General features: G+C 47.2%; 107 protein-coding genes, 1 pseudogene and 3 other annotated features (2 of these 111 running past the window's edge). Of the genes and pseudogenes, 85 read left to right on the top strand and 23 right to left on the bottom strand.

Annotated elements, in window-relative coordinates:
- Positions 1 to 460 carry the 3' portion of a DUF84 family protein gene (locus AC4E8B_RS19390; RefSeq protein WP_490214988.1) on the top strand. The gene continues 62 nt to the left of window position 1, outside the view, so the window shows 460 of its 522 coding nt (coding positions 63-522); its start codon lies beyond the left edge, outside the window; it ends in the stop codon at positions 458 to 460.
- A gap of 166 nt (positions 461 to 626) precedes the next feature.
- On the opposite strand, the gene AC4E8B_RS19385 is transcribed toward AC4E8B_RS19390, so the two are convergent.
- Positions 627 to 1,073, bottom strand: a complete 447-nt coding sequence (locus AC4E8B_RS19385) for a YtoQ family protein (RefSeq protein ID WP_490214987.1) — start codon at positions 1,071 to 1,073, stop codon at positions 627 to 629.
- 160 nt (positions 1,074 to 1,233) lie between these two features.
- Here AC4E8B_RS19385 and AC4E8B_RS19380 point away from each other — a divergent pair, with 160 nt between their 5' ends.
- The 8 genes from AC4E8B_RS19380 to murC all read left to right on the top strand — a co-directional run bounded on the left by AC4E8B_RS19380 (position 1,234) and on the right by murC (position 11,062).
- On the top strand, positions 1,234 to 1,743 hold the full coding sequence (locus AC4E8B_RS19380) for a hypothetical protein (protein ID WP_490214985.1): 510 nt from the start codon (positions 1,234 to 1,236) through the stop codon (positions 1,741 to 1,743).
- A 248-nt stretch (positions 1,744 to 1,991) separates the two neighbouring features.
- On the top strand, positions 1,992 to 3,026 hold the full coding sequence (locus AC4E8B_RS19375) for a PTS sugar transporter subunit IIC (RefSeq protein WP_490214984.1): 1,035 nt from the start codon (positions 1,992 to 1,994) through the stop codon (positions 3,024 to 3,026).
- Positions 3,023 to 3,340, top strand: coding sequence for a thioredoxin family protein (locus tag AC4E8B_RS19370; RefSeq protein WP_490214983.1), 318 nt, complete (start codon positions 3,023 to 3,025; stop codon positions 3,338 to 3,340). Before AC4E8B_RS19375 ends, AC4E8B_RS19370 begins: the two co-directional genes overlap by 4 nt.
- An 89-nt stretch (positions 3,341 to 3,429) precedes the next feature.
- Positions 3,430 to 4,230 (top strand): DUF1444 domain-containing protein, encoded by an 801-nt coding sequence (locus AC4E8B_RS19365; protein ID WP_490214981.1) that lies wholly within the window; start codon positions 3,430 to 3,432, stop codon positions 4,228 to 4,230.
- Between the two features lie 315 nt (positions 4,231 to 4,545).
- Positions 4,546 to 7,665 (top strand): DNA translocase FtsK, encoded by a 3,120-nt coding sequence (locus AC4E8B_RS19360; RefSeq protein ID WP_490214979.1) that lies wholly within the window; start codon positions 4,546 to 4,548, stop codon positions 7,663 to 7,665.
- 80 nt (positions 7,666 to 7,745) lie between these two features.
- Positions 7,746 to 8,846: a nicotinate phosphoribosyltransferase gene (locus AC4E8B_RS19355; protein ID WP_490214978.1), complete on the top strand. Its 1,101-nt coding sequence runs from the start codon at positions 7,746 to 7,748 to the stop codon at positions 8,844 to 8,846.
- 39 nt (positions 8,847 to 8,885) lie between these two features.
- Positions 8,886 to 9,530 carry a hypothetical protein gene (locus AC4E8B_RS19350; RefSeq protein ID WP_490214977.1) on the top strand — a complete coding sequence of 215 codons (645 nt, stop codon included), beginning with the start codon at positions 8,886 to 8,888 and terminating at the stop codon, positions 9,528 to 9,530.
- 236 nt (positions 9,531 to 9,766) lie between these two features.
- The gene (gene murC, locus AC4E8B_RS19345; protein WP_490214975.1) at positions 9,767 to 11,062 is read left to right on the top strand and encodes a UDP-N-acetylmuramate--L-alanine ligase; all 1,296 of its coding nucleotides are present in this window, start codon (positions 9,767 to 9,769) and stop codon (positions 11,060 to 11,062) included.
- A gap of 108 nt (positions 11,063 to 11,170) precedes the next feature.
- Here murC and AC4E8B_RS19340 read toward each other — a convergent pair whose 3' ends face one another.
- Positions 11,171 to 12,286, bottom strand: coding sequence for an aminopeptidase (locus AC4E8B_RS19340; protein WP_490214974.1), 1,116 nt, complete (start codon positions 12,284 to 12,286; stop codon positions 11,171 to 11,173).
- Positions 12,287 to 12,560: 274 nt separating this feature from the next.
- On the opposite strand from AC4E8B_RS19340, the gene AC4E8B_RS19335 reads away from it, so the two are divergent.
- The 3 genes from AC4E8B_RS19335 (at position 12,561) to ytxJ (ending at position 13,994) form a co-directional block, all read left to right on the top strand.
- Positions 12,561 to 13,076 carry a DUF948 domain-containing protein gene (locus tag AC4E8B_RS19335; RefSeq protein ID WP_490214972.1) on the top strand — a complete coding sequence of 172 codons (516 nt, stop codon included), beginning with the start codon at positions 12,561 to 12,563 and terminating at the stop codon, positions 13,074 to 13,076.
- Between the two features lie 21 nt (positions 13,077 to 13,097).
- On the top strand, positions 13,098 to 13,598 hold the full coding sequence (locus AC4E8B_RS19330; RefSeq protein ID WP_490214970.1) for a YtxH domain-containing protein: 501 nt from the start codon (positions 13,098 to 13,100) through the stop codon (positions 13,596 to 13,598).
- 66 nt (positions 13,599 to 13,664) lie between these two features.
- A complete protein-coding gene (gene ytxJ / locus AC4E8B_RS19325; protein ID WP_490214968.1) occupies positions 13,665 to 13,994 on the top strand; it encodes a bacillithiol system redox-active protein YtxJ in 330 nt (109 codons plus the stop codon).
- 50 nt (positions 13,995 to 14,044) lie between these two features.
- Here the strand turns inward: ytxJ and AC4E8B_RS19320 are convergent, their stop codons facing one another.
- Entirely contained in the window at positions 14,045 to 16,204 is a 2,160-nt protein-coding gene (locus AC4E8B_RS19320; protein WP_490214967.1) for a cell division FtsA domain-containing protein, read from the bottom strand.
- Between the two features lie 246 nt (positions 16,205 to 16,450).
- On the opposite strand from AC4E8B_RS19320, the gene AC4E8B_RS19315 reads away from it, so the two are divergent.
- The 4 genes from AC4E8B_RS19315 (at position 16,451) to motS (ending at position 20,600) form a co-directional block, all read left to right on the top strand.
- Positions 16,451 to 17,527 (top strand): bifunctional 3-deoxy-7-phosphoheptulonate synthase/chorismate mutase, encoded by a 1,077-nt coding sequence (locus AC4E8B_RS19315; protein ID WP_490219788.1) that lies wholly within the window; start codon positions 16,451 to 16,453, stop codon positions 17,525 to 17,527.
- Positions 17,528 to 17,943: 416 nt separating this feature from the next.
- Entirely contained in the window at positions 17,944 to 18,945 is a 1,002-nt protein-coding gene (gene ccpA / locus AC4E8B_RS19310; protein ID WP_490214965.1) for a catabolite control protein A, read from the top strand.
- Positions 18,946 to 19,048: 103 nt separating this feature from the next.
- Positions 19,049 to 19,867, top strand: a complete 819-nt coding sequence (gene motP, locus AC4E8B_RS19305; RefSeq protein ID WP_490214964.1) for a flagellar motor protein MotP — start codon at positions 19,049 to 19,051, stop codon at positions 19,865 to 19,867.
- The gene (gene motS / locus AC4E8B_RS19300; RefSeq protein ID WP_490214962.1) at positions 19,857 to 20,600 is read left to right on the top strand and encodes a flagellar motor protein MotS; all 744 of its coding nucleotides are present in this window, start codon (positions 19,857 to 19,859) and stop codon (positions 20,598 to 20,600) included. The genes motP and motS overlap by 11 nt, the downstream gene beginning before the upstream one ends.
- 167 nt (positions 20,601 to 20,767) lie before the next feature.
- On the opposite strand, the pseudogene AC4E8B_RS19295 reads toward motS, so the two are convergent.
- The 4 genes and pseudogenes from AC4E8B_RS19295 to AC4E8B_RS19280 all read right to left on the bottom strand — a co-directional run.
- A pseudogene (locus AC4E8B_RS19295) lies at positions 20,768 to 21,124 on the bottom strand (hypothetical protein); the annotation flags it as partial.
- A 112-nt stretch (positions 21,125 to 21,236) separates the two neighbouring features.
- On the bottom strand, positions 21,237 to 22,409 hold the full coding sequence (locus tag AC4E8B_RS19290; protein WP_490214960.1) for an acetoin utilization protein AcuC: 1,173 nt from the start codon (positions 22,407 to 22,409) through the stop codon (positions 21,237 to 21,239).
- Positions 22,406 to 23,053 (bottom strand): acetoin utilization AcuB family protein, encoded by a 648-nt coding sequence (locus AC4E8B_RS19285; RefSeq protein ID WP_490214958.1) that lies wholly within the window; start codon positions 23,051 to 23,053, stop codon positions 22,406 to 22,408. The genes AC4E8B_RS19290 and AC4E8B_RS19285 overlap by 4 nt, the downstream gene beginning before the upstream one ends.
- A 35-nt stretch (positions 23,054 to 23,088) precedes the next feature.
- Positions 23,089 to 23,721 carry a GNAT family N-acetyltransferase gene (locus AC4E8B_RS19280; RefSeq protein ID WP_490214956.1) on the bottom strand — a complete coding sequence of 211 codons (633 nt, stop codon included), beginning with the start codon at positions 23,719 to 23,721 and terminating at the stop codon, positions 23,089 to 23,091.
- Positions 23,722 to 23,971: 250 nt separating this feature from the next.
- On the opposite strand from AC4E8B_RS19280, the gene acsA reads away from it, so the two are divergent.
- Positions 23,972 to 25,690 carry an acetate--CoA ligase gene (gene acsA, locus AC4E8B_RS19275; protein ID WP_490214955.1) on the top strand — a complete coding sequence of 573 codons (1,719 nt, stop codon included), beginning with the start codon at positions 23,972 to 23,974 and terminating at the stop codon, positions 25,688 to 25,690.
- Between the two features lie 40 nt (positions 25,691 to 25,730).
- Here acsA and AC4E8B_RS19270 read toward each other — a convergent pair whose 3' ends face one another.
- Complete coding sequence (locus AC4E8B_RS19270) at positions 25,731 to 28,610, bottom strand: transglycosylase domain-containing protein (protein ID WP_490214953.1); 2,880 nt, start codon at positions 28,608 to 28,610, stop codon at positions 25,731 to 25,733.
- Positions 28,611 to 28,865: 255 nt separating this feature from the next.
- Positions 28,866 to 29,088: a binding site (T-box leader), on the top strand.
- Positions 29,089 to 29,163: 75 nt separating this feature from the next.
- Between AC4E8B_RS19270 and tyrS the strand changes: the two genes are divergently transcribed.
- Positions 29,164 to 30,420: a tyrosine--tRNA ligase gene (gene tyrS / locus AC4E8B_RS19265; RefSeq protein ID WP_490214951.1), complete on the top strand. Its 1,257-nt coding sequence runs from the start codon at positions 29,164 to 29,166 to the stop codon at positions 30,418 to 30,420.
- Positions 30,421 to 30,524: 104 nt separating this feature from the next.
- On the opposite strand, the gene rpsD is transcribed toward tyrS, so the two are convergent.
- The gene (gene rpsD, locus AC4E8B_RS19260; protein ID WP_490214949.1) at positions 30,525 to 31,127 is read right to left on the bottom strand and encodes a 30S ribosomal protein S4; all 603 of its coding nucleotides are present in this window, start codon (positions 31,125 to 31,127) and stop codon (positions 30,525 to 30,527) included.
- Between the two features lie 459 nt (positions 31,128 to 31,586).
- Between rpsD and AC4E8B_RS19255 the strand changes: the two genes are divergently transcribed.
- The 4 genes from AC4E8B_RS19255 (at position 31,587) to AC4E8B_RS19240 (ending at position 35,904) form a co-directional block, all read left to right on the top strand.
- Positions 31,587 to 32,189, top strand: a complete 603-nt coding sequence (locus tag AC4E8B_RS19255; RefSeq protein WP_490214947.1) for a hypothetical protein — start codon at positions 31,587 to 31,589, stop codon at positions 32,187 to 32,189.
- Between the two features lie 109 nt (positions 32,190 to 32,298).
- The gene (locus tag AC4E8B_RS19250; RefSeq protein ID WP_490214945.1) at positions 32,299 to 34,047 is read left to right on the top strand and encodes a sensor domain-containing diguanylate cyclase; all 1,749 of its coding nucleotides are present in this window, start codon (positions 32,299 to 32,301) and stop codon (positions 34,045 to 34,047) included.
- A gap of 129 nt (positions 34,048 to 34,176) precedes the next feature.
- On the top strand, positions 34,177 to 35,361 hold the full coding sequence (gene megL, locus AC4E8B_RS19245) for a methionine gamma-lyase (protein ID WP_490219787.1): 1,185 nt from the start codon (positions 34,177 to 34,179) through the stop codon (positions 35,359 to 35,361).
- A 117-nt stretch (positions 35,362 to 35,478) separates the two neighbouring features.
- Complete coding sequence (locus AC4E8B_RS19240) at positions 35,479 to 35,904, top strand: OsmC family protein (protein ID WP_490214944.1); 426 nt, start codon at positions 35,479 to 35,481, stop codon at positions 35,902 to 35,904.
- Between the two features lie 73 nt (positions 35,905 to 35,977).
- On the opposite strand, the gene AC4E8B_RS19235 is transcribed toward AC4E8B_RS19240, so the two are convergent.
- On the bottom strand, positions 35,978 to 36,457 hold the full coding sequence (locus tag AC4E8B_RS19235) for a GAF domain-containing protein (RefSeq protein WP_490214943.1): 480 nt from the start codon (positions 36,455 to 36,457) through the stop codon (positions 35,978 to 35,980).
- 229 nt (positions 36,458 to 36,686) lie between these two features.
- Here AC4E8B_RS19235 and refZ point away from each other — a divergent pair, with 229 nt between their 5' ends.
- Complete coding sequence (gene refZ, locus AC4E8B_RS19230) at positions 36,687 to 37,316, top strand: forespore capture DNA-binding protein RefZ (RefSeq protein WP_490214942.1); 630 nt, start codon at positions 36,687 to 36,689, stop codon at positions 37,314 to 37,316.
- Here refZ and hisJ read toward each other — a convergent pair.
- Complete coding sequence (gene hisJ / locus AC4E8B_RS19225; protein ID WP_490214941.1) at positions 37,313 to 38,110, bottom strand: histidinol-phosphatase HisJ; 798 nt, start codon at positions 38,108 to 38,110, stop codon at positions 37,313 to 37,315. The genes refZ and hisJ overlap by 4 nt on opposite strands.
- Positions 38,111 to 38,466: 356 nt before the next feature.
- Between hisJ and ezrA the strand changes: the two genes are divergently transcribed.
- On the top strand, positions 38,467 to 40,164 hold the full coding sequence (gene ezrA, locus AC4E8B_RS19220; RefSeq protein ID WP_490214939.1) for a septation ring formation regulator EzrA: 1,698 nt from the start codon (positions 38,467 to 38,469) through the stop codon (positions 40,162 to 40,164).
- Between the two features lie 58 nt (positions 40,165 to 40,222).
- On the opposite strand, the gene brnQ is transcribed toward ezrA, so the two are convergent.
- Positions 40,223 to 41,548, bottom strand: coding sequence for a branched-chain amino acid transport system II carrier protein (gene brnQ / locus AC4E8B_RS19215; RefSeq protein ID WP_490214937.1), 1,326 nt, complete (start codon positions 41,546 to 41,548; stop codon positions 40,223 to 40,225).
- Between the two features lie 233 nt (positions 41,549 to 41,781).
- On the opposite strand from brnQ, the gene AC4E8B_RS19210 reads away from it, so the two are divergent.
- The 6 genes from AC4E8B_RS19210 to rarD all read left to right on the top strand — a co-directional run bounded on the left by AC4E8B_RS19210 (position 41,782) and on the right by rarD (position 48,943).
- Positions 41,782 to 42,924, top strand: a complete 1,143-nt coding sequence (locus AC4E8B_RS19210) for a cysteine desulfurase family protein (RefSeq protein ID WP_490214936.1) — start codon at positions 41,782 to 41,784, stop codon at positions 42,922 to 42,924.
- The gene (gene thiI / locus AC4E8B_RS19205) at positions 42,925 to 44,130 is read left to right on the top strand and encodes a tRNA uracil 4-sulfurtransferase ThiI (protein ID WP_490214934.1); all 1,206 of its coding nucleotides are present in this window, start codon (positions 42,925 to 42,927) and stop codon (positions 44,128 to 44,130) included. It begins immediately after the preceding gene.
- Between the two features lie 103 nt (positions 44,131 to 44,233).
- Positions 44,234 to 44,437, top strand: a complete 204-nt coding sequence (locus AC4E8B_RS19200) for an alpha/beta-type small acid-soluble spore protein (RefSeq protein WP_009795341.1) — start codon at positions 44,234 to 44,236, stop codon at positions 44,435 to 44,437.
- Between the two features lie 141 nt (positions 44,438 to 44,578).
- Positions 44,579 to 46,165: an acyl-CoA synthetase MbcS gene (gene mbcS / locus AC4E8B_RS19195; protein ID WP_490214933.1), complete on the top strand. Its 1,587-nt coding sequence runs from the start codon at positions 44,579 to 44,581 to the stop codon at positions 46,163 to 46,165.
- A 152-nt stretch (positions 46,166 to 46,317) separates the two neighbouring features.
- Positions 46,318 to 47,922, top strand: a complete 1,605-nt coding sequence (locus AC4E8B_RS19190; protein ID WP_490214931.1) for an amidohydrolase — start codon at positions 46,318 to 46,320, stop codon at positions 47,920 to 47,922.
- 94 nt (positions 47,923 to 48,016) lie between these two features.
- A complete protein-coding gene (gene rarD, locus AC4E8B_RS19185; protein ID WP_490214930.1) occupies positions 48,017 to 48,943 on the top strand; it encodes an EamA family transporter RarD in 927 nt (308 codons plus the stop codon).
- A gap of 36 nt (positions 48,944 to 48,979) precedes the next feature.
- Here the strand turns inward: rarD and AC4E8B_RS19180 are convergent, their stop codons facing one another.
- Positions 48,980 to 49,783: an NAD kinase gene (locus tag AC4E8B_RS19180; RefSeq protein ID WP_490214929.1), complete on the bottom strand. Its 804-nt coding sequence runs from the start codon at positions 49,781 to 49,783 to the stop codon at positions 48,980 to 48,982.
- Between the two features lie 143 nt (positions 49,784 to 49,926).
- On the opposite strand from AC4E8B_RS19180, the gene sppA reads away from it, so the two are divergent.
- The 10 genes from sppA (at position 49,927) to AC4E8B_RS19130 (ending at position 57,791) form a co-directional block, all read left to right on the top strand.
- Positions 49,927 to 50,934, top strand: a complete 1,008-nt coding sequence (gene sppA / locus AC4E8B_RS19175) for a signal peptide peptidase SppA (protein ID WP_490214928.1) — start codon at positions 49,927 to 49,929, stop codon at positions 50,932 to 50,934.
- 13 nt (positions 50,935 to 50,947) lie between these two features.
- Complete coding sequence (locus tag AC4E8B_RS19170; protein ID WP_490214927.1) at positions 50,948 to 51,451, top strand: RDD family protein; 504 nt, start codon at positions 50,948 to 50,950, stop codon at positions 51,449 to 51,451.
- A 146-nt stretch (positions 51,452 to 51,597) separates the two neighbouring features.
- Positions 51,598 to 52,299 carry a DUF2953 domain-containing protein gene (locus AC4E8B_RS19165; protein WP_490214925.1) on the top strand — a complete coding sequence of 234 codons (702 nt, stop codon included), beginning with the start codon at positions 51,598 to 51,600 and terminating at the stop codon, positions 52,297 to 52,299.
- A gap of 18 nt (positions 52,300 to 52,317) precedes the next feature.
- On the top strand, positions 52,318 to 52,806 hold the full coding sequence (ytfJ, locus tag AC4E8B_RS19160; RefSeq protein ID WP_490214924.1) for a GerW family sporulation protein: 489 nt from the start codon (positions 52,318 to 52,320) through the stop codon (positions 52,804 to 52,806).
- 131 nt (positions 52,807 to 52,937) lie between these two features.
- Positions 52,938 to 53,438 (top strand): thiol peroxidase, encoded by a 501-nt coding sequence (gene tpx, locus AC4E8B_RS19155; protein WP_490214923.1) that lies wholly within the window; start codon positions 52,938 to 52,940, stop codon positions 53,436 to 53,438.
- A gap of 155 nt (positions 53,439 to 53,593) precedes the next feature.
- Entirely contained in the window at positions 53,594 to 54,580 is a 987-nt protein-coding gene (locus tag AC4E8B_RS19150; RefSeq protein WP_490214922.1) for a class I SAM-dependent methyltransferase, read from the top strand.
- A 24-nt stretch (positions 54,581 to 54,604) separates the two neighbouring features.
- Positions 54,605 to 54,820: a hypothetical protein gene (locus tag AC4E8B_RS19145; RefSeq protein WP_490214921.1), complete on the top strand. Its 216-nt coding sequence runs from the start codon at positions 54,605 to 54,607 to the stop codon at positions 54,818 to 54,820.
- Between the two features lie 287 nt (positions 54,821 to 55,107).
- The gene (locus tag AC4E8B_RS19140) at positions 55,108 to 56,295 is read left to right on the top strand and encodes an acetate kinase (protein WP_490214919.1); all 1,188 of its coding nucleotides are present in this window, start codon (positions 55,108 to 55,110) and stop codon (positions 56,293 to 56,295) included.
- Between the two features lie 141 nt (positions 56,296 to 56,436).
- Positions 56,437 to 57,279: an EcsC family protein gene (locus AC4E8B_RS19135; RefSeq protein WP_490214917.1), complete on the top strand. Its 843-nt coding sequence runs from the start codon at positions 56,437 to 56,439 to the stop codon at positions 57,277 to 57,279.
- Positions 57,276 to 57,791, top strand: coding sequence for a MogA/MoaB family molybdenum cofactor biosynthesis protein (locus AC4E8B_RS19130; RefSeq protein ID WP_490214916.1), 516 nt, complete (start codon positions 57,276 to 57,278; stop codon positions 57,789 to 57,791). Before AC4E8B_RS19135 ends, AC4E8B_RS19130 begins: the two co-directional genes overlap by 4 nt.
- A 124-nt stretch (positions 57,792 to 57,915) precedes the next feature.
- Here the strand turns inward: AC4E8B_RS19130 and AC4E8B_RS19125 are convergent, their stop codons facing one another.
- The gene (locus tag AC4E8B_RS19125) at positions 57,916 to 58,230 is read right to left on the bottom strand and encodes a hypothetical protein (RefSeq protein ID WP_490214914.1); all 315 of its coding nucleotides are present in this window, start codon (positions 58,228 to 58,230) and stop codon (positions 57,916 to 57,918) included.
- 224 nt (positions 58,231 to 58,454) lie between these two features.
- Here AC4E8B_RS19125 and AC4E8B_RS19120 point away from each other — a divergent pair, with 224 nt between their 5' ends.
- Both AC4E8B_RS19120 and argH read left to right on the top strand, forming a co-directional pair.
- Complete coding sequence (locus AC4E8B_RS19120; protein WP_101550515.1) at positions 58,455 to 59,660, top strand: argininosuccinate synthase; 1,206 nt, start codon at positions 58,455 to 58,457, stop codon at positions 59,658 to 59,660.
- Positions 59,657 to 61,045, top strand: coding sequence for an argininosuccinate lyase (gene argH, locus AC4E8B_RS19115; protein WP_490214913.1), 1,389 nt, complete (start codon positions 59,657 to 59,659; stop codon positions 61,043 to 61,045). The genes AC4E8B_RS19120 and argH overlap by 4 nt, the downstream gene beginning before the upstream one ends.
- 39 nt (positions 61,046 to 61,084) lie before the next feature.
- Here the strand turns inward: argH and AC4E8B_RS19110 are convergent, their stop codons facing one another.
- Positions 61,085 to 61,537, bottom strand: coding sequence for a universal stress protein (locus AC4E8B_RS19110; RefSeq protein WP_490214912.1), 453 nt, complete (start codon positions 61,535 to 61,537; stop codon positions 61,085 to 61,087).
- A 108-nt stretch (positions 61,538 to 61,645) separates the two neighbouring features.
- Here AC4E8B_RS19110 and AC4E8B_RS19105 point away from each other — a divergent pair, with 108 nt between their 5' ends.
- Positions 61,646 to 61,801 carry a hypothetical protein gene (locus tag AC4E8B_RS19105; RefSeq protein ID WP_490214911.1) on the top strand — a complete coding sequence of 52 codons (156 nt, stop codon included), beginning with the start codon at positions 61,646 to 61,648 and terminating at the stop codon, positions 61,799 to 61,801.
- A 41-nt stretch (positions 61,802 to 61,842) separates the two neighbouring features.
- Here the strand turns inward: AC4E8B_RS19105 and AC4E8B_RS19100 are convergent, their stop codons facing one another.
- Complete coding sequence (locus AC4E8B_RS19100; RefSeq protein WP_490214910.1) at positions 61,843 to 63,168, bottom strand: purine-cytosine permease family protein; 1,326 nt, start codon at positions 63,166 to 63,168, stop codon at positions 61,843 to 61,845.
- Positions 63,169 to 63,418: 250 nt separating this feature from the next.
- Here AC4E8B_RS19100 and ald point away from each other — a divergent pair, with 250 nt between their 5' ends.
- On the top strand, positions 63,419 to 64,540 hold the full coding sequence (ald, locus tag AC4E8B_RS19095) for an alanine dehydrogenase (RefSeq protein WP_490214909.1): 1,122 nt from the start codon (positions 63,419 to 63,421) through the stop codon (positions 64,538 to 64,540).
- 46 nt (positions 64,541 to 64,586) lie between these two features.
- Here the strand turns inward: ald and AC4E8B_RS19090 are convergent, their stop codons facing one another.
- Complete coding sequence (locus AC4E8B_RS19090) at positions 64,587 to 65,681, bottom strand: M24 family metallopeptidase (RefSeq protein WP_490214908.1); 1,095 nt, start codon at positions 65,679 to 65,681, stop codon at positions 64,587 to 64,589.
- Between the two features lie 158 nt (positions 65,682 to 65,839).
- On the opposite strand from AC4E8B_RS19090, the gene AC4E8B_RS19085 reads away from it, so the two are divergent.
- The 3 genes from AC4E8B_RS19085 (at position 65,840) to AC4E8B_RS19075 (ending at position 68,343) form a co-directional block, all read left to right on the top strand.
- The gene (locus AC4E8B_RS19085; RefSeq protein ID WP_490214907.1) at positions 65,840 to 66,520 is read left to right on the top strand and encodes a metal-dependent hydrolase; all 681 of its coding nucleotides are present in this window, start codon (positions 65,840 to 65,842) and stop codon (positions 66,518 to 66,520) included.
- 117 nt (positions 66,521 to 66,637) lie between these two features.
- On the top strand, positions 66,638 to 66,889 hold the full coding sequence (locus AC4E8B_RS19080; protein ID WP_490214906.1) for a hypothetical protein: 252 nt from the start codon (positions 66,638 to 66,640) through the stop codon (positions 66,887 to 66,889).
- A gap of 134 nt (positions 66,890 to 67,023) precedes the next feature.
- A complete protein-coding gene (locus tag AC4E8B_RS19075) occupies positions 67,024 to 68,343 on the top strand; it encodes a DRTGG domain-containing protein (protein WP_490214905.1) in 1,320 nt (439 codons plus the stop codon).
- Positions 68,344 to 68,628: 285 nt separating this feature from the next.
- Here AC4E8B_RS19075 and AC4E8B_RS19070 read toward each other — a convergent pair whose 3' ends face one another.
- Positions 68,629 to 68,940: a YtpI family protein gene (locus AC4E8B_RS19070; protein WP_490214903.1), complete on the bottom strand. Its 312-nt coding sequence runs from the start codon at positions 68,938 to 68,940 to the stop codon at positions 68,629 to 68,631.
- A 177-nt stretch (positions 68,941 to 69,117) separates the two neighbouring features.
- On the opposite strand from AC4E8B_RS19070, the gene AC4E8B_RS19065 reads away from it, so the two are divergent.
- Positions 69,118 to 70,053 carry a DHH family phosphoesterase gene (locus AC4E8B_RS19065; protein WP_490214901.1) on the top strand — a complete coding sequence of 312 codons (936 nt, stop codon included), beginning with the start codon at positions 69,118 to 69,120 and terminating at the stop codon, positions 70,051 to 70,053.
- Positions 70,054 to 70,085: 32 nt separating this feature from the next.
- Here the strand turns inward: AC4E8B_RS19065 and ytrI are convergent, their stop codons facing one another.
- Together ytrI and ytrH are read right to left on the bottom strand one after the other, a co-directional pair.
- Positions 70,086 to 70,589 (bottom strand): sporulation membrane protein YtrI, encoded by a 504-nt coding sequence (gene ytrI, locus AC4E8B_RS19060; protein ID WP_490214899.1) that lies wholly within the window; start codon positions 70,587 to 70,589, stop codon positions 70,086 to 70,088.
- Complete coding sequence (gene ytrH, locus AC4E8B_RS19055; protein WP_009791343.1) at positions 70,586 to 70,921, bottom strand: sporulation membrane protein YtrH; 336 nt, start codon at positions 70,919 to 70,921, stop codon at positions 70,586 to 70,588. Before ytrH ends, ytrI begins: the two co-directional genes overlap by 4 nt.
- 590 nt (positions 70,922 to 71,511) lie before the next feature.
- On the opposite strand from ytrH, the gene dnaE reads away from it, so the two are divergent.
- The 8 genes from dnaE (at position 71,512) to AC4E8B_RS19015 (ending at position 82,750) form a co-directional block, all read left to right on the top strand.
- A complete protein-coding gene (gene dnaE / locus AC4E8B_RS19050) occupies positions 71,512 to 74,871 on the top strand; it encodes a DNA polymerase III subunit alpha (protein WP_490214897.1) in 3,360 nt (1,119 codons plus the stop codon).
- A 240-nt stretch (positions 74,872 to 75,111) separates the two neighbouring features.
- The gene (ystJ, locus tag AC4E8B_RS19045; RefSeq protein ID WP_490214896.1) at positions 75,112 to 76,350 is read left to right on the top strand and encodes an NADP-dependent malic enzyme; all 1,239 of its coding nucleotides are present in this window, start codon (positions 75,112 to 75,114) and stop codon (positions 76,348 to 76,350) included.
- 66 nt (positions 76,351 to 76,416) lie between these two features.
- Positions 76,417 to 76,983 (top strand): FadR/GntR family transcriptional regulator, encoded by a 567-nt coding sequence (locus tag AC4E8B_RS19040; protein ID WP_490219785.1) that lies wholly within the window; start codon positions 76,417 to 76,419, stop codon positions 76,981 to 76,983.
- 199 nt (positions 76,984 to 77,182) lie between these two features.
- Positions 77,183 to 78,049 carry an acetyl-CoA carboxylase, carboxyltransferase subunit beta gene (gene accD / locus AC4E8B_RS19035; protein ID WP_490214895.1) on the top strand — a complete coding sequence of 289 codons (867 nt, stop codon included), beginning with the start codon at positions 77,183 to 77,185 and terminating at the stop codon, positions 78,047 to 78,049.
- Positions 78,043 to 79,020 carry an acetyl-CoA carboxylase carboxyl transferase subunit alpha gene (gene accA, locus AC4E8B_RS19030; RefSeq protein ID WP_490214894.1) on the top strand — a complete coding sequence of 326 codons (978 nt, stop codon included), beginning with the start codon at positions 78,043 to 78,045 and terminating at the stop codon, positions 79,018 to 79,020. The genes accD and accA overlap by 7 nt, the downstream gene beginning before the upstream one ends.
- Before the next feature lie 271 nt (positions 79,021 to 79,291).
- A complete protein-coding gene (gene pfkA / locus AC4E8B_RS19025) occupies positions 79,292 to 80,251 on the top strand; it encodes a 6-phosphofructokinase (protein ID WP_490219783.1) in 960 nt (319 codons plus the stop codon).
- A gap of 170 nt (positions 80,252 to 80,421) precedes the next feature.
- A complete protein-coding gene (pyk, locus tag AC4E8B_RS19020) occupies positions 80,422 to 82,182 on the top strand; it encodes a pyruvate kinase (RefSeq protein WP_490214893.1) in 1,761 nt (586 codons plus the stop codon).
- A gap of 181 nt (positions 82,183 to 82,363) precedes the next feature.
- Positions 82,364 to 82,750: an FxsA family protein gene (locus AC4E8B_RS19015; protein WP_490214892.1), complete on the top strand. Its 387-nt coding sequence runs from the start codon at positions 82,364 to 82,366 to the stop codon at positions 82,748 to 82,750.
- 80 nt (positions 82,751 to 82,830) lie between these two features.
- Here the strand turns inward: AC4E8B_RS19015 and ytvI are convergent, their stop codons facing one another.
- Positions 82,831 to 83,958 (bottom strand): sporulation integral membrane protein YtvI, encoded by a 1,128-nt coding sequence (gene ytvI, locus AC4E8B_RS19010; protein ID WP_490214891.1) that lies wholly within the window; start codon positions 83,956 to 83,958, stop codon positions 82,831 to 82,833.
- 389 nt (positions 83,959 to 84,347) lie between these two features.
- On the opposite strand from ytvI, the gene AC4E8B_RS19005 reads away from it, so the two are divergent.
- From AC4E8B_RS19005 to AC4E8B_RS18880, 26 genes are all read left to right on the top strand, one after another.
- Entirely contained in the window at positions 84,348 to 84,806 is a 459-nt protein-coding gene (locus AC4E8B_RS19005; protein WP_490214889.1) for a DUF441 domain-containing protein, read from the top strand.
- Between the two features lie 367 nt (positions 84,807 to 85,173).
- A complete protein-coding gene (gene citZ, locus AC4E8B_RS19000) occupies positions 85,174 to 86,292 on the top strand; it encodes a citrate synthase (RefSeq protein WP_490214888.1) in 1,119 nt (372 codons plus the stop codon).
- Between the two features lie 240 nt (positions 86,293 to 86,532).
- Positions 86,533 to 87,801 (top strand): NADP-dependent isocitrate dehydrogenase, encoded by a 1,269-nt coding sequence (gene icd, locus AC4E8B_RS18995; protein WP_490214887.1) that lies wholly within the window; start codon positions 86,533 to 86,535, stop codon positions 87,799 to 87,801.
- 130 nt (positions 87,802 to 87,931) lie between these two features.
- Positions 87,932 to 88,870: a malate dehydrogenase gene (gene mdh, locus AC4E8B_RS18990; RefSeq protein ID WP_490214885.1), complete on the top strand. Its 939-nt coding sequence runs from the start codon at positions 87,932 to 87,934 to the stop codon at positions 88,868 to 88,870.
- A gap of 105 nt (positions 88,871 to 88,975) precedes the next feature.
- The gene (locus tag AC4E8B_RS18985) at positions 88,976 to 89,452 is read left to right on the top strand and encodes a MaoC/PaaZ C-terminal domain-containing protein (RefSeq protein ID WP_490214883.1); all 477 of its coding nucleotides are present in this window, start codon (positions 88,976 to 88,978) and stop codon (positions 89,450 to 89,452) included.
- A gap of 247 nt (positions 89,453 to 89,699) precedes the next feature.
- Entirely contained in the window at positions 89,700 to 90,413 is a 714-nt protein-coding gene (locus AC4E8B_RS18980; RefSeq protein ID WP_490214881.1) for a winged helix-turn-helix domain-containing protein, read from the top strand.
- Positions 90,413 to 92,176 carry a two-component system histidine kinase PnpS gene (pnpS, locus tag AC4E8B_RS18975; protein ID WP_490214880.1) on the top strand — a complete coding sequence of 588 codons (1,764 nt, stop codon included), beginning with the start codon at positions 90,413 to 90,415 and terminating at the stop codon, positions 92,174 to 92,176. Before AC4E8B_RS18980 ends, pnpS begins: the two co-directional genes overlap by 1 nt.
- Positions 92,177 to 92,419: 243 nt before the next feature.
- Positions 92,420 to 93,388, top strand: coding sequence for an FtsH protease activity modulator HflK (gene hflK, locus AC4E8B_RS18970; protein ID WP_490214878.1), 969 nt, complete (start codon positions 92,420 to 92,422; stop codon positions 93,386 to 93,388).
- On the top strand, positions 93,381 to 94,316 hold the full coding sequence (hflC, locus tag AC4E8B_RS18965) for a protease modulator HflC (protein WP_490214877.1): 936 nt from the start codon (positions 93,381 to 93,383) through the stop codon (positions 94,314 to 94,316). Before hflK ends, hflC begins: the two co-directional genes overlap by 8 nt.
- Positions 94,317 to 94,489: 173 nt before the next feature.
- A complete protein-coding gene (gene polA, locus AC4E8B_RS18960; RefSeq protein WP_490214875.1) occupies positions 94,490 to 97,123 on the top strand; it encodes a DNA polymerase I in 2,634 nt (877 codons plus the stop codon).
- Positions 97,124 to 97,205: 82 nt separating this feature from the next.
- Entirely contained in the window at positions 97,206 to 98,033 is an 828-nt protein-coding gene (gene mutM, locus AC4E8B_RS18955) for a DNA-formamidopyrimidine glycosylase (RefSeq protein ID WP_490214874.1), read from the top strand.
- A 214-nt stretch (positions 98,034 to 98,247) separates the two neighbouring features.
- A complete protein-coding gene (gene ytaF, locus AC4E8B_RS18950; protein WP_490214873.1) occupies positions 98,248 to 98,883 on the top strand; it encodes a sporulation membrane protein YtaF in 636 nt (211 codons plus the stop codon).
- Between the two features lie 21 nt (positions 98,884 to 98,904).
- Complete coding sequence (coaE, locus tag AC4E8B_RS18945) at positions 98,905 to 99,519, top strand: dephospho-CoA kinase (protein ID WP_490214871.1); 615 nt, start codon at positions 98,905 to 98,907, stop codon at positions 99,517 to 99,519.
- Between the two features lie 236 nt (positions 99,520 to 99,755).
- On the top strand, positions 99,756 to 100,787 hold the full coding sequence (locus AC4E8B_RS18940) for a glyceraldehyde-3-phosphate dehydrogenase (protein WP_490214870.1): 1,032 nt from the start codon (positions 99,756 to 99,758) through the stop codon (positions 100,785 to 100,787).
- A 566-nt stretch (positions 100,788 to 101,353) separates the two neighbouring features.
- Positions 101,354 to 101,734, top strand: coding sequence for an adenosylmethionine decarboxylase (gene speD / locus AC4E8B_RS18935; protein WP_009791374.1), 381 nt, complete (start codon positions 101,354 to 101,356; stop codon positions 101,732 to 101,734).
- Positions 101,735 to 102,076: 342 nt separating this feature from the next.
- Positions 102,077 to 102,478 (top strand): hypothetical protein, encoded by a 402-nt coding sequence (locus AC4E8B_RS18930; RefSeq protein WP_224898499.1) that lies wholly within the window; start codon positions 102,077 to 102,079, stop codon positions 102,476 to 102,478.
- A gap of 105 nt (positions 102,479 to 102,583) precedes the next feature.
- Positions 102,584 to 103,042 (top strand): transcriptional regulator NrdR, encoded by a 459-nt coding sequence (gene nrdR / locus AC4E8B_RS18925; protein ID WP_009791377.1) that lies wholly within the window; start codon positions 102,584 to 102,586, stop codon positions 103,040 to 103,042.
- Positions 103,043 to 103,150: 108 nt separating this feature from the next.
- Positions 103,151 to 104,548 carry a replication initiation and membrane attachment family protein gene (locus tag AC4E8B_RS18920; RefSeq protein WP_490214868.1) on the top strand — a complete coding sequence of 466 codons (1,398 nt, stop codon included), beginning with the start codon at positions 103,151 to 103,153 and terminating at the stop codon, positions 104,546 to 104,548.
- Positions 104,549 to 104,560: 12 nt separating this feature from the next.
- Positions 104,561 to 105,487 (top strand): primosomal protein DnaI, encoded by a 927-nt coding sequence (dnaI, locus tag AC4E8B_RS18915; protein ID WP_490214867.1) that lies wholly within the window; start codon positions 104,561 to 104,563, stop codon positions 105,485 to 105,487.
- Between the two features lie 232 nt (positions 105,488 to 105,719).
- A complete protein-coding gene (locus AC4E8B_RS18910) occupies positions 105,720 to 106,586 on the top strand; it encodes a putative sporulation protein YtxC (RefSeq protein WP_490214866.1) in 867 nt (288 codons plus the stop codon).
- A 412-nt stretch (positions 106,587 to 106,998) separates the two neighbouring features.
- Positions 106,999 to 108,930 (top strand): threonine--tRNA ligase, encoded by a 1,932-nt coding sequence (thrS, locus tag AC4E8B_RS18905; RefSeq protein WP_490214865.1) that lies wholly within the window; start codon positions 106,999 to 107,001, stop codon positions 108,928 to 108,930.
- Between the two features lie 318 nt (positions 108,931 to 109,248).
- Positions 109,249 to 109,375, top strand: a sequence feature (ribosomal protein L20 leader region).
- Between the two features lie 146 nt (positions 109,376 to 109,521).
- On the top strand, positions 109,522 to 110,025 hold the full coding sequence (gene infC, locus AC4E8B_RS18900) for a translation initiation factor IF-3 (RefSeq protein WP_490214863.1): 504 nt from the start codon (positions 109,522 to 109,524) through the stop codon (positions 110,023 to 110,025).
- A 16-nt stretch (positions 110,026 to 110,041) separates the two neighbouring features.
- Positions 110,042 to 110,242: a 50S ribosomal protein L35 gene (rpmI, locus tag AC4E8B_RS18895; protein WP_009796129.1), complete on the top strand. Its 201-nt coding sequence runs from the start codon at positions 110,042 to 110,044 to the stop codon at positions 110,240 to 110,242.
- A 25-nt stretch (positions 110,243 to 110,267) separates the two neighbouring features.
- Positions 110,268 to 110,627: a 50S ribosomal protein L20 gene (gene rplT / locus AC4E8B_RS18890; RefSeq protein ID WP_009796130.1), complete on the top strand. Its 360-nt coding sequence runs from the start codon at positions 110,268 to 110,270 to the stop codon at positions 110,625 to 110,627.
- Between the two features lie 86 nt (positions 110,628 to 110,713).
- On the top strand, positions 110,714 to 110,983 hold the full coding sequence (locus AC4E8B_RS18885; protein WP_257992006.1) for a DUF1294 domain-containing protein: 270 nt from the start codon (positions 110,714 to 110,716) through the stop codon (positions 110,981 to 110,983).
- A gap of 63 nt (positions 110,984 to 111,046) precedes the next feature.
- Positions 111,047 to 111,619, top strand: a complete 573-nt coding sequence (locus AC4E8B_RS18880; protein WP_490214862.1) for a TVP38/TMEM64 family protein — start codon at positions 111,047 to 111,049, stop codon at positions 111,617 to 111,619.
- Between the two features lie 114 nt (positions 111,620 to 111,733).
- Here the strand turns inward: AC4E8B_RS18880 and AC4E8B_RS18875 are convergent, their stop codons facing one another.
- A complete protein-coding gene (locus AC4E8B_RS18875) occupies positions 111,734 to 112,135 on the bottom strand; it encodes a sigma-w pathway protein ysdB (protein WP_490214860.1) in 402 nt (133 codons plus the stop codon).
- 166 nt (positions 112,136 to 112,301) lie between these two features.
- On the opposite strand from AC4E8B_RS18875, the gene AC4E8B_RS18870 reads away from it, so the two are divergent.
- Complete coding sequence (locus AC4E8B_RS18870) at positions 112,302 to 112,790, top strand: dUTP diphosphatase (RefSeq protein WP_490214858.1); 489 nt, start codon at positions 112,302 to 112,304, stop codon at positions 112,788 to 112,790.
- Between the two features lie 116 nt (positions 112,791 to 112,906).
- Positions 112,907 to 113,992 carry a M42 family metallopeptidase gene (locus AC4E8B_RS18865; RefSeq protein WP_490214857.1) on the top strand — a complete coding sequence of 362 codons (1,086 nt, stop codon included), beginning with the start codon at positions 112,907 to 112,909 and terminating at the stop codon, positions 113,990 to 113,992.
- A 75-nt stretch (positions 113,993 to 114,067) separates the two neighbouring features.
- Here the strand turns inward: AC4E8B_RS18865 and sspI are convergent, their stop codons facing one another.
- Positions 114,068 to 114,274, bottom strand: a complete 207-nt coding sequence (gene sspI, locus AC4E8B_RS18860) for a small acid-soluble spore protein SspI (RefSeq protein WP_490214856.1) — start codon at positions 114,272 to 114,274, stop codon at positions 114,068 to 114,070.
- A 119-nt stretch (positions 114,275 to 114,393) separates the two neighbouring features.
- Between sspI and AC4E8B_RS18855 the strand changes: the two genes are divergently transcribed.
- Positions 114,394 to 115,146 carry a TrmH family RNA methyltransferase gene (locus tag AC4E8B_RS18855; RefSeq protein WP_490214855.1) on the top strand — a complete coding sequence of 251 codons (753 nt, stop codon included), beginning with the start codon at positions 114,394 to 114,396 and terminating at the stop codon, positions 115,144 to 115,146.
- 78 nt (positions 115,147 to 115,224) lie between these two features.
- Positions 115,225 to 115,343: a binding site (T-box leader), on the top strand (it continues 129 nt past the right edge of the window).

The following is a 115,343-nucleotide window of genomic DNA, read 5'->3' as shown; positions in this document are numbered from 1 at the left end:
TGAAAGCTTTGAAGTCATTCCTATGGATGTGCCTTCCGGTGTGAGCGATCAGCCTTTTACAGATGACGAAACGATTAAAGGGGCTGTACAAAGAGCAGAACTGGCACTGAAAGAAGGAAGCGGCGATATAGGAATCGGCCTTGAAGGCGGGGTCCAGAACACAGATGCAGGTTTGTTTCTCTGCAATTGGGGGGCGCTTGCCCAAGAAGGCAAAGCAACAATCATCGCCGGAGGCGCCAGAATCCCCCTTCCCGAGGAGATTGCCGAAGAGCTTCTCGCCGGCCGTGAGCTTGGGCCTGTCATGGATGAATATGCCCAAAAAGAAAACATCCGGAAAAAAGAAGGCGCCATTGGTGTGTTTACAAATGGCAGGGTCGACAGGGCGGAAATGTTCGCGCATGTTGTCAGGCTGCTCGCCGGGCAGCTGGAGTACCGGAACAGGAAAAAGGAGAGGCGTTGACACCTCTCCCCGGCTTTGTTTTAAGCAAGCGCCCTCCGCATTTCGATTGTCCAGCTCCAGCGGCTAGAGCCTCGAGTCATAAGCCAAGCAGGCTAAAAGGTTAAAGAACAACCTTTCATCCTGCTTGTCTTATGCTTGTCGGCTCTGGGCAAGCCGCTTCCGCATTTCAGTTTTCTTCAAAAACATATGAAAGAATTTTGATGGCCTGGTTTACGGTTTCGACTGTTGCGTTTGCTTTTTGTGAGAGTTCTTTAAGCGGGTGATGCAGTTTTTCAGGCCTGATGAGGATCAGCGGTTTTTTGAGTGCTGCGGCCGTGCTGGCATCCATGCTCGTGTTCCATTGCTTATACTGCTCGCCGAACAGGGCGATGACCAGGTCAGATTTTTCCATGAGCAGCTGGGTCCGCAGATTGTTTATGCTTGAAGAGGCCTGATCGAGGTAAACAGGTCCCGGCTGCTCCCCAAGTATTTCTTCCCCGATCTTATCGGAGCGCTCATGGTTCTCCATCGGTCCGACAAAATGGACCGGAAGCTGGAGGGCTTTTGCTTTTTCCTTCAGCTCTCCCCTCCAGTCTGTATGAATCTCGCCTGCCAGATAAACTGTGAATTCCATCACATTTCCTCCTCTTTGGTAGATATCTTACATTTTACCACTTCTGTTAATAACAAACCGTCACCGGGCCTGAAAAACCGGCAGGAGGGGTTGTCAGATAATTAAAAGTACAGTTATGATAGAAAAGGACGATATTTTTTCCAGCGGGGAGGAAAATAGTATGAAAAAAATCTGCATCGCCGCCTTGCTTATGATGTGTTCCGTTCTGTTCCTGAGCGCCTGCTCTGCATCCTTCCAAGAAGAGCAGAAAGCAGCGAAGAAGGCAGCAGAGACAGCTTTCACACAAAAGCCCAAGAATGCAAATATAAAAAATGAAGAGATAGACTATTATTTGCCTTTTGGCGTCGAGGTTGAAGAAGAAAGCCCAAACAACCTTATTTTAAAAAATGGAAGCAAAACATATATCCTGTTTTATAACCAGAATGAGGGCAAAGGCAGCAAGGTGGTTTATGAGTCTGCAAAACTTCAGAACGAAAGCTATGAGGTGGACGAAACCTTCGAATATGAAGGGAGATTCGGTTTTATTCTTATTAAAAAGCTGGATGATGACAGAAGCGAATTGATTGTCGGTGCTGATGGGGTCAAGATTACAACGGAAACAAAGACCTCCAGCCTGAAAGCAGATGCTGCGATGATGATTGATATCGTCAACTCTGTCCAGATAAAATAAGCAAGCAAAGGGATGAGCCCTTTGCTATTTTTTTTGCATTTTTTAATCAAAAGGCTCTGTTAGTCTTCCATGTTGATTAACACAGCCAATCAAAAAAACAGGGGTAAGCAGGTTTCATAGAGCAGGATGAGCCCATAATAGAAGGGTACCGGTATTTTTTTCTTCCTTTTTACCCCTGGCATGCTTACAATATAGGTTGTAACATCTGTCTTGACACATGACAATGACGAATGAACGGGGGATTTTACATGAAAGAGTTTTTAAAGAGAAAAGGGGTCAGCCTGTCTGCGAGGGTTTACTTTATAGATGCATTGAGCAGCATGGCATTGGGCTTGTTTTCTTCTCTGATTATAGGGCTGATCATTAAGACAGTGGGAGAACAGCTGCCGGCAGGATATGGCGGGAGTTTCTTCATAGAGATGGGGACGCTCGCGATGGGGCTTATGGGGCCGGCAATCGGCGTTGCTGTTGCCTATGGACTGAATGCGCCGCCGCTGGTACTGTTCGCTGCGATTGCAAGCGGGGCAGCCGGGGCTGCGCTGGGCGGACCGGCTGGAAGCTTTGCCGCTGCCTTGATATCTGTGGAGATTGGGAAGCTTGTCAGCAAGGAGACGAAAATCGATATTATTGTTACGCCTTTTGTTACGATACTGGCTGGCTATGGAACGGCAAAGCTGATCGGCCCTGGAATAAGCTACCTCTTAAAGGGCCTGGGAAGCATGATCATGTGGGGGACAGAGCAGAGGCCGATACTGATGGGAATCATTGTAGCGGTTCTGATGGGCCTCGCCCTTACAGCACCAATTTCGAGTGCGGCCATTGCACTGATGCTTGATTTGCACGGGCTTGCAGCAGGCGCGGCAACTATCGGATGTGCAGCCCAGATGGTCGGTTTTGCAGTCAGCAGCTACAGGGAAAATAAAGTTGGCGGCCTTATTGCCCAGGGGCTGGGGACTTCCATGCTGCAGGTGCCCAACATCATCCGGAATCCGATGATTCTGCTTCCGCCAACAATTGCAGGAGCAGTGCTTGCCCCGCTGGCTACCACTGTATTCGTGCTGGAGAATAATGCCGCAGGTGCAGGAATGGGGACGGCAGGCCTTGTCGGGCAGATCATGACAGTGACAGCGATGGGATTCAGCTCGGCTGTCATTCTGAAAATAGTCATGCTGCATTTTGTTGGACCAGCCGCAATAAGCTTGTTATTATCTGAGTATATGAGGAAAAAAGGCTGGATCAAACATGGTGATATGCTGATCCAGACAGGAGGAGAACGAAAATGAAAAAGCTTGAATCAATGGAACAGTTTGAGCAGATGAAGAATGAAGGGCAGCATATTTTTATGTTTTCAGCAGACTGGTGCCCTGACTGCCGCATCATCGAACCGATCCTTCCAGAGGTGGAAGAAAAGTTCAGCGATTATACCTTTGTATACGTAGACAGAGATGAATATATTGATCTATGCGGACAGCTGGATATCTTCGGCATCCCAAGCTTTATTGCCTTTAAGGACGGAGAGGAATCCGGCCGCTTCGTCAGCAAGGATAGAAAAACACAGGAAGAAATCGAGAATTTCATCGCCGGTCTCAGCCGCTGATATCTTTCGCCCTCCGTCTTCTTTGAGATGGAGGGCTTTCTATTGTACAATGGAGACTGCAGAAATTTCCCGTTAAGGAGGGAAAAAGGATGAAAATGGACAGCAGGAAAATGAAGGATGAATTAACTAAGAGGCTGGATGCAGATAATCGGTCATTCTTATTTGATAAAGAAAAAGATACCCTTCGAATCGAAAATAAAGAAACAGGCAAAGGGATCACCATTTCGCTTCCAGGCATCATTGCTAAATGGCAGGAGCAGAAGGACAATGCGATTGAAGAGGTGGTCTATTATGTGGAAGAAGGCCTCAAGGCGATGTCGGGAGCAGCCGGGCTTGAAGGCAGTGAGAAAAATATCTTCCCTGTCATCAGGTCGACTTCCTTCCCGCAGGAATCTGAAGAAGGAATTCCTTTCCTGTTTGACGCACACACAGCAGAAACCAGGATTTACTATGCGCTTGACCAGGGCAAAACCTACAGGCTGATAGATTCAGCCCTGATGGAAAAAGAAGGCTGGACAGCGGAAAGGATCCGGGAGATTGCCTTATTTAATGTGAGGTCCCTGTCAACAGGGATTAAAAAGGACGAAGTGGCCGGCAATATCTTTTATTTTCTGAATGAAAATGATGGCTATGATGCCAGCCGCATCCTGAATGAGGCATTCCTAAGGCAGATGGAGCAGCAGATTACCGGGGAAATGGCACTTGCGGTTCCCCATCAGGACGTCCTGATTATAGCAGATGTACGGAATAATACGGGTTATGATATCCTTGCACAGATGAATATGAGCTTTTTTGCAAGCGGCAGGGTGCCGATTACGGCGTTATCATTTTTATATGAAGACGGTGAGCTTGAGCCGATTTTCATTCTGGGTAAAAATAAGAAAAAATGATTTTGGAAGGATCACATGGATGTGGTCCTTTTTTATATGATTTGTAACAGTCGTAATCCCGCTGTTAAACTGTTTATGCCAAAAGTATATGCGAGGCGGGCTGCATGTTAGCAATTTTACCCATAAAGCCTATAAAAAGGCTCATTCTCTCTTTTTAGCTCGAATTTTTATGAATAGCTGATAAAATAAAGGGTAGGTAAAGTATGCTGCTATTTTTGCAGCTTTAGGTTATTGATTTTGTATTACCAGGTATCCAAGCATCCACATACACTGACAGCTTTTGCCTAAACAGCCTTTAAGAAAGAGTGATTTATATTGAGTTGGATAAAAAAACTATTCCGAGTGTTTAATAATGACGAAGAGTATGAAGAAATTGAAGAAGAACATCCGTACATAGAAACAGCAAAACCGAAAAAAGATCGTGATGGCCGTGAGGTGGAGGCAAGAATCCTTTACCAGTACCCAAAGGGGCAGTTCAGGTTCCCCCTTATTCCCGATGAAGGTTCTCCCGGAAAGGAAAGGGCACCAAGGGGAAAAACGGAAGGTCCTGAACGAAGTCCAAGAAGAAGCCAAAGGGAGCAGCCGGCGGAAGAATCTCTGAATCATGAGCGAAGAAAGGCCGGACCGCTGAATGAGCATGAAGGAAAAAGAAAAACACGGCAGCCGGAGCAGAAGGAACCTAAACCGGAACCGGCCAAAAGAAGCAAAAGCGAGGCGCCGATAGACAATCATCACCGGCGCCCCTTCAGGCCGACAGAAATTCCTTCCCCGATTCACGGGTTCGAACGCCCTAAGAAAAATGAAAAGTCGGTAGAATATGAGATTAATAGATTTGACCAGAAGAAGAAAGCACTATTTTATGATGATATTGATTTTCTTAAGAAGGCTGCCCAAGATGGCGTACGGGAAGAAGTAAACGAAGTCCAGCTGGATCAGATTGAGATGGAGCCTGATGAACAGCAGGGCCGCAGTTCGGATTTAAAAGGAACGATCAGCCCTGGTTTACAGGTAGGATATGAAGAAGATACTATACTGCCAGATGCTGCTGAAGAGAGTGCAAGCGTGTTAATGGATTCAGAACGTTATCCGGGCGGCACTTTCAATGCGGCAGATGAAAAAACTGTCCCTGCAGAATGGCATCAAGATGCAGATGAGACAGCAGAAGATCGGGTGATGGATAGTAAACCCGAAGAACAAGGCAATGATGGGATTTTGCCCGCAGACGCTGAACCAGATCAAACAGGGATTGAAAATGACGCCGACATTGCCTACGAATCAGCGGAAACAGAGGCTGCTTCACTTAACTTTGCAGCTGTGCCGGAATTTGCGGACCAACTCCAGGAATCGTCCAATGACACTGATATTGAAGCAGGATCAGAACTTTTTAAAGAGCCGGCAGCAGAAGAGGCAGATTCTTCTTTAATAGATGATGAAAAACCTGATGAGCTTCAAATGGAATCAGCTTATGCTGAACAGCATTCCCGGGAAACGGGCATGCATGAAGCTGCGCCTGCTTTGGAGCTGAGTGAGGAGGAGCCGGCAGCTGCAGATTCAAAGGACCAGGAAACCAGCGGGGACATACCAGTCCAGGCTGCAGAAGAGCCGAAGCCGAAACCAAGATCGCCGCTGCCTTTCAATGTGATCATGCTGAAGCAGGACCGGAAAATTGCGGAGCAAAAGAAAAAAGAGCAAAATGCCAGCAGTCAGCAGCATTCTGGCACCGGGTTAAGTACAACACCTGCTGCGCCGCCAGCTGCTTCAGCTGAATCGGTCCGGAGCGAAACAGTCACAATGACATCTGTTTCCGAACGCCAGGAGGACAAGAACGGAACATTCACCCAAACACAGCCGGCCAGGGCTGCCATTGCAGCAGAACCCGTTCAGACGCATCAGCAGGAAGAAGCATTATCTGAACAGCCGCAGCCCTTGGGCGTTCAGGACCTGGCAATGCCATATCAAAGCGGCCAGCCGGCAGCAGCTGCCGCATCGGGCCAAACAGCAAAGTACCAGGAATATGAATTCCCGGCAAAAAGCCTGCTTGCCCCACCGGTCATTCCTGAGGACAATGAGGAGTGGCTGCTGGAGCAGGAGGAATTCCTTAATCTTACACTAAAGAATTTCAATGTCAGGGCAAAAGTGGTCAATGTGACCCAGGGTCCTTCTGTTACCAGGTTTGAGGTTCAGCCGGAGCCAGGTGTGAAGGTAAATAAAATCACCAATCTTACCGATGACATCAAGCTGAGCCTGGCAGCCAGGGATATCCGGATGGAAGCGCCGATTCCAGGCAAGCATACGATCGGGATTGAGGTTCCGAACCAAAAAAGCAGGCCTGTATTGATCAGTGAAATCATTAATACACCTGTGTTCAGGGACGGAGAATCGCCTTTGACCGCAGTCCTGGGGCTGGACATCTCGGGAAGCCCGATCGTCACTGATCTGCGCAAGATGCCCCATGGACTGATTGCCGGTGCGACAGGCTCCGGAAAAAGCGTCTGCATCAACTCGATTCTTGTCAGCCTTCTTTATAAGGCATCGCCGGATGAGCTCAAGCTCTTGCTGATCGATCCAAAAATGGTTGAGCTTGCTCCTTATAACCAGATCCCGCACCTTGTCAGCCCGGTCATCACCGATGTGAAGGCCGCGACTGCTGCCCTGAAATGGGCGGTGGAAGAGATGGAGCGCCGCTATGAGCTGTTTGCCCACGCAGGCGTCAGGGACATAAACCGCTTCAATGAGCTGGCTGAACAGCATAAGCGCTATTCCGACAAGCTTCCGTTCATTGTCATCGTCATCGATGAACTTGCTGACCTGATGATGATGTCCCCGGCAGATGTGGAGGAAGCAATCTGCCGGATCGCCCAAAAGGCGAGGGCATGCGGCATTCATTTGATCATCGCCACGCAAAGGCCGTCTGTCGATGTCATCACCGGCCTGATCAAAGCCAATGTCCCAACAAGGGTGGCGTTTTCTGTGTCATCACAGGTAGACTCCCGGACCATCATCGACATCAGCGGTGCCGAAAAGCTCCTGGGCCGGGGGGATATGCTCTTCCTGGAAAATGGCTCATCCAAGCCGGTCAGGCTGCAGGGAACTTATGTTTCTGATGCAGAGATCGATGAGGTCGTTGCCCATGCGAGGAGCCAGCGCAAGCCGGATTATTTATTTGAACAGGAAGAGCTTCTGAAAAAAGCGCAGGCGACCGAGGAGGAAGATGAGCTTTTCTACGAGGCGTGCGAGTATGTTGTCGATCATGGCAGCGCATCGACCTCCAGTGTCCAGAGGCGCTTTAAGATCGGCTATAATCGTGCTGCAAGGCTGATCGGCATGATGGAGGACTGCGGCTATATATCAGAGGCAAAAGGAAGCAAGCCGCGCGATGTGCTCATCACGGAAGCTGACCTTGAGGCCATGCAAGACACTAGTACAATGCTATAATACGTGGTATTCTTTACATGCATGTAAAGAATACTAAAAATAACGGATGTTATAACTGATTTGGTATGAGGAGCTTAAGGATGAAAGAAATCGAGCTTAAGATTCAAGGCAAGATCAAGCGGCTTACAAATAAGACCTTTAAATTCGATGAAAGAGTGAAAGACGGCTGGTTTTCAGCTGTCTATTTCTTAAAAACACGTGATATTGTCAAAAAGTACCACAAGAACAATATCGTGACGATGCAGTTTTTCCAGAAAAACCATGCTGTTCTTTGCGGTACAGATGAAGTTATTGCATTGGTCCATACATTCGCTGAGAACCCTGAGGAGCTGGAGATCTTCTCTCTGAAGGACGGTGATAAAATCAGCCCGTTTGAAACGGTCATGACCATTACCGGGCCTTACCAGAGCTTCGGCTATCTGGAGGGGATCATTGACGGCATCCTTGCGAGGAGAACTTCAGTTGCGACTAATGTGTATAACACAGTCAAGGCGGCAGGGACGTCAGGCAGGCAAAAGCAGGTCATTTTCATGGGTGACCGGGATGACCATTATATCACCCAGGCCGGGGACGGCTATGCCGCCCATATAGGCGGAGCGACTGCCCAGGCTACCCATGCCATGAACGAATGGTGGGGCAAGCAGGGGATGGGAACGATGCCGCATGCCCTTATCCAGATGTTTGACGGAGATTTAGTAGCAGCAACGAAGGCGTACCAGGAGACTTACCCGGAGGATGCACTGATTGCACTTGTTGATTATAATAATGATGCCATAACAGACTCCCTGAAGGTTGCGAGGGAATTCGGCGATGAACTGAAGGGTGTCCGCGTTGATACCTCCAGGACAATGATCGATCAATATTTCCTGAGGAATCAGCATCTTCTCGGGACCTTTGATCCGAGAGGTGTGAATGCGGAGCTGATTTTTGCTTTGCGGAAAGCGCTGGATGACGAAGGATTCAATCATGTGAAAATTGTTGTCAGCGGCGGCTTCAATGAAACAAGAATCCAGGATTTTGAAGAAAGAGGTGTGCCTGTCGATACCTATGGCATCGGCAACAGCCTGCTGAAAATCAATATTGGCTTCACCGGAGATAATGTGCTGATTAATGGCAAGCATGCGGCAAAAGCAGGAAGGCGCTACAGGCCGAATCCGCGGCTGGAAAAAGCAGAGCTTTAATTCATTTTCGGCCCTGGGAAGTGGAAGGAGCAGCCGGACATGGAAAATTCAATTAAAGACTTGGAAGCCTTCCGCAAACAGAAACAGGCGAAAGGCCAAGAAAACGCACTTGCCCTTTACCGGAAAGCACAGAGGGATACTGCGGTGAATGCCAACATAAGGGAAAAGGTCCGTGCCCGCCATATTTTCCGGGAAGCAGCGGGCCTCCCGGGAGGAATCCCTTTCAGCAGTGAACAGGAAGAAGTGTTTGAGGACTGGTTCTTATTCGATTATATAAGCATCAGGGGCTTTACCATGTTTAACCTTTTCCTCCGCCGGAATTCCGGCCAATTGGCCGAGGCTGATCTCATTCAGGGAGCCCTTTACCTGAGCTCTGTCCTCCAGCCTGTAAGGATTGAATGGGCAGACGGCGATGAATTTGCTGCCTCTGATATCCTCACTGGGGAAAAGCTTCAGCTGAAGCTTTCGGACAGCATCAGCCTTGAGGAGGGTCGCTCCTATTTCATCAGGTGCATACCGGTTTTATCCGGGAGCTTTTGCTTTGGTCCTGCGTTTCCACTGGACAGCACAGCACCCATAATTGACGGATACAAAGAATCGATGGCTTCCGGGGAAGGCATGACCTGGAGGTCGTTTTTAAAAAAGTCTGCCCTTGCTTTCCTTTTCAGGGAGGGAGCTTTTTGATATTATGCCTGCTGATTATTTTTCCAATTTCAGCCATGAATTGGCGGCCAAAGCCCGTTCATGCTGTTCCTGACGGCCGTCTGGCCCAGGTGCTACATAGTTTTTGTGATTGAAAGATGATATAATACTTTAATCTGCTTATGCAGGAAACATTTGTCCGTAATGAAGATATGAGCAAAATATAGTCAGATGTCATATACTGTGTTACAGATAGACGACAGTTGGAGGTTCTTTATATGACTATTTACCATTTTGTAGGTATAAAAGGGTCTGGAATGAGCGCCTTGGCTCAAGTCCTTCATGATATGAATTATCATGTTCAGGGATCTGATGTAGAAAAGCGTTTTTTCACACAGGTTTCGCTTGAACAGTCAGGAATAAAGATCCTTCCTTTCCAAAAGGAAAACATACAGCCTGGAATGACCGTGATAGCAGGCAATGCATACCCGGATACGCATGAAGAAATCCAGGAAGCCATGAAGCTTGGCCTTCCAATCGTCCGCTACCACCGCTTCCTTGGGGATTTTATGAAGAAGTTCACCAGTGTAGCTGTTACTGGGGCGCATGGCAAGACCTCCACTACAGGGCTGCTGGCCCATGTTATTAAGGGGGCTAAACCGACTTCATTCCTGATCGGGGACGGAACGGGCAGAGGGGATGCCGATGCTGAATATTTCGTGTTTGAGGCTTGCGAATACAGAAGGCATTTTCTTTCATATTTCCCTGATTATGCAATCATGACGAATATAGATTTTGACCACCCTGATTATTTCGCCAATATTGATGATGTATTCTCTGCATTCCAGGAGATGTCATGGCAGGTGAATAAGGGTATTTTTGCATGCGGCGATGATGAGCAGCTGCAAAAGATCCAGGCAAAGGTCCCTGTCCTGTTCTACGGTTTTGGCGAGGAGAATGACTTCCAGGCCAGGAATGTCATCAAGAGCACGGAAGGAACAACCTTTGATGTTTTTGTCCGCAATACCTTCTATGATACTTTCTCAATCCCCCAGTTCGGCGACCACAATGTGCTGAATGCATTGTCGGTTATCGCCCTTTGCCATTATGAGGAGATTGATTCGGATATCGTCAAGGAGCTCCTGCTGACATTTGAGGGAGTGAAGCGAAGATTTTCGGAGAAGAAAGTGGCAAGCCAGGTTATCATTGATGATTATGCCCATCATCCGACAGAGATACGCGCGACGGTTGATGCAGCCAGGCAGAAATATCCGGAAAAAGAGATAGTTGCTGTTTTCCAGCCCCACACTTTTACCCGGACACAGACTTTTCTGGATGACTTTGCCGAAAGCCTTAATAAAGCTGATAAAGTTTATCTTTGCGATATTTTCGGCTCAGCAAGGGAGAACCATGGAAAGCTGACCATCACAGACCTTCAGGACAGGATCCCAAGCTCTGAAATCATAAAAGAAGAAGACACAAGTGCACTGAAGCAGCACGAAAATAGTGTCATCCTCTTTATGGGAGCAGGGGATATCCAGAAATTCCAGGAAGCATACGAGGGTACGCTGTAAGCTGTTCCGGGCAGAAGCGTTAGGCAGGCTGTGTCCTGGCGCTCTCCGGGAATGCCCGGCTACATAAGAAAAAGGATGCAGGCTTATGCTGCATCCTTTTTTGCTGCATTATTTTAGGTTTTCCGGATTCAGTGCCTCGAGTTCCGGGATGACGAACCTGCCGTCCTTGCGGATCAGGACATCGTCAAAGAAGATTTCTCCTCCGCCATAGTCCGGGCGCTGGATATTGACCATATCCCAGTGGATATTGGACGAATTGCCGTTGAATGCTTCATCATAGCATTGCCCTGGCGTAAAGTGGAAACTTCCATCGATTTTTTCGTCAAAGAGAATATCCTGCATAGGATGAAGGATATAAGGGTTCACCCCGATGGCGAACTCACCGATATAGCGTGCTCCTTCATCGGTATCAAAGATCTTGTTGATCCTGTCTGTATCATTTGCGGTTGCCTCAACAATTTTACCATCCTTAAAGGTGAGCTTGACATTTTCAAAAGTAAATCCATGATAAGGGGATGGAGTGTTATATGTAATCACGCCGTTGACGGAATCCTTCACAGGGGCTGTATATACTTCGCCGTCCGGAATATTCATCTGTCCAGAGCATTTGATTGCCGGAATATCCTTAATGGAGAAGGCCAAGTCTGTCCCGGGGCCGGTCAGCCTTACTTTGTCTGTTTTATCCATGAGTTCTACAAGGCTGTCCATCGCTTTGTCCATTTTGCCATAGTCCAGGTTGCAAACATTAAAATAGAAATCTTCGAAAGCCTCTGTGCTCATTTTCGCAAGCTGGGCCATTGAAGAGTTGGGATATCTCAGTACAACCCATTTTGTTTTTGGAACACGGATTTCCCTGTGGACCTTCTTGCCGATCGTGCTGCCGTGGATTTTCATTTTATCATCCGGCACATCGGCATGTTCATTGATATTATCTCCGGATCTTAAGCCGATATAGGCATCCATTTTGCCCATCACGTTTGCTTCAAAGTCAGCCATCATATTGAACTGTTCATCCTGTGCCCCGAGCAAAAGCGCCCTGTCGACCTGCTGGTCTTTTAAAAGCACAAACGGGTAGCCTCCCGCTGCATATGCTTCTGTAACAAGTGCAGTAACCAGCTCCCGCTGGAGACCGAAGTTTTCGATTAAAACTTTCTCGCCTTTTTGAAGGCGCACTGAATAATTAATCAGATTTTTTGCCAATGTCTGAATCCGGGGATCTTTCATCCTGATTCCTCCTTCATTTCGTCGTACAGCTATTATTGTACCCGAAAAGAGTGATTTCTGCTGTAAGTATTGATTTCAGGGGTGAATTTGCAAAAGCGCCCTGCCGGCGGATATAATATTTTTCGTACATAGTCTGTTTTAATTAGAAGCAAAATCCCCCTAAAAGCAGGAGATCCGGTCCGGGGGATGGAATTACTTACAAAGACGGCCTTGGTTTAAGGCGCTTCTCCCCGGGTAATAGAATAAATATATAACAATCATGGAGGTGCTTCTTTTGGAAATTATTCTATATTTGAGCGTGGCTTTGATAGCGGTCGCCTTTTTAGTGCTCGTCATTTTCCTGTCCCGTACGTTGAAATCCCTGCAGACAACTTTAGATAGTGTGTCAACTACCCTGAATGGACTTGAGCAGCAGCTGGACGGCGTAACACGGGAGACCACTGTTCTGCTCCATAAGACCAATGCTCTTGCAAGCGACATTCAGCAGAAGTCTGAAAGCCTTAACGGAGTTGTCAATGCGGTGAGGGATGTAGGAGATTCTGTAAGGAAGTTCAATGGCACGATCCAGTCCATTTCTTCCTCGGTCAATACGCAGGTTGAACAGAACAAGGATAAAATATCCCAGGTGGTGCAATGGAGCAATGTATTTCTTGAGCTGAAAGATAAGTGGAAGCTTCGCAAGCAGGAGTCTTCCCCGCTCCAGAACCAGATTGAGGATATACCGCCTGCAGAAAGAGCAGTAGAAAGAGCGGCAGTAAGAGCCAGAGAAAGAGAAAGAGCAAAATATTAAGGAAATGTAGGAGGATCCCGCATGGCATACAATGAAAGAATGAACACGCAGACAAATGAAGCAAAGCCGGATGACAGCATCAATTCAAAAGATTTTCTGATTGGTGCCCTTATCGGCGGAATGGTGGGGGCTGCAGCAGCACTATTCCTGGCTCCAAAGACCGGGAAAGAGCTGAGGACCGACCTGAATGATCAGGCAGCCGTACTGAAGGAAAAAACCGGCCACCTAAAAGAGACGGCCATGACAAAAGGATCTGAGCTGGCTTCTGCGGCAAAGGAAAAGACAAGCACTCTCACCCAGAGTGTATCCAAGCAGTCATCAGGCCTGGTTGATAAGGTGAAGGGCATGTCAGGAAAAGCAGGCAGCCAATCTGAAGCTTCCAGCGAAGATGAGGAGGCGTATACTGAAACCGTGCCTTCTGAATCTTCCGCAGTGCTTTCTGAAGAAGACGGAGAAAGTATACAGCAGAAGCTGGAGGAAACAAAGAACGCTTTCGATGAAACAGAAATGAAATACCGATAATTTGGAAATAGGGCGGTGAAGTGATAAAATGACTTCACCGCATTCTTTATTTCAGGAGGAAATAGGATGAAACAAATACATTCAACCGAAGATTTTAATAGCATTTTAGAAGAAAAGAGCCCGGTCTTTCTGCTTAAGCACAGCACCACCTGCCCTGTAAGCCAGGCGGCATATGAAGAGTATGAAAGCTTCACGTCTGCAAACAGCAGCATTCCGGCTTATTTTTTGACTGTGCAGGACGCCCGTCCGGTTTCCAATCATGTGGCTGAGGAGTATCATATTAAGCATGAATCTCCTCAGGCGATTCTTTTCTCTAACAAAGATGTTGTCTGGCATGCGTCCCATTGGAAAATTACAGAAGATTCACTGGCAAAGGCTATTAGTGAAAACAGCTGAATAAAAAAAATGCCGTTCCGGGATAGGGACGGCATTTTTATTTTATTCATCTACTTAACCTTTATGTGCTGTGGCCAGTGGATATGAAGGGTGTCCCCCGCATTTACCGGTTCATGGAAGGAACATTTCCTTCCATTTATTTTCAATTCAAAACTGCCGGCTGCCTGAGCTGGCGGCTTTACTTCAACATAAGTGAAAAGGTCCTGGAAAATGAATGGTTCTTCGGGGAGTTGCCTGATCAGGATGGAATCTCCGTTCCTGATGATACTTTCAGCGTCCAGTTTCATATCCCCCCGCCAAATTTCAATTGCCTCCCTTTTTAGGATAATGCGCTCACCATTAAAGAAGACAGGCAAAGTCCGTTCCAGTAACAGCTGCTTCTTTTCAGCCAGCTCTGCCACTGTTGTCTGATTCCTTCCGGCGGCCTCGATTACATCCCTGTCCTCACAGCTGCTTCCAGGCTTTGCCTCAATCCCGTTCCGGGTAAGCTTTCCAGAAAGGGAAGGGATGTAAGTTTCTTTTCCATTCATTGTCAAATGGAAGGGTTTAGTGCTTTTTAATAAGTCTTCAAGGCTGAGAGCCTTCAATACAGCTTCGATGCTGTCAGCGCTTCTGCATTCAATTTTATCGCGGTCCTCCACAGTATCGTCCGGAGAAGCTGCTATACCGTTTTTGGAAATGACTGCTTTGACAGTGCAGTCCTTCCCGTTGACCTTGACGTGTTTATCCGGTATGGTATCGACCAGGTCCTTAATTTTAAGAAAAGATGCTCTTCCGTCAGCGCCCCGGGCAACTGTCAGCATATCCCCATCCATGACTCCGTCATCAAAAGAACAAGCTGATCCATTTCGCAGCAGGACTGGCGGATTGCCGTGCTCTCCAGGTATTGTAATGCTGAGGCCATTCAGGGATATGATTTTTGCCATTCCCGGTTTTCCATACAGCTTGCTCATCTTTATTCCGGCTGCAAGGAGGCAGTCGCCCACTGTAAGTTTTTTTACTTCAAAAAGGCGGACAGGCTGGTCATTTACATAAACGGTCCTGTACTGGACTGGAGACTGCAAGGCTGCTAGCGCTATCCCGACCGGTGTGACAAGATCGGGACCCTTTAATATATGATCGGCGAAGGCAAGGGAAGCGACTGCATCGATCCCCCTGATCGCAACCCGGTTATCCGGGAGGTTGAGGCGGGCGGCCACCATCTGCGGCAGGCGCGGCGTAAGGCTCCCTCCCCCTACAAGCATGACAGCCTTGGGCGGTTTATGATTATTGAGCTGCAGAATTTCTGTACAGATTGAATCTGCAAGCATTTCGACCGCCGGTCCAATTTGTGAAATGATCTCTTCACTTGCCCATTCTGTTTCAAAGCCGAGGATATCCGTGGTTTGGATTGTACTGTGTTCAAGAAGCCTCCGCTTTGCTTCCTCAGCCAAAGGAAAATCGAGGAGCAGCTGGTCGCTGAGCGCTTCAGTGATCTCATCCCCTGCTACAGGCACCATACCGTAAGCAATGACTGTTCCGGAATCTGTCAGGGCGATATCCGAGGTGCCGGCCCCAATGTCGACAAGCGCAACGTTCAGCCTCCTCATGGAAGGCGGGATCAGGACATTGATGGCGGCGATCGGCTCGAGTGTAAGGGCCTGCATTTCAAGGCCTGCGCGGTGAAGGGCGGAAATCAGCGACTCAACGACCACTCTTGGAAGGAAGGTTGCAATGATATCGACTGAAGCTTCTTCTCCCTGCTGGTCAATGAGATTGCCAATTTCTTCGCCATCCATCCTGTAATAGAGCACAGAGTATCCGACACAATAATAATAATGGCTTTTATCCGACTTCTGCTCTTCGGCTACTTCAGCCTGCGCCTGCTGGACCGCGCTCAGCTCGAGATGGAGGATATCATCCTTCTGCAGCATTGGCTTGCCGGTGATATTGACGGCTGCCTGTGCCCTTTTGGTTTTGAGGGCCCTTCCGGCAGCTGCGACGCAAACTTTTTTCAAAGGGCCATGGGCTGCTTCAAGGTCTTCTTTTATTTCAGCAATGACTTTCGATACAGAGATGACATCATGGATCTGTCCGTCAAGCATAGCCCGTTCTTTATGTTCTTTTGTGTGGATATCTATTACTTTAAACTGCCCGTCCTGCTCTTCCAGGATGATGCCGACCACTGAACGGGTTCCGATATCAAGGGCGAATATTTTATTTTTAAGCAAAGGATGCACCTTCTTTTAGTATAAGGATAGAGAATCAAGCCTATCAGCACAGGCATAATTCTTTAATGCTTAAAAGCGTTTAATTAATGAAGAAAAAATGCGTGACAATGGCAGTTAATTACTATATAATAATCCCTAATTATAAAAAATGTATCATATTTTAACAGGCCGATAAAGAAGAACCGTAGCGGACACTAATAATGGATGCAATACTTCGGTTCAGCCAAAGAGAAGGGACGGGACATGATGAGCAATAAAGAATTAGATCATCTGCGCGATAGAGTAGAGGAAATCAATCTGCAGCTGTTATCACTGATCAGCGAGAGGGCAAGCCTTGTTCAGGAAATCGGAAGGGTTAAAGAAACCCAGGGTGTTAACCGCTATGATCCTGTCCGTGAAAGAAACATGCTGAATTCCATCAAGGAACATAACGAAGGCCCGTTTGAAAATTCAACGATCGAGCATCTGTTCAAGGAAATCTTTAAGGCAGGTCTTGAACTGCAGAAGGATGACCACCGTAAAGCGCTCCTTGTTTCCCGGAAGAAAAAGCCGGAAAATACCATTGTCGATTTAAGGGGCGAAAAAATCGGCGACGGCAATCCGCATTTTGTCTTTGGCCCATGTGCTGTTGAGTCTTATGAACAAGTGGCTACGGTTGCGGCAGCAGTCAAGGCAAAAGGCATGAAGCTTCTCCGCGGCGGTGCCTACAAGCCGAGAACCTCTCCATATGATTTTCAGGGGCTGGGGCTTGAAGGCCTGAAAATCCTGAAAAGGGTCGCTGATGAATATGATCTTGCCGTCATCAGTGAAATAGTCAACCCTGCCGATATTGAAACAGCTTCGGAATATCTGGACGTCATCCAGATCGGAGCAAGAAATATGCAGAACTTCGAGCTCCTGAAAGCAGCCGGGGCTGCCAATAAACCGGTGCTGCTAAAGAGGGGCCTTGCGGCTACCATTGAAGAATTCATCAATGCTGCTGAATATATCATGGCTCAGGGCAATGGGCAGATCATCCTCTGCGAGAGGGGCATCCGCACATACGAACGCGCAACACGCAATACGCTTGATATTTCTGCGGTGCCAATCCTGAAGCAGGAAACGCATCTTCCTGTCATGGTGGACGTGACCCACTCAACCGGCAGAAGGGATCTGCTTCTTCCAACAGCTAAAGCAGCACTTGCGATCGGTGCTGACGGCGTCATGGCCGAAGTCCATCCTGATCCTGCAGTGGCGCTCTCAGATTCAGCACAGCAGATGGATCTGAATCAGTTTGACGATTTCATGGCTCAGCTCAAGGCATCGTCTTTTGTAAAAGTATAAGGCGGCAGAAACAGAGATATGCCTTTGCCGGCTATATAAAAAGGACTCTTCTGATTTTTCAGGAGAGCCTTTTTTATGCCAGGAGGGCCATTTGCAAAAAATAAAGAGATTTTGGCATCCGCAGAGTGATGCCTTTGAATAAATCCCTGCTTTTTTGTAAAATAAAAGGGCTTTACATTGCGGCAAACGCCCGTCTGTCGTATGATTAAAGACATAATTAGACAAGTTTAGCTATTCACAAGCAGGAAAATTGCGTTACTGTTTGGAATATCAGGACAACATAAGTAATGAACTTAAAAAATGCATGGCCAAATCAAATTATATTTTTCTTTTTATTAATAAAGCTGATTGGCAAAGGATAATGGCTAGGCAGTGTGGTAAAAGAGGAATGTTCAAGTGAAAAAGGAGTGTTTTAAATGAATGTAACAATCTATGATGTTGCCCGTGAAGCAAATGTTTCAATGGCAACGGTTTCCCGTGTAGTAAATGGAAACCCGAATGTAAAACCTGCTACAAGGAAAAAGGTGCTCGAAGTCATCGAGAGGCTCGGGTACCGCCCGAATGCAGTCGCCAGGGGGCTTGCAAGCAAGAAAACGACCACTGTCGGCGTCATCATCCCGGATATTTCAAGCACCTTCTTCGCAGAGCTGGCAAGGGGCATCGAGGATATTGCAACAATGTACAAGTACAATATTATATTGAGCAACTCTGATCAGAATAAAGATAAAGAGCTTCACCTGCTGAATACAATGCTCGGCAAGCAAGTGGATGGAATCGTGTTCATGGGCGGAAACATCACAGCCGAACATGTGGTTGAATTCGAAAAATCACCCGTACCGATCGTTCTGGCCGGTTCCATTGAGGAATCTGAGAAAATTCCTTCCGTAAATATCAATTACGAGCAGGCCGCTTATGATGCGGTACAGACTTTCATCGAAAAAGGCCATAAGGAGATCGGAATCGCCATCGGGCCGCTGCATGAACCGATCAATGAAGCGAAAAAGCTTGCCGGCTACAAAAGGGCACTTAGTGAAGCGGGCATTGAATATAAGGAAGAACTGGTTGCAGAAGGAGATTACACGTACGATTCCGGAATTGAAGCTTTTGAAAAGCTGATGGAAGCATCTGTAAAGCCGACAGCTATCTTTGCCGGGTCTGATGAAATGGCCCTCGGTGTCGTCCATGGCGCAGAGGACAAAGGCTTTTCTGTACCGAATGACGTTGAAGTCATCAGCTCAGACAACACGCGCCTTGCTCTGATGGTAAGGCCCCAGCTGACGAGCGTCGTCCAGCCGCTGTATGATATCGGAGCTGTTGCCATGCGCCTTCTGACCAAGTATATGAACAAAGAGAAAGTAACGGAAAACATTGTGGTGCTGCCTCACCGGATTGAATATCGAGACTCAACAAAATCATAAAGGCGCCGATATAAAGAGAGAGCGGGCAGGATCCTCAGTGCAGGGCATGAAGGATTCTGCTCACAGGCGTTATTGGATTATAAGCTAACCAGGGAGAGGAATTATGAGAAAGCTCGATACTCTTACACCGATTGGCTTGTTTATCGGTTTTGCAATGCTGGTTTTTGGAATTATGACAAACGGGGGATTCAGCGGATTTCTGTCATTTGTGGATCCCGCGTCTATGCTGATTGTCCTTGGCGGACTGATTTCCGGCCTGCTGGTCAGCTTTCCATTGAGGGACATCAAGCATTCATTTACAGTGGTCCGCCAATCTTTTTCAAATGATGAAAAAAGTCTGGCTGAGATTATTGATGTATTTGTGAAGCTATCGGATAAGGCCCGCCGCGAAGGTCTGCTGTCTCTGGAAAGCGAGATCGAACAGGTGGAAGACCCTTTTGTCAGGAAGGGTGTCCTGCTGGCAGTCGACGGGCTGGAGCCGGATGTGATCAATGATATTATGAATGCCGAAATCACAGCTATGGAAGAAAGGCACCGGAAGGGCAGAAGCATCCTTGATAAAGCCGGAGAATATGCTCCTGCCTGGGGGATGATCGGGACACTAATCGGACTAGTGCTGATGCTGAAAAATCTGAATGACCCTGCAAGCCTGGGGCCCAATATGGCGATCGCCCTTCTTACCACCTTATATGGTTCGCTTTTGGCCAATCTTGTTTTCTTGCCGATGGCAGCCAAGCTTCTTCTAAAAACGGAAAAGGAAGTGTTTCTGAAGCAGATCATCATTGAAGGTGTCCTGGGGGTTCAGGCAGGACAGAATCCAAGGCTGCTGGAAGAAAAGCTTGGCGCTTTCCTTTCTGCCCGGGAAAGAAAAGAGAAGTATGAGGCTCAAGCATCGGCGGAGGCTCTGGAATATGGCGATTAACAGACGCCCGAGAACAGAGCCGAAGGGTGCTCCGAAGTGGATGGTGACATTCTCCGATCTTGTCACACTGATTCTCGTATTCTTCATTTTGCTATTCTCAATGTCGCAGATTGATATTGTCAAATTCAAGGCGGTTTCTGAATCTTTTCAGGATAAGCAGTTCATGGACTTTTATCCCTCGCTCATCCCATTCGAGAATCCTTCTCAAAATGAGGAGAATATCGTGAATCAGGGGCCTGACTCTGACAGGCAGGAAGAAGAGCGGCTGGAGAACCTTCTGCAGGAAGTGGAAGGCTATCTTGAAAAGAATGGCCTGGAGGATGTTATTGTGGCCAACCGGACAGAGCGGGGCGTTGTACTGGTCCTTCAGGAGCAGGTGCTGTTTGAATCCGGTGAAGCTGAAATCATTGACAGGGATAGCGGTTTCCTCGACAAGGTGGGGTCTCTGCTTGCTGACATGCCGAACCTGGTGAAGGTTGAGGGGCACACGGATAACAGGCCGATTGCCACGTACCGGTATCCGTCCAATTGGGAGCTGTCTGCCGCGCGTGCAAGCAGCGTCATCCGGTATCTGGCAGGCACAGGCGGCCTTGACAGCAAACGCTTTATTGCTGTTGGCTACGGGGACACCCGGCCGCTTGTCCCGAATGACTCGCCGGAAAATCTCGAAAAGAACCGACGGGTTGAAGTTATCATTTCGGATCCCCGCTATGAGGAAAATACAGATTCATAGAAACAGGGAAAAGGCTGTATCTCATCAGAATGTTATCTTGAGATACAGCCTTTTCCTGCTTGCTTCTGTCATTTTTTGTCAAGGAATTTCTTGCCGAATTCTGAGAGGAGCCAGGGCCAGGGCAGCGAGTCCAAATTGAATCCAAATTCGCCATCATCATCTCCGCCTACAGGTGCAAGCTGCTGATGGAGAACAGTATTCCCTTCCTGGGCAGCAAGGCTCGCATTCCTTCCAAAGCAATTCGCTATCACTTCATTGCCGCCGATAATCCGGATTTCATAAAAAAGTACACCAGCAAGATTTGTATACATGACCGCCAGCTTCTCAGATTCCAGCTTATGCGGAAACATCGCCGCATTATTCTTACCGATCAGGACAGGAAGCTTTACCGGTTTTGAATAGGACGACCAGTTCCATACTTCTACAGTCACTTCCTGCCCGCTTTGCCCTGTGTTGGCCAGATTGACAACCGCAGCCACTGTTCCTGGCTCTTTGCGCAGGACACCTGTGGAGAGAGTCCTCATTTTTCCCAAATTGCATTTCTCCTTTCATAGAAAGCATCACAGCATATTGTATGCTAACTGAAAGGAAGAGCTTGGACAAAGGGCATGGCTGGCTGATTTTTTGCCGGATCGGCTACAGCGATTCAGAGTGTGCCTTATTGCGGATAGGATAAAGCGCCTTGGCTGCTGTATTGGCATTCTTCTCGGTTATTTCAGGCTTGCGGGGGATGGGCGGATAAAGGTTGTCCGGATCATCCCATTTTTCCGGCAGTTCTACCGGAGCCTTGTCTTTCCATTTTTGGATCCATCCCTCAGGCAATTTTCCATAACAATTGGAGTTTTCCGTCATTTCCATCCAGATCAGGGCCCATGCCCTTGGCACAACCCGCCAGATATCATAGCCGCCTCCTCCGACGGCAATCCATCTTCCATCACAATATTGATGGGCAATTTCATGGGCCAGCTTAGGGATTTCACGGTAGATTTTCATTGTCGCAGATAAATGTGTAAGCGGATCCAAATAATGAGAGTCGGCGCCATTCTGAGTCACAATGACGTCGGGGCGGAAAAAGTCGGCAATTTCTCTTACTGAATCCCGGTAAGCGTGAAGCCATGATTCATCTTCCGTAAAGGCGTCCACCGGGATATTGAAAGAATAGCCGTACCCTTTTCCCTGCCCTCTTTCATTGACATTGCCGGTCCCGGGAAAAAGATAGCGGCCAGTTTCATGGATTGACAGGGTGCACACATTCGGATCATCATAGAATGCCCATTGGACACCGTCACCGTGATGTGCATCGGTGTCGATATAAAGGACGCGGGCTTTGTATTTTTCCTGAAGATACTTTATGGCAACAGAGCTGTCATTGTAAATGCAGAACCCCGATGCTTTGCCGCGGAATCCATGGTGAAGGCCGCCTCCGAGATGGAGGGCATGCTGTGCTTTGCCCTCCATTACATAATCTGCAGCAGTCAGGCTTCCTCCGACAAGCAGGGAGCTGGCTTCGTGCATATCAGCAAAAATCGGTGTGTCCTCTGTACCAATTCCATAGCTTTCGGCCATTTCTGCCGGAAGCTTGCCCTGGCCTGCCAGCTTCACTGCCTGTACATAATTGGGATCATGGATAAGGCATATTTCCTCATCGGAAGCAGTTCTGGGCGGAATGATGCTGCCGGCATCAATTGCCCCGGCCTGCTCAAGAAGATCAAGTGTAAGTTTTAATCTCAGCTGGTTAAAAGGATGCTGGGGATTGAACTTATAGTTCAGCAGCTCCTCTGAAAATATAAAAATGCTATCACGGGTCATGGCAGCATCCCCTGGGCATTCGGCCACAGCACATGATGTCCGGCCTTTTTGAGGTCTGATATCAAGGTATGCGGATTCATGGTCCTGACCCGGAGCACTATGATTTTATATTGTTCATCCTGCTTGTCAGGATAGACGAGGACACTTTGGATATTGACCTTGCGATCTTTGAAAACCTCAGTCAGATCCGACAGAACGCCGGCTCTGTTCGGAACCCTTACTTCTATTTGCGAACCAGGCTGATTGGCGCCTGTCAGCTCCACCAGGGTATATAGCAGATCTGTTTCCGTTACAATGCCGACCAGTGTCCCTTCCTTCACGATAGGGACGCAGCCTATATTATGTTCATATAGCACTGCTGCAATTTCCTCCGCAAAATCAAGCGGATGGCCGGTGATGATATCTGTCTTCATGATTGCCTTCAGCGGCTTGCCAAGCTCGCTCCTGTCCGCATCCAGCTGGAAAATGGAAGGAGCGGCATCACGGATATCCCTGTCAGAAATGATGCCGACTACCCGGCGCTCCGGATCTACGATCGGAAGATGGCGGATTTTCCTGTCATTCATAAGCCGGAGGGCTTCTGCAATAGAATGGTCAGGAGAGAGTGCGGCAACATCGACTTTCATTATGTCTTCTACAATCATGGAAATCTCCCCCTTAACTAGAGAAATAGAAAAGGCTAATACATGAATCTGTTCATAAAGCGGAGCTGGTCGAACCTCTGTATGGATTCAGGGTCCACCCTTTTGCCGATCCTTGCCATCAGGCAGTTGGCCGGATGGGAACTGATTTCAGGATCGTCAGTGGCATACCATTCCAGGCCGCCAGCATTCATCATTTTTTCCATTACCTTGCGATATTCCCACACATTCAGTCCTGTCCCTTTAAGATCCCAATGCCAATAATATTCTGTCGTTATGATAATATAATTTTCCATATAATCATCCATCATGGATACCTGCAGCAGGCTTTTTCCTGTACCTGCTCCCCTGAACTTCGGGATCACCTCAATGGCCCCCAGCTCGATCAGGTTTTCCATATTGCCTTCCGACCATCTTTCAAGAGGATCGGGGTAAAGATAGGTCACATAGCCGACAATCGTCATCCCGTCTCTGGCGATGATGATTCTCCCTTCAGGAAGGGAAGCGATCTCAACCAGGGCTTTGTGCTGCTGATGCGGAGGACGGAATGCGACAAGGTCCTCGTGAAACTCGTATTGTGCCAATGTTCCTGACGGGACGGGACCCTCGATGATCAGGCTCCCTTTAACAGTCTTTAATTCTTTCGCATTATAAATCATTGTATGTTCCATCGATTCACCACCAAAAAAATCATTGCATTTCAGATGTACTTCCTATTATACATAAAAACAGGCATTATAAGCGCTTTCAATCTATTTTATCAATAAATTGCAAATATTTAATCTGCTAAAATCGTATATATCCTGTATGACAAAAGTATTAAATCAGCCAATAGGCACCGCTTTCAATATTTTAAAAATTGAGAAAAGAAATGTTTTGTACTATAATAATGACAAACATTGTAAAAGGGGGAGCATGCAAATGAAAGTGGAAGCGCTGCCAGCAATCCAGGGGAATTTCAACCTGGCAAACTATGACGAGCTTTACAGTCAATTTGACTGGAAGGAAGCAGAAAAAGAGTTTTCATGGAGCGAGACCGGGAAAGTCAATATGGCATATGAAGCCATAGACCGACATGCTGAATCTTTCCGGAAAAACAAGGTGGCATTATATTACCGCGACGGCCAAAGAAAAGAGAAGTATACCTTTAAGGAAATGAAGGATCTTTCCAACAAGGCCGGCAATGTTTTAAAAAATTATGGCGATGTCGAGAAAGGGGACCGCGTCTTTATTTTTATGCCGCGTTCGCCTGAACTGTATTTCTCTGTTCTGGGTGCGATTAAGCTAGGTGCGATTGTAGGGCCTTTATTCGAAGCGTTCATGGAAGGAGCTGTCCGCGACCGTCTTGAAGACAGCGGGGCGAAGGTTCTGATCACAACGCCGGAGCTGCTTGGCCGGGTGCCGGTGGATGAGCTTCCGGATTTGAAGACTGTATTCCTTGTCGGGGATGGGGTGGAAGAAGATGGCCCATTTATCGACTTTAATAAAAAATTCGCAGAGGCCGGAACAAAACTGGCAATAGAATGGGTGGACCGGACAGACGGCCTGATCCTTCACTATACCTCCGGTTCCACAGGGAAGCCAAAAGGAGTCTTGCATGTACATAACGCAATGATCCAGCATTACCAGACAGCCAAATGGGTCCTGGATCTGCAGGAAGAGGATGTTTATTGGTGTACGGCCGATCCTGGCTGGGTGACGGGGACATCATATGGAATTTTTGCACCATGGCTTTCGGGGGCATCCAACGTTATTGTCGGCGGGCGCTTCAATCCGGAAACATGGTATAAAATGATCGAGGAATATGGGGTAACAGTCTGGTACAGTGCGCCAACAGCTTTCCGCATGCTGATGGGTGCCGGCGACGAAGTGGTGAAGAACTTTGACCTGGGCAGCCTGCGCCATATCTTAAGTGTCGGGGAGCCTTTGAATCCTGAAGTGGTCAGATGGGGAATGAAGGTCTTCCATTTGAGGATCCATGATACATGGTGGATGACTGAAACCGGTGCACAGCTGATCTGCAATTATCCTTGCATGGAGATCAAGCCGGGATCAATGGGCAAGCCGATACCAGGCGTAGAAGCTGCCATCGTGGATGATCAGGGAAATATCCTTCCGCCTCACCGGATGGGGAATCTGGCCATCAAAAAAGGCTGGCCGTCCATGATGCAGACCATCTGGAATAATGAACCGAAATATCAATCCTATTTCATGCCTGGGGACTGGTATGTTTCCGGAGATTCAGCTTATATGGATGAAGACGGCTATTTCTGGTTCCAGGGGCGCATCGATGATGTCATCATGACCTCAGGAGAGCGGGTAGGGCCTTTCGAAGTAGAAAGCAAGCTTGTTGAACATCCGGCCGTCGCTGAAGCTGGAGTCATCGGCAAGCCGGATCCTGTCCGCGGGGAAATCATCAAGGCGTTCATCGCACTAAGGGATGGCTATGAAGCATCTGATGAATTGATTGAAGATATCCGCCAGTTTGTCAAAAAAGGCCTGGCCGCCCATGCGGCACCGCGTGAAATCGAATTCCGCGACAAGCTTCCAAAAACACGGAGCGGAAAAATCATGCGCCGGGTTCTTAAAGCCTGGGAGCTGGATCTGCCAACAGGCGACTTATCAACAATGGAAGATTAACAAAAAGGGAGAAGCCATATTGGCTTCTCCCTTCGTTATTTCACTGGCTGCCGCTGTCATCCTGGCTTCCATCATCCGGATTCGTCTCCCCATCAGCAGGGTTTCCGTCATCCGGTTTATCTTCAGGTTTTTCCTCTGGTTTGTCTCCCGGAGGATCGGATGGCTTCGTTTCCTTCGGCTTGTCCGTTGCCGGCGGTGCGGCCTGACCGATTTGAATCGTGTTCGATGGTCCTGATTCTTTGCCGGCAATATCGACTGCCGTGACATAATAGGAACCATTGCCGCCGCTGAATGAAAGGCCGGTTCCAGCTTTCACGCTGCCGACTCTGGCTCCGCCGCTGTAGACCCTGTAGCCGATCACATCAGATTCAGGATGCTGACCCCATACGATGGAGCTTCCTGATCCTTTGATTGACGGGGCGGAAGGCGTTTTGCCGTTGTCCTCAATTTTATCCTGAGGCACAAGAACCTTTGACCATCTGTCCTTTTGGGGGATCAGCTGGTTAGGATCTACGTTTACGCCAAATAACTTTTCGATATAATCAGGGTTAAGAATAAGCCCTGACTCAGCAAATTCGGCCGGTGTTGAATCGAGCGCCAGATATTTCTTATCGCCAATGCGGACGAATTTTCCGTTCACAAGGCTGTCATCCGTTTTGGTAGGCACATATTTGCTGTTGAACAGGTCTGTCTCCACCAGGCCGGCCTGCGAGCAGGCTGCCGATGGAAGAAGGCCGGATACCCCGCAGAAGGACCTTCTGACAATCCCTCCTGGCATCTTCATGCTTTCGCTCGGGTCAACGAGATCCGGGGCAACATCATAAGCTGCATTCATCAGATCTGCCCAGAGATAAACATTCCGCATGCTGTAGCTCATGCCGCCTGTTTTTAATGACTTCGGCGTGTCATAACCTGTCCAGATGCCGAAAGAGACATTTGGGTTCGTCGCGACAAACCATGCATCATGGAACATGTTTCCTGTACCGGTTTTTCCGGCCCAGTCTGAACTGAACTTCAGTCTGTTCTTCACAGAGGTGGCTGTACCGCTGTTAATAACATCCCTCATCATATCGTAAGTAAGATATGCCGTTTGCGGGCTGAAGACATCTACAGGCTCAGTTTTATGCTGATACACAACATTGCCGTCTCTGTCTGTGATTTTATCAATCATATAGGCATCGACAAACTTGCCGCTGTTGGCAAAAGTACCGAATGCATTGGTATTTTCCTCAACGGTCACACCGTTTTCAAGAGAGCCGATGGCAGTGGCCAGGTTCGTATAGTCAGGCTCCAGCAGAGAAGTGAAGCCCATCTTCTTGAGATATTCTGCCGGCCTTTGGCCGACAATATCCTTGTATAGTTTGACGGCCGGGACATTATAGGATTTCGCAAGGGCATATCTTGCCGTTACCAGCCCGGTGTAGCGCAAATCATAGTTATTCGGCCATGGCCTATTCAAGCCGGGAGCAAGCATCAGCGGTACATCCGGCAGGATGGTTCCCGGTGATGCCTTGCCAAGCTCAATGGCAGGCGCGTAAACCAGGAGGGGCTTCATGGTGGAGCCGTTCTGCCTGACCGCATGCGTTGCATGATTCAGCTGCTCTCTCTTATAGTCACGGCCGCCCACAAAGCTGATGATCTTTCCTGTTGAATTTTCGATGAGGACGGCTCCCACTTCGACTGGTTCTATGATGCTTACATCTTCACCGGTATCAGGGTCAGTTACCATCTGGGCTTTATCAGGACCGTAATGCTGGTACTGATTTTTCACCTGCTGCATTCCATCGTAGATTTCCTTATTAATGGTCGAATGGATCTTGTAGCCGTTTTGGCGCAGATTCTTGTCAGCCAAAGCCAGGTAACGCTGCTTGGTTTCCTCGTCGTTGTTGTACTGCTCCATTGCACCGTCTTTTTCAGCCAGCACCTTGGACATAACTTCGGCTGCACGCTCCTCAATCTCAAATGTGACCCAAGGGTATTTTTCAACCGCACTGGAGCCTGCAGGAACGAAATCTTTGGTAATATCATAAACAAGGGCTTCCTGATATTCTTGATCGGATATTTTCCCGTCATCATACATCCGTTTCAGAACGGTCTTCATTCTTGACAATCCGGGTTCCAGATCCTCTTTGACGGACCCTTTATTTGTAAAAGGGGTATATCCGAAAGGGCTCTGCGGGAGACCGGCGATAAAGGCGGACTGGGCAATATTCAGGTCGCTGGCAGGAACTCCGAAGATCCCCTTCGCCGCTGCCTGCACGCCGCCGATATTCCGTCCGGAAGAGTTGCGCCCGAACGTCGACACATTCAGGTAGGCTTCAAGAATTTCTTTTTTATCAAAGAATTTTTCGAGCCGGAGCGCGAGCAGGATTTCTTTTGCCTTCCTTTCGAATGAAACTTCATTTGTCAGGATCTGATTTTTGATCAGCTGCTGTGTCAAGGTACTTCCGCCGCTTTGTACAGCACTGTTTGATACTTCCTGGTAGAGTGCGCGCAGAATTGCTTTCGGCACAACACCGTCATGCTCATAAAAATATTCATCTTCGGTCGCAACGACTGCGTCCTTCAGATGCACTGAAACATCTTCAAGCTTCACTTCTTCCCGCTCAAGGTCTGTCCGGAGTTTTCCGAGATAGACATTATTGGCAAAATAAAGCTCTGATGTTTCTTCATAATTGTATATGTCTTTCTTCATGCTTTCATAGGAACGGATCGGCTCTTCCTTCACCAGAGAGGCAAAATATCCGGCACCCACTCCTCCTGCAAAAGCTCCTCCGAGTACAACGAGTATAATGAACAGAAGAGTTAAATTCCACACGACTTGATAGGTGATAGAAGCGCCTTTTACTGTCTTTTTATTTGTAAAGAGGCTTAGCCAGGATCTGAATTTATTGTTCAAATTATGTTTTTCCCCCTTCATTTTATAAACCCCCAAAACCACATACATTATAGCACAAACCCAGGCGCCATTTGACAAGCACTGACATTTTTCTGAAATTTCCTTTTTAATGAGGGTCGGGGCATTAGTGAGGGGGTTATTGAAGCCGGAGGAGGCTGGAAAGCGGAGCTGCAAATATATGGATGCTTGTCGCACCTGAACAGTCGCCTCCGCATTTCGGGTTGACACACCCCCGTTTTTTATGGTAAAACTTTTGTATTATCTTATTGTATTTGAATAGCTGCTTTGATGGGAATGAGTAGTGCTTCTGTCTCTGTTTCAGAAAGCCGGCGGTTGCTGTGAGCCGGTGCATGCAGAAGGATGAATTACCTCCCGGAGCTTCTGTTGTGAATCTGCGTATGCAGTATTAGCGATGGACGGTTGAACCGTTATCAGGAAAAGAGCGGAGGACAGCTGTGTCCTCAATTTGGGTGGTACCGCGCTGTTAAGCGTCCCTGCATATTTGCAGGGGCGCTTTTTTGTTTTTTTCCGACGGAGGCTGCCGGCGTTTGAAGAATTGAATGGAGGAAGAAAGATGAGTTTGCTTGAGGATTTAAAATGGAGAGGCATTGTTTACCAGCAGACAGATGAAGAGGGAACAGAGGAGCTGCTGAAAAAAGAGAAGATTTCATTATACTGCGGGATTGACCCGACGGCTGACAGTATGCATATCGGCCATCTGCTGCCGTTTTTAACACTGCGCCGTTTCCAGAATGAAGGCCACAGGCCGATTGTGCTTGTCGGCGGTGCCACAGGGCTTATCGGCGACCCGAGCGGAAAGAGCGAGGAGCGCAAACTGCAGACATTGGAAACCATCCAGCATAATGTCAGCAGCATCCAGCAGCAGCTGAAGAAAATCTTCAGCTTTGAAGGTGAGAACGGAGCCCTTATGGTCAACAACTATGACTGGGCAGGCTCCATGGACATTGTTACATTCCTGAGGGATTACGGGAAGCATGTTGGAGTTAATTATATGCTGGCAAAGGATACCATCGCATCACGTCTTGATACTGGAATTTCTTTTACAGAGTTCACTTATACAATCCTGCAGGCAATGGATTTCCTTCATCTGTATGAGAAGCATAACTGCAAGATGCAGATCGGCGGAAGCGACCAGTGGGGCAATATTACAACCGGGCTTGAGCTGATCCGGAAAATGATGCCTGAGGGTGCCAAAGGCTATGGTGTCACAATCCCGCTTGTAACAAAGTCGGATGGAACGAAATTCGGCAAAACAGAAAGCGGGGCAATCTGGCTCGATCCTGAAAAGACTTCTCCATATGAGTTCTATCAGTTCTGGATCAATACTGCTGATGCCGATGTCATCAAATACCTGAAATACTTCACTTTCCTCTCAAAGGAGGAAATAGAGGCGCTTGAGAACTCTCTTGCTGAGGAAGCTCATCTCCGCAAGGCGCAGAAGGCGCTTGCTGAAGAAATGACAAAGCTGATCCATGGTGAAGCAGCGCTTGAACAGGCTATCAAAATTTCAGCCGCCCTTTTCAGCGGGGATGTCAAAAACCTTACAGCGTCAGAAATCACCCAAGGCTTCAAGGATGTGCCATCCTATGAGCCGACAGGCGAAGAGAAAGGCATTGTCGACCTGCTGACGGCAGCCGGGATTTCTCCATCCAAGCGCCAGGCCCGGGAAGATGTATCGAACGGCGCCGTCTATCTGAATGGGGAAAGAATTACAGAAACAGACTATGAACTTACAGAAAAAGACCGCATTGAAGGCCAGTTCACAATCATCCGACGCGGCAAAAAGAAATACTTCCTTATCAGATATTAATCCGCAAAAAAAGGTCCGCTTCCGGCAGGAGGCGGACCTTTCTGTTTAAATGGCAAAAAGAAAGCACCAGCCAAAAGGCAGGTGCTTTCTTGTGCTTTTCCCGATTAACGAGAGTAGAATTCAACGATAAGAGCTTCGTTGATTTCAGCAGGAAGTTCGGAACGCTCAGGCATGCGAGTGAATGAACCTTCCAGTTTGTCAGCATCGAAAGTCAAATAGTCAGGCACGAAGTTGTTTACTTCGATTGCTTCCTTTACGATGTCAAGACCGCGTGACTTTTCACGCAATGTGATCGTTTGACCAGGCTGAACGCGGTATGAAGGGATATCAACGCGTCCTCCGTCAACGATGATGTGGCCGTGGTTTACAAGCTGACGAGCTTGACGGCGAGTACGAGCTAAACCTAAACGGTAAACAACGTTGTCAAGACGTGATTCTAAAAGAACCATGAAGTTTTCACCGTGCTTACCAGGCATTTTGCCGGCCTTGTCGAATAGGTTGCGGAATTGGCGCTCAGTAACTCCGTACATATGGCGAAGTTTCTGTTTTTCCTGTAATTGTAAACCGTACTCAGAAATTTTTCTGCGCTGGTTTGGACCATGTTGTCCTGGAGCGTAAGGACGCTTTTCTAATTCTTTACCAGTTCCGCTTAGAGAAATTCCAAGACGGCGGGATAGTTTCCAGCTTGGACCTGTATAACGAGCCATGAATGACTCCTCCTTGTGTTTTTATTTTGTTGTAAAATAAAAACAGATGCGTACGATCATTAAGCTCATTTTGTTTTCATGTACCTTCGCCCTAGCAGCAGCGGGTTACACAGTACCCCTTCGAATAAAAGGCTAAAACGCCATGCTTACCGGCGTTTTGGGCTAACCCGTGCTTTCCGCCTCAAAAGAGATGGGAAGCGGTGCCTTATTGAGGAACAAAATGATCACCTAAAGTGTCACATATGCTGCGATATTTTACACAAAGGATATTATATAATTTTTTTAAACTTTATGTCAAGGCATGTTTAGATTTTCCTGCAATGAATACTGCTTCGTTCTCAATTTTATCACTTCATTATGCCTGCATAGAGGGCAGTTTTTTGGAAAATATTTTTATCATATCATAACGGGGAGAATTTTCCTGTGGTATAATAGTCTTAATTAATTCTAGCAAAAGTGTTGATGAAATTGAGAGAAACAAAGAAGGAAAAACATATCCGCCTTTTCCTGGCATTATTATTTGCCGGCGTGGCCCTTGCCGCCATGTACTTTCAGCATCTCAAGCCGGGCGGTGCAGCAGAAAGCCCGCTTGCCCTTGTCATAAAGAAGGGCTCTCCGGGAGGCACAGACCCCCTCGTTGTTTTGTTTGATGAAAAAAAACAGGACCATGTGCTGGCTCTTTATGAGGTGGAAAGAGACAATGATTTTAAATTTCGTCTGATCAAGTCCGCTTCCCTGGAAAGTGCCCCTGAGAAATTGGCGGTTGACCGTGATGGTTCCGGGGTGTGGGCTGAATTGGACAGAGGCTGGGTTTATCTGGACGAAGACCTGGAAGTGCGGGACCGTGAACCGGGCCTTCGCGGCACCATCACTTCTGACGGCGATCCTTTTGAAGTAAGGAAGACTTCAGATCGTATCGTTCTCGAAGCGGACGGCCATTATGAAGTGGCCTTCAATGAAGCTGGCAGGCCAGAGAGCATCCACGCTCTCACAGCCGATCATTCTTCATGGCTTATCCTGCTTGACGGCGGGGTGAGGATTGCCTCTGGCAGGACGCTGTGACACGGCATTTTATATGAGGATGCCTATATGAACTGGATAAATAGGGTGATGATATATGGAAATGCTCAAAAGCCAGAAAATATTGTGCTTGAAAAGCCGCTTTTTTGACATGATTGATACAAATGACGGATTTATTCAGTCCGATGCTTTAATTGTGCAAATGCTTAAAGCGGTCATAGAGTTCTCTGAAGCCGCCGCTGCCTGCTTTCGGGATCCCGGGGGCAGCGTCTTCTGTGCAGGCTCCCCAGCTGGGGGAAATGGCCAGGATGGCAAGCCGGCAGGGCTCAAGGGGCCCGGGGATGACCCTTGCTGCCAGATCCCTCTTTCCGCAAGGTCAATGGATCTGGGATTCCTTGAGCTGAACGGCCTCCCTGAACCGCTGGATCAAAAAAGCCAAAGGGAGCTGGGCACTGCCTGTGCCGCCTTCATTATTAAGGCTCGGGAACTCGGGGGAATCTCGGCCAGGGAAAAGCGCTACAAGCAGCTTTTTCGCGTAACAGAGCAGTTTCATTCCTCTATGGACATGGATGCTGTCCTCGGAGAAATCATCAAAACCCTTCAGGAAGTATATCCTGACTTTACCTACTATCTAATGCTGTCGCATGACAATAACAGCCATGGGGACCTCCCGTTAAAAGACCTTGAATATGACAGTCAAAATATAGCGGCCATGCAGGCATATGTTACCGGCGCCATTCAGTTTGAGGATTCAATTTCTGAGAAGCGCTCTGTCCTGTACGCGCCTTTAAAAGGGAAGCAGGGGGTGTACGGCGTACTCCAGGTCATCGCACCGAATGCACTCGTCTTTCCTGAAAACGAAGTAGAGTTCATTTCCATACTTGCCAATACAGCAGGCGGTGCGCTTGAAAATGCCCAGCTGTATCATCAGTCGAAGAGGCTGGTTGCCGACCTCCAGCTCATAAATGAGACTTCGCACCAGCTTAATTCCAATCTTCGCCTGACGGAGACGATGACTTATATGGCTGAACAGATTATCAAGTCCTTTGATGCGGAAGAGGCAGGCTTCGTTCTTTTATCAGAAGAATCCGAACAGGTCAGCATCCTTAAAGGAAGCACTTCTTTCTTCCGTACAAGGGAATCCGGCATCTATATAAAATATATCAAGGAAAAAATCAGGCAAGACAAGGACAGCCTGTTTATTGGCGAACTTGACCTCCGGAACGATGCCTTGATCGAGCAGTTTAAATCCGTCATGGCGGTCCCGATGTCCCAGTCTGGTGTACTGAAGGGATTTGCCCTTATCCTGCACAGAGATCCTTATCACTTTTCGTTTGAGACATTTAAGCTTCTTCAGTCCTTAATCCATCATTCAACTTTGGCTCTTACGAACTCAATGCTGAGAGAGGAGCTTGAAAAGATGGTCGTTACAGATCACCTGACCAGGCTTTTTTCCAGGAATTATCTGGATGAACGGATACACCAGTCATTAAGCGAGGATGCTGAGGGTGCATTTATCCTGGTGGATATTGATAATTTCAAGTTTGTCAATGATACATACGGCCATCAGGTCGGTGATGAAGTCATTGTCCAGGTGGCCGGGATCATTGTAAACAGCATCCGCAGCACCGATGTTGCTGCCAGATGGGGAGGAGAAGAGCTGGCCATTTATCTGCCCTCTATTTCCCTGGAAACAGGAGTTGCGATTGCAGAGCGGATCGTCAAGAAAGTCTCTGAAACTACAAATCCCGTTGTCACCATTTCCTGTGGGGTGTCCCATTGGAACACGGAAAGGGAGGATTCATATTCGTGGCTGTTCAAGCGGGCTGATAAAGCTCTTTATACTGCGAAAGAATCCGGAAAAAACCAGGTTGTGGTCCAGGGATTCAGCATTTCTTAAAGGCAGGCTAAACAAAGCCTGTCTTTTTCCTGTTCCTTTCCCATTCAAATTGCTTTCCAAAAGCGAAAAAATAACATATCCTGTAAGTGAGGAATATTGTAAACGCTTTCAATTCAAGGGGGATATATGATGGAGAAGAAGAACGTGCGGTTCGAGACAAAGGTGATCCATGAAGGTTATGATGCCCGGGAATTTAAAGGGAGTCTCGCACCTCCAATTTTTCAAACCTCAACGTTTGTGTTCGATAATGCAGAACAGGGTGAACGGAGGTTTTCGGGAGAAGAAGACGGATACATCTATTCGCGGCTCGGCAATCCGACTGTTTCTGTCCTTGAAGAGAGGATGGCTGCACTTGAGCAGGCTGAGGCGGCATTGGCCTTCAGCTCGGGGATGGCTGCTGTTTCCGCGGTTCTGGTTGCCCTGACAAAGGCGGGAGACCATATATTATGTTCCCAGGGAGTATATGGGTGTACATTTGGACTTCTTCAGCTGATGAAAGAGAAATACAATATCAAGCATGATTTTTCATTGATGGAATCGAAGGAGCAGCTGCTGCAGGCAATCAGGCCGGAGACCGCCTGTTTATATATTGAAACGCCAATCAACCCGACTATGAAGCTAGTTGATCTGGAAATGGCCGTGGAGGCTGCCAGGGAAAAGGGGATCCCGGTTATAGTGGATAACACTTTCTGCTCGCCGTATCTGCAAAATCCGCTGTCATTGGGCTGCGACATTGTCATCCACAGTGCAACTAAATATATATGCGGGCACGGAGATGTGATCGCCGGCATTGCTGCGGGCAGGAAAGAGCTGATGGATGAAATCTCCTTTACAACCCAAAAGGATATCGGGGGCGTTATATCCCCATTTGATGCCTGGCTTCTTTTAAGGGGGCTGAAGACTTTGCCGGTCAGGATGGACCGCCACACCAGCAATGCGGAAAAGCTGGCTTCATATTTAAAAGGGCATCCAAAGGTAACGGATGTTTATTATCCCGGCGATCGGGAGCATAAAGATTATCCTGTCATGCAAAAGCAAATGAGAAGCGGAGGCGGGATTTTGTCTTTTTCAATTACAGGCACCAAGGAGACTGCCCAGAAATTCATGAATCAGCTTCAATTCATTAAAATTGCTGTCAGCCTCGGAGACGCGGAAACGCTTATCCAGCATCCTGCCACCATGACACACTCGGTGATCCCGCCGGAAACCAGGGAGAAAATGGGGATAACGGACACCATGCTCAGGCTGTCTGCCGGCCTTGAAGCATGGGAAGACATCCGGGATGATTTGGAGCAGGCATTTTCTTCAATCTGATAAGAATGGTCCGGTACAGAATGATGGCAAAAAAATTGAATGCCCCCGACCTTCTGCCGGAAGAATATAAACAGCAAAGATTTTTTATCAGAAGCTAACCATAAAGGAGGAAATATCATGGATATGACAGTTGCATGGACTGGAAAAATGGCGTTTGCGGGGGCTGCGCCTTCCGGCCATAAAATTGTGATGGATGCATCCGGGGAAGCCGGGGGAGAGAATTCGGGGGCAAGGCCTACAGAGCTCTTATTGAGCGCAGCGGCAGGCTGCACCGGGATTGATATTATTTCCATCCTGAAAAAGATGCGGCTTGAGCCAGTTTCCTTCCAGATGGACATTAAAGGGTCAAGGGCTGAGGAGCATCCGAAAAGATTCACAGATATCCACATCCATTATGCATTAGAGGGTGAGCTTCCGGAAGATAAAGTGATCCGGGCCATCCGGCTCTCAAAGGATAAATACTGCTCTGTATCCAAGTCTTTGAATGCGGATATCACGGTCAGCTATTCCATTAACGGGTCTGCCGGCGGGCAGCAGCTGTAATATCCGTTCTAAAAAGGCAGCAAAAAAGCAGCAAAAAAGCCTGATTCCAAGCGGAACAGGCTTTTCTCTTATTTTATAGATGCTTTACAAGTGTTTCAACAAAGTCTTCAAGGCCCTGCTGGTCGATTTCGTCAAAACGGTTCTTTTCAGGAGAATCAATATCAAGGACGCCAAATACTTCTGCATCCTTAATGATCGGAACCACAATTTCCGATTGTGATGCAGCATCACAGGCAATATGTCCTGGGAATGCATGGACATCCTCAATGCGCAGTGTCTCGCGTTTTTGGGCTGAAGTGCCGCAGACGCCTTTGCCTAGCGCAATCCTTACACATGCAGGAAGTCCCTGGAAAGGGCCGAGGACAAGCTCCCCATCTTCCATGATATAAAAGCCGGCCCAGTTAATGCGGTCCAGAAATTGATTCAGTAGCGCTGCTGCATTGCTGAGATTGGCAATTCGGTTTGGCTCTCCTTCCAAAAGAGCATGAAGCTGTTTATTTAATAATACATAATTTTTTTTGCGGTCTTCGCTGTATGTTTCGACTGTAAACAACGTATTTCCCTCCACTATTCCGAGAATTATTATTCATTCTATCAAATCCGGATGAAAATGAGGAGACTTTGTCGATATTTTTTAAAAGGACTACCGGAAAATAAAAAGAATGTTTAAATAAAGAAAGATGATTGCATGGATTGTCGAGCTATTAGCACTTTCTGCTGTCTTAGTCCCTGTTATCCATTCTGCGTTGTGCCAATGGGAATTTAGGAAGCGAGGTAGGAATATGAAAAAAAATTCAAAAGATGCCATTACAGCTGCAGCAATTGCCCTTTTTAATACAAATGGGTTCACTGGCACATCCATCCGCGATATTGCCGCGAAAGCAAAGGTGAATGCCGCCAATATAGCTTACTATTTTCACAATAAACATGGGCTGCTGGAGCATTGTTTCACTGAATTCTTTGAGGGATACATCGCCGAAATTGAAAAGGGCTATTCTTATTTGCACCTGGGGCCGGCTGCAGCGTTAAAAAATACTGCTGAAAACATCCTGATGTACCATTGCCGGGATATTCATCTTACCCGGTTCATCCTGAGGGAGATTTCACTCGATTCCCAGGTGGTAAGGGAAATCATGTCAACTTATTTGATGAAAGAGAAATATTACTTGAGTAAGATTTTTGAAATCGGGATAAGAGCGAAGGAATTCCGCTCTCAGCATCCCAGTTATTTGATCATCCAGTTCAAAGGGCTCTTGTCGATGCCATTTTTAAATATGCAGTATGTGTCAGAGGTGCTTCACGTTTTTCCGAACGAAAGGTACTTTGCAGATAAATACCTGGCTGAAATCTTTAATTGGATTGACGGATCTGTCCGGGAAAAAGCTGTAAGGGAAATCGTTTTGGCCAACTAGCTCTCCAAAGGAAAATAGCTGAAGCCCTGACCCAGCTCTTTTGCCTGGTGTGCATCTGAACCATAGACGAGCGGGATGCCAAGTGACTTTGCTTGCGATGCTGCCCATTCAGGCGGATAAGGTTCCCGGCAGAGCGGTTTCGCGGTGCCGGCCCCGTTGCAGTCCAGCTCATATCCGTGAAGCTTTATCAATTGAAGGATATCTGAAATCTCCTGTTTGTCTTCAAAGCCGGCAGGATATTTTTTTTGGAATTTATGGATCAGGGAAATATGTCCGATCCTCTGCGGCTTATTGGGACCCAGGTCAGCGGCAATCGATCTTCTGACCGTTTCATAGTATTTTCTATAAACAGCCTCTGCGGAGCCGTAGCGGCTGATCATCGAGGCGAAAAGCTCCGGGCTGTAATCGGCGCAGTCATACTGCCCATCATGATACAAAAAGTGGACCGACAGAATGCTGTCATCCAGAAGATGTCCGACCTTTGACAGGAAGCTGCCTGTTTCTTTTTCAAATCCTTCGATAAAATCCACTTCGAGCCCCGCATTGATTTTGATTTTATTTTTGTAAATAGCTTTTACACGGCTGATTTCTTCGAAGTAGGCTCCGAGGTCATCTTCCTGCATGGCGCTGTCCCGGGCAGGGGCTGTGTCGGTGAAACCATCGGGGAGAGGAGCATGCTCAGTAAAAGTCAGTTCTGCAAAACCAAGCGAAAGAGCCCTGTCGATATACTCTTCAAAAGCATCCTTAGAACCATGGGGGCAAAAGGGTGTATGTATATGTCCATCCCTTAGCATAGAGGCAGCACTCCAATCAGTATAATATTAAAAATGCGAATTATTTGTAATGCTGCAAAACGTATTGTTCAATTAGAAGTGACAAGGTTAAAAGAGTAACTCTCTGCGCCTTTTTCCGGGATGAGCACAAGTTGCATCGTTCAATGAGGGAGCTTTGGAACAGGCTCTTCTGAACCCCGGGTTTTGCACAAAAACGTCAAGCAGGTTATAATAGCAAGTTTCTCTCAAAAAAAAATAAATTAATAGTCAAAAATTGTCGTTTACATGGTATCATAAAAACATTGAACTGCAAATTTCAAGTTTTTTTTACATAGATCAATCAGTTATCAGCTCGGCAGCAGAACAGGGGGCTTTCAATGGAATACATAATTGGAGGAATAGTGATTGCGATTGCACTATTTCTGACGGGATATCTAATGAAAAAGAAGTATTATAAAGAAATAGACCGGCTGGAAGGCTGGAAGATGGATATAACGGACAGGCCGGTCCTCGACGAGATGTCCAAGGTCAAGCAGCTGAATATGACAGGCCAGACAGAGGAACTGTTCGAACGCTGGAGAAATGAGTGGGATGATATCGTTACAGGGCAGCTTCCTGGTGTGGAGGAGCTGCTGTTTGATGCTGAGGAATATATCGACCGCTACCGCTTTAAGAAGGCAAAGGAAGTTCAGCAGGCAATCGGTGAGAGCCTTGCAGGCATAGAGGATAAAATAAAATCCCTCCTTGCTGAAATCAATGAGCTGGTCGGAAGCGAAGAAAAGAACCGCACCGAGATTGATGTACTCAAAGATCTGTACAGGGAATGCAAAAAGGCGCTGCTCGCCCATCGGCATACCTATGGAAAGGCTGAAACCATCCTGGGCATCCAGCTTGATGAAGCATTTGCGAAGTTCCAGGACTTTGAGGACCGGACAGCAAACGGCGACTATCTGCAGGCAAGGGAAATCGTCCTGACCATCCAGACCCAGCTTGACAGCATCCAGAAGAAAATGGAAGCAATCCCCGATTTGCTGGTGGATGCCGGGTCCAATATCCCATCCCAGCTTCTCGAGGTGAGAGAAGGTTTCCGTGAGATGGAGCAGCAGGGTTATATCCTCGGGCATGTGGACGTGGAGAAGGAAACAGAGTCATTAGAGAAAGAAGCGGCAGATTATCTTGCCAGGATCGAACGCACAGAGACTGAAGAAGCGCAGAAGGGCCTTGAGGACATCAAGCAGAGAATCGATGCGCTCTATGACCTGCTTGAAAAAGAAGTGTACGCAAGGAAGTTCATCCAATCGCATGATGAAAAGGTCCGCACAGAACTGTATAATGCCAAGGATGCGAACTTTATGCTGAAAAAGGAGCTCGGCATCGTCCAGCAAAGCTACCATCTCCAGGAAAAGGACGAAGAAACACACAGCCTGCTGGAAACGAAGCTTGCCAAGCTTTTTAAACGCTTTGAAATACTTGAGCATAAAATCAGCACCCAAAGCTCTGCCCATTCGGTTCTCGGGGAAGAATTGGAATATATCAAGAATGAACTGGAAACATTGTCTGATGAGCAGGTCCATTTTGCCGAAAAGCTGCAGGCCTTAAGGAAGGACGAGCTTGCTGCACGGGAAAAGGTGAAGGAAATAAGCAAGAAGCTGGCCGAAACGATCAGGCTTGTATCCAAAAGCAATATACCGGGTTTGTCCCAGAACTACCGGTACTTGATGGAAGATACGAAGGAAAGCATCCAAAATGTCATCGATAAGCTTGATGAACAGCCCCTGGATATACCTGCAGTCCAGCAGTACCTGGAAATAGCGGTCATGACGGCTGATAAAGCTGCAGACAGCACGGCTGAAATGATTGAGACCGTCCAGCTGGCCGAAAAGGTTATCCAGTATGGAAACAGATATAGAAGCAAGTATCCTTCGATTGCTAAAGCACTGAGGGAAGCGGAGGATTCATTCAGGAACTATAATTATAAAGAGGCACTGGAGCAGGCCGCTTCGTCTATTGAAGAGATAGAGCCCGGAGCTTTGAAGAGAATAGAAGAAATGATCGGCGAAAAAGAAAATGCATAAAAAACCAGATCTGCTTTGGCAGATCTGGTTTTTTATTTTAGGGAAATAATGGACCAGGCTATTCGGCTGCCTTCCTGCCCCTGCGGGCAATGAGCAGGCCGAGCAGGCCTCCGGCAATGGCCGGAAGGATCCAGCCGATTCCCTCTGCATAGAGAGGAAGAAATCCCAGCAAACCTGAAAAAATACGGGTATCTGCACCGGCAGCTTTTATGGCATAAATCATGCTGATCAGGCCTGTCGGAATCAGGGCACCTATATAAACCGCTCTGTGGCCGCCAAAGGCATGGTGAAGAAAAGAAAGCAACACCAGTACGATTGCCGGCGGATAGATCATGGTGAGCATTGGCAAAGATACTGAAATGAGCTGCGTCAGGCCGATGTTCGCGATCACCATGCTGAAAAAGGACAAAGTCAGCACAAAGGTCCTGTAAGATATGGCCGGCAAAATTTTCGAGAAATACTGCGCACAGGAAGAAACAAGTCCAATAGAAGTGGTAAGGCAGGCAAAAGTAATGGCCAGCCCAAGGATCACAGCCCCGAAAGATCCGAACAGATGGGAAGCGGCGGCGGAAAGAAGAGCTCCCCCGTTTTCCTGGAATCCAATGGATTCTTCACTGGATGCTCCAATATATGCGAGCGAAAGGTAAACAAGCATAAGGGCAGCTGCAGCAATGAGTCCGGAATAGATGCATGTTTTGGCAATCTGCCTTGGGCTGCTGATGCCTCTTTCCTTTATTGATCCAATCACAACTATGCCGAATACAAGGGCTGCGATTGCGTCCATGGTCAAGTAGCCTTCGAGAAATCCATTAAAAAAAGGAGTCTCGGCATATGCACCTTTGGCAGCCATTGGCTTTCCCAAAGGGGTGATTATGCTCTTTACAGCCAGAACAGCTAATATAGCAAGAAGAATCGGCGTGAATAGTTTCCCGATCCTGTCCACGAGCTTAGATGGATTCATTGAAAGCCATGCTGTGACGGCAAAAAAGATAATGCTATAAATAAGCAGCGCCATCCCATACTTAGATACGGTATCAGGCAAAAACGGAGTAACACCAATCTCGTATGCGACGGTCCCGGTCCGCGGAATTCCAAACAGCGGCCCGATGGCCAGATACAGAAGCAAAGTAAAGACAGCCCCGAAAATAGGATGGACCCTGCCGGCCAGTGTACGGAGGTCTCCAGCTTTGGCAATGCTGATGACTCCCAAAAGCGGAAGACCGACACCGGTAATAAGAAATCCAAAGATGGCTTTTCCCATGCTGACACCAGATTCCTGGCCGAGATATGGAGGGAAAATCATATTTCCTGCCCCAAAGAAAAGAGCGAAAAGCATTAGTCCTATTGCAATTGTTTCTCTGCCGGATAGGCTTTTATTATTCATAATAATCCTCCATGACAGTCTATCGAAATGTTTAGAACATTTTACATACTAACACAGGAAGCTGAAAATATGTCTAATGGAATGATAATCAAAACATTCTGACTCATTTTCCGGGCTTTTGTTCTGTTTAGGCTTCCAAAAGAGAATATATAAAATTATGCAGATGAAAACATTGTCCTAGTATGATAAGATTTACTATTGGCTAAACGGTTTTTCAAGGAAGGGGAAGACCCATGATTTACTTTGATAATAGTGCAACAACAAAACCATATAAAGAAGTGCTTGATTCATTTAATAAGGTGGCCTCAGATTACTTTGGCAATCCCTCGTCTTTGCACGGGATCGGGGGCATGGCAGAAAAGCTCCTTTCACAGGCCCGGCTGCAGATCGCGCATCTGCTTGGGGCCGATCAGAAAGAAATATTCTTTACTTCCGGCGGAACCGAAGGAAACAACCTGGCTGTAAAAGGGACTGCAATGATGCATAAAGGCAGGGGACGCCATCTTATTACGACTGCTTCTGAGCATTCTTCAGTGGCAGAAGCGTTTGAACAGCTGAAAGAGCTGGGATTCCGTGTTACGTATATACCTGTCGATCAAGACGGAAGAATCAGGCCTGAGGATATAGAGGCTGCCATATGCAGCGATACGATTCTCGTAAGCGTCATCCATGTCAATAATGAGGTCGGCACTATCCAGCCGATTGCTGAAATCGGCAAAATGCTTAAAAAATATTCAAAAGTGCTTTTCCATGTAGATCATGTACAGGGCATTGCGAAGGTTCCGCTCGTTCTTCGTGAGAATGACATAGATCTTTGCACCATTTCTGCCCATAAATTTCATGGCCTCAAGGGTACAGGTGTGCTATATATCAGGGAAGGCATCAAGCTTTCTCCCCTGTTTTCCGGCGGAAGCCAGGAATGGAACCAGCGGAGCGGGACGGAGAATGTGCCTGGAATCGTCAGTATGGCCAAGGCACTGAGAATCAGCCTTGAGAGGTGCAGGACTGGACTGGAGGAGCTTAATCACGTGAAAGCTGTGCTGAGGAAAGGCCTGGAATCCATGGAAGGAATCACCGTCCATACTCCGCTTGAAGGCTCGGCGCCGCATATCCTGAATTTTTCAGCACCTGGCTTAAAGGCAGAAGTATTTGTGCATTCCCTTGAAGAAAAAAATATATATGTCTCAACCACAAGCGCCTGCTCCTCGAAAAAGAAGGCTGTCAGCAGGACGCTGCTGTCGATGGGCATTCCTGAAGAGGCTGCCGCAAGCAGCATCAGGATCAGCCTTTCTTATGATAATACAGCAGAGGAAGCAGAAGCTGTGCTGCAGGCGATAGAAGAAACAGCAAAAAAGCTGAGGAAGGTATTGAAATAGATGAATTATGACCGTATATTAATCCGCTATGGAGAAATTTCAACAAAAGGCAGAAATAGAGGGAAGTTTGTCGAAAAGCTGAAAAGAAGCATTAAAAAAGTGCTGCACAGCTATCCGGCCATCCGGATCGAGGGGCAGAGGGACCGGATGTTCATCCAGCTTAACGGCGAAAATGGGGATGAGATCATCGAGAAGCTGAAAGGGGTCTTCGGCATCCAATCTTTTAGTCCTGCTGTGAAAACTGAAAAAGATATAGAAAAAATCAAGGAAGCTGCCCTCGAACTTTTTAAGCGGGTGTACCAGGATGGAAATACCTTTAAGGTATCGGCGCGGAGAGCGGATAAGAGCTTTCACCTTGATACCGGAGAACTGAACCATGCCCTCGGGTCTCATCTGCTGAGGAATATGGAAGACCTGAAGGTGGATGTGAAGAAGCCTGATATCAATCTCCAGGCTGAAATAAGGCCGGAAGCCGCATATCTGTCATGTGAAAATATCCAGGGGGCCGGAGGGATGCCGGCAGGCTCGAGCGGCAAGGCGATGCTCATGCTTTCAGGAGGGATAGACAGCCCGGTTGCAGGCTATCTATCCATGAAGAGAGGGCTTGCCATAGAGGCAGTCCATTTCTACAGCCCGCCTTTCACCAGCGAGAGATCCAAGCAAAAAGTGGTTGACCTGGCGGAAAAGCTTGCAGGATATTCAGGGCAGATGGTCCTCCATATTGTTCCTTTTACAGAGATCCAGCAGCTCATCCAAAAGCAAGTGCCTGAAAATTATACAATGACGACAACAAGAAGGCTGATGCTGAAAATTACGGATCTGATCCGGGAGAAGCATGAAGGGCTCGCAGTCATCACCGGTGAAAGCCTTGGGCAGGTTGCAAGCCAGACACTTGACAGCATGTACGCCATCAACGAAGTGACAAGCACCCCGGTCCTGCGTCCGCTGATTGCCATGGATAAATCGGATATCATTGAGATTGCTCAAGATATTGATACCCATGACATATCCATCAGGCCTTACGAAGATTGCTGCACCGTATTTGTCCCGGCTTCGCCGAAAACGAAGCCTAAGCTTGAAAAGGCAGCATTTTATGAAAGCTTCGTTGATTTTGACACGCTCATTGAAAAAGCCGTGGACAATCTTGAAACCATCCATATCAAGCCGTATGAAGCCGGTAACGACAGTGAGGACGATCTTTTCTAGGGAGAATGAAAAACCGGACGGAATGTTGAAAACATTACCAATTTAAATTTGTATGAAGCCATGTGATTCTACACATTCTAAACTCACAAGGAGGTGAGATCACATGGCAAGCAGCAACAACTCTAACCAGCTTCTAGTACCTGGCGTACAGCAAGCTCTTGACTCAATGAAATACGAAATCGCTACTGAATTTGGTGTAAACCTTGGCGCAGAAACAACTTCACGTGCTAACGGTTCAGTAGGAGGAGAAATCACTAAGCGTTTAGTTCAAATGGCTGAACAACAGCTTGGAGGTTTCCAACGTTAATTGAAAAATAAATAATATGGCTACAAAGGAGCAGGCTGACCAGCCTGCTCCTTTACTTTTTGTTATACATTTTAAAATTTTTCAAAAATTATGTATACTATAAACATAACGATACAATTTCAGAATAGGAGGACATGTAATATGAAGCGTGAAGATCTGCTGGCGCCGGAAAGATATAATCTGGTCTCTGAAATGGAAAAGTTTGCTGAAGGTCCTGAAAGGTCAGCCCTCCTTTGGGAAAGCGGGGAAGGAGAGAAAAAGGACATTACATATGCCGGGCTCATGTCCAATGCCAATAAAATTGGAAACGTTTTCTCGGAAAACGGCCTGACTCAGGGAGATGTAATCCTGATCATGGTCCCGCGCCTGATAGAGGCTTACCAGACGTACATAGCAGCACTTAAGATGGGGCTGGTTGTCATTCCCTGCTCTGAGATGCTCCGGTCTAAAGATATTCAGTACAGGATCAATCATGGCGATGTGAAAGCCATTGTATGCTTTTCGCCGTTTACAGAGCAGTTTGCAGATGTTTCTGAAGCAGCGAACCTGCCTAAGTTTGTGATAGGAGAGCCTGTGCCAGGCTGGATCCCGCTGGATGAAAAGATGGACGCAGCCTCTGATATCATGGAAACAGCCGGGACTGGCAGAGATGATATGGCTTTCCTGTCCTATACTTCCGGTACAACGGGCAATCCCAAGGGCGTTGTACATACACATGGCTGGGCATATGCACACCTCCGTGCAGCCGGGCCCAACTGGCTTTGCATCAATGAGGGGGATACTGTCTGGGCAACTGCCGGCCCCGGCTGGCAGAAATGGATATGGAGCCCTTTCCTCTCTGTGCTGGGATCAGGGGGAACAGGACTGGTGTATTCAGGTAAATTTGAGCCGAAAAAATATCTTTCACTTCTTCAGGATTACAAAGTCAATGTCCTTTGCTGCACGCCTACAGAGTACAGACTGATGGCTAAGGCCGACAATCTTGCTGAATACAGCCTCCCGGAACTTCATAGTGCAGTTTCAGCCGGGGAGCCGCTTAACCGCGAAGTGATTGACACTTTTAAAAAGCATTTTGATATCGAGGTGCGTGACGGATATGGCCAGACAGAAAATACCCTGCTCGTAGGCATTACCAAGGGCATGGAGCTTAGGCCCGGTTCTATGGGCAAGCCGATCCCGGGCAATACGGTAGAAATCGTCAATGAAGACGGGCAAGCATGTGATCCCGGGGAAGTGGGGGACATCGCCGTTCATATTGAAACTCCCGCATTATTTAAAAATTATTATAAAGATCCCGAACGGACAGCTATGCAATTCCGGGGTGAATATTATGTAACCGGAGACAAAGCGAAGAAAGATGAAGACGGGTACTTCTGGTTCGAAGGCCGTGGAGATGATATTATCATCAGCTCCGGATACACGATCGGGCCGTTTGAGGTGGAGGATGCCCTGGTCAAGCACCCGTACGTCAAGGAATGTGCTGTCGTGGCGAGCCCGGACGAAATCCGCGGTGCAATCGTCAAAGCCTTTATCGTCCTGCAGGATGCTATCCCCGAAGATCAGCCGGAACTTGTCAAAACTTTGCAGGAGCATGTAAAGGAGCTGACAGCACCTTATAAATATCCGCGCAAGATCGAGTTTCTTCCAGAGCTCCCAAAGACTGCCTCAGGCAAGATACGCAGGGTGGAGCTGAGGAAAAAAGAAATGGAGGAGGCTGCCCGAAGCTAAGCTGGTATCCAGCTGGGAGCTCCTCTAAAAAGATTTCCGCTGAGCTTTTTTAAAGCTCAGTTTTTTTGTGTCCCGAAAGAAGATATAATCATAGCAGCAGGCACTGCGGATCTTTAAAGTGCAGAATAGGAAGCAAAGGAGCAAAAAAGAAGATGCGGACACTATGGCATGGAAAACATATATACACTCTTCAGGAAGAAGGGCATAAAGCCGAAGCGGTCATGACGGAAAATGGAAAGATTCTGGCAGTCGGGCCGTTTGAAAAATTGAAAAAAAACTACTCTGTTAAATCTGCTGATATAAGGGATCTTAAGGGAAGCTTGATGCTGCCCGGATTTGTGGACAGCCACATGCACTTGATCGGACATGGGGAAAGGCTGATAAGGCTTGACCTGTCCGGCTGCACCTCAAAGACAGAGGTGCTTGGGGCTGTGAAGGAGTATGCAGGGAAGTTTCCCGAAGGCAGCTGGATCATCGGCGAAGGCTGGAATGAAAATCTATGGGACCTCCCTGACCCCATATTGGCAAGGGAGCTTGATGAAGCGGTCCCTGACCACCCTGTATGCCTGAAGAGGATATGCCGGCACGCAATCGCCGTCAATTCTAAAGCATTGGAAGCAGGCGGAATTACTGCGGATACAATCTGCCCTCCAGGCGGGGTCATTGAAACAGATGAAGCAGGCCTGCCATCAGGACTGCTGAAGGATCAGGCCCAGGAGCTTATTTTTTCTATTCTGCCGGGTGCATCGGGAGAGTATCTTGAAACGGCAATGCGTGCAGCCATCCAGGATGCCTATGCACTGGGCCTGACAGGGGCACATACAGAGGACCTGAATTATTATGGGGGCTTCCAGGGAACTTATGGGACATTCAAGAAGGTCATCGGTGAAGATAAGCTGCCTTTCCGCGCACATTTGCTCGTCCATCATGAGGTTATCCATGAGATGAAGCTTGAGGGCGGGCATTATCTTGGCGGGGATGAGTGGATAGAATTCGGGGCAATGAAGATTTTTTCTGACGGTGCTTTGGGAGGCCGGACAGCTTTGCTGAGCCATCCGTATGCAGATGATCCATCAACCTCAGGGGTGGCCATTTTTACACAGGATCAGCTTGATGGACTCTTGAAAAAGGCCAGGGAACTGGACATGCCTGTTGCTATACATGCCATCGGTGACAAGGCTTTTGAGATGTCGCTGAACAGCATCGAAAGATATCCTCTGAAAGGAAAGGGCAGGGACCGGCTCATCCATGCGCAGATACTGCGGAAAGAACTGATTCCAAGGGCAAAAAAGCTTCCACTCATACTGGATATCCAGCCAAGATTTCTGGCTTCCGACTTTCCGTGGGTCATCAGCAGGATCGGCGAAGAGCATATGGATTATTGCTATGCCTGGAAAACGCTGCTTGATGAGGGCATCCCTTGTGCAGGGGGATCAGATGCGCCAATAGAACAAGCTGATCCTCTCCTCGGCATCCATTCTGCGGTTACAAGGACCAGCAGCGATGATCCCGGGAGGATTGCCTATATAAAAGAGGAAGCATTGTCCATGTATGAAGCTGTTTCTTTATACACAAAAGGGAGCGCCTATGCCGTCTGCCATGAAGATGACAGGGGAATGATCAAGGAAGGATATCTCGCTGACTTCACAATCCTGGATATGAATATATTTGAGGAAGACTCAGAGGCCCTTTTGCGTACCAAAGTCAATGAGACAGTCATAGGCGGAAAAACCGTATATAAGCGCGGGCAGGATTAAATGAGCGAAGGCCTGTTAAAACGAATAGGTTGCCTGTTTTTTTCTTTTGGCTTTATAATTATTCGATACTAGAAAGAATCGAGGCCAAACAATTATGATAGAAAATGAAGTAAAACAAGGGGCTCTGTTCGCTGGGCTGTCTTATTTAATATGGGGCTTACTGCCGGTCTACTGGAAGCTTCTCAATCATGTGAATGCGGATGAAATCCTGGCCAGCCGGGTTTTCTGGTCTTTCATCTTTATGCTGGCCGTACTTGCGCTTACAAGGAAATGGCCGGCCTTTATCCAGACATTAAGAGGGATACAGGACAACAAGAAGCAAATGCTTGCTCTGACAATTGCCTCTCTGCTTATAAGCTGCAACTGGTTCATATACATTTGGGCAGTCAATTCCGGCCAGATGATTGAAGCGAGCCTTGGATACTATATCAATCCGCTGGTCAGTGTCCTTCTGGGAATAGTCGTTCTGAAAGAAAAGCCTTCCTCTGCGCAGGCAGTTTCTTTCCTGCTGGCTGCGGCGGGTGTGCTTATCATGACCTTCTCTTATGGGAGATTTCCATGGATTGCGGTTACGCTTGCTTTATCGTTTGGCCTTTACGGCCTGGCCAAAAAACTGATCAAGGTGGAATCTGCCATAGGACTGACGCTCGAAACCATGGTTGTCATGCCTTTGGCACTTGGGTATCTGATCTATCTATTTGCAGATGGGACGCAGTCATTCCTGGCCATTTCAGCAGGGACGGATCTCTTGCTGATCGGTGCAGGGGCGGCCACTGCCATCCCGCTTCTGTATTTTGCCAAAGGGGCACAGAAAATCCCGCTCTCCATGCTCGGTTTTCTGCAGTATATCGCCCCGACATTGACACTGCTGCTCGGCATTTTTGTATATGATGAGCAATTTACAGGGACTCACCTGATTGGGTTCGTGTTCATTTGGCTTGCTTTGACAGTCTACTCGCTGTCCAAGACTAAGTTATTTGCCAATATGAAATGGAAACATGGGAAAGGGCTGGGGATGTAAAAAGGAAGAGGCAACGGCCTCTTCCTTTTTTAATTGTTACAGAAAACTTCTCTTAACTTTTTCCCAGAAGGAGTTGTCTTTAAGTTTGACGGTTTTAATTTCTTTTCCGCTCAGTCTTGCTTCAATTTTTTCGACATGCTGGATGCTTAGTGCTTCGTTGTCCATTCCCATTGTCGGGTGGTCATTGCCATCCTGGATGACTCTAAGGGTCAGGCTGCGGCCGCTGCTAAGGATGAATGAAGAGCCCAGTGTCCTGTAGCGGTTATTGTTCAGGGATGCCAGTTCGCTGACCTGGAGGCAAGGGAGCATAGGGTCGACGATGGCGCCGTTCACCGATTTATTATAGGCGGTGCTGCCTGTCGGGGTCGCAACGATCATTCCGTCGCCCCTGAAGGTTTCGAAATGGAGATTATCAATAAATACATCCATTACAAATGTTTTGATGATTGCGGAACGGATACTGAATTCATTCAGGCAATAAAAGGAGGATTCATCATCCACCTTTATCTCCATGGTCGGATATCTTCTGACTTCTATCTGCTCGTTAGCCATTGCTTCTATCATTTTGGATGTGTCATCAAGATGGAAATCGCAGTACATGCTTAATGAGCCGGTTGTAGAGATGCCCGCGTACAGGCAGTCTTCGCGGAAACCGGTCTTGCGGACACCCTGAAGAAAGGTCCCGTCACCGCCAATGCTTACAATGATATTAGCTTGTTTAAAGTCATTGACTATAGTAAAGCCGTATTTTTCGGCAAGCTCATAAAGATGGCCTGCTTTTTCCATCATTTCTGAATCTTTCTTATGGTGAAAATATAAGTTTCGGCGCGTCACTTTCATTCCTCCCATTTAAAATGATAATATTTGCGTATGATTGGTATTTTGCGGCAATAACGTTTATTGTCATCAGTGTACATGTTTTTGAAACATTTTAAAAGTTATTGCGTATTAACACTTGGAAAAGGAAAAAAGGAGGAGAAGATATGAATGGAAAGAGATGGGCGGCTCTCGGAATAGCTGGCGCACTGCTGTTTTTCTCCATTATTACCAGTGTGCTGTCGACTTTCGCATTCAGAAATGCCGAAAGCACCTTTGCGGATTTATTTTCGGCAGATGAAGAATTTGCCGAAGAAATCATTGAACCGGGCAGCAGCACAAAGAAGATTGCTGTCCTGAATGTAGATGGGGCGATCCAGGATGCCGGAGATGCCAGCTCCCTGTTTGCCAGCCCGGGCTATAACCACAAATCTTTCATGAAGAAGCTGGATCATGTTAAAGAGGATGATGGCGTGAAAGCAGTCATTCTCCGTGTGAATTCCCCGGGGGGCGGGGTAGTGGAAAGCTCGGAGATCCATGATAAGATCGTGGAAATCCAGAAGGAAGCGAAAAAGCCTGTGTACATATCAATGGGATCCATGGCTGCTTCCGGCGGCTATTATATTTCTGCGCCTGCAGAAAAAATCTTTGCCAGCCCTGAAACGCTCACAGGCTCCCTCGGTGTCATCATGCAGGGGTACAATTATGCAGGACTCGCCGAAAAATATGGCGTGGAATTTGTGACGATCAAGAGCGGGCCTTATAAGGACATCATGAGTCCTACAAGGGATATGACAGAAGAAGAGAGGGAAATCCTCCAGTCTATGATTGACAATTCTTATGAAGGTTTTGTCAAAGTCATTTCAGAAGGAAGAGGAATCCCGGCAGACCAGGTCAGGAAAATTGCCGACGGACGGATTTATGACGGACGCCAGGCGAAAGAGCTGAACCTGATTGATGGCTTCGGCTTCTTTGACGACGTTGTCAAAGAACTGGAGAAAGACCATAAGCTTAAGGGTGCACAGGTAGTCAGCTATTCGGAAAATATGGCCATCGGCTCCCTGTTCGGCATGGGTGCGCGGAAAGTGATGGGCGATGATATCGAAATGGCCGGCATGATGAAGCTTTTGTCACAGCCGAATGCCCCGCGCCTGATGTATATGTACTCAGAATGAGGAGGAATGGCAAATGACCACATTAGACAGCAATTTGGAAAAAGATTTGCCAGCTGACAATCATTCACCTTCCAGCCCGCCTTATGAAGATCATTTGGCAGCACCCCGCTTTGCCGGTTTCTGGATGAGGTTCTGGGCCTATCTGGCCGATCTCATTGTCATTGGAAGCATCAGCCGCATCATCGTGTACCCGATTTTTCGGGCGGCGGGTCTTTCCTTTGCTGATTCCGGGATTTTCACCCCGGCGAATATTGCCGCCGCCGTGATTTTCTACACCTATTTTGTCCTGATGACAAAGTATTTCCGGCAGACCCTCGGGAAAATGATTTTTGGACTTAAGGTAGTCAGCCTTAAAGATGAAGAAATGTCCTGGAGCACTATATTGTTTAGGGAGTGGATCGGGCGCTTCATTTCCGCCACTATTTATATTGGCTACATCATTGTCGCTTTTCTGCCGAAAAAACAGGGGCTTCATGACCTGTTTGCAGATACAAGCGTGATTCATGAAAGAAAATAAAGAATTATTGAAGGAATTGCCTGCCGGCCTGCTGCCGGCAGGTTTATTTTTTTTCCCAAAAGGAAAGCCTAGATTTAGCGTCTGGATATCTTTAGCAGGATTATAATGCGAAAAAATACACCAGCCCGTTAATAGGGGGTGATCGGATGTGGTGGCTGATCCTGGGGGCAGCAGCGGCAGTCATTCTGCTTTTGCTCATTATTCTTCTTTTTTCAAAGCTTAATGTTTTCTTTAATTTCTATCATGGCCAGGACAATGACCATGTATCAATAAAGTTCAGGGCGTGGTTCGGCCTTATCCGCTATAACATACAGGTTCCGCTCATAAAAATTGATGATGATTCCCCTTCCCTGGTAGTTGAAGAGAAAGTAGAAGCAGGCCCGAAGGAGAAGAAGAAGCAGGAAGACCGGAAAAAATTCACTCCTAAAGATTTCCTTGACAGCCTCAAGGATGCTGAAGAGCTGATACGCCATGTATTTGGACTTCATACTATCATCAGGAGGTTCCTGAAGAAGGTGGCAGTCAGGGATATAGAGTGGCATACATTGGCGGGAATCGGGGATGCAGCGCATACCGCTGTCCTGGCGGGGGCGATCTGGTCTGTAAAAGGAGGGCTGATCGGCATCTTCAGCCATTATATGAGGATGAAGGACATGCCCATTGTGTCGGTGACCCCTCATTTCCAGGCAGCTGTTTCCCAAACCCGTTTTTCATGTATGTTTCAATTCCGCATCGGGCAAGCTATGTTGGCAGGAATTAAACTGATCAAATATTGGAAAGGCGGGATGCCGGACTTTAGGACAAAGCCGTTATCCGTGCTTTCTGATAATAAAACAAAATCTGTTTAAATGAGGAGGAAGTTTATTATGTCTGATCATCCGATACAAGGTTTGATGACGACCGCAATGGAAAATCTGAAAGAAATGATTGATGTGAATACAATCATCGGGGACCCGGTTGAAACTCCTGATGGAAGTGTAATCCTTACCGTTTCAAAGGTCGGATTCGGCTTTGCAGCAGGCGGCAGTGAGTTTATCCTTGAAGGATCAGGCCGCGATGGAGAAGGCAAACCGAAGCATCCGTTTGGCGGAGGAAGCGGCGGCGGGGTTTCCATTACGCCGATTGCTTTTTTAATCGTAGGTTCCCAAGGAGTTAAAATGGTCCATCTGGACGAGAGCACACATCTATATGAAAAAATCCTTGATTTGGCCCCTCAGGCTGTTGATAAAATTCAGCAGATGATGTCAAAGAATAACGGATCAGGTAACAGCGGCCAGGATGGAAAGAGCGAAGGTCAAAGCAGCCAGAACCGCTCAAACGAATACAATGGACCAAAGCATGACCTGGACTTCTAAAATGGATGCTTGAAAAGGCTGGCCTTCTTCCCCGGAGACAGCCTTTTCTATTGCCTTTTTCATTGCAAAAAGATTTTCCAGGAAGTATGATTGCACTGTACATATATGAAAAAATAAGGAGGAAGAAACCAATGGCATCAATTACTTTTAAAGGAAACCCGGTTACTTTGCTGGGGAATGAAGTGAAAGCAGGAGACCAGGCTCCGGAATTTAAAGTGCTTGCCAATGACTTATCTGAGGTGACGCTTGCGGATTCCAAGGGCCAGGTAAGACTGATCAGTGTTGTTCCCTCTATTGACACAGGCGTTTGCGACGCCCAGACACGCAGATTTAATGAAGAAGCCTCAAAACTGGATAATGCAAAAGTCCTGACAGTGAGCGTTGACCTTCCTTTCGCACAAAAGCGCTGGTGCGCGGCCGCCGGCATTGAAAACGTGCAGACGGTTTCCGACCACCGCGATCTTTCTTTCGGAGAAGCATATGGAGTTGCAATCAAGGAGCTTCGCCTTCTTGCACGTGCAGTGTTTGTTGTTGATTCCAATGACAAAGTGGTATATGCCCAATATGTGAGCGAAGCAACTGACCATCCTGACTACGAAGCCGCAGTGGAAGCTGCAAGGCAGGCTGAATAATCTTTGAAGAACCCCGGGCAATCGGGGTTTTTGTATGCCTTTAAGCATGCAGCGGCTGTATTCCCGGTTCCCCTGAATACAGGCGGCGGGCTTGTGATCCTGCCGGAACCCCGTTACAATAAGACAATAATATTTTTAGCAGGAGGAATGAATCAGTGAGTATCACTCCGGTAGAAGAACTGTTCTCAGTCTTTAATGAAACAGCTATGATACTGCAGGAAGAACTGCAATGTACATATTTAGAGGCGCTAGCAGAAACAGGCGATAATATTTTTCAAGAGTCCATTCTCCAGGACGGACTCAGTGAGCTAAACGTAAAAAGGCTGAAAAAAAGCTATGAGTCGCTGAATTTTGAGCTTTATACAAGCGAGAATATCAGAAAGTCATTTCAGCTGGCAATTTTAAAGGGCATGAAGGAAAATGTACAGCCAAACCATCAGATGACACCGGATGCTGTCGGAATGCTGACGGGTTATCTGGTGAATAAATTTATCGGGGCGAAATCTTTCCGCCTTCTGGATCCGGCGGTCGGGACAGGCAATCTCCTCACCACTGTCATCAATCAGCAGGAAGGAAAGAGCATTGAAGCAGCCGGGGCCGATGTGGACGACCTTCTTATCAAGCTTGCCTACATCAATGCCAATCTCCAGAAGCATCCCATTCAATTCTATAACCAGGACAGCCTTGAGCCGATGTTCATTGAAAGCGTGGATGCAATCATCAGCGACCTGCCGGTTGGGTATTATCCCAATGATATAAGGGCGCAGGACTATGAATTGAAGGCAGATGAGGGCCACTCTTATGCCCATCATCTTTTCCTGGAACAGAGCATGCGCCATGTGAAGGAAGGCGGCTATCTATTCCTGATTGTGCCTAATGGCCTGTTTGAAAGCGAACAGGCGGACAAACTGAAGGAATATATCAGCAAGACAAGCATCATCCAGGGGCTGCTCCAGCTGCCGGAAACACTGTTTAAAAATAAAAAGGCGGCAAAAAGCGTCTTTATCCTTCAGAAAAAAGGCGAAGGGGTCACAGCCCCGAAGCAAGCCCTGCTTGTGAACATGCCGAGCCTGTCAAAAACTAAACAGGTCGAGAGGATCCTTAAGCAGGTGGACGCCTGGTTCAGGGAGAACAAGATATAGCAGTCAAAAGCATGATCATGGATCATGCTTTTTCATTTTGCAAGAGAAAAAGAACAATGGACAATGGGGAGCCCTGCCCCGATGCCCGGCTGCCCGAAGTCTTCAGGCAGCAGGAGGCGGGTCATGCTGATGCTGCCGCAGGCAGTGGCTTTAGTCCGGTCTAAAATGAGCGCTCTTTTCCTGAAGTTCTGTTTTAGCAGAAGAGCCGCAGGGGTAATGGAAAATCAGAAGTTTAAATAACCGAAATATCGGAATACATTTAATTTTTACTGTAAACGATACCAATTTTCATTGTTCCTTGAAATCATGCAGGTACAGTGATTAAATGGGGAATTGAGAGATAAAATGATGCCAGTTGCACACAATAAATGTGTACCACATCAGGCATTAGACAAGCATCGGTGTTATATAAAGGCTGGCTCCCTGAGGGAAAAGAGATACGTATTTCCCCCTGGTCCTCCATTGCACTGGTTAAACATAAACATACAGGACGTATGCGAGTCCGCATTTAAAAGGAGCGACATAACGTGGCGAAAATTATTGCAATTAATGCTGGAAGTTCTTCTTTGAAATTTCAATTATTTGAGATGCCAAGTGAAGATGTAATCACAAAAGGGCTAATTGAAAGAATCGGTCTCAACGATGCGGTTTTCAGTATTTCTGTTAACGGCGAGAAGCAGACGGAAGTAACGGAAATCCCTGACCATGATGTAGCAGTCAAGCTTCTGCTCAATAAGTTGACTGATCTAAAGATCATTGAATCCCTCGATGAAATCGAAGGGATTGGCCACCGTGTTGTCCACGGAGGGGAAGAGTTTGCTGATTCGGCGGTTATCACGGAAGATGTGCTGAGTAAAATCGATGCACTTTCCGAGCTGGCTCCTCTTCACAACCCTGCAAATATTACAGGGATCAAGGCATTCCAGCAGGTGCTGCCAAATGTGCCGGCAGTAGCTGTTTTTGATACTGCATTCCATCAGACCATGCCGGAAAGCTCATTCCTGTACAGCCTTCCTTATGAGTATTATGAGAAGTTCGGCATCCGTAAATACGGCTTCCACGGAACTTCCCATAAATATGTGTCAGAGCGTGCAGCAGAGCTGCTGGGACGTCCGCTTGAGCAGCTTCGCCTGCTTTCCTGCCACCTTGGGAACGGCGCAAGCATCGCGGCCATCGAAGGCGGAAAATCAATTGATACTTCCATGGGCTTTACACCGCTTGCCGGTGTGACAATGGGAACCCGTTCAGGGAATATTGACCCTGCGTTGATCCCATTCATCATGGAGAAAACAGGAAAATCAGCTGATGAAGTACTTAATGTACTGAATAAAGAGAGCGGAATGCTTGGCGTTTCCGGCTTCTCAAGCGACCTTCGCGACATCGAGGTACAGGCGTCTGAAGGAAACGAAAGAGCAGAACTTGCTCTTGAAGTGTTTGCAAACCGGATCCACAAATATATCGGTTCTTATGCTTCACGCATGTACGGTGTGGATGCCATCATCTTTACAGCCGGCATTGGCGAAAATAGCGCCGAAATCCGTGAACGTGTCCTGCAGGGGCTGGAATTCATGGGCGTATATTGGGACCCTGCATTGAACAAGGTCCGCGGCGAGGAAACGTTTGTCAACTATCCTCACTCACCGGTTAAGGTCATCATCATCCCGACAAATGAAGAAGTTATGATTGCCAGGGATGTTGTCAGGCTTGCGAAATAAGATTTGATTATGAAAGGACAAAGGAGCCAAGGCTTTTTTGTCCTTTTGTTTTTCCGCCTTCTCCTTTCAATGAAACAGGAATTGCCCCAATCTATATGCTATACTGTACAAAAATACATAACTGGCAAGGAGGATGAAGATATGGCTTTAAACGGACGGGAAGAACAGGCTTTGTCTGAGATCGCACAATGGGAAAATAAATTGGCACAATACGAATCCAATGATTTGGAGCTGGCTTATGACAAATACTTAGAAAAAGCATTCCTGCTGCTTCCTGAGAAAACACAGCAGCAATTTTTTGCTTCCCTGGATAACTGGCTTTTCCATCTCCATGCCTTGATCCAAAGCTCCCAGCTCCAGCTGGATGCGAAAGAGCGGATCCTTTCTGCAGGCCGCATCTTTGATGCCGGCATTGAAACAGTGGAAGATCTGTCTTCATTGGATATTAATCAGCTGCAATACATAGCCAATCAGCAGATTGCCCGCCACCGCCTTTACTCATTTGCACAGGGAGGAGCTTCAGGGACCGGCGGTGTGCTGCTGCTTGGATCCGATCTTCCTGCCATGGCAGTCATCAATTTCCGGGCTGTCCAGCTCATTGCGATGACATATGGCATTGAAGTGAACACGCCTTATGAGATGATGGCCTCTTTAAAGGTGTTTTGCGCATCGATCATGCCGCCTAGGCTTCAGGGACAGGCCTGGGAACAGCTTCTGGCTGAACTGGAGAATGCGGAAGATGCTTATTTCTATGAGGGGCAGGAAGAGCTGACGGACATCGCATGGATGGGGCAGCCGATCAAACAGCTGTTCAAAGGCCTTGCCATAGCAGCTTTCAAAAAGAAATCCATACAGGGCATCCCGCTTGTCAGCATGGCCATAGGGGCAGGGGCCAATTATCAGTTTACGAGGAAGGTCACGGATTTTGCCCATAAATATTATCAATACCGGTACCTGCTGAAGAAACAGGGTGACGTGCGATGAGCATCGAAGACCATAAAAGAGAAGCGCCGAAAACAGTCAGATGCAAAATCATCACGATCAGTGATACAAGGGGCCCGGAAACTGATAAAAGCGGCAGGCTGATGAAGGAGCTCCTTGAAGCAGAAGGCCATGTGGTATCTTCCTATCAAATTGTTGCTGATGAAAAAGAAAAGATCAGCGAGGCGGTCCTTGAAGGATGTTCAGATCCGGAGATCGATGCAGTTCTTACCAATGGCGGGACGGGCATCGCTTTAAGGGATGTAACCATAGAAACGGTGAGTGCTTTGTACCAAAAAGAGATCACCGGCTTCGGCGAATTATTCCGTATGCTCAGCTACCAGGAAGACATCGGTTCGGCGGCAATCCTTTCACGTGCTTCTGCGGGCATCATTGAAAACACAGCGGTCTTTTCTACGCCGGGATCATCTGGGGCAGTGAGGCTCGCCATGAATAAATTGATCATCCCCGAGCTGGGGCATGTTGTAAGAGAAGTAAAGAAGGATCTTGCTTGAACTCCCCTACTTTACACTTAGCAGGAAGTGGGGGTCTTCTCGCCAAAAATGATAAAAAGGGCGGGGCGCTATTATAGCACCCCGCCTTTTTGCTTGTCTTCTATACTGCACAGGAGTGTTCCAGTCAGCGATGAAGCTTGCCCCCGATTTCCTGATTGGCCCTGTACCACAGCCAAAGATCGTTGATGATGGAAGCAAGCTCCGCGATCTCACTGTTCAGTCTGCATGAAAGCTCGAAGTTTTCTTCATCCGCAAGCCGGTCCTGCCTGCGGTTTATCTGGCACTCAAGCTCCGATATCCTGTCCGGGATCCCCCCGCGGATTTTCTCCCATGTATACAGGATTAGCTGGCGCTCTTCCTGCGGGTACTCTTCCCACTTGCCATCCAGTACAGGAACCGCTATCCCCAGGCGTCCATCCAAAACAAAAACATCCTCCATCTCATCCGTCCCCCAAAAATAGGCTTCTTTTATTGTACATGGTGACAGGCACCTATACCAGTCGGCCGACTGGTATAGGTGCCTGTCACCATAAATTTTTATACATTTTAACGAATAACTATTGAATTAATTCTGGAATATTGTTAGAGTAGTAACTAGTAAAATGTATAAAAACATAATTTAAATGAATATTTATTCGTTCATCTATAGAGGAGGATATTTTCATGTCAAATCAAAAAGTTGTTTTAGCATACTCGGGCGGACTGGATACTTCTGTGGCAATCAAATGGCTTGGCGATCAAGGTTACTCGGTGGTTGCGTGCTGCCTTGACGTGGGGGAAGGCAAAGATCTGAAGTTCATCCAGGAAAAAGCGCTGAAGGTGGGAGCAGTCCAGTCATATGTGCTGGATGTGAAGGAAGAGTTTGCGAATGAATATGCATTGGCAGCTCTGCAGGCGCATGCTCTTTATGAAGGCAAATACCCGCTTGTGTCAGCCCTTTCCAGGCCGCTTATTGCTAAAAAGCTTGTTGAAGTGGCTGAAAAGGAAGGCGCCGCTGCAGTTGCACATGGCTGTACAGGAAAAGGAAATGACCAGGTGAGATTCGAGGTATCGATCCAGGCGCTTAATCCAGACCTCAAGGTGCTCGCCCCTGTAAGGGAATGGAAATGGTCAAGAGAAGAAGAAATCCAATATGCAAAAGATAATAATATCCCGATCCCGATCAATCTGGATTCTCCGTTCTCCATAGACCAAAACCTCTGGGGCCGCAGCAATGAGTGCGGGATTCTGGAAGATCCGTGGGCTGCTCCGCCTGAAGAGGCCTACGATCTGACAACCAGCCTTGAGTATACGCCTGACACACCTGATATCGTGGAAATTGAATTCAGCAAAGGGGTTCCGGTAAGCCTGAACGGCAAAGCTTATCCGTTATCCGAATTGATCCTGGAGCTCAATCTGATGGCAGGCAAGCATGGAGTAGGGCGCATCGACCATGTCGAGAACAGACTTGTCGGCATCAAGTCAAGGGAAGTGTATGAATGTCCCGGGGCCATGACGCTGATCAAAGCGCATAAAGAACTTGAAGACCTGACACTTGTGAAAGAGCTTGCTCATTTCAAGCCTGTCATCGAGAAGAAACTGACTGAGCTGATCTATGAAGGGCTTTGGTTCTCGCCATTGAAAAAGGCTTTAACGGCTTTCCTTGAGGAAACGCAGAAGCATGTGACTGGAACTGTAAGGGTGAAATTGTTCAAGGGGCACAGCATTGTCGAAGGCAGAAAATCTCCTTATTCCCTTTATGATGAAAAATTGGCCACTTATACATCTGAAGATGAATTCGACCATAATGCCGCGGTTGGCTTCATCCAGCTATGGGGCCTGCCGACCAAGGTTCAAAGCATTGTACAAAATAAGAAGGTGACAGTGTGAAGAAGCTTTGGGGAGGAAGATTTACTAAATCGGCAGAAGAATGGGTGGATGAGTTTGGCGCCTCCATCTCTTTTGACCAGGAGCTTACAGAGGAAGATATAGAGGGAAGCCTGGCGCATGTGGAAATGCTGTCCCGCTGCGGCATCATTGAAAAAGAGGAAGCAGCTCAGATCCAGAAGGGACTCAAGCTGTTAAAGGAAAAGTCCCAGGAGGAAGGGCTTCCTTTCTCCGTAAAGCTGGAGGATATCCATCTGAATCTGGAAAGCCTGCTTACAGATGAGATCGGGCCTGTCGGCGGCAAGCTTCATACAGGCAGAAGCAGGAATGACCAGGTAGCAACAGATATGCACTTATATTTAAAAAAGCAGGCAGTGCTTACGATTGAGCTGATTGAAGAGCTCCAGGCAGCCCTGCTGTCCCAGGCAGGTGAGAATGTGGAAACCCTCATGCCAGGATATACGCATCTCCAGAGGGCGCAGCCTATCTCGTTTGCCCATCATCTCATGGCTTATTTCTGGATGCTGGAAAGAGATAAGGAGAGATACAGGGAGAACCTGAAAAGAATCAATGTTTCTCCTCTTGGTGCAGGAGCACTTGCCGGTACAACCTTCCCGATCGACCGCGGGCTGACAGCCAGTCTGCTCGGGTTTGATGACATCTATGAAAACAGCATGGATGCTGTGAGCGACAGGGACTTTATCCTTGAATTCCTTTCAGCAAGCAGCATCCTGATGATGCATCTGTCCCGATTCAGCGAGGAAATCATCCTCTGGTCGAGCCAGGAATTCCGGTTCATCGAGCTCGATGACAGCTTTGCGACAGGCAGCAGCATTATGCCGCAAAAGAAAAACCCGGATATGGCAGAGCTGATCCGCGGAAAAACCGGCCGTGTCTATGGCAATCTTGTCGGACTTCTTACTGTGCTGAAGGGGCTGCCTCTCGCTTATAACAAAGATATGCAGGAAGATAAAGAGGGGATGTTTGACACGGTCAAAACGGTTGTCGGCTCGCTTAAGATCTTTTCAGGTATGGTCGCGTCCATGAAGGTTAACAGTGAAGTAATGGAAAGCGCCACGAAAAAAGACTTTTCCAATGCAACAGAACTCGCAGATTATCTTTCCGGCAAAGGCATGCCATTCCGGGAAGCACATGAAATTGTCGGCAAGCTTGTTCTTGATTGTGTGAACAGAGGCTGCTTTCTTGCCGATCTGCCGATGGATTTGTATAAAGAGGCAAGCGCTCTTTTTGAGGAGGATATTTATGAGGTCCTTGACCCCCGGGCTGCTGTAGCGAGAAGGAACAGCCAGGGCGGCACAGGATTTGCCCAAATTAAAATGGCGCTGGAAAAAGCAAAAGGGCGCCTGAAGGACAAAGCTTATTCATAAAAATAAAGGCCGCTGCCGGAAAGCAGCGGCCTTTAACTTTTATTCCGGGTCTTTTTCGGTCCTGACCACAAGCACATCACATGGGGCATAGCGGGTGATATGCTCGGAAACACTGCCGATCAGGAAGCGTTCGACTGCATTCAGGCCGGTTGCCCCGCAGATGATCAAATCTGCGTGCCGGACCTTGGCAATTTCCTTGGGGATTTTCACTTTCGGAGAACCATAGTCTGTCACATATTCCACATTTTCTATTCCAGCCTCAAATGCTTCTTGCTGATACTTTTTAAGCAATTCGGCCGCGAACATGTCAGCCCGTTCAGCAATTGTCCTGTCATAAGCTTCAACAGTCGCAAAGGTGCGTGTATCGATGATATGGGCAAGGGTCAGCTTTGCCTTGTTCCTGACCGCAATCCCGACCGCCTTCTTGAAGGCCCATTCCGCTTCTTTGGAGCCGTCTACTGCTACTAAAATGTTTTTATACGTGAGCGTCATTTGAATCTCCTCCTTTACCTTTATTATACATTACCCCAAAATGCATAACTGTTACAGAAATCCGAAAGATAGTATAGATGTTTTAATTTGATAAGGGGGATTATTACAATGCCAAAAGAGCCAAAAGGGCAGTCTCATTATATTTATGACGACCAGGGGCACAGCGAGGTAAGTGCACAAATCATGGATTCGTACAACAGCGGTGTCATCGATCAGGAAAACGGAAGAGTGGACACTTACAGCAGCAAAGAGGAAACAAAATAAACATGGAAAAAGTGCAGGGCGTAAGTCCTGCACTTTTCTCATTATTGCCTCCCCTTCTGCACCCGGAGAGAGATGTAGAGGGAGGCGGTGGCTATGAATGACACGAAGCCGGGTGAAGCATTTTCGGGCAGGAGGCTGTATAGGATTACTCCGAAAGCCATGCTTATGATTGCCTGCTTATTTACAAAACCAGGCTCCCGCAGGACCAGCAGATCTGTCTCAGCCAGCTTCCGCTTTTTTACAAAAAGAAAATCTGCTGCAATGACCGCAGAAATGGGAATGACAAAGGTGCCGAGCAGAGATATGTATTTCTGCGCTGATTCAACGATATCAGGAAAGCAGCTCAGAAAGACTGCAGCGAGCCCGAACAGGATTGCACTCTTTATCCTGCCGAGCCCCTGGAAAGTATTCAGCAGACTGAACCCGCCTGTATAGGCGTTATTCAGGTTGATGGAAATCATCGACATCATGGCACATGCGAAAATAAGCACCAAAATGGGTACAGAAGATGTGAGGGTGCTCGCTGACACAAAAGGGTTCAGCTCTCCCAGGAGGCTTGCAGACAGTGCGCCTAAAACGGCTGTGATGGCAAATCCTGCTGTGTTCCCGGAAAAAAGCCCCCAAAAAGCGCCGCGTGCTGATTTTGCGTACCTTGCCATATCAGAAGAGGCACTGACTCCGGAAACGTATTGGACAAAAGCCAGGCTTGAGTAGAAAAGAAAGGAAGAAAACGCCCAGCCGCCATGGCTTAACATTGCAGTATGGCCGATTTGGCCCGCTTTTTGGATCAGCAGAACAAAGAGCGCAACCTGGCCGACCAGCAGGAATGGCATAAAATAACGGGTTGCTTTTTTTACTGCATCAAAGCCGACGAGCGCCAAAATGGCCATGATCAGGGCAAGGCACACTGAAACTGCCAGAAAAGGCAGCTTTATAGAAAATAATCTGCTCCCCAGTTCAGTCAGTACAGCAGTCCCGCCGATCGTCTGGACTGCAAACCAGTATAAGGACGTCAATGTGCGGATCGGAGACGATATATATCTTGCTGCCCTGGTCCCAAGCATGCTCCTGATCGCATATTGTGCAGGCAGCCCGTATCTTGATCCCGGCAGCGTCAAAAAGGACACAAACAGAAAGGCGAAAGCAGCACCTATCATGGTGGATGCAACAGCGGCATAAAAAGAAAGTCCCCCTGAAATCACGGCAAGTGCAGGGACAAGGAAATTCCCTGAATTAACCGAAAAGGCCATTTGCAAAACTGTATAATCATACCAGGGTGTCTGTTTAAGATGCGAAGGAACCGCCTCGAGACCCAGCTGCTCAATTTTTCCCTGGCCGTCTTTTTGTATTTTGGCAGTAGAAGCCATAGATGCATCAGCTCACTTTCTAACATACATTTTACAATAATCAGTGTGGAACTGGAGTATATTTTTTTATCCAGAGGGTCAAAGAGGGCGTTTGCGCAGAATAACCAGTCAAAATTTCACAGGGCTTATCCCTGCAGCGATGTAAGGGTTTACAGGCGGCGGAAAAATTTTTCTTTCTTCTTTTCCTATAAAGGTGTTATAGTAGTATCGGTTCTATCCTATTTACTATATTTTGCAGGAGGTATGCAGCATGCGTATCGGAATACCCAGAGAGATAAAAAACAATGAAAATCGTGTCGCAATGACACCGGCTGGCGTTGTCAATTTGCTGAATTTTGGCCATGAAGTATTAATTGAAACCCAGGCTGGCATGGGATCCGGTTTCACTGATGAAGACTATACAGCTGCTGGCGCGAAAATTGTAAACAGTGCAGAGGAAGCATGGTCCATGGAAATGGTCATGAAAGTAAAAGAGCCCCTGCCTAGTGAATATGCTTATTTCCGTGAAGGCCTGATTTTATTTACATACTTGCATTTAGCTCCAGAGCCTGAATTGACGAAGGCTTTGATTGATAATAAAGTGGTTGGGATCGCTTATGAAACGGTTCAGCTTGCCAATCATGCATTGCCTCTTTTGACTCCTATGAGCGAGGTTGCCGGAAGGATGGCTTCCCAGATCGGAGCGCAGTTCCTTGAGAAGGTACATGGCGGCAAGGGAATCCTGCTATCCGGGGTGCCTGGCGTGCAGCGCGGAAAGGTGACGATCATCGGCGGCGGTGTTGCCGGTACAAATGCAGCTAAAATGGCGGTCGGCCTTGGTGCAAAGGTAACGATCATTGACCTGAGCCCGGAGCGCCTGCGCCAGCTGGATGATATCTTCGGCAATGATGTGACAACATTGATGTCCAATCCTTATAATATTGCAGAAGCGGTCAAAGAATCTGATCTTGTGATCGGTGCAGTTCTGATCCCGGGGGCAAAAGCGCCAAAGCTTGTGACAGAAGAAATGATCATGAGCATGAATCCTGGATCTGTAGTGGTTGATATTGCAATCGACCAGGGCGGAATCTTCGAGACTACTGACAGGATCACTACCCATGACAACCCGACTTACGAAAAGCATGGTGTGGTCCATTATGCAGTTGCCAATATGCCGGGCGCTGTTCCGCGCACATCGACGATTGCCCTGACAAACGTTACTGTGCCATATGCGGTGCAGATTGCCAATAAAGGCTACAAGCAAGCTTGCGCAGACAATGAAGCTCTGCTGAAGGGCATCAACACCCTCAATGGCTATGTTACCTATAAAGCTGTAGCCGAGGCACACGGCCTTGACTATTCTGATACAGCGACACTGCTAGAGCAGCAGTAAACAAAAAGATCCGGAGCAGATTGCTCCGGATCATCTTTTGTTTTTATCAGACAAATTGAAGTTCCTTTGGGAATTTCGTTAAAATTTCAACACCGCTGTCTGTTACAGCCAGATCATCCTCAATCCGGACACCTGCCACTCCAGGTACATATATGCCAGGCTCTATGGTAAATACCATGCCTTTTTCAAGCTGGAGGGAGTTGGATGAAGTCAATGAAGGATATTCATGAACACTCACTCCGAGGCCGTGGCCGAGGCGGTGTGGGAAGTATTCTCCGTAGCCGGCTTCTGCGATGATGTTCCTTGCCGCCATATCCAGTTCAGAGCAGGCAGCACCTGGCTTTGAGAGCTCCACGGCAGCCAGCTGCGCTTTCAGGACCGTATCATAAATCTCTCTCTGCTTTTCGCTGATTTCTCCGTAAGCGACAGTGCGGGTGATATCTGAGCAGTACCCATCGACTACCACGCCCAAATCAAAAAGGACAAGGTCGCCTTTCTTGATTTTGGTCATTCCCGGAGTCCCGTGGGGAGATGCACCGTTTGCGCCGGTCAGGACCATCGTAGAGAAGGACATCTCATTGATCCCTTTTTTCTTCAATGCATACTCGACCGCAGCGAGAACATCCATCTCTGTCTTGCCCTCTTTAATTTCTTCACAGCCTGTTTGGATGGCAAAATCGGCCAGGGCGCAGGCTTCACGGATGATTTTCAGCTCCTTCTCATCTTTTACCATCCTGAGTTTTCTCAGCTTTTCTTCTGCAGAAAAGAATGCGGCGGCAGGGAATAAAGCAGAAATTGCTTCATACCGCTCTACATTCATATGTTCTTTTTCAACTGCAGCCCTGCCGACTTTTTGATTCCTTTTCTGGATGGCCGACGAGATGAATTCCCAGGGATTATCCGTATCGCTGTAGCCGATGATTTCATACTCCCAGCCGGCATTCCTAGCATCGTTTTTCTCCATCCCGGGGCACACAAGGAACGGCTCTTCATCCTGGAATACGCCCAGGCCAAGGAGGCGTTCATGAGGATCGCTGAGGAACCCGCTTAAATAAAAGACATTATCTGAAGATGTGACAAAGCTGAAATCAATATTCTCTTCCTTCATCCATTGTGATAATTTGCTGATTCTGCTGTCCATGCAAAAAACCTCCTAAATCGTATGTATATGTGTTTGCTTCACATTAATTGTAAACTTTTAAGTGTGAATTAGAAAGGGTATAAGAGTATATGCAGAAGGAAATCCTGTATTTCTGTTGAACATTGAACTACATAAGACTTTGAAGGGAGAAGATAGCAATGAAAGTTTCATATCATGGGCATGCTGTCATAAAAATTGAAACAAAAGGCAAGGTGATTGTATTCGATCCATTTATCACTGGCAATGATTTGACAGACCTGAAAGCAGAGGATGTCAAACCGGATGTCATCATTCTGACACATGGCCACAGTGACCATCTTGGCGATACAGTGGAATTGGCAAGGAACAATGATTCTCTTGTCATCGCAAATGCCGAGCTTGCTGCTTATCTGGGCTGGCAGGGGATCAGGACGCATGCGATGAGCATCGGCGGCGCATATGAATTCGACTTTGGGAAGGTGAAACTCACACCTGCCATCCACGGCACTGGACTGATGACAGAGAATAAAGAGATCATCTATCTTGGCATGCCGGCCGGCGTTCTTTTCATGGCTGAGGGCAAAACCGTCTATCATGCAGGAGATACGGCATTATTTTCAGATATGAAGCTGATCGGCGACCGCCATCCGATTGATGTTGCATTCCTGCCGATCGGCGATAACTTTACAATGGGCCCGGAGGATGCCGCGTATGCAGCTGAGCTGCTGCAGGCAGGGGTGACAGTGCCTATTCATTTCAATACCTTCCCGCCGATCAAACAAGATCCCTGGAAATTCATTGAGATGCTTCCTGAAGGCAAAGGCAAGGTGCTTGATGCGGGAGAATCCATCGAACTATAAGTGATACAAGTGCAGCTGCGGCTGCACTTGTTTTTTTCTCCAGCCGAACCCTTCTGATCTAAGGGTATTTTTCAGGCATGTCCGCATAGATATAAGATAGAAAAAGGAGGAGTTGCAATGAAGAATAATCGATATTTGCTGTGTATCCTGCTATGCGGGGTGATGCTGTACTATGCGGTTCCGAAGCTGTCGATTGAAAGCCCGGGGGCAGAAGGCATCTTTGCCGGAGCCTGGCTGCTGCTGGCGCTGTTTGTGATGGCCGGCAATTTATCCGGCCTGCTGTTTTCGCAAGCCAAAGCGAAGGCAAGGCTATCAGCGGAAGCAGCAGCCAAAAGGAAAAAGAGGCCAGCCAGGAGCTTCAGCAAGTAGCCTGAAGGCTTCGGTTCTGCTGTATATTTGTTATAACATCAATAGTAAAATTGAATCGGCCGGGAATTCACCTTATAATAAAAATAAGAAAATTTTACAAGACGAACAGCAATTTTAAATAAAGGGTGAAGGTTTTGGCTACTAAGCATGAACAAATTCTGCAATATATAGATGAGCTTCCGATCGGTGAAAAGATTTCCGTCAGGCAGATAGCAAAGGCGCTGTCAGTAAGTGAGGGGACAGCTTACCGTGCCATCAAGGATGCAGAAAACAAAGGCTATGTGAGCACGATCGAAAGAGTCGGCACCATCAGGATCGAAAGAAAGAAAAAAGAGAATATTGAAAAGCTGACATTTGCTGAAGTGGTCAATATTGTGGACGGGACTGTCCTCGGAGGGCGCGACGGCCTCCATAAAACCCTTAACAAATTCGTGATCGGCGCCATGAAACTGGAAGCCATGATGCGCTATACGGGCGCCGGGAACCTGCTGATCATAGGGAACAGGACACGCGCCCATGAGCTTGCCCTGAAAGCGGAGGCGGCGGTCCTGATCACAGGCGGATTCGATACGGATGATGAAGTCAAAAAGCTGGCCGATGAACTTCAGCTGCCAATCATCTCTACAAGCTATGATACGTTCACCGTAGCCACGATGATCAACAGGGCAATCTATGATCAGCTGATCAAAAAAGAGATTGTCATGGTAGAGGATATTTTGACCCCGCTGCAGGAGACAGTGTTCCTGTATTCCTCTGAAACTGTATCAGAATGGCATGGCCGCAACAGGGAAACCCTTCACAGCCGCTTCCCGGTCGTGGATCAGAATATGAAAATACAGGGCATGATCACTTCAAAGGATATCATGGGACATGCTCCGGACTCAGCTATCGATAAGCTGATGACCAAAAGCCCGATGACTGTAAATGGGAAGACAAGTGTAGCGTCTGCCGCCCATATGATGGTCTGGGAAGGCATCGAGGTCCTTCCCGTTGCCGATGAAGCCAATCGGCTCCAGGGGATCATCAGCAGGCAGGATGTGCTCAAGGCGCTGCAGATGATCCAGAGGCAGCCGCAGGTGGGAGAGACAATAGATGATACTGTGACAAGCCAGCTGGTCCTGTCGCGGGGAAAGGCAAGGAGCGAAGATGTATATCGCTGTGAGGTCAGCCCCCAGATGACCAACCCGCTCGGCACAATCTCTTACGGTGTGTTCACAACCATTGTCACCGAAGCAGCCAACAGAGTCCTGAGAAGCTATAAAAAAGGGGACCTTGTCGTAGAGAATATGACCATCTACTTCCTAAAGCCCGTCCAGATCGACAGCGTACTCGAAATCGTTCCCAAAATACTTGAAGCAGGGCGTAAATTTGGCAAAGTAGACGTCGAAGTCTTCAGCGAGGGCACTCTGGTTGGAAAAGCCATGATGATGTGCCAGCTCATTGACCGGCATTAAGAAAAGCGGAAAAGCCTTGTTATATTAAAGAACGCAGGCTAAGAACGCCACGTCCTGTGGCAACGCCTGCATGACCCACATCCTGTGGGCCCAGCATAAGACGCGCTGGAATAAAAGGCGTTCTTTGCCTTTAATTCCAGCGTGGCTTATGACTCGAGGGGCTAGGCTTTGGAGCTGGACAGGAAGAAAAGCGAGGCGCCCTTGGCCATGAGGCAGCTTCCGCATCTAAAAGCAAGGCCATAAATAAAAGCCGATCCCATATGGAACGGCTTTTTGAAAAAGGCTTCAGTTTTGCTGTTTGCGGATTTCTTCTGCTTCCTGTGCGGCATATGGGAGATAGTGCTTGTAGGCTTTGAAGCCTGCCCAGACATTGATTCCGCCGAGAAGGATAAAGACAGCCGCCACAATATAAGTGACCGTTGTGCTGTAAAGGAAAAGCTGGTTGATGCCAAATAGCGCAACAAACAGTCCGAGTGCGATGCTTGATTTCGAAGACAGCCATTTTTTTTCTGCAGGCCTTTGGCATCTCACGGTCTTCACTTTATAAAATACATAAAATGCAATGGAAATAATAATCAGTATGACTAAAACAGGCATTAGGATTCCTCCGGGCATTATTCTTTAATCAAAATAAGTGACAGCCTGATTGTGAGCCGGCACCTATATTATTTTAACGATAATCAGGAGGAAAAGCCATAAAAAGCGTAGGCCGTTTCTTTTTCTTTTGAATCTTCTATGCTAATAATTAGATATACTTTCTAAAAGGAGAAAATCATGAAATCCAAAATTCTTGATGAAATAAAAAAATATGATACCATCATCATCCACCGCCATGTAAGGCCAGATCCTGATGCATACGGCTCCCAGGGCGGGCTTGCAGAGATCATTAAAACATCTTTTCCGGAAAAAACAGTATATACGGTCGGGCAGGAGGAAGAGTCGCTGAATTTCATGAGGCGGCTTGACAGCATCCCGGACGAAGCCTATAAAGGGGCTTTGGTCATCGTGTGCGACACAGCCAATCAGGAGCGGGTCTGTGATCAGAGATATACAATGGGCGACAAGCTTATCAAGATCGACCACCACCCGAACGAAGATCCTTATGGCGATCTGAAGTGGGTCGATACCGATGCCAGCTCTGTCAGCGAAATGATCTATGAATTTTACCTTGATGGAAAAGATTCCGGCCTGAAGATGTCTGACGAGGCAGCCAGACTGATATACGGGGGCATTGTAGGAGATACTGGACGGTTCCTGTTTCCAAGCACAACGGAGAAAACCTTTGAAATCGCAGGTGAATTGATCCGCTACAATTTTTCCCGGACAGATCTTTATGACAAGATGTATGAGCTCAAGCCGAATGTTGTCAAACTGAACGGATATGTCCTGCAGAATTTCGAGGTACTTGCCAATGGGGCCGCAGCAGTGACAATCAGCAGGGAGCTTCAGGAGCAATATGGACTCAAGGCATCCGATGCATCCCTTCTTGTCGGTGTGCTTGGCAATGTCCAGGGAATAATAGCGTGGGTATTCTTTATCGAGGAAGAAGACCAGATAAGGGTCCGCCTGCGTTCTAAAGGTCCGGTCATCAATGGCCTGGCCAAAAAGTACAAAGGCGGGGGGCATCCCTTGGCAGCAGGGGCTTCCATTCATTCCTGGGAAGAAAAGAACAGTGTCATCAAAGATTTGGAGGAAATCTGCCTGCAATAGGCTTAAAGGGCGCCAGTATTGGCGCCCTTCTCTTATTCTTCAAAAGATATCTTAAGGGAGATCGTCAATGTTGTGAAAATGACCATCTCACTTACTTCCAGGCGGTATCGTTTATCATTGATGCGGAATGTCCGGTTTTCAATGACTTTCCTGATCAGTCCGGTGCTTCTCGATACACTCTCCATATCCTTGGCTACGAGGATTCTTATATCTTCCTTGACGCTGTCCTCGACCTGGAGCACACTTAAAGTATCAAGCTTATATTTATCGGCGTTGGTTATTTTTACTTTTATGTCCTGGACAGTCATCTGTTTGAGGCTTTTCTTGTTTTGTTCCTTGAAGCTTTCCTGCCATAGCTTGATATCATTTCTTAGCCCTGTAATCGTTTCTTCCTGCTTTTCGATCTTAAAACTGTAATCCTCCTGCCATACGCCAAAGATAAATAAGAAGATGAACCAGCTGACAGCGCCGCCGATGGCCATGCCGGCAAACAGCTGCTGCCATGCCGGCTTCCTGTAATAAGGAGGGATCCTCATGATATATGCTCCTGTGTGAGCCAGCTGATGATCAGTGCTCCCGTCTGTGCCCCGCCCAATGCGGACAGGATAAGCATGAACTGTTTGAAAATGTCTTTTGTCTCCCCCTGGAACAGCCCTCTTTCAAAGCTGTATACAGCATCAAAGGTCCCTCCGATCGCTGCGACGATCGCCCAGATCCTGATCATGTTGGAGAGGCGGAACACTTCAGTCAGAGGCGGCTTCCCTGTGAGGAAAGCTGCAAGTCCCCCGATGATCGATCCCCCGATCAAAACACCCAGTGCAATAAAATAGCTTTCCATCATTGAAGCAAAAAATGGCTGGTGTTTCATAGTAAACCCTTCCTTATCGAGATAGTCGCTCGTTTGAATGATCTATTAATATATCCGTCCTATTCCATCATATGGACAAACTCAGGCTAATATGTTCAGGATGGCAAACTTGAGCGGTATATTAATGATCCATTTCTTAGGTAAGGGCCCCCAGGCTGTGGACCTCATGCCATAATATCGTTTTTTTTGGGAGCAAGGCTTTTCCGCATTTCGTATTGTCCAGCTTCAGCGTCTTATGCATGGGGCCCACAGGATGTGGGTCATGCGGACGTTGCCACAGGACGTGGCGTACTTAGTCCGCGTTCCTCTATTGGGCAAGCCGCTTCCGCATTTCGTATTGTCCAGCTCCAGCGGCTAGAGACTCGAGTCATAAGCCACCGGAGAATTAAAGGCAAAGAACGCCTTTTATTCTCCGGCGTCTTATGCTTGTCGTCTCTGGGCAAGCCGCTTCCGCTTTTCTATTTTCTTTTTGGAAACGGACGTTCTATAATTGATATTATAAAAGTTTCTTTCTAGTGCGGAGCCGGCGGGGAGGTTGAGAGTTCCTGCCAGGCTTTGTGCATGGAACGACGGATTAAGGGTGTGAGGTTATGTCATTTATTCACCTTCATGTATATAGTGCATACAGCCTGCTGACAAGTACGGTATCGGTTGAACAGCTTGTTGCAGGGGCAAAGCAGAAAGGCTTCAGTGCCATTGCCTTGACAGACCGGAATGTAATGTACGGTACGGTTCCGTTTTACAAGGAATGCCTCAAGCATTCTATTAAACCAATCATCGGCCTTTGTGCAGATATAGAATCCCGCACGGGTGAAAATGGGCCGAGCCCTTTGGTGCTGCTTGCCCAAAACCAGGACGGCTTTCAGAATCTGCTGAAAATAACGAGTACTCTTCAAACGAAAGCGGACGAAGGAATTCCGGTCAAATGGCTGAAGCATTATTCAGCCGGGCTTATTGCCCTTACACCGGGAATGGAAGGGGAAATCGAACAGTATATTGCCGTGGATGAAGAAGATAAGGCGCTTGAAGCCATTCGGGTTTATACAGAAATTTTCGGAAAGGACCGGTTTTATCTGGCGTATCAGGACCATGGCCTGCCGGAAGAAAAGAAGATTAACAGGAAGCTGAAAGACATTTCCGTGGAGCATGGCATCCGGACTGCTGCGGCAAACCAGGTATTTTATGCCGAAAAAGAAGATGCTTTTGCCCAGGAATGCCTTCTGGCCATCAAAAACGGCGATAAACTGCAGGACGAAAACCGTTTCCGTCTTCAAAGCGATGAATATTATCTTAAGACAGCAGAAGAAATGACAGGAATATTCACGGAAAGCCCTGAAGCTCTGGAGAACACGATAAGGATTATGGAGCAGTGCAATGTCATGCTGGAGCTGGATAAGAAGCATCTGCCAAAATATCCCGTCCAGGAAGGGGATGCGGATGCACTGCTGGAGGAACTTTGCTGGAAGGGATTTGCCGAACGCTATCCTGATGCTGGAGAAGTTCACCGAAAGCGCCTTTTATATGAGTTAAGCATCATCAAGAAGATGAAGTTCAGCGATTATTTCCTGATTGTCTGGGATTTTATCAAATTCTCGAGGGAAAACGGCATCCTTACAGGCCCTGGAAGGGGATCTGCGGCCGGATCAATGGTTTCCTACGTCCTTCATATCACCGATGCAGACCCGATTGAGCATGAACTACTGTTTGAGCGCTTCCTGAATCCCGAGCGGATATCCATGCCTGATATCGATATAGACTTTCCAGACCATAGAAGGGATGAGGTCATCAGATACGTCGCCCAAAAATACGGCGAGCTCCATGTGGCCCAGATCATCACTTTCGGCACGCTGGCAGCCAAAGCGGCAATGCGGGATACCGGAAGGGTGTTCGGCCTGAATGCAAAAGAGCTTGAGCAGGTTTCGCGCCTGATCCCGTCCCGACCAGGCACAAACCTGAATACAGCCTACAAAGAATCAGAACAGCTGCGGGCTTTTACTGCGGAATCCAGCCTGAATAAGAGGTTATTTGAAACAGCGCTGAAAATAGAAGGGCTTCCAAGGCACACCTCTACACACGCTGCGGGTGTGGTAATCAGTGAATTTCCCCTCGTTAATGTTGTCCCGATCCAGCAGGGCCATGAAGGAGTCTACTTGACGCAATACTCAATGGAGCATCTGGAAGCTGCCGGACTTCTGAAAATGGACTTCCTCGGGCTGCGGAATCTTTCCCTTATTGAAACGATCTTATCCTCCATTCAGCGGAAAACAGGAAAGAAGCCTGATATAAAAAAGATTCCCCTGGATGATGAAAAGACATACAGGCTGCTGAGCGCCGGCGAAACGACGGGTGTCTTTCAGCTTGAATCTGATGGAATGCGGAATGTACTCAAGAAGCTGAAGCCGACCCGCTTTGAAGATATTGTGGCTGTCAATGCATTATACAGGCCTGGACCGATGGAAAATATCCCTTCTTTCATTAACAGGAAGCATGGAAAGGAGCCTATTTCCTATCCTCACCCAGACCTGAAGCCATATTTGGAGAAAACATACGGTGTCATTGTCTATCAGGAGCAGATCATGCAGATTGCTTCCAAGATGGCCGGTTTTTCGCTGGGAGAGGCGGATCTGCTGAGAAGGGCTGTCAGCAAAAAGCAGAAGGATGTGCTGGACCGGGAGAGGGGGCATTTTACATCAGGTGCCGTGAACAGCGGATATGATGAGAAAACAGCCCAGGAAGTATATGACCTCATTGTGCGCTTTGCGAATTACGGCTTTAACAGAAGCCATGCTGTTGCCTACAGCTTTATCGCTTATCAGCTTGCTTTTCTGAAAGCCAATTACCCTTTGAACTTTATGGCTGCGCTTCTATCGCAGGCTTCTGGCAATGAAGACAAGCTTGCCCAGTACATCCGGGAGCTTAAGCAGCTGGGGCTCACGCTTCTTCCTCCATCCATCAATGCGAGCGGCTATACCTTCCAGGCGGAAAGCGGGGGCATCCGCTACAGCCTCGCAGCGGTGAAAGGGATAGGTGCTTCAGTTCTGAAGGATGTCTTCCACGCCCGAAGGCAGAAGCGCTTTGAAGACTTGTTTGATTTTTGCATCAGGGTGCCGGCAAAATCAGCATCCCGAAAGGTTCTCGAGGCATTTGTCCATTCCGGCAGCTTCGATGAATTTGGAGAAGACCGCGCTGTTCTGCTTGCCACTCTTGATATAGCGATTGAGCACGCCGAGCTGGTTAGGCCGGATGATTCCGGACAGGAAGATTTCTTCTCTGATGATGAGTTTTCCATTAAGCCGAAGTACGCGGAAAATGATCCCATCCGCATTGAAGATAAGCTTCAATATGAAAAAGAGTATCTGGGCCTGTATCTGTCAGACCACCCTGTTTCCGTGTATGCTGCGAGTTTTGCTTCTCTCGGTGTCACACAGCTTGCAGATATGGAACCTGGCAGCAGGAATATAAGGACTGCCGCTTATCTGTCTGAAGTGAAAAAAATCAGGACAAAGAAGGGTGAGGCCATGGCTTTCCTGTCCCTGAATGACCAGAGCGGAGAAATGGAGGCAGTCGTATTCCCGGCGGTATATAAAAAGGATTCTGCCGTTTTGAAGCAGGGAGCTATCCTCCTTTTGGAAGGAAAAGCCGAGGAGCGGGATGGAAAGATACAGTTCCTTGTGAACCGTGCGGCAGAGATGGTACAGGCTGCCGCAGAACCTGTCAAAAATGACAGGACCCTTTATCTCAAGGTCCCGGAAGATAAAGAAACGCCTGAAATCCTGAATAAGCTTAAGGAGCTCTTGGGGAGAACTCCAGGCCCTGTTCCGGTCGTCCTTCATTATGCAGGATCACAAAAGACGATCCGCCTGGCAGATGGGAATGGGGCAGATGCCTCAGAAAAGCTGATCAAAGAACTTGGCGGCGTGCTCGGCACTGAAAATGTAATATCGAAATAATGGAATTCTTTCTTAGTTCAGGCAGGGATTTGGGTGCTTCTGACAGAAAGATATCAGCAGCAAGTCTTTCTGAAATCAGGCAGGAGCGGAAGAAAATACGACATTAGAACCGGTTGTTTTGTCTTTACATCAAAACAGGATATGTTATATTGGTAAATAGATTGACTGGTCTGACCACTAAAAATAGACATTAATATAGCTAGATTTAACCTTTCTGTATAAACGAAGGAGTGATCCGTTTTGACACTAAGAGAAGAAGCTTTGCATATGCACCGCGAAAACCAGGGCAAGCTGGAATCGAAATCCAAGGTCCAGGTGCGGAATGCCAAGGATTTAAGCCTTGCTTATTCGCCCGGGGTGGCTGAGCCGTGCAAGGCGATCTATGATAAGCCGGAAACAGTATATGAGTATACAATGAAGGGCAATATGGTTGCTGTAGTATCAGACGGGACAGCTGTACTTGGCCTGGGGAATATCGGCCCGGAGGCTGCACTTCCTGTAATGGAAGGGAAAGCAGTCCTTTTCAAAAGCTTTGCAGGCGTCGATGCTTTTCCCATCTGCCTGAATACGACTGATGTTGATAAAATTGTAGAAACTGTAAAGCTTCTTGAGCCAACCTTCGGGGGCGTCAATCTGGAGGATATCGCGGCTCCTAATTGCTTCGTGATTGAAGAAAGGCTCAAAAAAGAAACGAATATACCAATCTTCCACGATGACCAGCATGGCACGGCTATTGTGACAGTTGCGGGGATGGTCAATGCCCTTAAGCTCGCAGGAAAGAAGATGAATGAAGTCAAAGTGGTGGCCAATGGCGCAGGCGCTGCCGGAATTGCGATCATTAAGCTTTTGTACAGCTATGGCGTCAGGGATATCATCATGTGCGATACTAAAGGCGCTATTTATGAAGGCCGTCCTCAGGGCATGAATGATATTAAAAACGAAGTGGCGAAATACACGAACCGCGACAATAAGCAAGGCGGACTTGCAGATGTTATTGTCGATGCAGACGTGTTTATCGGAGTTTCTGTTGAAGGAGCCCTGACAGCCGAAATGGTCAGGACGATGAAGCAGGACCCCATTATTTTTGCGATGGCCAATCCAAACCCGGAAATCATGCCTGAAGAAGCAAAAGAGGCGGGTGCAATGGTAGTGGGCACCGGAAGGTCGGATTTCCCGAACCAGGTGAACAATGTTCTTGCTTTTCCCGGCATCTTCCGCGGAGCCCTGGATGTAAGGGCAACACATATAAATGAGAAAATGAAAGTGGCTGCGGTTGAAGCAATTGCCAGTCTGGTCAGCACTGAAGAGCTGGCTGCAGACTACGTCATTCCGGGACCATTCGATCCGAGGGTGGCACCGGCAGTGGCTGCAGCGGTAGCGAGGGCGGCCATGGAAACGGGTGTTGCCAGGATCAAAGTGGATCCTGAAGAAGTGAAGGCAAAAACAAGCAGACTTGCAGTCATTGGAAAAAGTGAGTGATCAGAGAGCGTGAATTTGTCGGAAGGCTCCAAAGTATACGTTGAAATCGTGAAAGAATTAAGATCGATGATCCAGGAAGATGGTTTGAAGCCCGGGGACAAATTGCCTTCTGAACGGGAACTGACAGAGCGCCTGAATGTCGGGCGCTCTTCCGTCCGTGAAGCGCTGAGGGCGCTTGAACTGCTTGGCCTTATCGAGACAAGGCGCGGGGAAGGTACATTCATCCGTGACTTCAGGGGGCACCAGCTTGTACAATTATTGAGTACATTCATCCTGCAGGATGAACGGTCGAAGCATGATGTCAGGGAAACAAAATACTTAATCGAGATGGACTGCCTGTGGCTGGTTATGCGCAAAGCAGAAGATGCCCAGCTTCTGGAGCTCCGGAAGTGGGTGGATTCATCTGCTTTTGAAGATGATGATTTTTTTTACAAAATTGTCAGCCTTGCAGATAACCATCTTTTCATCAGAATGTGGCTGATCCTGAAGGATTATTACAATTCACTTCATCTGCAAAATGCGGATGCCGGACTTGATGAGTATGCCGATCTTATCGATGCCCTTTCTACCCGGAAAGAGTCCGAGGTCAGGAGAGTGTATCGGGAATTGAGGAAATTGTCGATGCAGCGGTGACAGTTTTTTGCAAATTCTGCAAAGCGATTGTTCTATATTGATAGGGACAAACATACGAAGCGCCTGAAAAGGCTTCGTTTTTTAGGCCGGTGGTCTGACCACTGACTCATTAGGAATGTTTAAACATATTTGGGGCTGATAGTTCCTGAGGCATTTGCCAGAGATTAATTGCTTATGTAACGAATGGGGGAGGTTCACCTTGCTTAAAGATATATTCAGTAAACCAAAAAAGAAGAAATATGCAACCATACCTTCGGAAACCGCAAAGCATGATGTTCCAGAGGGAATTATGACGAAATGTCCTAATTGCAAAAAAATCATGTATACGAAAGAGCTGTCAAAGAATTTAAAAGTGTGCTTCCATTGCCAGCATCATCATTCGATGAATTCCCGTGAGCGGCTGCACAGCTTCCTTGATCCCAACACTTTTGAAGAGCTGAACGGGAATATGATATCTGAGAATCCGCTTGGATTTCCTGATTATGTGGAGAAGCTGGAGAAGGATCGCAAGAAGACAGGCATCAATGAAGCTGTCGTAACCGGGACCGGTGAAGTGGAAGGCATGAAAGTCTCTGTAGCTGTAATGGATTCGACTTTCCGGATGGGAAGCATGGGATCTGTAGTCGGGGAGAAAATCACCCGTGCAATTGAAAAAGCGGATGAGCTGTCTGTTCCGTTCATCATTTTCACGGCTTCAGGCGGTGCAAGGATGCAGGAAGGGGTCCTCAGCCTGATGCAGATGGCCAAGACGAGCGTTGCTCTCAAGCGATTCAGCGACCATGGCGGCCTGATCATATCGATCATGACCCATCCTACTACAGGGGGCGTTTCGGCAAGCTTTGCCTCGCTGGGTGATTATAATCTTGCAGAGCCGGGAGCACTGATCGGCTTTGCAGGCCGGAGGATCATTGAGCAGACGATCAGGGAAGAACTGCCTGAGGACTTCCAGACATCTGAATTCCTGCTTAAGCATGGCCAGCTTGATGCGGTCGTCCCAAGGCCGGAACTGAAGGAGAAAGTAGCCAACATACTCAGCATTCATCAAGGAGGTGACTTCGAATGGTAGGAGAACTTGAATTTGAAAAGCCGGTCATAGAGCTGAAAAAGAAAATTGCCGAACTGAAGGATTTTACTAAAAATGCAGAAGTCGACCTTTCTGCTGAAATAACCAAGCTTGAGAACCGCCTTGAGAAGCTGGAGAAGGACATTTATGAAAATCTGAAGCCCTGGGACAGGGTGCAGATTGCACGCCACCCTGCCCGGCCGACGACACTTGATTATATATCCCACATCTTTACCGACTTTTTTGAGTGCCATGGAGACAGGGCGTTTGGAGATGATGAAGCCATTGTCGGTGGAATAGCGAAGTTCAGGGGCCTGCCTGTCACGGTCATCGGCCAGCAGCGCGGCAAGGATACCAAGGAAAACATACGCAGGAATTTCGGGATGCCGCATCCGGAAGGGTACCGCAAGGCCCTCCGCCTGATGAAGCAGGCAGAGAAGTTCAGCCGTCCCATCATCTGCTTCATTGACACAAAAGGGGCTTATCCCGGGAAGGCAGCAGAAGAGCGGGGGCAAAGTGAAGCAATTGCCCGCAATCTGTTTGAGATGGCCGGCCTTACTGTGCCTGTACTCTGTGTTGTCATTGGGGAAGGCGGCAGCGGGGGCGCCCTGGCATTGGGCGTAGGAAACCGCATCATGATGCTTGAGAACTCCACCTATTCTGTCATCTCTCCTGAAGGGGCAGCAGCGATTCTATGGAAAGATGCAGCCCAGGCAAAAAGGGCGGCAGAGTCAATGAAGATCACCGCTCCGGATCTGAAGGAGCTGGGGATCGTTGATGAGGTGATCCCGGAAATCAAAGGGGGAGCCCACAAGGATGTGAGGGGACAGGCCTTTGAAATAGAGAGCATCCTCTACTCAGCACTGAAGGAACTGAAAGGCTTGACTATGGAACAGCTTGTCAGCCAGAGGTATGACAAATATAAGTCAATCGGGGAATACTCGTTTTTGAATGACTATATCGGGGTAAATTAAAAAACGTGCTTTCAGCACGTTTTTCTTTTACTGAGAATAGGAAAAGTCCTTTGCACCAATATTAAACGCTTTCATTTTAGCGATAATTCCGTCTTTTGCTGTTTCGTGCATGATTAAGTTGAGATAGATAATTCTTCATGGTATTTTAGAAATATTCCCTGCTATTATGTTTATAATAAGAGGGTATGAATTATCCTCTCAAATATATTTCTTTCCGATTTTATCCATTTACATAGTTTTTTTGGTATTGATAATTAATGAGGTGATTATGTTGAAACGAATTGGAGTATTAACAAGCGGAGGGGACGCTCCCGGGATGAACGCAGCTGTCCGTGCCGTAGTCCGAAAAGCAATCTTCCATGAAATTGAAGTATACGGCGTTTTCGGCGGATATGCCGGTCTGATCAGCGGCAATATCAAGAAACTGGAGCTCGGCTCAGTCGGCGATATCATCCACCGCGGCGGCACAATGCTTTATTCAGCCAGATGCGAAGAGTTCAAAACAAAAGAAGGACAGCAAAAGGGGATTGACCAGCTCAAAAAGCATGGCATCGACGGTCTCGTCGTAATCGGGGGAGACGGCTCCTATATGGGTGCCAAGGCATTGACTGAACAAGGATATCCATGTGTCGGTGTGCCGGGCACAATCGATAATGACATCCCTGGTACAGAGTTTACAATCGGTTTTGATACAGCTTTGAATACTGTCATTGATGCGATTGATAAAATCCGCGATACAGCTACGTCTCATGAAAGGACCTTCATCATTGAGGTTATGGGCCGCAATGCAGGCGATATCGCTTTATGGGCTGGCCTTGCAGGCGGGGCGGAAACCATCCTGATCCCAGAAGAGAATTACGATATGAACGACATTGCAGACCGCCTGAAAAAGGGTAATGAGCGCGGCAAGAAGCACAGCATCATTGTGGTTGCCGAAGGTGTATGCAGCGGCCATGAATTTGGAAAGCAGCTGAAAGAAGCAACCGGTACGGAAAATCGGATCTCAACACTGGGCCATATCCAGCGAGGCGGATCTCCGACTGCCTTTGACCGTGTGCTTGCCAGCAGGCTCGGCGCCCGTGCGGTGGAGCTGCTCCTTGAGGGCAAAGGCGGCCGTGCAGTAGGCATGGAGCAGAATAAATTGGTTGATTATGATATTATTGAAGCATTGGGCAGAAAGCATACCGTAGACCTTGACTTGTACAAGCTGTCACAGGAGCTTTCCATTTAAAAGAATAGAGGAGGCTTGCGAGGAACCCTCCCCGCCTTCTTTCTTCCGGGCCGGCAGATCGGATTCAGAAGCCGGAATGCCCGGTTGTGTAAACGCATGGCTTGCAGAAGCAAGTCCAGGCACGGTGAGAGAAGTCTGACTGTGCAAATATATCAGGAGGTTTGTGAAATATGCGCAAAACGAAAATCGTTTGTACGATTGGCCCTGCCAGTGAAAGTATTGAGAAATTGACACAGCTGATAGAAGCTGGAATGAACGTTTCCCGTCTGAATTTTTCACACGGAGATTTCGAAGAGCACGGAGCGAGGATCAAAAACATCCGCGAGGCTTCAAAAAGCACCGGCAAGACGGTCGCAATCCTGCTTGATACTAAAGGTCCGGAAATCCGTACAAACAATATGGAGAACGGTGCAGTTGAGCTGGAAGCCGGAAACAATATCATTGTTTCAATGAATGAAGTTCTGGGCAATGCTGATAAATTTTCAGTTACATATGCTGGATTGATTGACGATGTCCACACAGGTTCTAAAATCCTGCTCGATGATGGCCTGATTGGATTAGAGGTTACAAAAATTGATAAAGCAAACAGTGATATCCATACAAAGATCCTTAACAGCGGGACTTTGAAAAATAAAAAGGGCGTTAACGTTCCTGGTGTTTCTGTAAAGCTGCCTGGAATTACAGAGAAGGATGCAAATGATATCCTTTTCGGAATTGAACAGGGAGTAGACTTCATTGCTGCATCATTCGTGCGCCGTGCTTCAGATGTGCTGGAAATCAGGCAGCTGCTTGAAGATAATAATGCTTCACATATCCAAATCATCCCTAAGATCGAGAACCAGGAAGGCGTCGACAATATCGATGAAATCCTTGAGGTTTCTGATGGTCTGATGGTTGCCCGCGGAGACCTTGGCGTTGAAATCCCTGCAGAAGAGGTTCCTCTTGTGCAAAAAAGCCTGATCAAGAAGTGCAATATCCAAGGCAAGCCTGTCATTACTGCTACACAAATGCTTGATTCCATGCAGCGCAACCCGCGCCCTACCCGTGCAGAAGCAAGCGATGTGGCCAATGCGATCTTTGACGGCACTGATGCCATTATGCTTTCAGGCGAAACAGCAGCAGGCACCTATCCGGTTGAAGCAGTGCAAACGATGCACAATATCGCTTCCCGTGCAGAATCTGCGCTCGATCATAAAGAAATCCTTTCCAACCGCAGCAAGGATAACGAACATAATATCACCGATGCGATCGGCCAGTCTGTAGCCCATACAGCCCTGAATCTTGATGTAAATGCAATCATCACTCCTACAGAAAGCGGCCATACAGCAAGGATGATTTCGAAATACCGTCCGAAAGCTCCTATCGTTGCTGTGACTTCCCGTGAATCTGTTACACGCCGCCTGTCATTGGTTTGGGGAGTATATCCTCAGGTCGGGCAGGAAGCTTCCACTACTGATGATATGCTGGATTCAGCTGTACAGGAAAGCATGAACAGCGGACTTGTCAGTTCAGGCGACCTGGTAGTCATCACTGCGGGTGTCCCTGTTGGCGAAGCTGGTACAACGAATCTGATGAAGATCCATGTGATTGGCGATGCAGCACTGAGAGCACAGGGCATCGGCCGCAAGTCAGCATTCGGGAAAGTGGTTGTCGCAAAGGATGCAAAAGAAGCGATAGAAAAGGTCACTCAAGGTTCGATCCTTGTCACTGTCGGCTCTGACCGTGATATGGTTCCAGCCATCGAAAAATGCAGTGCCCTGATCACTGAAGAAGGCGGATTGACAAGCCATGCGGCAGTTGTCGGCCTAAGTCTTGGAATCCCTGTAATCGTAGGTGCGGAAAATGCCACTTCCCTTTTCAAGGATGGCCAGGAAATCACAGTCGATTCCCGCAGGGGCATCATCTATAATGGACATGCAAGCGTCCTGTAAGTAAGAGAGGAAGAAGGGTTTTGCCGCCCTTCTTTTTTTTGTGCAAAAAATAAACCGGCTTAATCTCTCTGCTTTGCATAATTGGTCTTTCAGGCCATACAGATTTATAATAGAGACAGGGTGATCTACTTAACCCTTTTTTTATATAATCCATCACCTGTTCAAGACTGGAGGAAAAGAAATGCGCTATATTTTTCTGCTGCTGATTGTCATCCCTGCAGCTGAAATAGGAATTCTTCTGCTGTCAGGGAAGGTCATCGGTGTATGGCTGACCATCCTGCTCATCATTTGTACAGGCCTGCTGGGTGCTTACCTGGCAAAGAAGCAGGGGCTTGAGACAATCCGGAGGGTGCAGGAACAGCTGGCGCGCGGCCAGCTGCCGGGAGATGCGGTCCTGGATGGCATCTGCATCCTTGTAGGCGGCACGCTGCTCTTGACGCCCGGATTCATTACAGATATAACTGGTTTCCTTCTCCTGCTGCCACCTTCAAGGATATTCTTCAAAACTATCCTGATGAAAATCTTCAGGAGCAGAATTCAAAGAGGAAATATTAAAATCATCAGATAGAAAGAAAGTCTGCCCTGGAGCAGCGGGTTCCTTATCTCCCCGCTGCCCTCCCGGCAGACTTTCTTCATTTCATTGCCTGTTCATACCGGCTTCCTTCTATCGTTTCCTTTGATGTAAAGCCACAAATCCCTGAAAACGCCCGCCTTATGGAGGGTAGTGATAATGACAAGGATTACAGGGCCGGCAATGAGCCCGAGGAAACCGATTGTCTTAAAGCCGACAAACAAGGCTACCAGGGTAGCAAGCGGGTCCATGCCTATGCTGGATGAAAGCACCTTCGGCTCCATGACCTGCCTTTGTACAAGGACAATGACATATAGGACTCCCAGGCCGACCGCGGTGCTCATTTCTCCTGCAATGGCTTCGTAAATGATCCAGGGGACAAAGATAAGACCGGTGCCAAGGTAAGGGATGATGTCAACAATCCCTGTAACGAGGGCAATCGTGATGGCATAATCTACACGAAGGATGAGCAGCCCGATCAAAATGATGATAGCAGTGATAGATACCAGGGTGGCCTGCGCTTTGACAAACCCGAATAAGGCTTTTTTCAGATCGGTAAAAACGGTTGCGCTGCTGGCTTTTGCTTTTTCAGGCAGCAGCCTGTTTCCCAGGATCGAAAGCCTGTACCAGTCTTTGCTGATAAAAAAAGTGGCCAAAAGGGAAAAAATTACGACAGATGCAGCATTGGGAAACCAGGAAAGAATATTAGGAATCTTTTCGAAGAACGCCTGTATAAAAGAGCCTGCCGTCGTTCCAAATCTGGAGCCGACATTTTGGATATTGGCCAGGATGGTATCCTTTTGTCCCGTATCCAGGCTGTTGAACATGCTGGTAAGCTGATTGTAAAGCGGGATCAGCTGCCCGGCAAAAAAGTCTTCGGCATATGTAATCAATGTTTCGAGATGTTTTGGAACCACCTGGGCCAGGTAGTCTGCGCCAGAGACGATCTCGGCGATCAGCAGCGTAATAAGACCTGCAAAAAAGGCAAAAATAAGAATCAGGCTGATAAGCACAGCGAGAGCCCTTGGCATCCTCCCTTTCCTGACGAGGAAATTGACAAGCGGATTGATCAGAAACGCAATGGCAAAGCCGATGATAAAAGGATATGTTACCTTTGAGATATAAAATAAACCAATCAGGAGCAGGAGGACTGCCCCAATAACGACAACAAACCTAATAGATCGATTCAGATAAACAGTATTCAAACCGTTTTTCCTCCTTGGGATATTCAAATTTGCGCTGGCAGTGCAGCCCTCTGCCGTAAATGCACGCACTTTCAGCAGGCGCCATCATCATATTTACGCTTCCGGCTGCTATAAGATTCAGCATTGCCGGAAAAACTATGAGCTTTAGGGGAAGGCGCTAAAGAAACCAGAATCCGCATCTAGTGACATATTCGTTGAAAGCCGCTCATAGTCCTGCTGCAGCTGATTCAAAAGAAAAGCGGATAAGCAGCATCAATTCCAGCAGAATAAGGAAGAATACCTGCCAGAAAAGCATTGTAAAAGCATGCACAATAATTTGTGTGAAATGAAGAAAAAACCTTATTTATATTATGTTAAAATAATGAAAGTGTAGGGGGAGGAAGAAGAAAATGTCACAATCGCTCATTTTTTTGATCCTGCTGCTGGCCATCGGGCTGGCTGCAAAAAATAACTCTCTTGTCCTCGCTGTCATGGTGCTCGTGGCTATAAAAGCCATAGGCGCAGATTCAAAGATATTTTCCGTGCTTCAGACAAAAGGGATCAACTGGGGAGTCACAGTCATAACAATCGCTGTGCTGGCCCCGATTGCAAGCGGAGATATCGGATTCAGGGAACTGACAGCAGCGTTTAAATCACCGTATGCCTGGATTGCGCTGATTTCCGGAATGGCTGTCGCACTGATTGCAAAAGGCGGGCTGACGCTGCTGACCGAGGACCCGCATATTACGGCAGCGCTTGTCCTTGGCACCATCCTGGCCGTTTCCCTGTTTAAGGGAGTCGCAGTCGGGCCATTGATCGGAGCTGGAATCGCTTACATGGCAATGAGGCTGTTTGAATTTCTAAAATAGTTTTCTCCGAAAATAATAATTTTTTCACATTTCGAGTGCCTTTTCGTTCACAAATATCAGATAATTGTTTATAATAGGACTTGTAAGCGTAACCTTTTTGCATTTTCCTGCCGCCAGAATCAGTAAAAGGCGGCAACGAAAAAATGAAAGCATTTTCTTTTTTTAATACTGGTTCCGAGCAAGCGCTCGATATATCAGGCTTGCGGAGCTTTGTTCAAAAACCTGCAGCATCAGCTCTGCAGTCTATTACACAACAGGCTCGGCGGGCTGAACAGAATAATCTTTTACCGGTGCTGTTTTTGGACAGGCCGGGATGTTTACAGGCATACCGGCAAGGGGAAAATCAATTTGTAAAGGAGAGGTTCATATGACAGCAACACGAGGACTTGAAGGGGTAGTGGCAACTACTTCCTCTATCAGCTCAATCATTGATGATACGCTCACTTACGTGGGATTTAATATCGATGATCTGGCAGAAAATGCGAGTTTTGAAGAGGTAATCTATTTATTGTGGCACAGGAAGCTTCCTACTGCCAAACAATTGGAAGAGCTTAAGAACCAGCTGGCAGAAGATATGGAACTGCCACAGGAAGTGCTTGAGCATTTTAAAATGTATCCGATTGATAAGGTGCATCCTATGGCAGCTCTGAGATCTGCTGTGTCCCTGCTCGGCTTGTATGATGAGGAAGCAGATGAAATGAATGAAGAGGCCAATTACCGCAAAGCAGTCCGCCTGCAGGCGAAAATGCCTGCAATCGTTACTGCATTTGCCCGTGTGCGCAAAGGGCTCGATCCGATCGCCCCTAGAAAGGATCTCACTTTTGCTGCCAACTTCCTTTATATGCTTACCGGCAATGAGCCGGAAGATATCGCAGTGGAAGCTTTCAACAAGGCGCTTGTTCTGCATGCCGACCATGAACTGAATGCATCCACTTTTACTGCCCGTGTTTGTGTAGCGACATTGTCTGACGTATATTCCGGTGTCACTGCAGCCATCGGCGCCCTTAAAGGGCCCCTTCATGGAGGTGCAAACGAAGCCGTCATGAAGATGCTGACAGAAATCGGTGAATTGAATAATGTAGATTCATATATCCGCGGGAAGCTGGACAATAAAGAAAAAATCATGGGCTTTGGCCACCGCGTATACCGTAAAGGCGATCCGCGCGCCAAACACCTGAGGGAAATGTCAGAAAAGCTGACTCATCTGACTGGTGAGCCGCACTGGTATCAAATGTCCACCCAGATAGAGGATATTGTGACAGGCGAGAAAGACCTGCCGCCGAATGTTGATTTTTATTCAGCTTCTGTTTATCACAGCCTGGGAATCGACCATGACCTGTTTACGCCGATCTTTGCCGTAAGCCGTGTATCAGGATGGCTTGCCCACATTCTTGAGCAGTATGAAAACAACCGCCTCATCCGTCCGCGTGCCGACTATACAGGACCGGGTATGCAGACATACGTTCCGGTTGCAGAACGCGGATAATATAGTAAACAATTTTACTTTTCAGTAAAAAATTGATGTAATAGAAGAAGGGAATTCGGATGCCTCTTTTTAGAGAGGATAAGATGGCAGCATGATAGATTGACAGGCTGTTGTTTTCAGAACTTCCGTTTCCTGGAGAAAACCGCGCACCGATCGGCATTCCGGCCAGCTTTTCGGGCTGGTCCCTATTGCCGGGAAGATGTGTGCCGGCCTATGCTTAAGAATTTGGAGGGAAAAACCATGCAAGGTGAAAAAATTACTGTAACGAACGGCGCTTTAAACGTGCCAAACAATCCTATTGTCCCATTTATCGAGGGCGATGGAACAGGACCGGATATTTGGGCTTCAGCATCAAGAGTATTGGATGCTGCAGTTGAGAAAGCTTATAATGGCGAGCGCAAAATCGTCTGGAAAGAGGTTCTTGCAGGTGAAAAGGCATTCAACCAGACTGGTGAATGGCTTCCATCTGAAACACTTGAACTTATCAACGAATACCTGATTGCGATTAAAGGTCCGCTGACAACTCCAATCGGAGGCGGGATCCGTTCATTGAACGTTGCCCTTCGCCAGGAGCTTGACCTGTATGTCTGCCTGCGCCCTGTACGCTGGTTCGAAGGTGTCCCTTCTCCAGTCAAGCGTCCTCAGGATACTGATATGGTTATTTTCCGCGAAAATACAGAAGATATCTATGCAGGTATTGAATATGCTAAAGGCTCTGATGAAGTGAAGAAGCTGATCAGCTTCCTTCAAAACGAAATGGGCGTCAATAAGATCCGTTTCCCTGAGACATCCGGAATCGGCATCAAGCCAGTGTCTGAAGAAGGCACAAGCCGTTTAGTCCGTGCAGCTATTGATTATGCCATCAAGGAAGGCCGCAAATCAGTAACGCTTGTACATAAAGGCAATATCATGAAATTCACAGAAGGCGCATTCAAAAACTGGGGTTATGAATTGGCTGAGAAAGAATACGGCGACAAAGTATTCACTTGGGCCCAGTATGACCGCATCAAAGAAGAGCAGGGCACAGAGGCTGCTAATAATGCACAGGCTGATGCAGAAGCTGCCGGCAAAATCATCGTCAAGGATGCCATTGCCGATATCTTCCTTCAGCAGATCCTTACGCGTCCGCGCGAATTTGATGTAGTGGCTACAATGAACCTGAACGGAGATTATATCTCTGATGCACTGGCTGCACAGGTAGGCGGCATCGGCATCGCTCCTGGAGCAAACATCAACTATGTAACAGGACATGCGATCTTTGAAGCAACCCACGGCACTGCACCTAAATATGCAGGCCTTGATAAAGTCAATCCATCTTCAGTTATCCTGTCAGGCGTATTGTTGCTTGAGCATCTTGGCTGGACGGAAGCTGCAAACATGATCGTCAAATCTATGGAAAATACAATCGAATCCAAAGTTGTGACATATGACTTTGCACGTCTGATGGACGGTGCGACAGAAGTGAAATGTTCCGAGTTCGGCGATGAGCTGATCAAGAACATGAAGTAAGACCAGCACGATTTTTTTCAGGAGGCCGGTTCTCATCCGAGGACGGCCTCTTACATAATCGGAAATATTCGGCCGCTGCCCTCACATCTGGAGTCTGCGCGCCAAACCATTCCTTAAGGGGGAACATGTCATGACATTGAAACGCAAAAAGATTTCTGTAATCGGCGGAGGATTTACCGGAGCAACGACAGCTTTCCTGCTTGCCCAAAAGGAGCTGGGGGATGTAGTCCTCGTGGATATTCCTCAAATGGAAAACCCGACAAAAGGAAAAGCGCTTGATATGCTTGAGGCAAGCCCTGTCCAAGGCTTTGATGCCAATATTACAGGTACATCCAGCTATGAAGATACCAAGGATTCCGACATCGTGGTGATTACAGCCGGAATTGCGCGCAAACCTGGCATGAGCCGCGATGATCTTGTCCAGACCAACCAAAAAATCATGAAAAGCGTTGCGCAGGAGATTGTAAAATATTCTCCTGAGAGCTATATCATCGTCCTGACAAATCCGGTTGATGCCATGACCTATACAGTTTTCACGGAGTCCGGCTTCCCGAAAAACCGTGTGATAGGACAGTCAGGCATTCTTGATACGGCGCGTTTCCGCACGTTTGTCGCTCAGGAGCTGAACCTTTCCGTGAAGGATATTACAGGCTTCGTCCTTGGCGGACATGGAGATGACATGGTACCTCTCGTGCGCTATTCATATGCAGGAGGCATCCCGCTGGAAACATTGATTCCTAAGGACCGCCTTGATGCAATTGTTGAGCGTACACGCAAAGGCGGAGGAGAAATCGTCAATCTTCTAGGAAACGGAAGTGCCTATTATGCTCCGGCTGCTTCTTTGGTGGAAATGTGCGAAGCCATCCTCAAAGACCAGCGGCGTGTGCTCCCTTCCATTGCGTATCTTGAAGGGGAATACGGATATGAAGGCATTTACTTAGGTGTCCCAACTATCCTTGGTGCGAACGGAATCGAGAAGATTATCGAATTGGAACTGACAGAAGAAGAAAAAGCTGCGCTGGATAAATCCGCGGAAGCTGTCCGCAATGTGATGGAAGTGCTTGCGTGATAGTCAATCAAATCGGGGGAAGTTCCCCCGATTTTTTCAGATGTAAATAACTGAATTATCAAATATAAAAATGTAAACGATTACATCACTTGGAGGTGCTCTTCCTTGCTTCTAGGAAAAAAGCGCAAACTGGGCAGGAGAATTGAAGAAATAACAGCAGGGGAAAAACTGACGTTGACAGAAAAAATAGAGGATAAAGATCTGCTTCTCTATCTTGGTTTGACCAATGACAGCAACCCGCTTTATATCCAGCATGACTATGCTTCCCAGACACCATATAAAAAACCGATAGTGCCCAACATCATGCTGAATGGCATCATATCTTCAGCCGTTTCTAAGTATTTGCCTGGACCAGGCTCCCATATCCTTAAGCAGGAGCTTGAGTACCATAAGCCGGTATTCCATTATTCTGTCATTCAGTTTTTATTTTTAGTGGATGACGTAAATCAAAGCAGCCATACTGTGACAATCAAAGTGGAGGCCATCACTGAAGAAGGTGAACTCGCATTAAGCGGTTCTCTCACTGTATGCCCTCCGTACCGCCTGGAAGGAATGGAAGGCAGCGCATTGGAAAACTTTTAATCGTGAAATTTTGGACAAAAGAATAATGCAAGATTTAAAGGGTCTGGAATGAAAGCATTCCGGACCCTTTTTCTTTAGCCTGAACGAACTTTCAGTTAAATGCTGCGTATCGGCTGTGCATCTTCCTGCAGATGCTATTTCTTAGCCCTGAATATTACTTATTGCTTTTCCTCGGGCACCATATATTATAATAGAGTTGTGGTACTTGGGGGTTTTACAGGGGTAATATAGATTATTGGAGGCCTTTATGGATAAAAAAGTGCTAGTAGTAGATGATGAACAATCCATTGTCACCCTTTTGGAGTATAACCTGAAGCAGGCAGGATATGAGGTGATCACTGCAAGTGATGGAGAGTCCGGCAAGGACCTTGCACTGCAGGAAAAGCCGGATCTGATTGTGCTGGATCTTATGCTGCCGAAACTTAATGGAATAGAGGTCTGCAAGCAGCTTCGCCAGGAAAAAATACATACACCCATCCTGATGCTGACTGCAAAGGATGATGAATTTGATAAGGTGCTTGGCCTGGAGCTTGGCGCTGATGATTATATGACGAAACCTTTTAGTCCCAGAGAGGTTGTTGCACGGGTAAAAGCTATTCTCCGCAGGACTCAGCTGACGGCCGGGCAGCAGGAACAGGCCGAAGAAGATTCTGATTCTATCCGGATAGGCGGCCTGAAGATTTTTCCGGAGCATTATGAGGCATTTTTCTCAGAAGAACTGCTGGAACTGACCCCTAAGGAGTTTGAACTCCTGCTTTATCTTGCCCAGAATAAAGGCAGGGTGCTGACGAGGGACCAGCTGCTGAGTGCTGTCTGGAATTATGATTTCGCAGGCGATACAAGAATCGTGGATGTGCATGTCAGCCATCTTCGGGAAAAGATTGAAGAGAACACGAAAAAGCCTGCTTATATTAAAACAATCAGGGGGCTGGGCTATAAACTGGAGGAGCCGAAGGGCTGATGACCAAATTCCGCACGAGGCTCCTTTTTGCCCTGATTACGCTTATCATTGCTGTGTTAATAGGCCTGGGGCTTCTGTTGGGCCAGCTGTTTAAAAGCTATTACTTAAAGTCATTTGACGAAAGGCTCATCAAGGAAAGTGAAATGCTTTCTACATATATTGAGGACAGCGGCGGAATTGACACGCTGAGCCAAAGAACCATTTTCGATTTTGGGAAAATGCTGGGCGTCCGTGTCACCATTGTCAATGGGGACGGCACCATCCGGTATGACAGCAAAGATGAAAGTGAAGGCTTTGATAGCAGGCATGAAGGCATTATAAAGGGGATCCTCAGCAAAACAGACAGAGATGAAGAAGTCTTCGAGGTGGAAGGCGGCTTTGATCTGCATTATTATTGGAAACCGATCATTCAGGACGGAGGAAATGAAGGCTATATATTTCTCAGCTCACAGATGACAGAGCTGAAAAAAGCCTACAGGCAGATCTGGTGGATTTTGACCGTCAGCCTTGGGCTTGCACTGGCAGTCATTATCCTTCTCGGTTCAAAAATTGCCGCAAGGTACACAAAGCCCATTGAATCTGCTACAAACGTTGCTATTGAACTTGCCAAAGGAAATTACCGGGCAAGGACGTATGAGGACAATATAGATGAAACCGGAATGCTGAGCTCTTCGATCAATGTTCTTGCCAGAAACCTGCAGGATATGGTCAAGGCTCAGGAAATCCAGCAGGACCGGCTGGGAACCCTGATTGAAAATATGGGCAGCGGCCTTATTTTAATCGACAGCAGGGGCTATATCAGCCTTGTGAATAAGCCTTATTATGAAATTTTCGGACTGGAGCCTTACGGCTATGTCGGCAATCTTTATTATGAAGTGATTGAACAAAAAGAAATAACCGACCTGGTTGAAGATATCTTTATGACTGAGCAGAAAACAAGAAAGCAAATGGTGATCCCAGTTGCGATTGAGCGCAAGCATTTTGAGGTGTATGGAGTACCGATCATCGGAACGAATGATGTATGGAAAGGGATTCTGCTTGTTTTCCATGATATTACGGAATTAAAAAAGCTTGAACAGATGAGAAAAGACTTTGTTGCTAATGTTTCTCATGAGCTGAAGACACCGATCACCTCTATTAAGGGTTTTTCAGAAACGCTGCTTGACGGCGCAATGAATGATAAAGCAGCATTATCAGCTTTTCTGGATATTATATTGAAGGAAAGCGACCGCCTCCAGTCGCTCATTCAGGATCTGCTGGATCTCTCCAAAACAGAACAGCAGGGGTTCAGGCTTTCTGTCCAGGAAATGGATCTTTCCAGCCTTCTTGGCGAATGCCTGGCAATATTGAAGGGAAAGGCAAAAGATAAGGCTATTGATATTGAGTATTCCGATCAATCGGGAAATGGATGGATTAAGGGGGACCCGCATCGCCTGAAGCAGGTGTTCATCAATCTGCTGACCAATGCCATTACGTACACTCCGCAGGACGGAAAGATATCCGTATCGCTGGAGGAAAAGGGGGATATGGTCCAGATTGAGGTGAAGGATACAGGCATGGGAATCGAACAGGATGAAATTCCCCGGATTTTTGAACGCTTCTACAGGATCGACAAAGCAAGGAGCAGGAATTCCGGAGGCACCGGCCTTGGCCTTGCCATCGTAAAGCACCTTGTTGAGGCCCACAAAGGGAGCATCACGGTTGAAAGTGAACTGGGGAAGGGAACGACTTTTAAAGTTCAGCTGCACAGGAATTTTTCATAAAATGCTTATATAGGGATTTAAGTTTACACATTCTTTACATGGTGTTTATGGTTCCTTAATATTCCATTGATACAATCATTTATGAAAAACCCCTTCATCCAAGGAGCCAAACCAGAAAGACGAAAGCAGACCCCGCTTTCGTCTTTCGCCGTTTCTCAGCTTTTTTTGTAATCTTATTGAAACCTTTCTGTTATAAAGCCGTATTAACAGGCAGAGAAAAAAATAGAAAGGGTGAGCAGGGGTATGGTCAGCTTAAAAAGGATTTATACGATATTAGGCCTCGCGGTCCTGATTATCATACTAAGCATTGCAGCATTCACGACCTGGTATACGGTCGACGAATCCGAACAGGCAGTCATATTGACATTTGGCGAAGTGGAACAGGGCATCAATGAGCCTGGGCTGCATTTTAAAATGCCTTGGCCTATTCAGTCAGTAGAAAAGCTTTCGAAAGAAACCTTCAGCCTTCAATTTGGCTATGAAGAAAAAGATGGAAAGGTAAAGGAACATCCTAAGGATACAAAGATGATTACAGGGGATGAGAACATTGTCCATGCGGATCTCGTAGTGCAATGGAAAATCACAAATCCTGAAAAATTCCTTTTTAATGCAGATAATCCTGAAGAGGTCATGTATGATGCAACTTCTGCCTCACTAAGAAGTATCATCGGCAATTCCAAGATCGATGATGCCCTGACCTCAGGCAAGGCTCAGATTGAAGGGGACGTCAGAGAACTGCTGACTGAACTGATTGAAAAATATGATATTGGCATATCAATACTGGCAGTCAAACTACAGGATGTCGAGCTTCCCAATGATGAGGTCCGCAAGGCGTTCACCAATGTAACGGATGCCCGCGAAACGATGAATACAAAAATAAACGAAGCCAAGAAATACAAGAATAAAAGAATGAATGAAGCAGCTGGTGAAGAGGATGCCATGATTTCCAAGGCAAAAGGAGATAAAACTGCCAGGATCCAGGGAGCGACTGGTGATGTAGCCGTATTCAACAAGCTGTACGCAGAATATAAGAACAGCCCTGACATCACAAGGGAGAGGCTGATGCTCGAAACGATGGAGCAGGTTCTTCCGGGTGCTGAAATCTATATTATGAATGATGACGGCAATACGATGAAATATTTCCCTATCAGGCCTCTTGAGAAGGAGCAGCCTAAGGCGCCTGCAGAGGAAGGAAGTGAAAACAATGGATGATCAGAATGTAGTGAATATAAATGAGCGCGGAAGCGGGTTCCAATGGCGCAACTATATTAAAATCGGAATCTTTCTTGTTGTTGTCATCGCAGCACTGCTGCTGGTCTTTGCCAACCTCTTTATCGTGAAAGAAGGGGAGTATAGGGTTATCCGCCAGTTTGGAGAGGTAGTCAGGATCGAAAGTGATCCCGGGCTCAGCTATAAAATTCCTTTCATCCAGAGTGTTACCTCCTTGCCGAAGTATCAGATGACATATGATGTAAATGAGGCGGAAATCAATACAAAAGATAAGAAAAGAATCATCATCGACAATTATGCTGTCTGGAGGATCGAGGACCCGAAAAAGCTGATTGCAAATGCCCAGACGATGGAAAAAGCAGAGTCAAGGATGGAGGAATTCATCTACTCGGTTGTAAGGGCAGAGCTTGGGAACTTGGAATATGATGAAATCATCAATGATGAGGAGGCCTCTTCCCGCGGCTCGATCAATGACCGGATTACAGAGCAGGTGAATGAGATGCTGTCCAATGACCAATACGGAATCATTGTAACAGATGTCAGGATAAAGAGGACTGACCTGCCAAGTGAGAATGAGCAGTCGGTGTATACAAGGATGATTTCCGAGCGTGAAACAAAGGCGCAGGAATACCTTTCTCAAGGTGATGCAGACAATAATCGGATCGTAGCGGAAACAGACATGAACGTCAAGGAGATGCTCTCTAAGGCGCAGGCTGAAGCAGAAACCATCCGTGCGGAGGGAGAGGCAGAAGCTGCCCGGATCTATAATAAGTCTTTTTCAAAAGATCCTGAATTCTACTCTCTTTATAGAACACTTCAATCTTATAAAAAGACGATCGATGGGGAGTCTGTCATTGTGCTTCCTTCCGATTCGCCGTATGCCCGCCTGCTGATGGGTTATACAAACTAGCAGGAAATAGATGAGCGCCGTTATTTTTCTTTCTTTATCCAGTCGTGATAAAATGAAAGAAGAATAACGGTTTTTTTATTTTGCTTCTATAATGCCAGGCTGAAGCCTTGGCGGCGCCAAACCAAGAGCGCATCCCGGGCTTTCGATAACTATGCTGCAAGGAGGATGGACCATTGGCTAAAAAGCTTGTATTGATTGATGGAAACAGTATTGCATACAGGGCCTTTTTCGCACTTCCGCTGCTGAATAATGATAAAGGCATACATACAAATGCGATTTACGGTTTTACTATGATGCTCATGCGCATCCTGGAGGATGAAGATCCTTCTCATATTCTGGTTGCTTTTGATGCAGGAAAAACAACCTTCCGCCATAAAACATTCACGGAATATAAGGGAGGCAGGCAAAAAACTCCGCCGGAGCTGTCTGAACAATTCCCTTTTATCCGCGATCTGCTGGATGCCTATCAGATTCCACGCTACGAGCTTGAGAATTATGAGGCAGATGATATCATCGGCACCCTTTCTCTCCAGGCAGAGCAGGAAGGCTTCGAGGTGAAGGTCATTTCCGGGGATAAGGATTTGACCCAATTAAGCTCTGAATATACTACCGTCGGAATCACCCGCAAGGGAATAACGGATATCGAGGAATATACTCCAGAGCATATCCGGGAAAAATATGGCCTGGCACCCGGTCAGATCATTGATATGAAAGGCCTGATGGGAGACAGCTCAGACAATATCCCAGGGGTGCCCGGGGTAGGGGAGAAAACAGCAATCAAGCTGTTGAAGGAATTTGAAACGCTTGAAAATCTGCTGGGATCCATTGATCGTGTAAGCGGCCAGAAGCTGAAGGAAAAGCTTGAAGAGCACAAAGATCTTGCGGTGATGAGCAAGGAGCTCGCTACCATCACAAGGGAAGCGCCTGTTAAAGTAAAGGTAGAAGATGCGGGCTATTCAGGCTATGACCAGGCTAAAGTCGTCTCTCTCTTCAAGGATCTTGGATTCAACTCGCTCCTTGAGAAAATCGGGGGCGGGGAAACTGAAGAAACTGCCGCACCCCTTGAGGACATCCAGTTTGAAACAGCAGAAAATATCCTTAAAGATTTATTTGCGGATGAAACTGCACTGTATGTCGAGATGCTTGAGGAGAATTATCATACAGCCAAAATCGCCGGCCTCTCAGCTGCCAGCGGGAATGGGGTCTATTTTATTCCGGCTGATCTTGCTTTAAGCTCGGATACCTTCAAGCAGTGGGCTGAGGATGAGTCGAAAAAGAAGATTGTCTACGATGCCAAGCGGACGGAGGTTGCATTGCGCCACCACGGCATCCACTTAAAAGGGGTGGAATTTGACCTTCTTATTGCATCCTATATCATCAATCCGTCAGAATCGATTGAAGACTTTGCTTCGGTTGCCAAGCGCCACGGGTACAATGGTGTCCAGACGGATGATGCGGCCTACGGGAAAGGTGCAAAAAGAAAAATTCCTGCACAGGAAGAGCTTGCGGAGCATCTTGCCAGAAAAGCTGCAGCCCTGGAGGCGCTTAAGGACAAGCTTGAAGATGAGTTGAAGGAAAACCAGCAGTATGAGCTTTTTTATGATCTGGAAATGCCGCTTTCGCTTATTCTCGCTGATATGGAGTCGCAGGGCGTCAAGGTCGACCTCGAAAGGCTTCAAGCGATGGGAGAACAGATCAACCAGAAGCTGGGAGATATTGAGGAGCGCATCCACGAACTTGCCGGCGAAGCTTTCAATATCAATTCCCCTAAGCAGCTTGGGGTCATTCTCTTTGAGAAGCTCGGACTTCCTCCTGTTAAAAAGACAAAGACAGGGTATTCAACTTCTGCCGATGTCCTGGAAAAGCTGGAGGAGAAACATGAGATCATCAGGGAAATACTTCAGTACAGGCAGCTGGGCAAACTTCAGTCGACTTATATTGAAGGGCTGCTGAAGGTGACCGATAAGAAAACCGGTAAGGTTCACACCCGTTTTAATCAGGCACTCACACAGACGGGGCGCCTCAGCTCGACAGATCCAAATCTGCAGAATATTCCGATCCGCCTTGAAGAAGGCAGAAAGATCAGACAGGCTTTTGTTCCTTCTGAAAAAGGCTGGGTCATTTTTGCAGCCGACTATTCACAGATTGAGCTAAGGGTGCTGGCGCATATTGCCGGCGATGAAAAGCTGATTGAGGCTTTCCGTGAAGATCAGGATGTTCATACAAAGACCGCAATGGAGGTATTCCATGTTACACAGGATGAAGTGACTTCGAACATGAGGCGCCATGCTAAAGCAGTCAACTTTGGGATTGTGTATGGAATCAGCGACTACGGGCTGTCGCAAAGCCTGGGTATTACGAGGAAGGAAGCCGGGCAGTTCATCGACCGCTATCTGAAAAGCTATCCGGGTGTCCAGGAGTATATGGATGACATCATCCAGCAGGCGAAGCAGAAGGGTTATGTTTCGACCCTTCTTCATAGAAGAAGGTATCTTCCTGAAATTACAAGCCGGAATTTCAATTTAAGGAGCTTCGCAGAACGGACAGCCATGAACACCCCTATACAGGGAAGCGCTGCCGATGTCATCAAAAAAGCCATGATTGATATGGCCGACCGGCTCCGTGAAGAAGGACTGGCAGCCCGCCTTCTTTTATCTGTGCATGATGAATTGATATTTGAAGCACCTGAGGAAGAAATAGAAACTTTGAAGAGAATTGTGCCGGATGTGATGGAAAACACAGTGGCTCTTGATGTTCCGCTTAAAGTTGATTTTTCTTACGGACCAACATGGTTTGATGCGAAATAGAAGGAGGAAAGCGCTTGGATACAGCCGGGCGCTTTCTTCCTTGCCGACAGTCTGGGTCAAGAGATAGAAAGGAGAATGAATCATGCCTGAATTGCCTGAAGTAGAAACGGTCAGGAAAACATTGAAGGAGCTTGTCAGCGGCAAAGAGATCGGACAAGTTTCCATCCATTGGCCGAAAATGATCAAGCAGCCTGGCGAAGCTGAGCAGTTTGCCGATGCCCTCGCCGGACAGACTATCCTGGATGTCGGGAGGCGGGGGAAGTTCTTGATCATTTACACAGATGATTATGCTTTGGTTTCCCATCTCCGCATGGAAGGTAAGTATGCTCTTTATTCAAAAGAAGAGGACAAGGATAAGCATACCCATGTTATCTTCCATTTCACAGACGGCTCTGAACTCCGCTACAGGGATGTAAGGAAATTCGGTACAATGCATCTATTTGCCAAGGGAGAGGAATTTGCGAGTCTGCCCCTGTCCCAGCTGGGGCCTGAGCCCTTTTCGGAAGAATTTACACCCCAGTTTCTGCAGCAGCGGCTTGCCGGGACAAATCGAGCGGTCAAAACTGCTCTTTTAGATCAGAAAGCGGTCGTTGGACTGGGGAATATCTACGTGGATGAGGCGCTGTTCAGAGCAGGCATCCACCCTGAACGGCTGGCCAGCTCTCTTTCTGGTGATGAAATAGGCAGGCTGCATAAGGAAATTGTCGCCACACTTTCTGAAGCAGTTGAGAAGGGAGGGAGCACCATCAGGTCTTATGTGAATTCACAGGGCCAGATCGGCATGTTCCAGCTCGAGCTTTTCGTTTACGGGCGAAAAGGAGAGGAATGCAAATCATGCGGCAGCACACTCGAAAGAATCATCGTCGGCGGGCGGGGCACAGTCTTTTGCCCTGTGTGCCAGGTGAAGTAGAGGGTCTTTTGCCCTCCGCATTTCGATTGTCCAGCTGCAGGGGCTAGGGACTCGAGTCATAAGTCACCCAGGAAATAAAGGCAAAGAACGCCTTTTATTCCCTGGCGCTCTATGCTTGTGTCCCTGGGCAAGCCGCTTCCGCATTTCGTTTAACATTGGATTGGCTTCTTCCATATACTATCCTAGCGATTTACAGGAGGAAGGAGCATGATCCATGGTACACACTCTCTCACTTCTTATGCTTGCATTTGCTGTCAGTCTTGACAGTTTCAGTGTTGGCTTGACATATGGGTTAAGGAAAATGAGCATACCCCTTAAGTCGATTATGATTATTGCCTGCTGTTCGGCTATAACGCTTATAACAGCAATGACCATCGGCCATGTGATCGAGAGTTTTCTCTCACCTCAAGCTGCCGAGAGTCTTGGCGGAATCCTTTTGATTCTCCTTGGAGCCTGGGTCTTATACCAGTTTTTCCGTCCGGAAAAATCAAAGGATGTACTTCCCCACGAAAAAACGATTGTTAATTTTGAAATTAAATCATTAGGTCTTGTTATAAACATCCTGCAAAAGCCGTTGGCTGCCGATTTTGACAAATCGGGCACGATTACAGGGATAGAAGCATTTATGCTGGGCCTTGCCTTATCTTTGGATGCATTTGGAGCCGGGATAGGAGCCGCTATGCTGGGCTATTCTCCTGGCTATCTAGCCGCCGCGGTGGCTGCGATGAGCTCGCTTTTTGTTTTTGCTGGAATGAAGATCGGCGCCATTTTCAGCCACAGCAGCTGGGTGCAGCGGTTTTCTTTCATACCTGGGCTTTTGCTGATTGTCATTGGAATCTGGAAAATATAACGAGTCTGGAAAGGACAGAATATGCCGTTAGTAATAGGGTTGACCGGAGGCATCGCCAGCGGAAAAAGTACCGTATCCGCCATGCTGATGGAAAAAGGGATTACGGTCATTGATGCAGACTTGGAAGCAAGGCTTGCGGTTGAAAAGGGCGAAGAAGCCTATGATGGTATTGTCAGCCGCTTTGGAACCGAGATCCTGCAGCCAGATGGAGAAATTGACCGTACAAAGCTAGGCGCTATCATTTTTCACAATGAAGAGGAACGGCTTGCTCTTAATGCGATTGTCCATCCTGCTGTCCGTAAAAGGATGCTGGAGAAAAAAGAACAGGCCATCCAAAAAGGGGAGCAGCTTGTAGTGCTGGATATACCGCTGCTGTTCGAAAGCAAGCTGGAACATTTGGCTGATAAGACATTGCTTGTTTATACAGATGGGGAAACTCAGCTGAGGCGTCTGATGAACCGGAATTCTTTAAGTGAGGAAGAAGCGGAGGCACGAATCAATTCTCAAATGCCTCTTCCTGAAAAAGTAAGGCTGGCAGATGCCGTCATTAATAATAATGGCACCATTGAAGAGACGAAGAAGCAGTTGTTGGGGCTGCTGGACCTGTGGCTGCCGGAGGAAAAGGGGAAGAGCTGATGCCTTCCCTCTTTTTTATGCTTAATGAAGCTAAATGTTTATAGCTTTTGCTTTGGTCTTTCCGTTCATAAAAGGTGTGAAGCAGACTATATTGAATAAGGTCCAAAAATGTTATTCTGAATAATTAGACTTTTTGAAAATGTGCACAATCATGAGCACAAAAGTTTTTATATATGTTATACTAATCGTAAGGATAAACAGCTAAAGTATAACACTTATTCGGAAGGGGCCGTATAATGATGGCGAGAATAGCGATTAATGGTTTTGGAAGGATCGGAAGAATGGTGTTCAGAAAGGCAATTATGGAGGAAAATCTTGAAATTGCAGCAATCAACGCCAGCTATCCTGCTGAAACTCTGGCTCATTTAATCAAATATGATACGAATCACGGTATGTTTGAAGGCGAAGTGATTCCTGAAAATAATGCAATAATCGTAAACGGGAAGCGCATCAGGCTGCTGGCAAGCAGGGATCCCCTTGAGCTCCCGTGGAGGGACCTGGAGATCGATATTGTCATTGAAGCAACAGGCAAATTCAATTCCCGCGAAAAAGCAGCGCTCCATCTAGAGGCGGGAGCTAAAAAGGTTATACTGACTGCCCCGGGTAAAAATGAGGATGTTACTATTGTGATGGGAGTAAATGAAAGCGCATTAAATATATATGAGCATGACATCATTTCTAACGCATCATGCACCACAAATTGCCTGGCGCCTGTCGCAAAGGTGCTTGATGAAAAATTCGGGATTGAAAACGGACTGATGACGACCGTCCATGCCTACACAAACGATCAGAAAAATATCGACAATCCTCATAAGGACCTGCGCCGTGCACGGGCATGCGGACAATCGATTATTCCGACATCGACAGGAGCCGCCAAAGCCCTTTCCCTAGTACTCCCCCAGCTGAAGGGCAAGCTTCACGGAATGGCCCTCCGTGTCCCGACGCCAAATGTGTCGCTGGTTGACCTTGTGGTGGACCTGAATAAAGAAGTGACGGCCGACGAAATCAACGATGCCTTTGAAGCTGCAGCAAGGGGAGGCATGAAGGGCATTTTGGATATCACAGAAGAGCCGCTCGTATCTGTCGACTTTAATACAAATGAACATTCTGCCATCATTGACGGCCTCTCAACAATGGTTATCGGCCCCAACAAAGTAAAGGTGCTCGCCTGGTATGACAACGAATGGGGCTACTCCTGCCGAGTCGTCGACCTCGTTAACTTTGTCGCAGGAAAAATGACTAAACTAACAGAAGTAAAAGCAGGCTGACAACACTGAGAAATTGTAAGCTGATGCTTGTTTATTAAAGCACGCTTGTTTTAGAAAACAGGGGGAACGGAAGAAATCTTCCGTTCCCCTGTTTTTATTTTTTTGTACTAGGCTTTTGCCTTTAAAAAAATTTTAAAAACCAGTTGATTGCAGTGGAAGGCACGAAGACTCCTGCGGGATTGCAGCGGCAAAGCTGAGACCCCGCAAGAGCTTGCTCTGAGGAGGCTCAGCGCCGCCCCGCGGAAAGCGAAGTGCCTGGAACGGAAATCAACCTCCCCATACCTATGGCTAACCCTTAAAAAACCAGCTTTTTGAGATTTATTCCAGTCTTTTTCCATCTATTAATTAAGATAAAATACACATCTAAAAAAATCAAAAACTCCTGTTGCAAAAAAAATATAAACAAAGTATACTATTCCTCGTGAACTTCTTGAATTTTGGCAGTGATGGCTACTTAAAGGGTTAGGACCTCTCTGGACTAACTTTCCCCCGTGGTAGTTATTGGCCAGTAAAAATGAAGAAGCTCATTAATTCGCTTGTATTTTTAAAAAGGGGGAAATTTGAATATGGAAACAATGGGCCGTCATGTTATTTCAGAGCTATGGGGCTGCGATTTTGAAAAGTTGAATGATATGGAATTTATTGAGCAGACATTTGTGGGGGCTGCATTGAAGTCAGGTGCAGAAATCCGCGAAGTCGCGTTCCACAAGTTTGCGCCGCAGGGAGTAAGCGGAGTGGTAATCATTTCCGAGTCTCATCTAACAATCCACAGCTTCCCGGAGCATGGCTATGCAAGCATTGATGTATACACATGCGGAGATCTTGATCCTAACATTGCTGCAGACTATATTGCGGAAGAGTTAGGCGCTCAAACGCGTGAGAATATCGAAATTCCTCGCGGCATGGGTCCTGTTCAAGTTAAGCAAGCTCAAGCAAACGCACTATAAAAATGACAAACTGATAAATTGACAAATCAAAGGGGTGTATCCGTACACCTCTTTTTATATTGGCCGGACAGCAGGTCAGAACGATCTCAAAAAAATAAGATAGTTTTTACAACTGCGGTTACTGTCTAGCAGCTGCGCCTGCCCCCTCCAGGTCACAAGCTGACTCTCCCAAAAAGACAAAGAACGCCTTTCCGGGAGGATCGTGTTGAGGCCCCCAGGAAGCTAATCATGCATACGCTGCCACAGGACGTGGCGTTCTTAGTCTGCGTTCCATTTTTGGCAAGGCGCTTGCGCTTTTCTTGTGTTAAAATAAAGAAAAGTGATAACTCGGAGGGTGAATGGATGTCAATTTTTCGGACAGTTTTCGGCCGCTTTCAAAAACAGTGTGAAACAAGTGAAAGCCATCGGGATGAGAATCTGCGGACAAGATACTATAAGGCCAGCTTTAATAAGGCTTTTGAAACTGCAGAAAACGTTCTGCGGAAGGATCCCAGCGTGAAAATGATCAGCTCTGCCAAGGAGCATGGAGAAATGGCTGCGGAAATCACCCGCGGCAGAAAGTACTTTGCCATTATCACCATTGTGTCTGTAAGGGGAATGGAGTCTGCCATTGATGTAAATATATCGACTGAGCAATTTTCCCCTACTGGAGCATTTCCTGCCCTGAAAAAGGAAATCACAGGTTTCTATAGCAGGCTGGATAAAGAGCTTACATATCTTGGTTCCGGCAGGAATGCTGAATAGCGGAAGCTTGTACCGCTGATGTGTTTTTTATATGATAGAAACAGAATGGCCTTCGTGCAGAGAAACGGCCAGCAAGTACATGAATGAGGATACGGAGCTGATTGTATGAAATGCCCTTCATGCCAGAATAACAATACACGCGTCCTTGATTCCCGTCCGGTCGATGACGGCCGTTCCATTCGCAGAAGGCGGGAGTGCGAGAAATGCGGCTATCGCTTCACCACGTTCGAGAAGGTGGAGGAGATACCCCTCATTGTCGTAAAAAAGGAAGGCACACGCGAGGAGTTTAGCCGCGATAAGATGCTGAGGGGCCTGATCAAGGCCTGTGAAAAACGCCCTGTTGCCCTTAAGGAGCTTGAAGAAGTGACATCAGAAGTGGAGAAGGAGCTTCGCAGCCAGGGGGTTTCTGAAATAAAAAGCGAATTTATCGGTGAAATGGTCATGGACAGACTGGCCAAAATTGATGAGGTTGCTTATGTCAGGTTTGCCTCTGTTTACCGGCAATTCAAGGATATCAACGTATTTATCGATGAGCTGAAAGAATTGATCAAAAAAGAACAATGATTTTTTGGAAGTGATGCACTGAGGTGCCTGCAGCCAGAGCCGAGCTAAAGACTGTCTTTGGCTCTTTTTTTGGCTGGTTTCCCGAAGATCGTAGAAAGGTTGGCAGCTATGACTCAGCATTGGCAAGAAATGCTTCCGATTGACCGCTATGCAGTGGCCGCGAGCGGTCTTTTGCATGATTATGACCGAAAGGTGCTTACGTTGCTGTACCAGCCCTTAATCGGGGCATCCTGTCTCAGTTTATATATGACGCTATGGGCTGAACTGGAGGAAAACAGGCTCTGGTCTCAATCAAATACCCATCATAGCTTGATGAATTTCATGGGGATGAACTTAAAGGAAATCTATGAAGCAAGACTGAAGCTTGAAGGGATCGGCCTTTTGAAGGCGTTCGTAAAAAATGATGAAGGCAGCCGCTCTTTTATATACGAACTGCAGCCGCCGCTGAGTCCGGAGCAGTTTTTCCTGGATGGAATGCTTAACATCTATCTGTATCGCAAAATCGGCAAAAATCAGTTTCTGAGGCTTAAACGATTTTTCTGTGACCATGATTCCGGCGTGATGCAGGGTTATGACGAAGTGACTAAAGCCTTTCAGGATGTGTATGAATCAGGCCATCCTGCCGCTTTCTCACCTGACCAGGATACAGGGAGGGATGTGTCGCTTGAAGAGGGATTTACCTTCATAGGCAGAACAAGCCCTGAAGAGATAAAAATCGGAGGCTCATCCTTTGATTTTGAACTGCTTGCAGCAGGCCTGAATGAATCACTTCTTCCCAAGTCGGCGCTGACCCCGAAGGTCCGGGAGGCAATCAGCAACCTGTCCTTCCTTTATGGCATTGATGCCCTGCAGATGAAAAACATCCTGATCAGTGCCATGACGGAAGATAATGACATCAATATTGAAGAATTGAGGAAGTCGGCACGTGACTGGTATCAATTTGAGCATCAGGACCAGCTGCCGTCCCTCATAGACCGGATCCAGCCAGGCATCCATCAGGTACAGGCCGCTGAGCCGAAAACACAGGAAGAAGAATTGATCAGATATATGGAGATCACTTCTCCGCGCCAGCTGTTAAAGGATATATCCGGCGGGGCAGATCCCTCCAAGGGTGATCTGCAAATCATAGAGGACGTTATGTTTCAGCAGAAGCTGCACCCTGGCGTTGCTAATGTTCTGATTCAGTATGTTATGCTAAAGACAGATATGAAACTGACGAAAGCATATGTAGAAAAGATTGCCGGGCATTGGGCAAGAAAACAGATTAAAACGGTTAAAGAAGCGATGATGCTGGCCAAAAATGAACACCGCCAGTATCTGGAGTGGGCAGAAGGCAAAAAGTCAAAGCCTGCTTCAGCTAAAAAGCCGATCAGAAAAGAAGCGCTGCCAGACTGGTTTGATGAGCAGCAGGAAGAGCCGCCGCAAAAAGCTGCTGCCGCAGATGACTCTCAGTATGAGGAAAAAAGGCGGGCCTTGGAGGAAAGGCTTAAAAAATATCGGAAATAAGGAGGTGGCAGAATGGAAAGAATCAATGAGACACTGAGAAAACTTGCAGGCAATGAAAGCTTTCAAAAGAGGTACGAGCAGCAAAAAAAGGAAATTTTCTCTCATCCTGATGTAAAAGCTTTTCTCCAGGAACATCGTGCAGAAATTACAAATGAAATGGCAGAAAGAAGCATGATCAAGCTCTCGGAGTATGCACAGCAGAGCAAGGAATGCAGAGAATGTCCAAGCCTTGGGGAATGCAAAAATATGATGCAGGGTTATCACCCTGAACTGGTCATCAGGAGAGGGATCATTGATGTCCAATACAATCGCTGCCCGCGCAAGGTGATCCATGATGAACGGAAGAAAAATGAGAAGCTGATCCGGAGCCTGTATATTCCAAAAGAGATTGTCAACGCCTCCTTTGCTGATGTTTACCTGGATACCAGACTGGATGCAGTTGATAAAGCGGAAAGCTTCGTCGAGAATTATAAGCCGGGTACAAGGCAGAAGGGACTTTATTTTTACGGGAAGTTCGGGGTCGGCAAGTCCTTCCTGCTTGGTGCAATCGCCAATGAGCTTGCCAAGAAGAAAATCTCGTCCATGATCGTCTATGTCCCGGAGCTTTTAAGGGAAATGAAAAGCAGCATCGGAGATTCAACCTTAAATGAAAAGCTTGAGGCCATTAAGCGCGAGCCGGTCCTGATGCTTGATGATATTGGCGCCGAAACAATGTCCAGCTGGACAAGGGATGAGGTGCTGGGGCCGATCCTGCAGTTCAGGATGCTGGAGAATCTGCCAACCTTCTTTACATCCAATTTTGATATGCAGGGGCTGGAGCACCATTTGACCTACAGCCAGCGCGGTGAAGAAGAAAAAATGAAGGCGCGCCGGATCATGGAGCGCATCCGCTACCTGTCTGAGCCGGTTCTCGTTGACGGGCCGAACCGCCGTGTATAAAGAATAATGATGAAAACTGCCTTTGCAAAGGCAGTTTTTATTTTGGTGTGCAACTGTTTCCCCCCCTTTTTTATCCCCTTCTGTTCCGCATTTGCTTCTAAATTGTACAAGTTTCCCATATACATGGAATCAGGGATATTAACGAAGGAAGCCGTATGGTCAGGAAGGAGAGAATATCTCCCAGCGCTTGCTGCAGCTTCGGATATTGTTTAATAAACAAGGGGGGATATGATTGATTGAAATCATTTTCCAAAATCAGCAGGATGCGAGGAAACTGCAGGATCTCCTGGAGCTTGGACTGTCATCCTGTCATATATCAGCACTTCAACTTAAAGACGGGCATACTGTTCAGGTCAGGCAGGGCGGATTACAGGAACATGCAGACATTGTAAAAAAGGCGATTATGCATTTCATTATAGAAACTAAGCAGGATGACTGGTTCCGCAGGATTCTTTCGGAGCAGTATTTTTATGAAGATGAGGAAGAACAGCAGCAGATAATGGATATTATCCATTCCATCCTGGAGGGAAACAGGGACGATCTATCTGCGTTTCTGGAAGGTCCTGGACCGGAGGAAAGCCTTAGTGTGGCGATTGATGAATTGATGTCAGGGAACATCACTTCATTTTCGTTCGATTCTTTTGTAAAATTCCGTCTCCGCCCAATGATGGACCAGCTTGAACGGTATGCAGCGCTTTCCATTGATGAATATAAGATGGAACAGGAATACCAGATGTTCATCCATATGCTGAGGGACTTCCTGAAGGGCAGGGCCCCTAAGCGCAGTGCTGTCCATCTGTTGATGGGGGAGGAAAATGCTTTTTATGATGGCGGGCTCTCTGAGATCAAGCGGGCAGAGCTCTTGAAGATGGTAGACCGCAGACTGCTTTTTAATCATCCGGTATACGTCGATTCCGTTACAATCGCCCCGCTGCTTTCGATGGCGCCGACCGCCATATATCTTTATACAGATGAACCAGACTCTCCGCTCGCCCGGACCGTCCGGAATATCTTTGAGGAAAGAGTGTTCATCCAGCCTTTTGAAGCCTTTACAGAACTGAAAAAGGTCCTCTCTGCAGCAGGCAGGGAGAAAATCTGAAATCCCTTGATTTTTCCAAGATAAACTACTATAATAACGTACATAATAATTCAAACACCACAAATGTAGCGACGAGGACAAGGGTATTCCATTACGGTTCAAAGAGAGGGAAGCCAAGGCTGAAAACTTCCCAGCACGGATGAGATGCTTACCGCCTCCGAACAACAGCCAGGAAAAGGACAGTGACTTTGCGCCCGTATAAATAGCCGGGTGCAGCAGACGACGAAGAGATTCGCCGTTTATCATTGGCCCAAGTATTGGCTGGCGGGCATGGGACCGTTATATCCCTCACTAAGCCGGACTGCGTGATTTTTTGCGTCTGGGAATTTGGGTGGAACCACGTGTTAAATACAGCTCGTCCCTTCTTTAGGGACGGTTTTTTTGTTTTTTAATCACATAAGGAGGAATTTTCATGTCAGAAGTAATTAAATTGACTTTTCCGGATGGAGCTGTAAAGGAATTTCCGAAAGGGACATCTACAGAGGATGTGGCTGCATCCATCAGCCCGGGATTGAAGAAAAAAGCGCTAGCCGGAAAGCTGAACGGCACAATGTACGATCTTCGCAGGCCGATAGAAGAAGACGGTTCCATTGAAATCGTCACACAGGGCAGTGATGAAGCACTCGAGGTTCTTCGCCACAGTACAGCCCACTTGATGGCACAGGCCATCAAACGCCTGCACAAGGGCGCCAAATTCGGTGTCGGCCCTGTCATTGAAGGCGGATTTTATTATGATGTCGATCTTGAAGAGTCATTAACTCCTGAAGATTTGCCGCTGATTGAAAAAGAGATGGCCAAAATCGTCAATGAAAACATTGATGTGAACCGCAAGGCGGTCAGCCGCGAAGAAGCGGTCGAGTTCTTCAAGGAAATCGGAGATGAGTACAAGCTTGAACTGATTGAAGCCATTCCGGAGGGGGAAACTGTCACCCTTTATGAACAGGGCGATTTCACAGATCTCTGCCGCGGCGTCCATGTACCTTCAACAGGCAAGATCAAGGAATTCAAGCTGCTCAGCATTGCCGGCGCATATTGGCGCGGAGACAGCGACAATAAAATGCTGCAGCGCATTTACGGGACAGCGTTTTTTAAGAAAGAAGACCTGGCTGAGCATCTGCGCCTGCTTGAGGAAGCGAAAGAGCGCGACCACAGGAAGATCGGCAAAGAGCTTGATCTTTTCATGACTTCCCAGAAAATCGGCCAGGGACTGCCAATGTGGCTGCCTAAGGGTGCAACCATCCGCCGCATCGTTGAGCGCTACATCGTCGACAAGGAACAGCGCCTGGGCTACGAGCATGTCTATACGCCTGTAATGGCAAATGTTGATCTCTATAAGACTTCAGGACACTGGGACCACTACCAGGAGGATATGTTCCCTGTCATGGAAATGGATAACGAGGAGCTTGTCCTCCGTCCAATGAACTGCCCGCATCATATGATGATTTATAAAAACAGCATTCACAGCTACCGCGAGCTTCCGATCCGGATTGCGGAGCTTGGCACGATGCACCGCTATGAAATGTCCGGGGCGCTGTCAGGACTGCAGCGTGTCCGCGGGATGACTTTGAATGATGCCCATATCTTTGTGCGCCCTGATCAGATCAAGGAAGAATTCAAGCGCGTCGTCCACCTGATTCTTGAAGTATATAAAGACTTCAACATTGAAGATTATTCTTTCCGCCTGTCTTACCGTGACCCTCAGGATACTGAGAAATACTTCAATGACGACGTGATGTGGGAAAAAGCACAGTCCATGCTGAAGGAAGCAATGGACGAGCTTGGGCTTGATTACTATGAAGCAGAAGGAGAGGCAGCTTTCTATGGCCCTAAGCTGGACGTGATGGTGAAAACGGCGCTTGGCAAAGAAGAGACCCTTTCAACTGCACAGCTTGATTTCCTTCTGCCAGAGCGCTTTGACCTCACTTATGTAGGCGAAGATGGAAAGCAGCACCGCCCGGTCGTCATTCACCGCGGCGTCGTATCAACAATGGAACGCTTTGTGGCTTTCCTTATCGAAGAATATAAAGGAGCATTCCCGACATGGCTGGCACCGGTACAGGTACAGGTGATCCCTGTTTCTCCGGACGCCCATTTCGACTATGCGAAAAAAGTCCAGGAAGAGCTCCAGGCTCAAGGATACAGAGTGGAATTGGATGCCCGCAATGAGAAGATCGGCTACAAAATCCGCGAAGCACAGATGCAAAAGATTCCTTATATGCTTGTTCTTGGCGACAAGGAAGTTTCAGATAATGCGGTCAATGTCCGTAAATACGGTGAGCAGAAGTCTGAGACAATGTCATTTGATGTATTCAAGGATGCACTGAAGGAAGATACAGCGAGATAACAATTATTAAAGGGAGGCTTCGGCCTCTTTTTTTAATAGTTAAACTTTGTTAGCAAAGTTGATTTTGGGCTCATTCGTGTGAAACTCTGTTTCACACGCCTTTCAGCTGTGCTGAATATCTGGCTAAATGAGCCCGAAATCAACAACAATGTTTAATTCAGCCAATAATTATATCGATTATGAAAAAAAACCGCGAAAACTATTGCCAGAAATCAATTTCTTTGATAGAATTCAAATCGTTGTGATAAAAACATCTATTCGTTTGACATGAAAATATCATTTGTGATATAGTTACTTAGGTAAATTGAATACGGCTTTGAGGAAAAGAAGAAGCACCCGCTTCTCACCTGGCTGACGCAAAGAGCAGTTGGCAGGTTTTACGGAAACAGCTTTTAACTTGTCGTTTCGTAAGTGTGGGTGATTTCATCCGCACTTTTTTATATGTCTAAAAAGCTTTATGATGTAATATTGTCATTGTCATGCTGGATGCAGCGTGGGATTCGGTGCAGGTTCTGCAGCTTGTGCTGCTCTTGACTCAGACGTTGTATTCGCACAAAACCTTGGAGGTGGCTAACTATTAGCAAACAAGATATGTTGTTAAACGAGGGAATCCGTGCCCGTGAAGTTCGTCTAATTGACCAAAACGGCGAGCAATTGGGAATCAAGTCCAAGATTGAAGCGCTTGAAATTGCTTCACGAGTAAATCTTGACGTTGTTCTTGTTGCGCCAAATGCTAAACCTCCTGTAGCCCGTATCATGGACTATGGAAAGTTTAAGTTTGAGCAGCAGAAGAAGGAAAAAGAAGCTCGCAAAAACCAGAAGATTATCAATATCAAAGAAGTTCGCTTAAGTCCGACTATTGATGAGCATGACTTTAATACAAAGCTGCGAAATGCAATTAAGTTCCTGGAAAAGGGCGATAAAGTAAAAGCTTCGATCCGATTCAAAGGTCGTGCGATTACACATAAGGAAATCGGTCAGCGTGTTTTAGTCCGTTTTGCGGAAGCCTGCAAGGAAGTTGCAGCTGTGGAATCACATCCGAAAATGGACGGACGCAGCATGTTCATGGTCTTAGCACCTAAAATCGACAAGTAAAGAGGGGGAATTCCACATGCCAAAAATGAAAACTCACCGCGGTACTGCTAAGCGCTTCAAGAAGACTGGTTCAGGCAAACTGAAACGTTCTCACGCTTACACTAGCCACTTATTTGCTAACAAATCAACTAAACAAAAGCGTAAGCTTCGTAAAGCTGCGATTGTTTCCAAAGGCGATTTCAGACGCATTCGCCATATGCTAGACAACATTAAGTAATTTCCGAATATAGGAGGGAAAAGATATGCCACGTGTAAAAGGCGGTACAGTTACTCGCAAACGTCGTAAAAAAGTTCTTAAATTAGCCAAAGGTTATTTCGGTTCAAAACATACATTATATAAAGTTGCTAACCAGCAGGTTATGAAATCATTAATGTATGCATACCGTGACCGTCGCCAGAAAAAGCGCGACTTCCGTAAACTATGGATCACTCGTATCAATGCGGCTGCCCGCATGAACGGTCTTTCTTACAGCCGTTTGATGCATGGCCTTAAGGTTGCAGGCATCGAAGTGAACCGTAAAATGCTTGCTGAGCTTGCAGTTGCTGACGAAAAAGCATTTGCTGAATTAGCTTCTGTTGCAAAGCAGAACCTGAGCAAGTAATAAGGCTGAGGCCTTTAGAAAGCCATTCTCGCTAAGAGGATGGCTTTTTTCAATAATAAGACTATACATAAAGGGGACGGCGGATAATGGAATGGGCTGCTTTGTATTTGCTGCTGATCAATGCAGCAGGCTTTTTTATTATGAGGGCAGATAAACAAAAAGCACGGAAAAATCAATACCGGATAAGCGAAAGAACACTCTGGACCATAGCTTTTGTTTTTGGGGCCCCGGGGATGTACGCAGGCATGAACAAATTCAGGCATAAAACAAAGCATGACGCTTTTAAATACGGGCTGCCGGCGCTGAGCATGCTTGAGGCAGCAGTCTGTATATATTTGCTCGCCGTTTGGTCATAAGCGTCGATCATTTGCTATATGTTAAAGTAACATCATGATTTAACAGCAAAGAAGGTGGCACCCATGAATGAAATGCTGTCTCTCGTGTTGGCCGCCGTCCATACAGGCGGCTGGCTGTCTCCGTTTTTATTCATCCTGCTTCACGCACTCAGGCAATTTCTTTTCGTGCCTGCTGCAGCCATCTGCATGGCTGGAGGGGCGGCATTCGGCATGGTGCCGGGCGCCGCTTATTCTGCTGCAGGACTGCTGCTTGGGAATATGCTTTTTTATTGGATGCTGGAAAAAATGCCTGCTGCCCGCAGTAAGCTTTCTTCTTTGAAAAAACGCTGGTTCGGGGAGTACAGGAATCTTACCGCAGGCCAGGTGGCCGTTCTCCGGCTGATCCCTTTCGTGCACTATCATCTGCTTACCTTTTGTCTGCTCGAGCGATATAAACGGTTTGGGGAGTTTGTGAAAGGAAGCTGGGTGACCAATCTGCCAATGGCGGTTTGCTATACCATGTTTGGCGGTTTCATCAGCCGCTTTTCGCTGCCGGCCGCTTTAACAATCCTGTTGGTCCTTGGAGTATTTGTATATATGCTCAGGGAGAAAATGAGTGTCATTAAATGGCGGGAGTTTTTCAGGGAAGCTGCATAAGAACAGCAGAGCCTTCCTATTATAAAGAGGCGCCAGTCAGATGATTGGCGCCTCTTTCTTCTTTTTAAAATTGGCAAGGATGAGCACGAAATCAACTTGGAAAACTAACAGATACTAAAGTTTAATGGTGTCTGTACTTTTGCTCATGAATTCCTTGATAGGGCTTTTCCAGTCAAGCTTTGCGTTGGGATATTGCTCCGAAATCTTTCTTTCAATGAATTGGAAGTCTTCCCTTACCATTCCTTTGAGGGAGGACGGGCTGTGCGGCCATATAAAGATGGAAACAACCTCGAAAGCATTTTCCGTGGTACCCAGATATTTTTCCCCCTCGAGCAGGACGCCCTTGTACGTGATCAGGAAATTTTTGCGGACATTATTCTGGTCGTCCAGGAAATAATAGCGCTTTTGGTCATGAGCAAGCTCGAGCTTCCGCTTTGGGTTGATTATATATTTTACGCATGTGTAGATGAGAAATAAAATGAGTGCAAACAAAAGCAAGCGTATCGCCCACATCATAAAATACCTCCACTTGGTCACAGTTTTATCTTTATTTACGGATATATCTCAAAAAAGTTTCGTTCTTTTTTTAATTTGTTATAATTTTTTCTGACGGGTGTTTTTTTGGTCCGTCCCTGCCAGTGACAGAACCTGCGGGGAAGTTTGAAAGGAGAGTTTTTCTGCTATGAATATTAACAGGCTTTTTGAAATGCAAAAAGCGCTTGACCATCATATCGAGACAGAGCATAAACTAACAGAAGATAATCTATTTGAGAGGAAAATCCTTGCCCTTCTGGTGGAGCTGGGCGAGCTGGCCAATGAAACGAGGTGCTTCAAATTCTGGAGCCAGAAGCCAGCATCTGAGCCTGCTGTGATCCTTGAGGAATTCGTCGACGGCGTCCATTTCATCTTATCACTCGGGATTGAGTGCGGTTTTGAGGAATGTGCCCGCATCGAGGCAAATGGGAAGGAAGAATCACTGTCACGCCAGTTCCTGCATCTCTATCACCTGGTTGATGTATTCAAAGCTTCCATGACCCTTGAAGATTTTAATGGGCTGTTCAGTGCTTACATAAGTCTTGCAGAAATGCTTGGGTTCACTGAAGAGCAGATCGAAAAGGCGTATGTGGAAAAAAATGAAGTGAATTATGAAAGGCAGCGCCAAGGGTACTAGTACTAGCAGGGCCTTGCCTCATCATGGGAATCCGCAAGATTGGGATTTTTCTTTTTACACTTTTGGACAGTAAGGTATAATAGAGAAGAAAATAAATATTAAGGGAGTCGAAACATATGGCAAAATTGGATGAAACGCTGACGATGCTGAAAGAATTGACCGATGCAAAAGGCATTCCGGGCAATGAGCGCGAAGTTCGCGAAGTCATGAAGAAATACATAACTGAATTTGCAGACGAAGTGACAACAGATGGCCTTGGCAGCCTTGTGGCCAAGAAAACAGGAAAAGAGGGCGGACCGAAAATCATGGTTGCCGGCCACCTGGACGAAGTAGGTTTCATGATTACAAGCATTGATGACAAAGGCTTTCTCCGTTTCCAGACGGTCGGGGGCTGGTGGTCCCAGGTTATGCTTGCTCAGCGCGTCACCATTGTAACAAGCAAAGGGGACATTACAGGCATCATCGGATCCAAGCCGCCGCACATCCTTCCTGCTGAAGCCCGCAAGAAGCCGGTCGACATCAAGGATATGTTCATCGATATCGGTGCTTCCAGCCGCGAAGAAGCAATGGAATGGGGAATTAAGCCTGGTGATATGGCAGTCCCTTATTTTGAATTCACTGTGATGAATAACGAAAAAATGCTGCTTGCCAAAGCATGGGATAACCGCATCGGCTGTGCCATCGCCATCGATGTGCTGAAGCACCTTAAAGATGCCGAGCATCCAAACGTAGTATACGGCGTCGGTACAGTTCAGGAAGAAGTAGGGCTGAGAGGGGCGAAGACAGCTGCCAATCTCATTGAACCGGATATCGGATTTGGCGTGGATGTAGGAATCGCGGGGGATACACCTGGAATCTCTGAGAAGGAAGCATTGAGCAAAATGGGCAAAGGGCCGCAGATCATCCTTTATGATGCATCCCTTGTTTCTCACAAAGGCTTGCGCGACCTTGTCACAGATACAGCGGACGAAATGAATATTCCATACCAGTTCGACAGCATTGCCGGCGGAGGTGCAGACTCAGGCGCCATCCATCTGTCACATAATGGGGTGCCATCCCTGGCCATCACGATTGCAACACGGTATATCCATTCACACGCAGCCATGCTTCACCGCGATGATTATGAAAATGCAGTTAAACTCATTGTTGAAGTCATCAAGCGTTTGGACAAAGAAACTGTTGATAGAATCACTTTCGAATAAAATGTAACGGGTGACAGGCACCTATACCACTTTCAAAATTGGTATGGGTGCCTGTCACCCTTTTTCGCTGCAGCCCTATTTCAGGCTGTTTTCCAATGTGTGGAGCATTTCTTTTTTGTCTTCTTCTGATGAGTTCTGCCAGATGACTTCAAAGAGGACGCCAAGGCCAGGCAGCATTTTTTCTTCGCCGTTCTGGATTGCGTCGACTATCGTCTCCTTCAGCTCGTCCTGAGAGTTGCCGGTAACATTGTGGATAATGGCATTGCGCAAATTCAGATTCATCTGCACGCACCCCTTTCATATTCAATTCTTTAATATGATTTCTATTTTTGGATTTATTATGTACAGAGGGTAAGCTATAATAAGAAAATTGAAAGCTGAAAGAAAAAGGAGAGACCGTGTTGAAGCATATTCAATCTGCAAACAATCCGCAGATCAAACAATGGAGGAAGCTGCTGGCCAGGAAAGAGCGGGACAAAACAGGGATGTTCCTTGCCGAAGGCTATCATCTGGCAGAAGAGGCGCTAAAGAGCGGAAACGCCGCAGAGCTGCTCTTCAGTGAAAATGCGGAGCTTCCGTCCCGCTGGAATTACGGCGAACTGCCGGTAACAATGGTAACTGATGAAATCATAAAATCACTCTCAGATACCGAAACACCCCAGGGTGTCATCGCGGTATGCAAGGAAGAAAAAACGCTGCTGTCTTCTGTAAAGGGAAGCACCTTCCTGCTGATAGATGCCGTCCAGGATCCAGGCAATCTGGGAACCATGATCAGAACGGCAGATGCTGCCGGAATTGATGCAGTGGTTGTAGGGAAAGGCAGCGCAGATGTCTATAATCCAAAGGTGCTCCGCTCTGCACAGGGCAGCCATTTCCACCTGCCGATCCTGAGAGGCGGACTCCATGAGTGGATGGACAGTCTGAAGGAAGAGGGCATACCGGTCTACGGGACCGCCCTTGAAAATGCATCTCCGTATAAGGAGACCCAGCCGGCCGGACGCTTTGCGCTTTTGGTTGGAAATGAAGGCAGCGGGGTGAGTCCTGAGTTTCTTGCGAGGACAGATAAGAATCTTTATATCCCGATTTACGGAAAAAGTGAATCGCTTAACGTCGCCGTTGCAGCAGGCATCCTTATGTATTATCTAAAGAATTGAATTGGGCCAGCAAAAACTTGAAAAGAGTTTGAAACAAAGAGAAGAATATACTATAATAAACAGCAAAACTGCATTACATAAAAAGCTTTGATGGAGAAAAGTAGCTTATAAGAGCTCAACAGGGATAAAATGCCGTGACTGAAAGCATTTTAGAGTGTCTTACAAGTGAAGTTCACCTCCTGAGCTGGCATCGGGAT

The organism is Bacillus sp. SRL543, from assembly GCF_984799205.1.
Note: the sequence above shows the minus strand (reverse complement) of the source record. Positions and strands in the feature narration are given on the sequence as shown.

What these genes read in the sequence shown, in the direction of transcription:
- AC4E8B_RS19385 (WP_490214987.1), bottom strand. Translation starts at nt 1,073, where the DNA reads ATGGAATTCACAGTTTATCTGGCAGGCGAGATTCATACAGACTGGAGG.
- AC4E8B_RS19380 (WP_490214985.1), top strand. Translation starts at nt 1,234, where the DNA reads ATGAAAAAAATCTGCATCGCCGCCTTGCTTATGATGTGTTCCGTTCTG.
- AC4E8B_RS19375 (WP_490214984.1), top strand. Translation starts at nt 1,992, where the DNA reads ATGAAAGAGTTTTTAAAGAGAAAAGGGGTCAGCCTGTCTGCGAGGGTT.
- AC4E8B_RS19370 (WP_490214983.1), top strand. Translation starts at nt 3,023, where the DNA reads ATGAAAAAGCTTGAATCAATGGAACAGTTTGAGCAGATGAAGAATGAA.
- AC4E8B_RS19365 (WP_490214981.1), top strand. Translation starts at nt 3,430, where the DNA reads ATGAAAATGGACAGCAGGAAAATGAAGGATGAATTAACTAAGAGGCTG.
- AC4E8B_RS19355 (WP_490214978.1), top strand. Translation starts at nt 7,746, where the DNA reads ATGAAAGAAATCGAGCTTAAGATTCAAGGCAAGATCAAGCGGCTTACA.
- AC4E8B_RS19350 (WP_490214977.1), top strand. Translation starts at nt 8,886, where the DNA reads ATGGAAAATTCAATTAAAGACTTGGAAGCCTTCCGCAAACAGAAACAG.
- murC (WP_490214975.1), top strand. Translation starts at nt 9,767, where the DNA reads ATGACTATTTACCATTTTGTAGGTATAAAAGGGTCTGGAATGAGCGCC.
- AC4E8B_RS19340 (WP_490214974.1), bottom strand. Translation starts at nt 12,286, where the DNA reads ATGAAAGATCCCCGGATTCAGACATTGGCAAAAAATCTGATTAATTAT.
- AC4E8B_RS19330 (WP_490214970.1), top strand. Translation starts at nt 13,098, where the DNA reads ATGGCATACAATGAAAGAATGAACACGCAGACAAATGAAGCAAAGCCG.
- ytxJ (WP_490214968.1), top strand. Translation starts at nt 13,665, where the DNA reads ATGAAACAAATACATTCAACCGAAGATTTTAATAGCATTTTAGAAGAA.
- AC4E8B_RS19315 (WP_490219788.1), top strand. Translation starts at nt 16,451, where the DNA reads ATGAGCAATAAAGAATTAGATCATCTGCGCGATAGAGTAGAGGAAATC.
- ccpA (WP_490214965.1), top strand. Translation starts at nt 17,944, where the DNA reads ATGAATGTAACAATCTATGATGTTGCCCGTGAAGCAAATGTTTCAATG.
- motP (WP_490214964.1), top strand. Translation starts at nt 19,049, where the DNA reads ATGAGAAAGCTCGATACTCTTACACCGATTGGCTTGTTTATCGGTTTT.
- motS (WP_490214962.1), top strand. Translation starts at nt 19,857, where the DNA reads ATGGCGATTAACAGACGCCCGAGAACAGAGCCGAAGGGTGCTCCGAAG.
- AC4E8B_RS19290 (WP_490214960.1), bottom strand. Translation starts at nt 22,409, where the DNA reads ATGACCCGTGATAGCATTTTTATATTTTCAGAGGAGCTGCTGAACTAT.
- AC4E8B_RS19285 (WP_490214958.1), bottom strand. Translation starts at nt 23,053, where the DNA reads ATGATTGTAGAAGACATAATGAAAGTCGATGTTGCCGCACTCTCTCCT.
- AC4E8B_RS19280 (WP_490214956.1), bottom strand. Translation starts at nt 23,721, where the DNA reads ATGGAACATACAATGATTTATAATGCGAAAGAATTAAAGACTGTTAAA.
- acsA (WP_490214955.1), top strand. Translation starts at nt 23,972, where the DNA reads ATGAAAGTGGAAGCGCTGCCAGCAATCCAGGGGAATTTCAACCTGGCA.
- AC4E8B_RS19270 (WP_490214953.1), bottom strand. Translation starts at nt 28,610, where the DNA reads ATGAAGGGGGAAAAACATAATTTGAACAATAAATTCAGATCCTGGCTA.
- tyrS (WP_490214951.1), top strand. Translation starts at nt 29,164, where the DNA reads ATGAGTTTGCTTGAGGATTTAAAATGGAGAGGCATTGTTTACCAGCAG.
- rpsD (WP_490214949.1), bottom strand. Translation starts at nt 31,127, where the DNA reads ATGGCTCGTTATACAGGTCCAAGCTGGAAACTATCCCGCCGTCTTGGA.
- AC4E8B_RS19250 (WP_490214945.1), top strand. Translation starts at nt 32,299, where the DNA reads ATGATTGATACAAATGACGGATTTATTCAGTCCGATGCTTTAATTGTG.
- megL (WP_490219787.1), top strand. Translation starts at nt 34,177, where the DNA reads ATGGAGAAGAAGAACGTGCGGTTCGAGACAAAGGTGATCCATGAAGGT.
- AC4E8B_RS19240 (WP_490214944.1), top strand. Translation starts at nt 35,479, where the DNA reads ATGGATATGACAGTTGCATGGACTGGAAAAATGGCGTTTGCGGGGGCT.
- refZ (WP_490214942.1), top strand. Translation starts at nt 36,687, where the DNA reads ATGAAAAAAAATTCAAAAGATGCCATTACAGCTGCAGCAATTGCCCTT.
- hisJ (WP_490214941.1), bottom strand. Translation starts at nt 38,110, where the DNA reads ATGCTAAGGGATGGACATATACATACACCCTTTTGCCCCCATGGTTCT.
- ezrA (WP_490214939.1), top strand. Translation starts at nt 38,467, where the DNA reads ATGGAATACATAATTGGAGGAATAGTGATTGCGATTGCACTATTTCTG.
- brnQ (WP_490214937.1), bottom strand. Translation starts at nt 41,548, where the DNA reads ATGAATAATAAAAGCCTATCCGGCAGAGAAACAATTGCAATAGGACTA.
- AC4E8B_RS19210 (WP_490214936.1), top strand. Translation starts at nt 41,782, where the DNA reads ATGATTTACTTTGATAATAGTGCAACAACAAAACCATATAAAGAAGTG.
- thiI (WP_490214934.1), top strand. Translation starts at nt 42,925, where the DNA reads ATGAATTATGACCGTATATTAATCCGCTATGGAGAAATTTCAACAAAA.
- AC4E8B_RS19200 (WP_009795341.1), top strand. Translation starts at nt 44,234, where the DNA reads ATGGCAAGCAGCAACAACTCTAACCAGCTTCTAGTACCTGGCGTACAG.
- mbcS (WP_490214933.1), top strand. Translation starts at nt 44,579, where the DNA reads ATGAAGCGTGAAGATCTGCTGGCGCCGGAAAGATATAATCTGGTCTCT.
- AC4E8B_RS19190 (WP_490214931.1), top strand. Translation starts at nt 46,318, where the DNA reads ATGCGGACACTATGGCATGGAAAACATATATACACTCTTCAGGAAGAA.
- rarD (WP_490214930.1), top strand. Translation starts at nt 48,017, where the DNA reads ATGATAGAAAATGAAGTAAAACAAGGGGCTCTGTTCGCTGGGCTGTCT.
- AC4E8B_RS19180 (WP_490214929.1), bottom strand. Translation starts at nt 49,783, where the DNA reads ATGAAAGTGACGCGCCGAAACTTATATTTTCACCATAAGAAAGATTCA.
- sppA (WP_490214928.1), top strand. Translation starts at nt 49,927, where the DNA reads ATGAATGGAAAGAGATGGGCGGCTCTCGGAATAGCTGGCGCACTGCTG.
- AC4E8B_RS19170 (WP_490214927.1), top strand. Translation starts at nt 50,948, where the DNA reads ATGACCACATTAGACAGCAATTTGGAAAAAGATTTGCCAGCTGACAAT.
- AC4E8B_RS19165 (WP_490214925.1), top strand. Translation starts at nt 51,598, where the DNA reads ATGTGGTGGCTGATCCTGGGGGCAGCAGCGGCAGTCATTCTGCTTTTG.
- ytfJ (WP_490214924.1), top strand. Translation starts at nt 52,318, where the DNA reads ATGTCTGATCATCCGATACAAGGTTTGATGACGACCGCAATGGAAAAT.
- tpx (WP_490214923.1), top strand. Translation starts at nt 52,938, where the DNA reads ATGGCATCAATTACTTTTAAAGGAAACCCGGTTACTTTGCTGGGGAAT.
- AC4E8B_RS19145 (WP_490214921.1), top strand. Translation starts at nt 54,605, where the DNA reads ATGCTTTTTCATTTTGCAAGAGAAAAAGAACAATGGACAATGGGGAGC.
- AC4E8B_RS19135 (WP_490214917.1), top strand. Translation starts at nt 56,437, where the DNA reads ATGGCTTTAAACGGACGGGAAGAACAGGCTTTGTCTGAGATCGCACAA.
- AC4E8B_RS19130 (WP_490214916.1), top strand. Translation starts at nt 57,276, where the DNA reads ATGAGCATCGAAGACCATAAAAGAGAAGCGCCGAAAACAGTCAGATGC.
- AC4E8B_RS19125 (WP_490214914.1), bottom strand. Translation starts at nt 58,230, where the DNA reads ATGGAGGATGTTTTTGTTTTGGATGGACGCCTGGGGATAGCGGTTCCT.
- AC4E8B_RS19120 (WP_101550515.1), top strand. Translation starts at nt 58,455, where the DNA reads ATGTCAAATCAAAAAGTTGTTTTAGCATACTCGGGCGGACTGGATACT.
- AC4E8B_RS19110 (WP_490214912.1), bottom strand. Translation starts at nt 61,537, where the DNA reads ATGACGCTCACGTATAAAAACATTTTAGTAGCAGTAGACGGCTCCAAA.
- AC4E8B_RS19105 (WP_490214911.1), top strand. Translation starts at nt 61,646, where the DNA reads ATGCCAAAAGAGCCAAAAGGGCAGTCTCATTATATTTATGACGACCAG.
- AC4E8B_RS19100 (WP_490214910.1), bottom strand. Translation starts at nt 63,168, where the DNA reads ATGGCTTCTACTGCCAAAATACAAAAAGACGGCCAGGGAAAAATTGAG.
- ald (WP_490214909.1), top strand. Translation starts at nt 63,419, where the DNA reads ATGCGTATCGGAATACCCAGAGAGATAAAAAACAATGAAAATCGTGTC.
- AC4E8B_RS19090 (WP_490214908.1), bottom strand. Translation starts at nt 65,681, where the DNA reads ATGGACAGCAGAATCAGCAAATTATCACAATGGATGAAGGAAGAGAAT.
- AC4E8B_RS19085 (WP_490214907.1), top strand. Translation starts at nt 65,840, where the DNA reads ATGAAAGTTTCATATCATGGGCATGCTGTCATAAAAATTGAAACAAAA.
- AC4E8B_RS19080 (WP_490214906.1), top strand. Translation starts at nt 66,638, where the DNA reads ATGAAGAATAATCGATATTTGCTGTGTATCCTGCTATGCGGGGTGATG.
- AC4E8B_RS19070 (WP_490214903.1), bottom strand. Translation starts at nt 68,940, where the DNA reads ATGCCTGTTTTAGTCATACTGATTATTATTTCCATTGCATTTTATGTA.
- AC4E8B_RS19065 (WP_490214901.1), top strand. Translation starts at nt 69,118, where the DNA reads ATGAAATCCAAAATTCTTGATGAAATAAAAAAATATGATACCATCATC.
- ytrI (WP_490214899.1), bottom strand. Translation starts at nt 70,589, where the DNA reads ATGAGGATCCCTCCTTATTACAGGAAGCCGGCATGGCAGCAGCTGTTT.
- ytrH (WP_009791343.1), bottom strand. Translation starts at nt 70,921, where the DNA reads ATGAAACACCAGCCATTTTTTGCTTCAATGATGGAAAGCTATTTTATT.
- dnaE (WP_490214897.1), top strand. Translation starts at nt 71,512, where the DNA reads ATGTCATTTATTCACCTTCATGTATATAGTGCATACAGCCTGCTGACA.
- AC4E8B_RS19040 (WP_490219785.1), top strand. Translation starts at nt 76,417, where the DNA reads ATGATCCAGGAAGATGGTTTGAAGCCCGGGGACAAATTGCCTTCTGAA.
- accA (WP_490214894.1), top strand. Translation starts at nt 78,043, where the DNA reads ATGGTAGGAGAACTTGAATTTGAAAAGCCGGTCATAGAGCTGAAAAAG.
- pyk (WP_490214893.1), top strand. Translation starts at nt 80,422, where the DNA reads ATGCGCAAAACGAAAATCGTTTGTACGATTGGCCCTGCCAGTGAAAGT.
- AC4E8B_RS19015 (WP_490214892.1), top strand. Translation starts at nt 82,364, where the DNA reads ATGCGCTATATTTTTCTGCTGCTGATTGTCATCCCTGCAGCTGAAATA.
- AC4E8B_RS19005 (WP_490214889.1), top strand. Translation starts at nt 84,348, where the DNA reads ATGTCACAATCGCTCATTTTTTTGATCCTGCTGCTGGCCATCGGGCTG.
- citZ (WP_490214888.1), top strand. Translation starts at nt 85,174, where the DNA reads ATGACAGCAACACGAGGACTTGAAGGGGTAGTGGCAACTACTTCCTCT.
- icd (WP_490214887.1), top strand. Translation starts at nt 86,533, where the DNA reads ATGCAAGGTGAAAAAATTACTGTAACGAACGGCGCTTTAAACGTGCCA.
- mdh (WP_490214885.1), top strand. Translation starts at nt 87,932, where the DNA reads ATGACATTGAAACGCAAAAAGATTTCTGTAATCGGCGGAGGATTTACC.
- AC4E8B_RS18980 (WP_490214881.1), top strand. Translation starts at nt 89,700, where the DNA reads ATGGATAAAAAAGTGCTAGTAGTAGATGATGAACAATCCATTGTCACC.
- pnpS (WP_490214880.1), top strand. Translation starts at nt 90,413, where the DNA reads ATGACCAAATTCCGCACGAGGCTCCTTTTTGCCCTGATTACGCTTATC.
- hflK (WP_490214878.1), top strand. Translation starts at nt 92,420, where the DNA reads ATGGTCAGCTTAAAAAGGATTTATACGATATTAGGCCTCGCGGTCCTG.
- hflC (WP_490214877.1), top strand. Translation starts at nt 93,381, where the DNA reads ATGGATGATCAGAATGTAGTGAATATAAATGAGCGCGGAAGCGGGTTC.
- mutM (WP_490214874.1), top strand. Translation starts at nt 97,206, where the DNA reads ATGCCTGAATTGCCTGAAGTAGAAACGGTCAGGAAAACATTGAAGGAG.
- ytaF (WP_490214873.1), top strand. Translation starts at nt 98,248, where the DNA reads ATGGTACACACTCTCTCACTTCTTATGCTTGCATTTGCTGTCAGTCTT.
- coaE (WP_490214871.1), top strand. Translation starts at nt 98,905, where the DNA reads ATGCCGTTAGTAATAGGGTTGACCGGAGGCATCGCCAGCGGAAAAAGT.
- AC4E8B_RS18940 (WP_490214870.1), top strand. Translation starts at nt 99,756, where the DNA reads ATGATGGCGAGAATAGCGATTAATGGTTTTGGAAGGATCGGAAGAATG.
- speD (WP_009791374.1), top strand. Translation starts at nt 101,354, where the DNA reads ATGGAAACAATGGGCCGTCATGTTATTTCAGAGCTATGGGGCTGCGAT.
- AC4E8B_RS18930 (WP_224898499.1), top strand. Translation starts at nt 102,077, where the DNA reads ATGTCAATTTTTCGGACAGTTTTCGGCCGCTTTCAAAAACAGTGTGAA.
- nrdR (WP_009791377.1), top strand. Translation starts at nt 102,584, where the DNA reads ATGAAATGCCCTTCATGCCAGAATAACAATACACGCGTCCTTGATTCC.
- AC4E8B_RS18920 (WP_490214868.1), top strand. Translation starts at nt 103,151, where the DNA reads ATGACTCAGCATTGGCAAGAAATGCTTCCGATTGACCGCTATGCAGTG.
- dnaI (WP_490214867.1), top strand. Translation starts at nt 104,561, where the DNA reads ATGGAAAGAATCAATGAGACACTGAGAAAACTTGCAGGCAATGAAAGC.
- thrS (WP_490214865.1), top strand. Translation starts at nt 106,999, where the DNA reads ATGTCAGAAGTAATTAAATTGACTTTTCCGGATGGAGCTGTAAAGGAA.
- infC (WP_490214863.1), top strand. Translation starts at nt 109,522, where the DNA reads ATGTTGTTAAACGAGGGAATCCGTGCCCGTGAAGTTCGTCTAATTGAC.
- rpmI (WP_009796129.1), top strand. Translation starts at nt 110,042, where the DNA reads ATGCCAAAAATGAAAACTCACCGCGGTACTGCTAAGCGCTTCAAGAAG.
- rplT (WP_009796130.1), top strand. Translation starts at nt 110,268, where the DNA reads ATGCCACGTGTAAAAGGCGGTACAGTTACTCGCAAACGTCGTAAAAAA.
- AC4E8B_RS18885 (WP_257992006.1), top strand. Translation starts at nt 110,714, where the DNA reads ATGGAATGGGCTGCTTTGTATTTGCTGCTGATCAATGCAGCAGGCTTT.
- AC4E8B_RS18880 (WP_490214862.1), top strand. Translation starts at nt 111,047, where the DNA reads ATGAATGAAATGCTGTCTCTCGTGTTGGCCGCCGTCCATACAGGCGGC.
- AC4E8B_RS18875 (WP_490214860.1), bottom strand. Translation starts at nt 112,135, where the DNA reads ATGATGTGGGCGATACGCTTGCTTTTGTTTGCACTCATTTTATTTCTC.
- AC4E8B_RS18870 (WP_490214858.1), top strand. Translation starts at nt 112,302, where the DNA reads ATGAATATTAACAGGCTTTTTGAAATGCAAAAAGCGCTTGACCATCAT.
- AC4E8B_RS18865 (WP_490214857.1), top strand. Translation starts at nt 112,907, where the DNA reads ATGGCAAAATTGGATGAAACGCTGACGATGCTGAAAGAATTGACCGAT.
- sspI (WP_490214856.1), bottom strand. Translation starts at nt 114,274, where the DNA reads ATGAATCTGAATTTGCGCAATGCCATTATCCACAATGTTACCGGCAAC.